The 102,972-nt window shown below is 59.8% G+C and carries 99 protein-coding genes and 2 pseudogenes (1 of these 101 cut by a window edge); 47 read left to right on the top strand and 54 right to left on the bottom strand.

Annotated elements, in window-relative coordinates:
* Positions 1 to 271, top strand: partial view of an efflux RND transporter periplasmic adaptor subunit gene (locus NDJ82_RS20750; protein ID WP_099584934.1) — the end only. 590 nt of this gene lie to the left of the window's left edge; only the last 271 of its 861 coding nucleotides appear in the window; the start codon falls outside the window, past its left edge; it ends in the stop codon at positions 269 to 271.
* A 73-nt stretch (positions 272 to 344) separates the two neighbouring features.
* Here NDJ82_RS20750 and NDJ82_RS20755 read toward each other — a convergent pair whose 3' ends face one another.
* From NDJ82_RS20755 to yaaA, 20 genes are all read right to left on the bottom strand, one after another.
* The gene (locus tag NDJ82_RS20755; protein ID WP_250926202.1) at positions 345 to 788 is read right to left on the bottom strand and encodes a hypothetical protein; all 444 of its coding nucleotides are present in this window, start codon (positions 786 to 788) and stop codon (positions 345 to 347) included.
* On the bottom strand, positions 778 to 1,242 hold the full coding sequence (locus NDJ82_RS20760; protein WP_250926203.1) for a hypothetical protein: 465 nt from the start codon (positions 1,240 to 1,242) through the stop codon (positions 778 to 780). The genes NDJ82_RS20755 and NDJ82_RS20760 overlap by 11 nt, the downstream gene beginning before the upstream one ends.
* 105 nt (positions 1,243 to 1,347) lie before the next feature.
* A complete protein-coding gene (locus NDJ82_RS20765) occupies positions 1,348 to 1,749 on the bottom strand; it encodes a DUF4440 domain-containing protein (protein WP_158876513.1) in 402 nt (133 codons plus the stop codon).
* A gap of 529 nt (positions 1,750 to 2,278) precedes the next feature.
* On the bottom strand, positions 2,279 to 3,205 hold the full coding sequence (gene ssp4, locus NDJ82_RS20770) for an Ssp4 family T6SS effector (RefSeq protein WP_250926204.1): 927 nt from the start codon (positions 3,203 to 3,205) through the stop codon (positions 2,279 to 2,281).
* A 105-nt stretch (positions 3,206 to 3,310) separates the two neighbouring features.
* Entirely contained in the window at positions 3,311 to 3,712 is a 402-nt protein-coding gene (locus NDJ82_RS20775; protein ID WP_099584936.1) for a DUF4440 domain-containing protein, read from the bottom strand.
* Positions 3,713 to 4,525 (bottom strand): SDR family oxidoreductase, encoded by an 813-nt coding sequence (locus tag NDJ82_RS20780; protein WP_250926205.1) that lies wholly within the window; start codon positions 4,523 to 4,525, stop codon positions 3,713 to 3,715.
* Between the two features lie 14 nt (positions 4,526 to 4,539).
* On the bottom strand, positions 4,540 to 5,004 hold the full coding sequence (locus NDJ82_RS20785) for a multidrug transporter (RefSeq protein WP_099584938.1): 465 nt from the start codon (positions 5,002 to 5,004) through the stop codon (positions 4,540 to 4,542).
* A 711-nt stretch (positions 5,005 to 5,715) separates the two neighbouring features.
* Positions 5,716 to 7,167 carry a mannose-1-phosphate guanylyltransferase/mannose-6-phosphate isomerase gene (locus NDJ82_RS20790; protein WP_099584940.1) on the bottom strand — a complete coding sequence of 484 codons (1,452 nt, stop codon included), beginning with the start codon at positions 7,165 to 7,167 and terminating at the stop codon, positions 5,716 to 5,718.
* Positions 7,168 to 7,338: 171 nt separating this feature from the next.
* Positions 7,339 to 7,995 (bottom strand): alginate O-acetyltransferase AlgF, encoded by a 657-nt coding sequence (locus tag NDJ82_RS20795; protein WP_099584941.1) that lies wholly within the window; start codon positions 7,993 to 7,995, stop codon positions 7,339 to 7,341.
* Between the two features lie 16 nt (positions 7,996 to 8,011).
* Complete coding sequence (locus NDJ82_RS20800) at positions 8,012 to 9,196, bottom strand: alginate O-acetyltransferase (RefSeq protein ID WP_099584942.1); 1,185 nt, start codon at positions 9,194 to 9,196, stop codon at positions 8,012 to 8,014.
* A gap of 11 nt (positions 9,197 to 9,207) precedes the next feature.
* The gene (locus NDJ82_RS20805; protein WP_250926206.1) at positions 9,208 to 10,749 is read right to left on the bottom strand and encodes an MBOAT family O-acyltransferase; all 1,542 of its coding nucleotides are present in this window, start codon (positions 10,747 to 10,749) and stop codon (positions 9,208 to 9,210) included.
* A 202-nt stretch (positions 10,750 to 10,951) separates the two neighbouring features.
* Complete coding sequence (locus NDJ82_RS20810) at positions 10,952 to 12,061, bottom strand: mannuronate-specific alginate lyase (protein ID WP_250926207.1); 1,110 nt, start codon at positions 12,059 to 12,061, stop codon at positions 10,952 to 10,954.
* Between the two features lie 8 nt (positions 12,062 to 12,069).
* Positions 12,070 to 13,518 (bottom strand): alginate O-acetyltransferase, encoded by a 1,449-nt coding sequence (locus tag NDJ82_RS20815; protein WP_112196908.1) that lies wholly within the window; start codon positions 13,516 to 13,518, stop codon positions 12,070 to 12,072.
* 11 nt (positions 13,519 to 13,529) lie between these two features.
* Positions 13,530 to 15,098 carry a mannuronan 5-epimerase AlgG gene (algG, locus tag NDJ82_RS20820; protein ID WP_099584945.1) on the bottom strand — a complete coding sequence of 523 codons (1,569 nt, stop codon included), beginning with the start codon at positions 15,096 to 15,098 and terminating at the stop codon, positions 13,530 to 13,532.
* Complete coding sequence (locus NDJ82_RS20825) at positions 15,098 to 16,582, bottom strand: alginate export family protein (protein WP_099584946.1); 1,485 nt, start codon at positions 16,580 to 16,582, stop codon at positions 15,098 to 15,100. Before NDJ82_RS20825 ends, algG begins: the two co-directional genes overlap by 1 nt.
* Positions 16,579 to 18,003: an alginate biosynthesis TPR repeat lipoprotein AlgK gene (algK, locus tag NDJ82_RS20830; RefSeq protein ID WP_250926240.1), complete on the bottom strand. Its 1,425-nt coding sequence runs from the start codon at positions 18,001 to 18,003 to the stop codon at positions 16,579 to 16,581. Before algK ends, NDJ82_RS20825 begins: the two co-directional genes overlap by 4 nt.
* Before the next feature lie 110 nt (positions 18,004 to 18,113).
* A complete protein-coding gene (locus tag NDJ82_RS20835) occupies positions 18,114 to 19,280 on the bottom strand; it encodes an alginate biosynthesis protein Alg44 (protein ID WP_112193564.1) in 1,167 nt (388 codons plus the stop codon).
* 36 nt (positions 19,281 to 19,316) lie between these two features.
* On the bottom strand, positions 19,317 to 20,798 hold the full coding sequence (alg8, locus tag NDJ82_RS20840) for a mannuronan synthase (RefSeq protein ID WP_160385045.1): 1,482 nt from the start codon (positions 20,796 to 20,798) through the stop codon (positions 19,317 to 19,319).
* A gap of 82 nt (positions 20,799 to 20,880) precedes the next feature.
* On the bottom strand, positions 20,881 to 22,197 hold the full coding sequence (locus NDJ82_RS20845; protein ID WP_099584949.1) for a nucleotide sugar dehydrogenase: 1,317 nt from the start codon (positions 22,195 to 22,197) through the stop codon (positions 20,881 to 20,883).
* A gap of 899 nt (positions 22,198 to 23,096) precedes the next feature.
* Positions 23,097 to 23,876, bottom strand: coding sequence for a peroxide stress protein YaaA (yaaA, locus tag NDJ82_RS20850; RefSeq protein WP_250926208.1), 780 nt, complete (start codon positions 23,874 to 23,876; stop codon positions 23,097 to 23,099).
* Positions 23,877 to 23,995: 119 nt separating this feature from the next.
* Between yaaA and NDJ82_RS20855 the strand changes: the two genes are divergently transcribed.
* The 5 genes from NDJ82_RS20855 to moaE all read left to right on the top strand — a co-directional run bounded on the left by NDJ82_RS20855 (position 23,996) and on the right by moaE (position 28,077).
* The gene (locus NDJ82_RS20855) at positions 23,996 to 25,120 is read left to right on the top strand and encodes a polysaccharide deacetylase family protein (RefSeq protein WP_250926209.1); all 1,125 of its coding nucleotides are present in this window, start codon (positions 23,996 to 23,998) and stop codon (positions 25,118 to 25,120) included.
* A 322-nt stretch (positions 25,121 to 25,442) separates the two neighbouring features.
* Entirely contained in the window at positions 25,443 to 26,837 is a 1,395-nt protein-coding gene (locus NDJ82_RS20860) for a PhoH family protein (protein ID WP_032886372.1), read from the top strand.
* Between the two features lie 75 nt (positions 26,838 to 26,912).
* On the top strand, positions 26,913 to 27,386 hold the full coding sequence (gene moaC / locus NDJ82_RS20865) for a cyclic pyranopterin monophosphate synthase MoaC (RefSeq protein WP_099584952.1): 474 nt from the start codon (positions 26,913 to 26,915) through the stop codon (positions 27,384 to 27,386).
* Positions 27,383 to 27,625, top strand: a complete 243-nt coding sequence (gene moaD / locus NDJ82_RS20870) for a molybdopterin converting factor subunit 1 (protein ID WP_191947244.1) — start codon at positions 27,383 to 27,385, stop codon at positions 27,623 to 27,625. Before moaC ends, moaD begins: the two co-directional genes overlap by 4 nt.
* A 2-nt stretch (positions 27,626 to 27,627) precedes the next feature.
* Positions 27,628 to 28,077 carry a molybdopterin synthase catalytic subunit MoaE gene (moaE, locus tag NDJ82_RS20875; protein WP_250926210.1) on the top strand — a complete coding sequence of 150 codons (450 nt, stop codon included), beginning with the start codon at positions 27,628 to 27,630 and terminating at the stop codon, positions 28,075 to 28,077.
* A 147-nt stretch (positions 28,078 to 28,224) separates the two neighbouring features.
* On the opposite strand, the gene rhlB is transcribed toward moaE, so the two are convergent.
* Positions 28,225 to 29,688 carry an ATP-dependent RNA helicase RhlB gene (rhlB, locus tag NDJ82_RS20880; protein ID WP_177411600.1) on the bottom strand — a complete coding sequence of 488 codons (1,464 nt, stop codon included), beginning with the start codon at positions 29,686 to 29,688 and terminating at the stop codon, positions 28,225 to 28,227.
* A 95-nt stretch (positions 29,689 to 29,783) separates the two neighbouring features.
* Complete coding sequence (locus tag NDJ82_RS20885; RefSeq protein WP_099584956.1) at positions 29,784 to 30,440, bottom strand: alpha/beta hydrolase; 657 nt, start codon at positions 30,438 to 30,440, stop codon at positions 29,784 to 29,786.
* 348 nt (positions 30,441 to 30,788) lie between these two features.
* Here NDJ82_RS20885 and NDJ82_RS20890 point away from each other — a divergent pair, with 348 nt between their 5' ends.
* The 4 genes from NDJ82_RS20890 to NDJ82_RS20905 all read left to right on the top strand — a co-directional run bounded on the left by NDJ82_RS20890 (position 30,789) and on the right by NDJ82_RS20905 (position 34,958).
* Entirely contained in the window at positions 30,789 to 31,820 is a 1,032-nt protein-coding gene (locus NDJ82_RS20890; RefSeq protein WP_017526224.1) for an amino acid ABC transporter substrate-binding protein, read from the top strand.
* A gap of 72 nt (positions 31,821 to 31,892) precedes the next feature.
* Positions 31,893 to 33,074: an amino acid ABC transporter permease gene (locus NDJ82_RS20895; RefSeq protein ID WP_099584957.1), complete on the top strand. Its 1,182-nt coding sequence runs from the start codon at positions 31,893 to 31,895 to the stop codon at positions 33,072 to 33,074.
* 10 nt (positions 33,075 to 33,084) lie between these two features.
* A complete protein-coding gene (locus tag NDJ82_RS20900; RefSeq protein WP_099584958.1) occupies positions 33,085 to 34,182 on the top strand; it encodes an amino acid ABC transporter permease in 1,098 nt (365 codons plus the stop codon).
* A gap of 11 nt (positions 34,183 to 34,193) precedes the next feature.
* Positions 34,194 to 34,958, top strand: a complete 765-nt coding sequence (locus tag NDJ82_RS20905; protein WP_003171943.1) for an amino acid ABC transporter ATP-binding protein — start codon at positions 34,194 to 34,196, stop codon at positions 34,956 to 34,958.
* A 58-nt stretch (positions 34,959 to 35,016) separates the two neighbouring features.
* On the opposite strand, the gene NDJ82_RS20910 is transcribed toward NDJ82_RS20905, so the two are convergent.
* Positions 35,017 to 35,511, bottom strand: a complete 495-nt coding sequence (locus NDJ82_RS20910; RefSeq protein WP_250926211.1) for a type II toxin-antitoxin system MqsA family antitoxin — start codon at positions 35,509 to 35,511, stop codon at positions 35,017 to 35,019.
* Complete coding sequence (locus NDJ82_RS20915) at positions 35,508 to 35,819, bottom strand: type II toxin-antitoxin system MqsR family toxin (RefSeq protein WP_099584960.1); 312 nt, start codon at positions 35,817 to 35,819, stop codon at positions 35,508 to 35,510. Before NDJ82_RS20915 ends, NDJ82_RS20910 begins: the two co-directional genes overlap by 4 nt.
* A gap of 230 nt (positions 35,820 to 36,049) precedes the next feature.
* On the opposite strand from NDJ82_RS20915, the gene NDJ82_RS20920 reads away from it, so the two are divergent.
* Complete coding sequence (locus NDJ82_RS20920) at positions 36,050 to 37,315, top strand: CynX/NimT family MFS transporter (protein WP_250926212.1); 1,266 nt, start codon at positions 36,050 to 36,052, stop codon at positions 37,313 to 37,315.
* Here the strand turns inward: NDJ82_RS20920 and NDJ82_RS20925 are convergent.
* The 8 genes from NDJ82_RS20925 to NDJ82_RS20960 all read right to left on the bottom strand — a co-directional run bounded on the left by NDJ82_RS20925 (position 37,312) and on the right by NDJ82_RS20960 (position 45,036).
* Complete coding sequence (locus NDJ82_RS20925; RefSeq protein ID WP_250926213.1) at positions 37,312 to 37,962, bottom strand: DUF1120 domain-containing protein; 651 nt, start codon at positions 37,960 to 37,962, stop codon at positions 37,312 to 37,314. The genes NDJ82_RS20920 and NDJ82_RS20925 overlap by 4 nt on opposite strands.
* A gap of 17 nt (positions 37,963 to 37,979) precedes the next feature.
* Positions 37,980 to 39,119, bottom strand: coding sequence for a DUF1120 domain-containing protein (locus NDJ82_RS20930; RefSeq protein WP_250926214.1), 1,140 nt, complete (start codon positions 39,117 to 39,119; stop codon positions 37,980 to 37,982).
* Between the two features lie 10 nt (positions 39,120 to 39,129).
* A complete protein-coding gene (locus NDJ82_RS20935; RefSeq protein WP_250926241.1) occupies positions 39,130 to 41,529 on the bottom strand; it encodes a fimbria/pilus outer membrane usher protein in 2,400 nt (799 codons plus the stop codon).
* Between the two features lie 156 nt (positions 41,530 to 41,685).
* Positions 41,686 to 42,390 (bottom strand): fimbria/pilus chaperone family protein, encoded by a 705-nt coding sequence (locus tag NDJ82_RS20940; protein WP_099584964.1) that lies wholly within the window; start codon positions 42,388 to 42,390, stop codon positions 41,686 to 41,688.
* 27 nt (positions 42,391 to 42,417) lie between these two features.
* A complete protein-coding gene (locus NDJ82_RS20945; RefSeq protein ID WP_112196911.1) occupies positions 42,418 to 43,038 on the bottom strand; it encodes a DUF1120 domain-containing protein in 621 nt (206 codons plus the stop codon).
* A 79-nt stretch (positions 43,039 to 43,117) separates the two neighbouring features.
* On the bottom strand, positions 43,118 to 43,735 hold the full coding sequence (locus NDJ82_RS20950; protein WP_250926215.1) for a DUF1120 domain-containing protein: 618 nt from the start codon (positions 43,733 to 43,735) through the stop codon (positions 43,118 to 43,120).
* A 39-nt stretch (positions 43,736 to 43,774) separates the two neighbouring features.
* Complete coding sequence (locus tag NDJ82_RS20955) at positions 43,775 to 44,389, bottom strand: DUF1120 domain-containing protein (RefSeq protein ID WP_250926216.1); 615 nt, start codon at positions 44,387 to 44,389, stop codon at positions 43,775 to 43,777.
* Positions 44,390 to 44,436: 47 nt separating this feature from the next.
* On the bottom strand, positions 44,437 to 45,036 hold the full coding sequence (locus NDJ82_RS20960) for a DUF1120 domain-containing protein (RefSeq protein WP_250926217.1): 600 nt from the start codon (positions 45,034 to 45,036) through the stop codon (positions 44,437 to 44,439).
* Positions 45,037 to 45,343: 307 nt separating this feature from the next.
* Here NDJ82_RS20960 and NDJ82_RS20965 point away from each other — a divergent pair, with 307 nt between their 5' ends.
* The 7 genes from NDJ82_RS20965 (at position 45,344) to dacB (ending at position 52,914) form a co-directional block, all read left to right on the top strand.
* Positions 45,344 to 46,150: a response regulator gene (locus NDJ82_RS20965; RefSeq protein ID WP_112193581.1), complete on the top strand. Its 807-nt coding sequence runs from the start codon at positions 45,344 to 45,346 to the stop codon at positions 46,148 to 46,150.
* A gap of 188 nt (positions 46,151 to 46,338) precedes the next feature.
* A complete protein-coding gene (locus NDJ82_RS20970) occupies positions 46,339 to 46,974 on the top strand; it encodes a response regulator (RefSeq protein ID WP_099584969.1) in 636 nt (211 codons plus the stop codon).
* A 96-nt stretch (positions 46,975 to 47,070) separates the two neighbouring features.
* Positions 47,071 to 47,541, top strand: coding sequence for a nuclear transport factor 2 family protein (locus NDJ82_RS20975; RefSeq protein WP_250926218.1), 471 nt, complete (start codon positions 47,071 to 47,073; stop codon positions 47,539 to 47,541).
* Between the two features lie 36 nt (positions 47,542 to 47,577).
* The gene (locus NDJ82_RS20980) at positions 47,578 to 47,853 is read left to right on the top strand and encodes a GIY-YIG nuclease family protein (protein ID WP_099585028.1); all 276 of its coding nucleotides are present in this window, start codon (positions 47,578 to 47,580) and stop codon (positions 47,851 to 47,853) included.
* 75 nt (positions 47,854 to 47,928) lie between these two features.
* On the top strand, positions 47,929 to 48,864 hold the full coding sequence (locus tag NDJ82_RS20985; RefSeq protein ID WP_099584971.1) for a glutathione S-transferase family protein: 936 nt from the start codon (positions 47,929 to 47,931) through the stop codon (positions 48,862 to 48,864).
* A gap of 109 nt (positions 48,865 to 48,973) precedes the next feature.
* The gene (locus tag NDJ82_RS20990; RefSeq protein ID WP_250926219.1) at positions 48,974 to 51,391 is read left to right on the top strand and encodes a TonB-dependent siderophore receptor; all 2,418 of its coding nucleotides are present in this window, start codon (positions 48,974 to 48,976) and stop codon (positions 51,389 to 51,391) included.
* Positions 51,392 to 51,468: 77 nt separating this feature from the next.
* Positions 51,469 to 52,914 carry a D-alanyl-D-alanine carboxypeptidase/D-alanyl-D-alanine endopeptidase gene (gene dacB / locus NDJ82_RS20995; protein ID WP_250926220.1) on the top strand — a complete coding sequence of 482 codons (1,446 nt, stop codon included), beginning with the start codon at positions 51,469 to 51,471 and terminating at the stop codon, positions 52,912 to 52,914.
* A 1-nt stretch (position 52,915) separates the two neighbouring features.
* Here the strand turns inward: dacB and NDJ82_RS21000 are convergent, their stop codons facing one another.
* A complete protein-coding gene (locus NDJ82_RS21000; RefSeq protein WP_250926221.1) occupies positions 52,916 to 53,695 on the bottom strand; it encodes an IclR family transcriptional regulator in 780 nt (259 codons plus the stop codon).
* A gap of 119 nt (positions 53,696 to 53,814) precedes the next feature.
* On the opposite strand from NDJ82_RS21000, the gene hmgA reads away from it, so the two are divergent.
* From hmgA to NDJ82_RS21020, 4 genes are all read left to right on the top strand, one after another.
* The gene (gene hmgA / locus NDJ82_RS21005; protein ID WP_158878115.1) at positions 53,815 to 55,098 is read left to right on the top strand and encodes a homogentisate 1,2-dioxygenase; all 1,284 of its coding nucleotides are present in this window, start codon (positions 53,815 to 53,817) and stop codon (positions 55,096 to 55,098) included.
* 3 nt (positions 55,099 to 55,101) lie between these two features.
* Positions 55,102 to 56,388: a fumarylacetoacetase gene (fahA, locus tag NDJ82_RS21010; protein ID WP_250926222.1), complete on the top strand. Its 1,287-nt coding sequence runs from the start codon at positions 55,102 to 55,104 to the stop codon at positions 56,386 to 56,388.
* Positions 56,389 to 56,400: 12 nt separating this feature from the next.
* Complete coding sequence (maiA, locus tag NDJ82_RS21015) at positions 56,401 to 57,036, top strand: maleylacetoacetate isomerase (protein ID WP_250926223.1); 636 nt, start codon at positions 56,401 to 56,403, stop codon at positions 57,034 to 57,036.
* A gap of 74 nt (positions 57,037 to 57,110) precedes the next feature.
* Complete coding sequence (locus NDJ82_RS21020) at positions 57,111 to 58,478, top strand: MFS transporter (protein WP_112193598.1); 1,368 nt, start codon at positions 57,111 to 57,113, stop codon at positions 58,476 to 58,478.
* Here NDJ82_RS21020 and NDJ82_RS21025 read toward each other — a convergent pair.
* Positions 58,475 to 59,278: a SirB1 family protein gene (locus NDJ82_RS21025; RefSeq protein WP_099584978.1), complete on the bottom strand. Its 804-nt coding sequence runs from the start codon at positions 59,276 to 59,278 to the stop codon at positions 58,475 to 58,477. The genes NDJ82_RS21020 and NDJ82_RS21025 overlap by 4 nt on opposite strands.
* Before the next feature lie 185 nt (positions 59,279 to 59,463).
* On the opposite strand from NDJ82_RS21025, the gene NDJ82_RS21030 reads away from it, so the two are divergent.
* Positions 59,464 to 60,483: a Glu/Leu/Phe/Val dehydrogenase family protein gene (locus tag NDJ82_RS21030; RefSeq protein ID WP_250926224.1), complete on the top strand. Its 1,020-nt coding sequence runs from the start codon at positions 59,464 to 59,466 to the stop codon at positions 60,481 to 60,483.
* 54 nt (positions 60,484 to 60,537) lie between these two features.
* Here the strand turns inward: NDJ82_RS21030 and NDJ82_RS21035 are convergent, their stop codons facing one another.
* Positions 60,538 to 60,798 (bottom strand): YebG family protein, encoded by a 261-nt coding sequence (locus tag NDJ82_RS21035; protein ID WP_003171979.1) that lies wholly within the window; start codon positions 60,796 to 60,798, stop codon positions 60,538 to 60,540.
* A gap of 247 nt (positions 60,799 to 61,045) precedes the next feature.
* Between NDJ82_RS21035 and NDJ82_RS21040 the strand changes: the two genes are divergently transcribed.
* From NDJ82_RS21040 to NDJ82_RS21050, 3 genes and pseudogenes are all read left to right on the top strand, one after another.
* Positions 61,046 to 61,366, top strand: a complete 321-nt coding sequence (locus NDJ82_RS21040; protein ID WP_352230447.1) for a phosphate-starvation-inducible PsiE family protein — start codon at positions 61,046 to 61,048, stop codon at positions 61,364 to 61,366.
* Between the two features lie 68 nt (positions 61,367 to 61,434).
* A complete protein-coding gene (locus tag NDJ82_RS21045) occupies positions 61,435 to 61,878 on the top strand; it encodes a phosphate-starvation-inducible protein PsiE (RefSeq protein WP_250926225.1) in 444 nt (147 codons plus the stop codon).
* A gap of 279 nt (positions 61,879 to 62,157) precedes the next feature.
* A pseudogene (locus NDJ82_RS21050) lies at positions 62,158 to 62,351 on the top strand (transposase); the annotation flags it as partial.
* 443 nt (positions 62,352 to 62,794) lie between these two features.
* Here NDJ82_RS21050 and NDJ82_RS21055 read toward each other — a convergent pair.
* Genes NDJ82_RS21055 through NDJ82_RS27550 form a run of 3 tightly spaced genes read right to left on the bottom strand, consistent with a single transcriptional unit; the run spans position 62,795 to position 65,357 of the window.
* Entirely contained in the window at positions 62,795 to 63,232 is a 438-nt protein-coding gene (locus NDJ82_RS21055; RefSeq protein ID WP_198140456.1) for a hypothetical protein, read from the bottom strand.
* A gap of 59 nt (positions 63,233 to 63,291) precedes the next feature.
* Positions 63,292 to 64,680 carry a sensor histidine kinase gene (locus tag NDJ82_RS21060; protein WP_250926226.1) on the bottom strand — a complete coding sequence of 463 codons (1,389 nt, stop codon included), beginning with the start codon at positions 64,678 to 64,680 and terminating at the stop codon, positions 63,292 to 63,294.
* Positions 64,680 to 65,357, bottom strand: coding sequence for a response regulator (locus NDJ82_RS27550; protein ID WP_017530590.1), 678 nt, complete (start codon positions 65,355 to 65,357; stop codon positions 64,680 to 64,682). The genes NDJ82_RS21060 and NDJ82_RS27550 overlap by 1 nt, the downstream gene beginning before the upstream one ends.
* 126 nt (positions 65,358 to 65,483) lie before the next feature.
* On the opposite strand from NDJ82_RS27550, the gene NDJ82_RS21070 reads away from it, so the two are divergent.
* A protein-coding gene (locus NDJ82_RS21070; protein ID WP_085986890.1) for an IS5 family transposase occupies positions 65,484 to 66,337 on the top strand; the annotation gives its coding sequence in 2 pieces (ribosomal slippage) (positions 65,484 to 65,832 and positions 65,832 to 66,337; 855 coding nt in all).
* Between the two features lie 31 nt (positions 66,338 to 66,368).
* On the opposite strand, the gene NDJ82_RS21075 is transcribed toward NDJ82_RS21070, so the two are convergent.
* Together NDJ82_RS21075 and NDJ82_RS21080 are read right to left on the bottom strand one after the other, a co-directional pair.
* On the bottom strand, positions 66,369 to 67,736 hold the full coding sequence (locus tag NDJ82_RS21075) for a hypothetical protein (RefSeq protein ID WP_250926227.1): 1,368 nt from the start codon (positions 67,734 to 67,736) through the stop codon (positions 66,369 to 66,371).
* A gap of 65 nt (positions 67,737 to 67,801) precedes the next feature.
* Positions 67,802 to 68,623, bottom strand: a complete 822-nt coding sequence (locus tag NDJ82_RS21080) for an NYN domain-containing protein (RefSeq protein WP_250926228.1) — start codon at positions 68,621 to 68,623, stop codon at positions 67,802 to 67,804.
* A 131-nt stretch (positions 68,624 to 68,754) separates the two neighbouring features.
* On the opposite strand from NDJ82_RS21080, the gene NDJ82_RS21085 reads away from it, so the two are divergent.
* From NDJ82_RS21085 to NDJ82_RS21095, 3 genes and pseudogenes are all read left to right on the top strand, one after another.
* The gene (locus NDJ82_RS21085) at positions 68,755 to 69,240 is read left to right on the top strand and encodes a surface-adhesin E family protein (protein ID WP_250926229.1); all 486 of its coding nucleotides are present in this window, start codon (positions 68,755 to 68,757) and stop codon (positions 69,238 to 69,240) included.
* Positions 69,241 to 69,356: 116 nt separating this feature from the next.
* A complete protein-coding gene (locus NDJ82_RS21090) occupies positions 69,357 to 69,710 on the top strand; it encodes a hypothetical protein (RefSeq protein WP_250926230.1) in 354 nt (117 codons plus the stop codon).
* Between the two features lie 71 nt (positions 69,711 to 69,781).
* A pseudogene (locus tag NDJ82_RS21095) lies at positions 69,782 to 70,033 on the top strand (phosphate-starvation-inducible PsiE family protein); the annotation flags it as partial.
* On the opposite strand, the gene NDJ82_RS21100 reads toward NDJ82_RS21095, so the two are convergent.
* The 3 genes from NDJ82_RS21100 to NDJ82_RS21110 form a co-directional block, all read right to left on the bottom strand.
* Positions 70,030 to 70,344: a DUF3509 domain-containing protein gene (locus NDJ82_RS21100; protein WP_250926231.1), complete on the bottom strand. Its 315-nt coding sequence runs from the start codon at positions 70,342 to 70,344 to the stop codon at positions 70,030 to 70,032. The pseudogene NDJ82_RS21095 and the gene NDJ82_RS21100 sit on opposite strands and share 4 nt — an antisense overlap.
* 254 nt (positions 70,345 to 70,598) lie before the next feature.
* A complete protein-coding gene (locus NDJ82_RS21105; protein WP_099584982.1) occupies positions 70,599 to 71,888 on the bottom strand; it encodes a serine/threonine transporter in 1,290 nt (429 codons plus the stop codon).
* Positions 71,889 to 71,948: 60 nt separating this feature from the next.
* Positions 71,949 to 73,325 carry an L-serine ammonia-lyase gene (locus NDJ82_RS21110; protein WP_250926232.1) on the bottom strand — a complete coding sequence of 459 codons (1,377 nt, stop codon included), beginning with the start codon at positions 73,323 to 73,325 and terminating at the stop codon, positions 71,949 to 71,951.
* Positions 73,326 to 73,462: 137 nt separating this feature from the next.
* Between NDJ82_RS21110 and NDJ82_RS21115 the strand changes: the two genes are divergently transcribed.
* Entirely contained in the window at positions 73,463 to 74,410 is a 948-nt protein-coding gene (locus NDJ82_RS21115) for a LysR substrate-binding domain-containing protein (protein WP_250926233.1), read from the top strand.
* 212 nt (positions 74,411 to 74,622) lie between these two features.
* Positions 74,623 to 75,033 carry an HPF/RaiA family ribosome-associated protein gene (locus NDJ82_RS21120; RefSeq protein WP_099584985.1) on the top strand — a complete coding sequence of 137 codons (411 nt, stop codon included), beginning with the start codon at positions 74,623 to 74,625 and terminating at the stop codon, positions 75,031 to 75,033.
* Positions 75,034 to 75,084: 51 nt separating this feature from the next.
* Here the strand turns inward: NDJ82_RS21120 and NDJ82_RS21125 are convergent, their stop codons facing one another.
* Positions 75,085 to 76,581 (bottom strand): MFS transporter, encoded by a 1,497-nt coding sequence (locus tag NDJ82_RS21125; protein WP_250926234.1) that lies wholly within the window; start codon positions 76,579 to 76,581, stop codon positions 75,085 to 75,087.
* 105 nt (positions 76,582 to 76,686) lie between these two features.
* Here NDJ82_RS21125 and NDJ82_RS21130 point away from each other — a divergent pair, with 105 nt between their 5' ends.
* Positions 76,687 to 77,559, top strand: coding sequence for a LysR family transcriptional regulator (locus tag NDJ82_RS21130; RefSeq protein ID WP_099584987.1), 873 nt, complete (start codon positions 76,687 to 76,689; stop codon positions 77,557 to 77,559).
* Here the strand turns inward: NDJ82_RS21130 and fecA are convergent, their stop codons facing one another.
* From fecA to NDJ82_RS21145, 3 genes are all read right to left on the bottom strand, one after another.
* A complete protein-coding gene (fecA, locus tag NDJ82_RS21135) occupies positions 77,560 to 79,899 on the bottom strand; it encodes a TonB-dependent Fe(3+) dicitrate receptor FecA (protein WP_099584988.1) in 2,340 nt (779 codons plus the stop codon). It abuts the gene before it with no gap.
* A 91-nt stretch (positions 79,900 to 79,990) separates the two neighbouring features.
* Entirely contained in the window at positions 79,991 to 80,932 is a 942-nt protein-coding gene (locus tag NDJ82_RS21140; RefSeq protein WP_250926235.1) for a FecR domain-containing protein, read from the bottom strand.
* Positions 80,929 to 81,417 (bottom strand): sigma-70 family RNA polymerase sigma factor, encoded by a 489-nt coding sequence (locus NDJ82_RS21145; protein ID WP_250926236.1) that lies wholly within the window; start codon positions 81,415 to 81,417, stop codon positions 80,929 to 80,931. The genes NDJ82_RS21140 and NDJ82_RS21145 overlap by 4 nt, the downstream gene beginning before the upstream one ends.
* 170 nt (positions 81,418 to 81,587) lie before the next feature.
* Here NDJ82_RS21145 and NDJ82_RS21150 point away from each other — a divergent pair, with 170 nt between their 5' ends.
* The 5 genes from NDJ82_RS21150 to NDJ82_RS21170 are packed head-to-tail and all read left to right on the top strand — an operon-like array spanning position 81,588 to position 85,350.
* On the top strand, positions 81,588 to 81,890 hold the full coding sequence (locus tag NDJ82_RS21150) for a DUF3649 domain-containing protein (protein ID WP_191958205.1): 303 nt from the start codon (positions 81,588 to 81,590) through the stop codon (positions 81,888 to 81,890).
* On the top strand, positions 81,887 to 83,461 hold the full coding sequence (locus NDJ82_RS21155; protein WP_250926237.1) for a PepSY-associated TM helix domain-containing protein: 1,575 nt from the start codon (positions 81,887 to 81,889) through the stop codon (positions 83,459 to 83,461). The genes NDJ82_RS21150 and NDJ82_RS21155 overlap by 4 nt, the downstream gene beginning before the upstream one ends.
* On the top strand, positions 83,462 to 83,788 hold the full coding sequence (locus NDJ82_RS21160; RefSeq protein ID WP_099584993.1) for a DUF3325 domain-containing protein: 327 nt from the start codon (positions 83,462 to 83,464) through the stop codon (positions 83,786 to 83,788).
* Positions 83,789 to 83,797: 9 nt separating this feature from the next.
* The gene (locus NDJ82_RS21165; RefSeq protein ID WP_112193613.1) at positions 83,798 to 84,376 is read left to right on the top strand and encodes an RNA polymerase sigma factor; all 579 of its coding nucleotides are present in this window, start codon (positions 83,798 to 83,800) and stop codon (positions 84,374 to 84,376) included.
* The gene (locus tag NDJ82_RS21170; protein WP_250926238.1) at positions 84,373 to 85,350 is read left to right on the top strand and encodes a FecR family protein; all 978 of its coding nucleotides are present in this window, start codon (positions 84,373 to 84,375) and stop codon (positions 85,348 to 85,350) included. The genes NDJ82_RS21165 and NDJ82_RS21170 overlap by 4 nt, the downstream gene beginning before the upstream one ends.
* Here NDJ82_RS21170 and NDJ82_RS21175 read toward each other — a convergent pair whose 3' ends face one another.
* Complete coding sequence (locus tag NDJ82_RS21175) at positions 85,351 to 85,701, bottom strand: glutaredoxin family protein (protein ID WP_099584996.1); 351 nt, start codon at positions 85,699 to 85,701, stop codon at positions 85,351 to 85,353.
* Positions 85,701 to 86,705 (bottom strand): nucleoid-associated protein YejK, encoded by a 1,005-nt coding sequence (gene yejK, locus NDJ82_RS21180; RefSeq protein WP_032886429.1) that lies wholly within the window; start codon positions 86,703 to 86,705, stop codon positions 85,701 to 85,703. The genes NDJ82_RS21175 and yejK overlap by 1 nt, the downstream gene beginning before the upstream one ends.
* Positions 86,706 to 87,102: 397 nt before the next feature.
* Here yejK and NDJ82_RS21185 point away from each other — a divergent pair, with 397 nt between their 5' ends.
* Entirely contained in the window at positions 87,103 to 87,384 is a 282-nt protein-coding gene (locus NDJ82_RS21185; RefSeq protein ID WP_099584997.1) for an HU family DNA-binding protein, read from the top strand.
* A 61-nt stretch (positions 87,385 to 87,445) separates the two neighbouring features.
* Here the strand turns inward: NDJ82_RS21185 and rlmF are convergent, their stop codons facing one another.
* The 5 genes from rlmF to NDJ82_RS21210 form a co-directional block, all read right to left on the bottom strand.
* Positions 87,446 to 88,465: a 23S rRNA (adenine(1618)-N(6))-methyltransferase RlmF gene (rlmF, locus tag NDJ82_RS21190; RefSeq protein WP_112193619.1), complete on the bottom strand. Its 1,020-nt coding sequence runs from the start codon at positions 88,463 to 88,465 to the stop codon at positions 87,446 to 87,448.
* Positions 88,466 to 88,703: 238 nt separating this feature from the next.
* On the bottom strand, positions 88,704 to 91,550 hold the full coding sequence (locus NDJ82_RS21195) for a valine--tRNA ligase (protein WP_250926239.1): 2,847 nt from the start codon (positions 91,548 to 91,550) through the stop codon (positions 88,704 to 88,706).
* Between the two features lie 149 nt (positions 91,551 to 91,699).
* Positions 91,700 to 92,089 carry a DNA polymerase III subunit chi gene (locus NDJ82_RS21200; RefSeq protein ID WP_099585000.1) on the bottom strand — a complete coding sequence of 130 codons (390 nt, stop codon included), beginning with the start codon at positions 92,087 to 92,089 and terminating at the stop codon, positions 91,700 to 91,702.
* Positions 92,090 to 92,096: 7 nt separating this feature from the next.
* The gene (locus tag NDJ82_RS21205) at positions 92,097 to 92,525 is read right to left on the bottom strand and encodes a DNA polymerase III subunit chi (protein ID WP_099585001.1); all 429 of its coding nucleotides are present in this window, start codon (positions 92,523 to 92,525) and stop codon (positions 92,097 to 92,099) included.
* A gap of 51 nt (positions 92,526 to 92,576) precedes the next feature.
* Positions 92,577 to 94,067 carry a leucyl aminopeptidase gene (locus NDJ82_RS21210; RefSeq protein WP_112193625.1) on the bottom strand — a complete coding sequence of 497 codons (1,491 nt, stop codon included), beginning with the start codon at positions 94,065 to 94,067 and terminating at the stop codon, positions 92,577 to 92,579.
* A 282-nt stretch (positions 94,068 to 94,349) separates the two neighbouring features.
* On the opposite strand from NDJ82_RS21210, the gene lptF reads away from it, so the two are divergent.
* The 8 genes from lptF (at position 94,350) to pdxJ (ending at position 102,733) form a co-directional block, all read left to right on the top strand.
* Positions 94,350 to 95,468, top strand: coding sequence for an LPS export ABC transporter permease LptF (gene lptF / locus NDJ82_RS21215; RefSeq protein WP_099585003.1), 1,119 nt, complete (start codon positions 94,350 to 94,352; stop codon positions 95,466 to 95,468).
* Positions 95,461 to 96,540, top strand: a complete 1,080-nt coding sequence (lptG, locus tag NDJ82_RS21220; RefSeq protein WP_099585004.1) for an LPS export ABC transporter permease LptG — start codon at positions 95,461 to 95,463, stop codon at positions 96,538 to 96,540. Before lptF ends, lptG begins: the two co-directional genes overlap by 8 nt.
* Positions 96,541 to 96,691: 151 nt before the next feature.
* Positions 96,692 to 98,491 carry a translation elongation factor 4 gene (gene lepA / locus NDJ82_RS21225; protein ID WP_032859966.1) on the top strand — a complete coding sequence of 600 codons (1,800 nt, stop codon included), beginning with the start codon at positions 96,692 to 96,694 and terminating at the stop codon, positions 98,489 to 98,491.
* A gap of 5 nt (positions 98,492 to 98,496) precedes the next feature.
* The gene (gene lepB, locus NDJ82_RS21230) at positions 98,497 to 99,351 is read left to right on the top strand and encodes a signal peptidase I (RefSeq protein WP_099585005.1); all 855 of its coding nucleotides are present in this window, start codon (positions 98,497 to 98,499) and stop codon (positions 99,349 to 99,351) included.
* A gap of 161 nt (positions 99,352 to 99,512) precedes the next feature.
* Positions 99,513 to 100,202, top strand: a complete 690-nt coding sequence (rnc, locus tag NDJ82_RS21235) for a ribonuclease III (RefSeq protein ID WP_032886446.1) — start codon at positions 99,513 to 99,515, stop codon at positions 100,200 to 100,202.
* The gene (gene era, locus NDJ82_RS21240; RefSeq protein WP_043204836.1) at positions 100,195 to 101,097 is read left to right on the top strand and encodes a GTPase Era; all 903 of its coding nucleotides are present in this window, start codon (positions 100,195 to 100,197) and stop codon (positions 101,095 to 101,097) included. Before rnc ends, era begins: the two co-directional genes overlap by 8 nt.
* A gap of 151 nt (positions 101,098 to 101,248) precedes the next feature.
* Positions 101,249 to 101,938 carry a DNA repair protein RecO gene (recO, locus tag NDJ82_RS21245; RefSeq protein WP_158878100.1) on the top strand — a complete coding sequence of 230 codons (690 nt, stop codon included), beginning with the start codon at positions 101,249 to 101,251 and terminating at the stop codon, positions 101,936 to 101,938.
* 51 nt (positions 101,939 to 101,989) lie between these two features.
* On the top strand, positions 101,990 to 102,733 hold the full coding sequence (gene pdxJ, locus NDJ82_RS21250) for a pyridoxine 5'-phosphate synthase (RefSeq protein WP_099585007.1): 744 nt from the start codon (positions 101,990 to 101,992) through the stop codon (positions 102,731 to 102,733).
* Positions 102,734 to 102,972 lie beyond the last annotated feature (239 nt).

The following is a 102,972-nucleotide window of genomic DNA, read 5'->3' on the forward strand; positions in this document are numbered from 1 at the left end:
GCTGCCCCATGTGAAAGTCGGTGACAAAGCCGATATGCAATTGATGAGCGGCGAAACGTTGAAGGGGCATGTAGAAAGCATCTCGCGTGGTATCTACGACCGCGACAACCCCGAGAGCCGCGAGCTGATTGCCGATGTGAACCCGACCTTCAACTGGGTGAGGCTGGCCCAGCGCGTGCCGGTGCGGATTCACATTGATGAAGTGCCAGACGGGGTGTTGTTGGCGGCGGGGATTACGTGCACGGTGATCGTTGACCAGACACGAAACTAAATTGTGGGAGCTGGCAAGCTCCCACATTCGTTTTTTGTTGATAGGCAGATCGGGTTTTGTCTCAGATGAGGACTTAGGCTCTGACTTTTCGTCGACGCCTGACTCGCAACATACTGACGTAGCGGCGGTGGTTTCTTGTGTGGAGTAGGAACAACCAGAACAGCGCTTGAAATAAAGGAAACACTGCAAACATCGTCACTCGTTGGTTGCCCAGGTAGTCGGCCGCAAGCATAGCGTTCAACGCTGCGACGCCCACCAGTAGGACAGGGCCAAAACGGAACCCCGCCGCCACCAGCGCCATCCCAATGCAGATGACCAGTAGTAATACCAGAGCCGCCAAAACCGCATATTCGCTTGGCAGGTAATATATTCGGGCGTAATACGACAGGCTATGTGACAAGTTGCCGGAAGTACTGACGAGGCTCATTGATACCCCCATGCCCACCGTGAACGCAAAACGTCGGGTGTAATAACGTAAGGTTCGGGGATCCTGGGCGCTGATAACGTCATTGTTCATGGCTGCCGAACTCCTCATAAATCCCAATAACGAGAGAATTGATGTTTCCGGACAGGCCGCTACCAGTGACCGCCAAAGCGGCGCCCACTTGATCGGCTAACTGAATGAGGAGGTCCTGACGTAATTGGACATTGCTGAAGCGCTTGGGGAGTGCCCATAGATGCGACTCGCGCGGCGAGTTTGCCACCCATTGCGCATAATCATCGGCAGCCATCATCGGTCCTGTGACCTCCCGCAGAATCACCCGCTTGGGTTTGATACTGCACAGCGGTACAAACTCACGTAGCACAGTCACCTGATAATCACTGCCGATATGCACCAGACCTGCCCCGACAATGGCCGGGTCGGCGTCAACGGTTCGATAAAGTTTGGGCAGGTCCAGCAGGCTGGTCAGCCGCTGGCGAGTCGTGGTGTGCGCATCCGGCACACCGCTTCGCATAAAATCCCTTGGCATCCTTTCACCTGTGAGTAGACAGAGGTGAAAGAGCCTGGGGATAGTTTCCTTGTAATGCTGTCAGCCCATTCGCTGTTTATTGTAGGAACCGGCTGGGCAGTTAGTTCATTGAGCTACATAGGTTTCATGCAAATGGCGCCACAACAGCGCGCCATTCGCCTGCTTCTCAAACACCACGGTGGCCCGCCGATCTGTTTGGGTGCCGCTGTCGTCAACCTGATGCTCACGATAAGTCACCGTCGCACCGCGTGCATGCCGGTCAATCCCAGCCATTTCACTCAAGGTGATTTTCAGCCCCGGACGCATCCCGCCCAGGCGCGTGAACAGCGCATTCACCCCGGCTGCATTGACGCGTGTGCCGCTGGCGGGGGCGATCATGCTGAATTGCGGCGAGAAGCGCGCAAGCAGGTTTTGCAAGGTGCCGTCAGGCGCAACGCCGGCAAACCATTGCTCGATCTCGACGTGGGTCTGGATCACTTCTTCGAAAAAATCGCTGTAGTCGATCATTTACAAATTCCCCTTCAAACGTTGGCGGCGGGGATTACGTGCACGGTGATTGTGAACTCGGCGCCAAACTGAATGGCAGGCCTAAGCGAATGGCTTGCTGGCCCTGATTTTTCGTCGACGCTTTACCCTCAACATGCTCGTGTATCGGCGATGGTTTTTTGAATTAAGGATCAGGATGTAGAGCAGCGATGTGAACAGAGGGAATAAGTTGAACAGTGTCACCGGCTGACTGGCCAGGTAACCAATTGCGAGAAAGGTATTAACGATGGCGATAGATACGAGTATTCGCCGTGCGTGATGGAAGCCTTCAAATAACATTATCTGGCCTGCGCAAAAAATCAGACAAAGTGCCATACCGGTTCCGAAAGAAAATTCAGTCGGTAGATGATTGGCCCTTGCGTAATACGACAAGCTAAGTGTCATGTTGATAGCAATATTGTTTAGCATTAGCAGAAGAGCACTGGCCCATGACGGTAGGAATCGATATGCGTAACGGCGCCAAATTCGATATTCACGGAAGGGGTCGACGCTATAAGTCATATTCGGAAAACTCCTCATACAGACCTATGACGATGTGATTGATATTTCCGGAATAGATGCTGCCTCCAACGGCCAAGGTCGCTCCAATCTGATCTTTTATTTGAGTGAGAATGCCCAACCGCAGTTGGAGGTTGCTGTAGCGTTTGGGTAGCTGCCCCGCTAGTTGCTTCAGACGAATCATCTCTCGGGGATGGCGAGGGTTCTGCAGTCGCAGTACTTCGGTTGTTAACTTTGCACGTTCCTGGCGACTCATGAGTCTCAAGATGTCTGTCGAATTACGCCCAGTCGCACGTTTGATAGCCATTACTGATTTGACGGTAGCGAAGGTGGTGGTACCGGCCCCGACCAATGAAATGCCATCCAGAGCGACTGTCATTGCCTGATACCAGCTCAGGCTGTCGTAATAGTCATTTTTGGCGGGATTGGTCAATTCGTTGGAGACTCTCCATGAACTGTTTACGCACTGGAGAGCACTGGCAGTCGCAGCGCTGTAGGCAACGTAGCTCAATGCAAGGCTGGCACCCGCGCTGAAAGGCACTGCTGCGATTCCTGATTTCGCAACGATGTATCCAATTACGGCCCCTCCACAGGAGGAAGCCACTCCCGACGCTTCGCGCCACAGCTGTGATTCACGAGGCGAGCTTGCTGCAAGCTCTGCATACTGATCGGCAGTCATCGCCGGTCCCACCACCTCCCGCAGAATCACCCGCTTGGGCTTGATACTGCACAGCGGCACAAACTCACGCAGCACCGTCACCTGATAATCACTGCCGATATGCACCACACCTGCCCCGACGATGGCCGGGTCGGCGTCAATGGTTCGATAAAGTTTGGGCAGGTCCAGCAGGCTGGTCAGCCGCTGGCGAGTCGTGGTGTGCGCATCCGGCACACCGCTTCGCATAAAATCCCTTGGCATCCTTTCACCTGTGAGTAGACAGAGGTGAAAGAGCCTGGGGTTAGTTTCCTTGTAATGCTGTCAGCCCATTCGCTGTTTTTCGTAGGATCCGGCTGGGCAGTTAGTTCATTGAGCTACATAGGTTTCATGCAAATGGCGCCACAACAGCGCGCCACTCGCCTGCTTCTCAAACACCACGGTGGCCCGCCGATCCGTTTGGGTGCCGCTGTCGTCCACCTGATGCTCACGATAAGTCACCGTCGCACCGCGTGCATGCCGGTCAATCCCAGCCATTTCACTCAAGGTGATTTTCAGCCCCGGCCGCATCCCGCCCAGGCGCGTGAACAGCGCATTCACCCCTGCTGCATTGACGCGTGTGCCGGTGGCGGGAGCGATCATGCTGAATTCCGGCGAGAAGCGCGCAAGCAGGTTTTGCAAGGTGCCGTCAGGCGCAACGCCGGCAAACCATTGCTCGATCTCGATGTGGGTCTGGATGACTTCTTCGAAAAAGTCGCTGTAGTCGATCATTTACAAATTCCCCTTCAAGCCAAAGCGTTTCTTCAACACGGTTTCCAATAACCCCTTGGGCAACAACGCCGCCATCAACGGCAGCGCCCGGCTGCCATTGCCCGAGCGCAACAGGCGTGGTGGCTGCGGCTGTTGCACGGCTTTGAGCACATCCGCCGCAAACACCGTGGCAGGCGTCGGCTTGTCCTGGGAGGCCTGGCTGCGTGCGCGAATGCCTTCGCGCAATGGCCACCATGGCGATTGCTCGTTGATCAGCAACTCGGCCTGGGCCCCGGCGTTTTTGGCAAAGCGTGTATCGATGGCGCCGGGTTGTACTTCCATCACCCGTATGCCAAACGGCGCCAGTTCCATGCGCAGTGCATCGCTCAAGGCATGCACCGCCGCTTTGGAGGCGCAGTAGGCACCGGCAAACGGCGTGACCAGCACCCCGGAAACGCTGCCGATATTCACCACCAGGCCTTTGCGCTTGCGCAGCGCCGGGAACAGCGCCTGGGTCACGCCGACGATGGAAAACACATTGGTCTCGAACTGACGCTGCATCGCCTTGGTGCCGCCGTCGAGCAGCGGGCCCATGGCGCCGTAGCCGGCGTTGTTGATCAGTACATCCAATTCGTCCAGGTTCGCGGCCAGGGTCTGCAGGGCGGCAGCGTCATTCACGTCCAGCAGCACAGCGTGGAAGCCCGCGTCGTTGAGGGCGATCACGTCGTCTTCGCGGCGGGCGCTGGTCAATACGTCGTAGCCGGCAGCCTTGAAGGCATCGGCCAACGCACGGCCGATGCCGCTGGAGCAACCGGTGATGAGAACATTGGGCATGGATCAATCCTTTGTCAGTCCGAGAAGCTGCCTTGCAGGTGCTCGGCACGAAATTCCAGGGTTTGCGGGCGGTAGCCGGGGCGCAGCGGCGGGGTGGGCAAGCAATCGTCCCAGGTGGCGCCAGCCTGCAACTCACCGGGGCCGCGATAGCGCGGGGCAGCATAGACGTTGTCGGCGAGATTCACCGTGTCACCGGGCGCATAGGCGGCGACACGCCAGCGCAGTTCGGTCAGTGGCACGTCGTTGCCGTTGTTCAGGGTGAGTTTCAGCGGACGGTCGGCGGGGCAGTCCTGTGGGGCGTAGGCGATGCGCAGTTCAAGGCGCGCCAGCTGCGAGGCCTCGCGGTTGTCCAGCCAGACCACCCACACTGCGACAAAACCCAGGCCGACAGCGGCGGCCAGCGATACCGGCAAGGCTTTGGCGGGGTAGCGCAGCAGCAGGATCAGCCAGGTGATGATCAGTAGGACGCCGAAAAACATGATGACAACCTCATACGCGGATAAAACATCCTACCTGTGGGTTGGCCTTGGTGCCTATCGTGGGCATCAGTTTTCGTTTACGAAGGAACCCGATGGCGCATTGTCTCCACAGAGCGAACATAGGGAAATACAGACCGCCCAGGAGGGTAATAACCGAAGTCAGAATAAGTGAGACCCACTATGGTTGCTTCAGCTCTTATTGTGCCCGTTGTCTCCAATGTCTTGTCGTCGGTGGTGACCTCCCTCATCACTGCCCCTAAAGCGCCAGCGCAGAACGCTGCTGGAGCGTCCCGGCAAATGGACCACGCGGCGAATTCTCCTTCGTCTGGTCGCATGCGGGACCACAAACTTACAAGTTTGGGTCAAACCCTGCTGCAAGGGCCTTCGTCGCAGCTGTGTAACAGCGGTATGAATGCCAAGCATGCCAAGGGGGCGGGTATTGCCTTGGGTGGCATGGCTGCGCAAGAGGCTGGGAAAAACCTGGCCAACAGTAGTGGTACGTTGTCCAGAGTCTTGGGCGCGCTCATGACCGAGGGTGGTAAGGCGGCCCAGTTGTACGGTGCTGTCAAGTTCGGTAACGCTTGACGCAATTGACGGACGTTCTGCGGCACTGGCATTGGCGCTGGCAATGATTGAATAAAAAAGCCCCCGCCCAACCGGCTGCGGATAGGGGACGCAGTCGGCTGGGCGAGGGCTTCTTGTACGACTGTTTTACTGCGCGATAGTTTTCACCGACACACCACGTTCAACCGGCGTCGAGCGACCGTAGATATCTTCAAAACGCTCGATGTCGTCTTCGCCCAGGTAGCTGCCCGATTGCACTTCGATGATCTCCAACGGGATCTTGCCCGGGTTGCGCAGGCGGTGCACCGAGGCGATCGGGATGTAGGTCGACTGGTTCTCGCAGAGCAGGAACACGTTCTCGTCGCAGGTCACTTCAGCCGTGCCGCTGACCACGATCCAGTGTTCGGCGCGGTGGTGGTGCATCTGCAATGACAGGCACGCGCCCGGCTTGACCGAGATGTGCTTGACCTGGAAGCGGCCGCCCATGTCCACCGAGTCGTAGGAGCCCCACGGACGGTAGACTTCGCAGTGGTTCTGGGTCTCGCTGCGGCCCTGTTCGTTGAGGGTGTTGACCATCTGCTTGACGCCCTGGACCTTGTCCTTGTGGGCAATCATCATCGCGTCCTTGGTTTCCACCACCACGATGTTTTCCAGGCCGATCACCGACACCAGCTTGCCGTTGCCGTGGATCATGCAGTTCTTGCTGTCCTGGATCACCACGTCGCCCTTGGTGACGTTGCCGTTGGCGTCTTTATCGTTGACCGCCCACAGCGAGGCCCAGCAACCCACGTCGCTCCAACCGGCGCTCAGCGGTACGACGCAGGCGCGTTGGGTTTTTTCCATCACGGCGTAGTCGATGGAATTGTCCGGGCAGCAGGCGAAGGTGGCTTCGTCGAAGGACACGGTGTCGGCGGTCTGTTCGCTGCGCTCCAGGGTCAGCACGCAGGTGTCGTAGATGTCCGGATCGTGCTTTTTCAGCTCTTCGAGGAAGCGGCTGGCGCGGAACAGGAACATGCCGCTGTTCCAGAAGTAGCCGCCGCTTTTGACGAACTCGACAGCGCGTTTTTCATTGGGTTTTTCCACGAACTGCTCAACGCGGCTCACGCCTTCGGGCAGCAGCGAATCGTTGGTGGACTTGATGTAGCCATAACCGGTTTCCGGACGGGTGGCCGGCACGCCGAACAACACCATCTCGCCACGCTCGGCTGCCACGGTGGCCAGGGCCAGGGCGCGTTGCAAGGCTTTCTGGTCATCGATCACGTGGTCGGCGGGCAGCACCAGCATCAGCTCGTCGCGGCCTTCGTTGACCAGCATCATCGCGGTCAGGGCCACGGCCGGCGCGGTGTTGCGACCGAACGGCTCCATCAGGATGCGTTGGCATTCGAGCTTACGTGCGCTCAACTGCTCGTTGACGATGAAGCGGTGATCCTTGTTGCAGACCACGATCGGGGTGTCCATGCCTTCGAATACCAGGCGCTCCAGGGTTTGCTGGAACAGCGTGTGCTCACCGGTCAGGGCCAGGAATTGCTTGGGGAACTGTTTACGGGAAAGCGGCCAAAGACGTGAGCCGCTACCACCGGAAAGGATTACTGGGATCATGTGTTTCTCCTTGAATCAATTTGGGTCAGAGCTACGAAGGTTTGTCGTTTCACTCTTGTTTTTGTCTCGGTCCCTGTGGGAGCTGGCTTGCCTGCGATGCAGGCGACTCGGTCTGTCAGTGACACCGAGGTGATGCCATCGCGGGCAAGCCCGGCTCCCACAGGGGAATAGTTAGCGGGTCGACACGGGGCGTTTCACCCACACTGGCGACAGGCTGCTGCCGGAACCGGTGACATACAGCACCGCTGCTTCACCGCGCTCCAGGGCAACCGGCTTCACATCGCCGACTTTCTTGTCACCGTCATACAACGCCAGGCTCACCTTCACCGGGTTGATCTCACGCTCGCCACGGCCTTTGGCGGCTACCGACTTGACCACGTCGGTCTTGCCGTCAGCGGTCTTGAGGGTCAGGGCCTTGTCGCTGAGGTTCTGCACGCGCACCAGGGACTTCTGCTTGTTCTTGAACGGCGGTTCTTCGATCAGCTGAGGCTGGCCGCTGCCGCTGTTGACCAGGGTGTAGTAGTGGTCGGCGGCGAGTTTGACCGGCAGGGTCTGGCTGCCAACCTTGGCGCTGTAGTCACCGCCCGGCATGAAGCTGAAGTCACTGCTGGCCAGTGGCGCAACCTCGCTGAGGTTGGTGTTGCCCACGGTGGCGCTGACTTCCTGGTTGCTGGCGTTGTAGATACGTACGAAGCTCGAACCTTTTGGCGCGGTAGGGCCGTAGAGCGCGGCATCGCCACCGGCGAAGGCGGACATCGATACGAAGCTCAGACCGGCAGCAATGGCCAGGGTTTTAGCGAGACGACGAGGAGTTGTAGTGAAAGTCATGTGAGTTACCTCTCTTTCAGTTTTGCGCCCGGTCGGGCGTCTCGGATTTTTGGTTTTTAACTGGGGTGTTCAGTGCCATGTTTTGTTGGCGTGAACCGGCTTGTTTAAGTTGCGCAACCCACGCAGGGTCGGCATCACCGATTTCGTTGTTCACAGGCAGATAGCGTTCAGGAAACTCCCAGATCAGCACCTGTGGCGGGCTGTTCTTGAAGTCGTCACTTTTCAGGTAGCTGAGCATCGGCAGGATCGGGCCGTGGCCGTCTTCTGCGTAGCTGACCACGTCGCTGCCCAGGGCTTGCTTGAGGGCACCGACGAAGTTCCAGTTGGGGTTGGCGCTGTAACTGGTGCCGACCAGTGCCACCGGGGTTTCGCTGTCGCTGAACAGCGCGTCGTCGCCTTTGGTTTCGGCCAGGTGCGTGACGCGTTTTTCCAGCGGCTCTTTAGGCGGCATCAGGTTTTCAAACAGCGGGTCCAGGGGCAGGAACAGACGCAGGTCGCCTTTGTGCGGCTCGGTCTTTTCGGCCTCGGTGACAAAGCGCTGCGGCTCGCCGCTCAGCGGGGTCTTGTCGGCAATCGCCTTGGCCAACTGCTTGGCCGCGACTTCGGCACCATCCGGCGTCCAGTGGGTGTCGGTGCGCAGGAACACTTGCTTGCCGCCCAGCTTGGCCTGTTGCAACGGGCCGAGCAGGTCGGGCGCCGGGATGTTGTCGGCGGCGACACGGGCATGGAAGTCCTGGTACAGGTTGGCGTGGATGCTCGCCGGTTTCACTTCACCCAGGTGTTCCGGGTAGAGGCGCACCTTGGCCGGCACGATCGCCATCACCAGTTGGATGCCTTGGGCCTTGAGCTTCTGGCGTACGCCTTCGACCAGCGCGTAGTTGCCTTGCAGGTTCTGGTCCTCGTTGACGGCGGGGTTGAACTCCTCGTCGCTGTACAACCAATGATCGCGGCCCAGCACCACGCCGGGGCGGCCTTCATTGAACAGCTTGTAGTCCAGCGCCGCCCAGAGGTTGGTGCCGATGCGCTTGATCGGGAACTCGTCGTCGTAGTGCGTCTCGACGGCCTTGGTCCAGCGACCATTGAGCACGGTGGCCTCGGCGTTGGTGCTGAAGCCCAGAAAGCTGCGCAGCGACCAGGCGCCGAGTGCCAGCAGCAGCACCATGAACAGGCTGATATAGAGGACGCGTAATGAACGGGTCATGGTCGGCTCCCTCAGAATTGGAAGTAAAGGAACGGCGAGAAACTCTGCGCCGACAGTTTGAGAATCGACGCCACGAACAGCAGCAGCACCGCAGCGCGCATGGCGTAGCGTGGCCAGTCAGCGGTCCAGTAGGCCGGTTGTACGGCGGCATCTTTGCCCACGGTGAAACCGGGCTCGTGGATGCTGCCTGGGTTGTCGCCCGGTACGGCCTTGATCAGGCTCGGATCGGCCGGCTTGGTTTTCTCGGTCTTCTCGGCAGGACGGTTGGTGTAGAAGTCGCGCAGGCCAAAGAACGCCAGGGTTGCGTACGCCACCACCAGGGTTGCCACTTGCAGGCCGGTCAGGTTGGCGCGGTTGAGTTCCGACAGCGACCACTCGCCAAAGCTGAACATCGCACCGTACATACGGCCGGCGACGTGCAGGTTCTCGGCGCGGAAGATTACCCAGCCCATCACCACCAGCAGGAAGGTGAAGGCCCAACGCACCGGGTTGAAGCTGCGCGGCGAAGTGTTGAGGCCGATGGCTTTTTCAATCGCCAGCCACATGCCGTGCCACGCACCCCAGACGATGTAGGTGATGTTCGCACCGTGCCACAGGCCACCGAGCAGCATGGTCAGGAACAGGTTGCGATAGGTGGTTAGCGTGCCTTTACGGTTGCCGCCCAGGGTGATGTACAGGTAGTCACGCAGCCAGGTGGACAGGCTGATGTGCCAGCGGCGCCAGAACTCGGTGATCGACTGGCTGATGTACGGCTGCTTGAAGTTTTCCATGAAGCGGAAACCCATCATCAAGCCCAGGCCGATGGCCATGTCGCTGTAGCCGGAAAAGTCGAAGTACAGCTGCGCGGTGTAGGCCAGCGCGCCGAGCCAGGCGTCGCCGGTGGTCGGGTTTTGCAGGGCGAAGCAATGGTCGGCCACCACCGCCAGGGTATCGGCGATAAACACCTTCTTGATGAAACCCTGCATGAACCGCGTGCAGCCCTCGGAGAACTTGTCGAGGGTGTGGGTGCGGTTGTTGAACTGGTCGGCCAGGTCGCGAAAACGCAGAACAGGGCCGGCAATCAAGTGCGGGAAAATCGCCACGAACGCCGCAAAGTCGATCAGGTTGCGGGTCGCCGGGGTGTCGCCACGGTACACGTCGATGATGTAGCTGATGGACTCGAAAATGTAGAACGAGATTCCGATCGGCAACAGCACGTGGGTGAGGATGAACGGCTCAAGGCCCGCCGACTTCATCATGACGTTGATGCTGTCGACGCCGAAGTTGGCGTACTTGAAGTAGCCGAGGATGCACAGGTCGACGGCCACGCCGAGCAGCAGCCAGCGTTGGGCCGGCTTGGTGCGCACGCCGGCTGCACCGACCTTGAGGCCGATCCAGTAGTTCCACAGCGTGACGGCGGCGAACAGCGCCAGGAAGTCCACTCGCCACCAGGCGTAGAACACATAGCTGGCAATCAGCAGCAGCAGGTTGCGATAGCGTTGCCCGCTCAAGTAGTACAAGCCGAGAAAGATCGGCAAGAACAGAAACAGGAACACATTGGACGAGAAAACCATCCCGATCTCTCCATGTTTAACCAACAGTCAAGGGCCGCAGCCCCCCCAAACCCCCCACGAATATCGGGGAGGGTTGTATTGCAATCTCACTGTCGAAACCGGCTTCAAATGTGGGAGGGGGCTTGCCCCCGATGGCGGTGTAACAGTCGCCATTGCTATCGGGGGCAAGCCCCCTCCCACATTTTTTATTCACCGCGTTTCGTCAGGAACCTTTGTTGCCTTTTTCGTGCGCCGGGTCGTAGACCTTGGTCAGGTCACCGCCGAGGCGGAACGTCTTGAACGGCTGCATCCCATGCTTGCGCTCCACCACATCCGGGGCGCAGGTGTAGAGGGTGCAGAAGGGTTCGAGCCAGGCGAATTTCATGTCCTGCTTCAAATCCTTCATGTCCTGCTCTTTGCCGTTCTTCTGCTCGAAGATCTCCGGGTCCTTGACCCCAGCCAGCACTTTGTCGCCCAGGCGCTTGAGCGCGCTGTTGTTTTCCTGGCGCAGGTCGACACCGTTGACCAGGGCAAAACTGGCGATCATCGACAGTGGCGGCAGGGCGTAGTTGTGGTACGACAAGGCCCGCTGCTGACGCTTCAATTCGTTGGGCAGGAAGCCCTGGTCGTCGACCTGGTTCACGCCGACTTTGTATTCCTTCACCGCCCAATCAAACAGGTCGCGACGGTTGGTGGCGATGGACGTCGCCATCACCGACCAGGCGGCCCAGTAGGAGTGGTTGTTGGTTTTTTCCAGGGGCAGGTTGTCCCAATCGCTCACCACCTGATCGGCCAGTTTGTTGAACCAGGCTTCGATCAGTTGGGCTTCCTGCGGGTGGTTGGCCAGCGGGTGCGAGTCGGAGAACTTCAGGCGCACATAGGCCGAGGCCATGCTGCCCAGCGCCCATTTGCGCATGGACTTGCCGGTGTGGTTGAAGTCCTTGGACATCAACGCGTCAGCCTTGGCCCACGACACCAGCCAGTTCAGCGTGCATTCAAGCTGCTCCGGGCGGCCGTCGCGCATGAACTGCATCACGCGCTTGCTGGTGTCTTTTTCCAGCTTGGTGATGTCGGCGGTGCTGTCACGAAAGGCCTTTTCCGACTGCACGTTCAGCGTCGAACGGGCCTTGTCGGAGCCTTCGTACTTGCTGCGAAATTGCAGCGGGCCGGTGTACGGCGTCGGCATGCTGTCGCAGTTTTCCTTGAAGTCGCCGGTCTTGAACGCTTCGATCGGTGCGAAATAGCCCTGGGGCGGCCGCAGTGGCGCGGCGGCGTTGGCTGCGCCGGCAAAGATCGCCAGGCCGAGCAACGATGGAATCAATAACTTCTGCATAAGTAACCTCATTGCCCCGTTGATGCAGTCTGTTGACCACCGGCGGCGAATACGTTGCGTGTGCAAATTTTCGCTTCGACCTTCTGCGCCGCAGCGCCCGCTTCGGGGCCCTGCACTTCCACGGCCAGCAAGTTCTGCGAGGCCCAGTCTTCATCGGTGCGCAGTTCAAAGGCGAAACGCCCGTCTGTATCGGATGTTTCGGGTTTCTCGATCTTGATGTCCTCGTGGCGCCCGTTCATGTACCAGAGGGTGGCTTGCAAGGTTTTCACCGACGGATCGGCGAAGCGGATATCAACCTGATGGTTGGCGTTGCGCAGGTCTTTGTTCGAACTGTTAACCATCAATTCGTTCTTGCCGGGTTTCAACGTCGTGCTGGCGCTCATCTGCGCGGTCTTGCCTTCGCAGCCGTTGTCCAGCAGCGACATCATCTGGCGGTAGATGGTCTCCTGGTCCAGGCGGTACAGCGGCGAGAACTCCCAGATGAGGATTTTCGGCGGGGTTTTCTGGAATTCGTCGCTGCCCAGGTACTGGATCATCGAACCTTCCAGGCCACCGCCGGGGAAGGCGACGTTGAGGATGTCGGCACCGATTTCCTGTTCCAGGAAGCCGGCGAAGTTGTAGTTCTTGCCGCTGTGGCTGGTGCCCACCAGGGTGATCTGCGGGTTGCCGGAATCGCCGAACAGGTCGCCGTCACCGGCTTCGCCCTTGGGCTCGGTGGTGAACTGGTCCATGTACTGGATCGCGTAGCTGGTGCCGCACAGCTGCCCGGCCATGTTGTGCAGGGTGCCGGTCTTGCCCATGCGCCCGGAGCGCTTGGTCTCGAATTCACGCTTGGGAATATCGGCAAACTCAGGCATGGCACGCACTTTGGCGCCGACGATCTTCGCGGTGCGCTGGGCGCCGTATGGCGTCCAGTGCTGGTCGCCACGGAAGTAGAAATCGTGGGCCGGCAGTTCATCCGGCAGTTGCTCATTGGTCAACGGCGACAGGTCCGGCACCACGTAGCCCATCTTGGCGAAACGACCGAGCATGGTTTTGTAGTTGCCCAGGGCCTTGTCGAAGTCGAACTTGGCTTTTTCTTCGGGGTTGAGCTTGTTGCGGTTAACCAGGCCACGGGTCGGCTGGTAGACCACCACCAGTTCCACGCCCTTGGCCTTGAACGCATCGTGCAGCTGTTGCATGCGCTTGTAGCCGGCGGGGCTGGTGTCGAATTCGGTGCGCAGGTCTTCCTGGGTGCGGAACAGCCAGTCGCCCTGGGCTTGTACCAGGGTGGTGAAGTTCTGCTGGTAGCGCGTGGTGTAGTTCTTTGCGTCATGGGCGGCCGGGCACAGGCTGCAGCACGGCTCGGCGGTGAAGGTCGGAGCCTTCAGCTCGTCGGCGCGTACGCCCTGGCTGGCCGCGAGCAGGCCGAGGGTCAGACCCGAGAGGCTCAGCAGTTTGATCATGTGTGGGTGCATAAGGGTCATCCTCAGTCCTGCATTTCGGTCTGGCGTTCGACAGGGTCGATCAGCACGGCTTTCTGCTGGCGCACCAGCAGGTCGAGAATTTCTTCCTGGCGCTCGCCAAGAACGCCGGAGAAGCTGATGCCGCTGGATTTGGTCGGCGCCAGCATCGACACGCGGTACAGCTCGATGCTCAGCGGCGAGTCGATGGACAGCGGCCCGCTGCCGTTACCGGCCAGCTCACCGCCGACCACGATCAGCGAGACCTTGGCGTCGAACGGGTCGAGGGCGATGTCGCGGTCGGTGTCGGTCAAATCCTTGATGTGGCCGTAGACGCCGGTCAGGCCGTTGGCCATCGAGGTGTTTTCGTACAGCTTGATGTTCACGCTGTTGCGCACCCGAATGCCGTGGCGACGGTTGCTGATCACCTTGTTGCCCCACAGCAGGTTATCGCCGCTCTCATAGAGCGTGATGCCGTCGGTGTGGTTGCGGTAGAACTCGTTGTCGGCCACCACGTTGTTGACGCTGTTACGGTCCAGTACCAGGCCCGAGAGCTTGTTGTCGTAGCTGCGGTTATTGAAGATGAAGCTGTCGTTCACTTCCCGGGAAATGATGATGCCGTGCTTCTTCTTGGTGCCGTAGACGGTGTTGTCCGCGATGATCAGGCCGTGGGAACGGTCGTGGGGGTCAATGCCGTAGACGATGTTGTCTTTGTAGGTATTGCCCTTGATCACAAAGCCTGTGGTCTCGTAGCAATAGAAGCCGTACCACATGTCCGAGAACTCGGAATCGATGATCCAGCCGGTCGGTTCCGCGCGCTTGAGCACCTTGGCCATGTTCGGCGTGTACTGGGAAATACTCACCCCGTACGACTTACTGTTGGCGTAGCCGAAGCTGGCCATCTTGGTCTTGGAGATGTAGGTCTCGGTGCCGCCCCAGGCCAGCAGGAACGGGCGGAACTCCTTGGGCGACTTGAACAGCGCCGGGCCGTTGGCCTTCTCGTCCCAGCCGGTGACTTTGGTGTCACGCACAAACAGCTGGCCGTCGTTGATCAGGAACGAACCGGCCTGCTGGGACAGGCGCAGCTCCTGGGTCTTGTTGTCGATGTCCAGGATGCCCTTGCGCCCGACCACGATCGGCAACTTGGCCAGGAACACGCCAGGCGAGGTTTCGCTGAAGTACTGCTTGGGCACTTTGCCCAGCAAGTCCTTGAGGTTCATGTAGCCGTCGTCGACAAAAATCGCCTGGGGAATGCCGTGCTGGCGCACCACCCATTCGGCCATCTTGTTGTCGCCGCCGATAAAGTCCTTGAGGGCGTCTTCCTGCATCATGCGGCGGATGCTGATTTTGCCGGGCTTGCTGCGCACGATCTTCTTTTCCATCGCGGCGGCGGTGTAGCCCGACAGGTCCGGCAGGGCCGGCTTGGCCATTTCCAGCGGCGCGGTGGGCGGGCTGGAAATGGTGTAGGTCTTGGCCTGTTGCAGTTCCTTGGCGATGGTCGGCGCCTTGGCCGGCGTGTCGGCCAGGGCCGAGGCGCTGGCCAGCAGCATGGCCGCGACGAGCAGGCTTTGAGGATTCATGGCGCAGGCTCCCATCAGAATTTCCAGACCACGTCGACAAAGGCGCGGTGCATGTAGGAGTCGACATTGCTGCCATAGGCGTCGCCCGGTTTGAACACGCCGGCACGGAAACGCACCAGGGCCGAGGGTTCGTCAACCGACTGGCTGAGCGCGGCCGGCAGCAGGCCTTTCTTGAAGTACTTGGTGACGACCAGGTCCATCTCCTGACCCAGATCTTTCTTGCCGTCGGCCAGTGGCAGGGAGGTGCTGGCGATAATGTCACCGGCGGCGTCGGTGGTGTTATCCAGCGCGGCGATGCCGTTGCTGCTCACCGGCTTGTTGCCGTCCACGCGCCAGAACTTGTGGTAGACCAGGCTGGCGTCGTAGTCCTCGCGCAGCTGCCAGGAACCGAACAGGCTCATGGACTGCATGTTGTTCATCTCGCCGCGAAACGCTTCGCCGAAGCGGTGCACGCGGGACTGGGTGCCAGTCCAGTTCGAACGGTTGCTTTGCAGGCCGTTCTGCTCGTAGTCGGCGCTGGCGCGGGCGTAGGCCGCACCCACTTGCCATTGCGGGTCGAGGCGCAGACGCACGCCGATATCGGTGGCCCAACCACTCAGGTCGTCGCTGTTCTTGGCCTGGTCGGGACGGGTGCCGTCAGACTTGAGCGCGTTGACCTTGTCGCGATCACCGCGCATGCCCGTGATGCTTGCCCAGTAGTTGACGGTGTTGGTGTTGCGCCAGTTGTAGGCGTCGCTGTTGGCTTCGATGCCGAGCCAGGTCAGGTCGCCGTTCTCGCGTTTGTCCAACGAGTCGGTCGGCTGGCCGGGTTCCGGGTAGTCGAGCTTGCCGTTGTCATGGGTGTGGTGACCGCGCAGGCCGATCCACTGGCCGGGCGTCCACTGGTAGGCGGCGTCTGCGTAGAGGTGCTGGCGGTCCTTGTCGACGGGCGCCAGTTCCTTGAGGTCGGTGCGGTATTCGCTGAAGCGTTCGGCGACGCCCACGTTGGCTTTGAGCAAAGTGGTGTCGAAGGTCCAGTTCAGCGCTTCGATGTTGGTGTCGCGCCATTGGCCGTCGTCATTGCGCAGGCGTTGGCGGCCGAGCTTGAGGATCTCGCCAGGGTAGGGCGTGAAGCCGCTGTAGCCGACCCAGAACTCGCGCATCGCCAAGTAGTTTTTCTTGGTCTTGCGGTCGTTGTTGGTGGTTTGCTGGTTTTCGTCATCGGCCGACTGTTGCAGGGTGTCGGTCTCGATGATGTCGCTGGAGGCAACCGCCTGGCCCATCGCATAAGCGCTCCAGTTGCCGCTTTCGCCGTAGATCCACGGGCGCAGGTCGATACCGACGCCGTTGACGTCGCCGCCTTTTTGCGTGCCCAGGTCGCGGTCATCTTCGGACTGGCCGGTGATTTTCACTTCCAGGCCGAAGTTCTTGGCTTCGGTCAGCGCGGCCAGGGTCGGGCACGACCACAGCAGGGCAAAGGTCAGGCCAATGCCGGCCTTGACGAATGGGTTGAGCTTCATAGGGATTCCTCGCCGTCTTCTTCTTCATCCAGGGCGTGCAGTTGCAACGAGCTCTGGGCCAGGGTGCCGCGAGTGGCCAGTTCCTGTTGCACCAGGCGTTGGCCTTGGGCGCGTTGTTCCGGCGTCAGGGGCGCTTCGAGCTGGGTGGCCAGCTCAACGGCTTCCGGGGTGTCCTGGGCTTTGGCCAATTGGCTGAAGACATAGGCGTTCAATGGGTCGGGCTTGGTGCCCTTGCCTTGGGAAAACAGTTGGGCGATGGCGAAATCGGCACTGTTCTGGCCGTTGCGCGCAGCGGTCAGCAAGTGGTCCAGGGCTCTTTGCGGGTAGACCTTGCCCAGGTAGCCACGGCGGTAGATCTGGCCGAGGTAGTAATCGGCGGCCACTTCACGGCCCACGGCTTTTTCGAAATGCGCCTCGGCGGCCTTGGCATCTGCCGGGACCCACTTGCCTTCGTAGTAGAGCTTGCCCAGGAGCAATTCGGCGCGCGGCTGGTCGGCGGCGCGGCCGTTGTCCAGGTACTTCATCATCTGGTCGACGTCGCCCAGTTCCGGGAAGTCGTAGAGCAGCTGCGCCAGGCTGACCCAGGATGCCGGGTAGCCAGGGGCGATTTTTTCCAGCAGGGCCTGGGCGGTTTTTTCGTCCGGCGTGCCGAGGGTGGCATCGCCCAGCACACGAGCGACGCTGTCGACACGCTGGGCGGTGACGGTGCCACGGCTGTAGCCGGCTTCCATCTGCTTGAGCAACTCGGCCTGTTTTTCCGGCGCGGCTTGCTTCTGATAAACCGTGGCCAGTTCGACGTAGCAGATGTCGGTGGTGTTCAGCGCGGCTTTGCAGATGCGCTCCACATCATCGAGGTGCTGGTCGTAGGTGTCCTGGGTGCGATACAGCAGCACTTGGGCCAGGCCGGCTTCCGGATAACCGGCGGCCTGCCATTTACTGATCTGCTGCTGGGCGTTCACATTCGGGAAGCTGTGCGGGTATTGCAGGTACAGCATCGCCAGCGGAATCAGGGTATTGCCTTCGCCATTGGCAAAGGCTTTTTTCAGCAGACCTTCGGCTTCATGGTGCTCGGCTTCGGTGGCGCCAGGCTTGGCCACCAGCAGGCGGCCGAGGCGCGCCTGGGCGCGCGGCGAGGTGTCCGCCGCGGCACGGTAAGTGGCTTCGGCCTGTTTGATTTGCGCCGGATCGCGGGTGCCTACCTGGATATCGGCCAGGCCCACTTGGGCCTCGCTGTAACCCAGGTCTGCCAGTTGCTGGTAATTCTGCTGCGCGGTGGCCGTGTCGCCACGCTTGAGCGCTTCATTGGCCAGGCGTTGGTCGGGCAGGCCGGCGCAACCGGCGAGGCTGACCGCAAGGGCCAGCGCGCAATAGGCCGAGGCGAAGTGCGATCTGCTTTGTGAGGGAGCTGGCTTGCCTGCGATGGTATCGGCGCGGTGCAACTGATGTACCGAGTCGCCTGCATCGCGGGCAAGCCCGGCGCCCACATGGGTCGGTGTTGTTATTGAGATAGGGTTCACAGGCATGTCCTCGCTTACAGACCGTGCGCCATGGCTTTATCGATCAGCCAGTTCAGCGATGGGCCACGGTCGCTGGTGACTTCCACCGGGCGGCCGGCGAAGGCGCTGTCCAGTGGTGCATCAGGCTTGATCTGGACGCGGATGTCGGAGGACAGGTCGGCGCTGTTCAGGCTGGTGCTGCTGACGATGGTGCCGGTGCGCACCTGGTCTTCGTCGGCGACCTGGAAGCTCACTGGCGTACCTGGGCGCACGTCGCCGAACTGGCGATAAGTGAAGCGTGCTTCCACATTGGCCGGGGCGCCGCGTGGCACCAGTTGGAAGATCACATCGCCTTTGCTGGCGTACTGACCGTCGGCGACCATTTGCTGGGCGACCACGCAATCACACGGCGAAGTCAGAGTGCCGGTCATTTGCTTGCCGAACAGCTCTTCGACCTTGGCCGGTTGCAGTTGGTCTTCGTCCAAGTGGCCCTTGAGCACGTCCAGCATGCTGGTGCTGAAGGTCGCCAGTGGCGCGCCTTTGGCGGCAATCGCGTCACCTTTGAGCAGGCTTTGCACGGTGCCGTCGCGCGGCATGGTCACGTTCATGCCGGGCACGCTCACCAGGCCGGCCTGGGCGTGGCTGACGAAGTACATGCCGTACACCGACTTGAAGACAAACCCGAACGCCGCCAGACCAACGATGAAGATACCGGCGCTGAACACCACGGCGCGCAGGCGACCGAACGCGGTCATGCCGCTGCCGCTGTCCTTGACCTTGCGTGCCTTGGTGAAGTTGTCGCGTTGCAGGGTCGCCAGCACGTCGCCCATGGACACGATGTCGCCGGACAAGTGCGACGTGATCAGGTGGCGCAGGGTCGAGATATCCTGTGGCTCCAGGTTCTGGAACTGGCAACCGGTGCGGCCGCTCTGGCGGTCGTAGGAGCGAATCTGCAACTCGACGTCCATCGCCAGGCCGAGGTTATCGATCACGAACTGCAGGCGGCCCTTGTGCACTTCGCCAACGTTCAGCGGTTGGGTCGCAGTGAATGCCAGGCCGCCGGCGGAGAGGTCGATCACCCGCGCTTCGGTGGGTTTGCCGTCATTGCCGAAAAAGCGCAGTTTGGCCGGGATTTTGACCCGTGCGTGTTGGCGCTGGGCTTCGGATTCGTGGACAACGTTGACGTTTGCTTGGCTATTCATCAGGTGTATTCCTAAGTTAATTCAGGCTTGGCAGGTTCAGACCATCATCAGCAAAACGGCGACGAAGATGCTGCCGGCGGAGAAGGTCATGGTCCGAGACGACCAGGTGTTGAACCAACGTTGAAAGCTGGCCAAATCGCGGGTCAGTTTGGTGTCCTGGCGGGTCCAGGACTGTTGATCAAGGCGGAAGAACACGTAGATCTTCACCAGCGCGCCCATGATCTGGTTGTAATAGAGAATCGCCGGGTAAGCCGGGCCGATCTTGTGGCCGGAGCACGACAGCAGCAGCGTGAGGATCAGGCGGGTGATGCCGATCCACAGCAGGTACGCGAGGATGAACGCGCCGCCGTATTTGAAGGTGGCGATGATCGCCACGGTCAGGCCGAGCAGGGAGGTCCACATCGACACGCGCTGGTCGAACAGCACCACGCTGGTGAACAGACCGAGGCGGCGTACGCCCAGGCCCAGGGCGCGGGAGTTCTGGCGCAGGTTGTTGCCGTACCAGCGGAACATCAGCTTGCGGCTGGCCTTGATAAAGCTCTTTTCCGGCGGGTGTTCCACGGTGTTGATCGCGGCGTCCGGCACGTAGAAGGTGTCGTAGCCCAGGCGCATCAGACTGAACCAGCTGGACTTGTCGTCGCCGGTGAGAAACTTGAAGCGGCCCAGGCGCCAGTGTTGCAGCGAGTCACTTTCCACGTCGGCGATAAAGCCCGGGTCGGTCACGACGCTGGCACGGAACACCGACATGCGCCCGGTCATGGTCAGCACGCGCTTGGACAGGGCCATGGAGCACATGTTGATGTGGCGCTGGGCGAAGCGCAGTTTGTGCCACTCGCTCATGATGTAGCCGCCGCGCACTTCACAGAACTCGTTGGTGGTCAGGCCGCCGACATTGCCGAACAGCTGGAACCACGGCACGGTCTTGCGTACGACGCCTTCGGCGAGCACGGTGTCGCCATCGATCACCGCCACGACGGCGCGGTCGTCCGGCAGGTGGCGGGAGATAGCGCGGAAACCGAAGGCCAGGCCGTCACGCTTGCCGGTGCCGGCGATGCGCACGAAGTCGAGCTTGACGTGGTCCGGCGGGTTCATCTTTTCCCAGAGGCTCTTGACCAGCAGCTCATCGGACATTTCCACCAGGGAGCAGACCACGGTGGTGGGGAAGCCGCATTCGATGGCCTCGCGGATCACCGAGCTGTAGACCTGCGCGGTGGTCAGCGCATCGATCCGGAAACTGGTAACCATCAGGAACACATGGGATGGGTCGGCGGCCTTGCCCAGCTTGCGCACTTTACGGCGCAGGTGCGGGTAGACCACGTACAAAAACAGCATGCCGCGAAAGAAATGCGTAGCACCCATCGAGTAGCGCCAGATACCGACGGCGCCAATCAGGAAAATAAAATTCTTCGACTCGGAGTCGAACGTACTCGCCGGCAACAGCAGGGCGAGACCCATCAGCAGGCTCAGAAAGAACAGCCAGCCGGCGGATTGGAGCAGTACGTGTTTTAACTTGGACATAAGCGTCATCCGAAGGTGAAGAAGGCTCCGGCTGCACCTGCTGGGGATCAGGACAGGTGCAGCGCGGAACTTGCCGTTGCTGTTACCAGCAAATGCCTTCGGTGCGACCGGTCGTGCAGGTCGCCTTGGACATGAAGCCCACCAGGTCGATCACTTGCTTGCCGTGCGGTGCGTTCTGCGCCAGGGCGCGGAATTTCTCGTCACGGTTGCCCAGGATGATCACGTCGGAGTTGTTGATCACGTCGTCGAAGTCCGAGTTGAGCAGGGACGACACGTGCGGGATCTTGCCTTCGATGTAGTCCTTGTTCGCACCGTGGACACGGGCGTACTCGACGTTGCTGTCGTAGATGCTCAGGTCGTAGCCCTTGCCGATCAGCATTTCCGCGAGTTCTACCAGCGGGCTTTCACGCAGGTCGTCGGTGCCGGCCTTGAAGCTCAGGCCCAGCAGGGCGACTTTGCGCTTGTCGTGGCTGGAAACGATGTCGAAGGCGTTCTGCACCTGGGACTCGTTGCTGCGCATCAGCGAGTTGAGCAACGGCGCTTCCACGTCCAGGGAGCTGGCGCGGTAGGTCAGGGCACGCACGTCTTTTGGCAGGCACGAGCCGCCGAACGCGAAGCCTGGGCGCATGTAGTACTGGGACAGGTTGAGGGTCTTGTCCTGGCAGACTACTTCCATCACTTCACGACCATCGACGCCGACGGCCTTGGCGATGTTGCCGATCTCGTTGGCGAAGGTCACCTTGGTGGCGTGCCACACGTTGCAGGTGTACTTGATCATTTCGGCAACGGCGATGTCCTTGCGGATGATCGGCGCGTCGAGTTCTTCGTACAGCGACTGCAGGACATCGCCGGAGGCTTTGTCGAACTCGCCGATGACGGTCATCGGTGGCAGGTCGTAGTCGGCGATGGCGGTGGATTCACGCAGGAATTCCGGGTTGACCGCGACACCGAAGTCGACGCCGGCTTTCTTGCCGGAGCAGTCTTCGAGAATCGGGATGACCACGTTGGCCACGGTGCCCGGCAGCACGGTGCTGCGCACCACTACGGTGTGGCGGGTGGCTTTGTCACGCAGGACAAAACCGATTTCGCGGCACACGGCTTCGATGTAGTCGAGTTCCAGGTCGCCGTTTTTCTTGCTCGGCGTGCCGACGCAAATCATCGACAGGTCGGTATCGCGGATGGCTTCGGCGAAGTTGGTGGTGCCGCGCAGTCGACCGGTTTCGATACCCTGGCTCAACAGCTCGCCCAGACCCGGTTCAACGATTGGCGATTTGCCAGCGTTGATAAGGTCGATCTTATCCTTGGAGATGTCTACGCCGACCACTTCGTGGCCACGGGCAGACAGGCAACCGGCACACACTGCGCCAACGTAACCTAGACCAAATATGCTGATGCGCATCGCATTTACCTCTTTGTCATTCAAGACTGTGTTAAACATGCCAATTAATGGCCGGAGTTCATGTTTGCAAGCGTCACTGATGCCACGAAAGTTGGGCGAATAGACGCCGACTTACCGCGTACAGGCATGTTAAATAGTGAGTGGCTAACTAGTGCACTCAAGTTGTGCGCAACGTGGCCTTGTTGTTGGGACCTGCCCTCAAATGCAGCCGGCCTTCCTGGGAGAAGGGCCTGGCGCCAGTGCCGCAGGGCTTTGATAGAGGCTGCAAACCTTTAAATATCAATGCCTTGGGTTGACTCACTGACCATTAGGGGAGGTTTGGCCCTGGCCTTATAGGGAGAAGCAAATCATCCTTGTCGCCGCTCTTGATTAATCGGTTGGCAATATGACCAATGAGTCAAAGTTCAATGTGACAACTTCGCTACTTCCGTTGATCGCCATGTAAGTCATCTCTTACAGAATCAGAGAATTTCGTTACCGGTGGTATGAGCCGTGCTTTTGGACGAAGTTCCAGACCGCCTATCCTGAGCGTGGAAATTTCTTGAAATATTAACCGAGATGGCACTGGTACTATATTGATAGCACTTGCTATTTGAGCCAGTAGTTACAGGGAGTTGGCGCGGTGGGATAGTTTTGTGCCACTAGTGTTTAAAAAAAGTGGTGCCACTACGAAAAAAAATTGGAAATGTCGAGTGAAATAAATGTTAGGGATGTGTATGGATTTTTTTTGACGCCATAAATTTGACGATTCATGGTGTGAAATGCGGACAAAAATGTGGGAGGGGGCGTGCCCCCGATGGCAGTGGATCAGCCAAGTTATCTCTGGCTGACACACCGCTATCGGGGGCAAGCCCCCTCCCACATTTGGATCTCATTGTTTGAAAGAAGGCTGCGAGGCCTTATTCCGGTGCGTGATCGCGCAAAAACACCAGGTTGTCCGGATTGGACTGCTCCGCATTAAAGCGATAGCCCTGCACATCGAACTGCTTGAGCTTGGCCGGATCGTTGATGCGCTCTTCAATCACGAAGCGGCTCATCATGCCCCGGGCTTTTTTCGCGTAGAAACTGATGATTTTGTACTGGCCGTTCTTGAAGTCCCTGAACTCGGTATTGATGATCCGTGCCTTCAGGGCCGTGCGCTTGACCGCCGAGAAGTATTCGTTGGATGCCAGGTTGAGCAGTACATCATCGCCTTGCTCGGCCAGGGCTTCGTTGAGCCATTCGCTGATGCGCGTGCCCCAGAATGCGTACAGGTCCTTGCCACGGGCGTTGGCCAGTTTGGTGCCCATCTCCAGGCGGTACGGCATCATCAGGTCCAGCGGGCGCAGCAGGCCGTAGAGGCCCGAGAGCATGCGCAGATGGTCTTGTGCGTAGCTGAAGTCGGCATCGCTGAACGTCTCGGCATTGAGGCCGGTATATACGTCGCCCTTGAACGCCAGCAGCGCCTGCTTGGCGTTGTCCGGAGTGAAGGCCGGCGTCCAGCTGCCGAAACGTGCGGCGTTGAGGCCGCCGATTTTGTCGGAAACGTGCATCAGCTCACTGATTTGCGCCGGGCTCAGCTCGCGCAATTGTTCGATCAGCTCCTGGGAGTGGTCGAGGTATTGCGGCTGGGTGAAGCGTGGGGTCGCCGGTTTTGACTCGAAATCGAGGGTCTTGGCGGGGGAAATCACCGTCAGCATGAAGTCGTCTCCTGTAATCGTGGGGGGATTCTAGGGGCTGGGGCGGTTTGACTCCACCTATGATGCCGATAGGCGCGATCCGCTATAGTGGCCGACGACTCTGGAGAGGGAGACCCTGTGTGCGAAAAGCACTGTTATTGGCCGCGTGCCTGTTAAGCCTGAACGCCCATGCGGCGTCGATGGACGTCGCCAGCCTGGACCGTGGCACCTGGCCCGAAAAACTCAGCAGCCCTGCGCTGTTCGACGTCGCCTCGCGCGCCGAAATCCTGATGTTCGCCCGCAGCCTGCTGGCCAGTGAGTCCTTGGGCGACGCAGCGCTCAAACAGCGCCTGGGCCTGAAGATCATCAACCAGGCCGCCATCGACGACCTGCGCCGCCAGCTCTGGCAACGCTTGCTGGAAAACTACACCGTCGCCCAACAGAGCTGCGAGGTGGATGCCTCGTTCTGCTACCTGGTGGAAAACATGGACGACCTGCGCGAACAGGCCGGCAAGTTCGAAGTCAGCGAAGACTCCTTCTATATAGGCTGGTCCGCCCCCAGCCATACCTTCCACGAACGCTACCTGGACGAACTTCTGCGCAAAGCCGCGTTGTTCCCGCAGATCAGCAGCGAAGTCGCGCGGTTCGGCGACCATGAACGTAACGGTGACGAGTTCAACGACCGTCTGTTCCTGCTGACCTTCGACGGCGGCCCGGCGCCGGTCAGTGGCAATACCGACTGGCTCGCCGACTACCTGCGCAAGCAGAAGATGAACGCCACCTTCTTTGCCCTCGGCAGCAGCCTGCAAACCCGCGTAGAGCGCAGTTCCGCCGCTGAGGTGGAGGCGTTGTACCAGGGCCAGTGCGTCGGCACCCAGGGCTGGCAGTACCGGTCCCATAGCCATTGGGTCGACTGGCAAAGCTCCATCACCCGCAGTGCCGCGCTGGTGCAGAACCTGATGCCGGAAAACTATGTGCCGCTGTTCCGCCCGCCCTATGGGCAGCGTCGTGCGGACAGCCAGGGTTTCTTTCAGTCCCAGGGTTTGCAGGTGGCGTTGTGGGACATCGATTCCCAGGACGAGCCGGGCAAGCTCAAGGCCGATGAGTCGATGCAGCGCGTGCTCACGCTGATGCTGCTGTGGCGCAAAGGGGTGATTGTGTTCCACGACACCCAGGACAAGGCGCGGGTGGCATTGCCTCTGTTGCTACAGGCAACGGCGCAAAGTGGCTTGGGTTGGCAGGACTGCCGGGAAGCCTTTCGTTAAAAAGATGATGTGCCCGCCCCTGTTGGGCTTAAGGCGAAATGGGGGTGATTTTGTGCGACGTTTCGAGGCAGGCGGACTTCCGACTTTAACGGGGTGCATGGCACTCGGCTAGTGCTATTCGTCATCCTGAAAAATAAACTTCAAAAAAGCGTCAAAGTGCTTTTTTCTGTCATGGGTTTTGCGGTATTACGAAGTCAGATCGCCGAAACCTGCACCACAGGTGGCGTCTTCCAAGACTCCTTTTGCGGTGTGTTCGGCGGTCAATCGAGGCGCAGCACTGTCGTGGTATTGCGTCGACTGGCTCCCACAAAGGTGACCGAGTATGGATGATCATGGACGCACCCCTTCTTCCGACCAGCCAATCCTTTATGTGCTTGATACCAACGTACTGATCCACGATCCAAACGCACTGCTTAACTTCGAAGAACACCACGTCGCCATCCCGATGATTGTGCTTGAGGAACTCGACAAGCTCAAAAGTGGGCACCACAGCGTTGCCGCCGAATGCCGCCAGGCCATCCGCCTGATCGACAAGACCCTGGGCGAAGCCTCACCCGAGGATGTTGAAGTCGGCGTGCCGATCCAGCGTGGCAAAAGCGGGCCCAAGGGCTTGCTGTCGATCCTGATGAGCAAGCGCAGCGAGCCCAACAGCCTGCTGCCGGAAAACCTCAACGACAACAAAATCATCAACCAATTGATCGACCTGCACGCGCGCGACAAGGACCTGCGCCTGGTGCTGGTGACCAAAGACATCAATATGCGCCTCAAGGCCCGAGCGTGCGGGATTGCGGCCGAGGACTACAGCACCGACCAACTGGTCGATGACGTTTCAATGCTGTCCCGGGGTTATCACACGGTGACCGGCTCGTTCTGGGACCTCGTGAGCAAGGTCGAAACCCGTCAGGACCACGGCCGCACCTGGCATCAGGTGCAACTGATCGACAACCTGCCGGCCGTGCACATCAATGAATTCATCATCGACGAACAGGGTTTTGTAGGCTGGATCAAAGAGATTCAGGTCGACAAGCTGCTGATCCTCGACCTGCATCAGGAACCCCTGCTGCACCAGGAAGCCTGGGGCCTGAAACCGCGTGACATCTACCAGAGCCTGGCGCTGTACGCGCTACTCGACCCGGACATCCACCTGGTCAATCTGACCGGCGCCGCGGGTTCCGGTAAAACCATCCTCGCCCTGGCCGCTGCTATCGAGCAGACCATGGTCACCAAGCGCTATCGCCGCATCATCGCCACCCGTAGCGTGCAGGGCCTGGACCAGGAAATCGGTTTCCTGCCCGGCACCGAAGCGGAAAAAATGGAGCCATGGTTGGGGGCGATCACCGACAACCTCGAAGCCTTGCACATGGATGACGAAAACACCCATGGAAGCGTCGACTACATCCTCAGCAAAGTGCCGTTGCAGTTCAAATCCCTCAACTACATCCGAGGTCGCAGCTTCCAGCAAAGCCTGATTTTGATCGATGAGTGCCAGAACCTCACGCCGCACCAGATGAAAACCATCATCACCCGTGCCGGCGCCGGTTCAAAAGTGGTGTGCCTGGGCAACCTGGCGCAGATCGACACCCCTTACCTGTCCGCGACCAGCTCCGGGCTGACCTACCTGACGGAACGCTTCAAAGACTTCCCCAACGGCGTGCACATTGCGCTGCAAGGGGTGCCTCGCTCGATTCTGGCCGAATACGCCGAATCCCATCTGTAAACGCGGTCACTGTGGGAGGGCGCTTGCTCCCTCCCACATGGTTTACACTCGCGGCTCCTGATCAGGAGTATCGCTGTGCTGACTCATCTCGATTCCCAAGGTCGCGCCCATATGGTCGACGTCACCGACAAGTCCGTGACGTTCCGTGAGGCGGTGGCTGAAGCGCGGGTGCGCATGTTGCCAGGCACCCTGCAAATGATTGTCGACGGCGCCCACCCCAAGGGCGACGTGTTTGCCGTGGCCCGCATCGCCGGGATCCAGGCTGCCAAGAAAACCAGTGATCTGATCCCGCTGTGTCATCCGTTGATGCTTACCGGCGTCAAGGTTGAACTGAGCGCCGATGGCGTGGACGCCGTGCATATCGTGGCGCGCTGCAAACTGTCCGGGCAGACCGGCGTGGAGATGGAAGCGTTGACCGCTGCCAGTGTTGCGGCGTTGACGATCTACGACATGTGCAAGGCCGTGGATCGCGGCATGACCATCGAAAGTATTCGCCTATTGGAAAAACTGGGCGGCAAGAGCGGGCATTTCAAGGCGGATCAAGTATGAGCATTAACGTACTGTTTTTTGCGCGCTATGCCGAAGCGGTGGGCTTCGATTCGCTGGAGATGGAAGGTGAGTTTGCCACCGTTGATGCCGTGCGCCTGGCGCTGGCGAGTGACCCCGAGTTCGCAGTCCTCAACGAGACGAGCCTGATGTGCGCCCGCAACAAGGAGTTGTGCAGCCTCGACGAACCGGTGCAAGCAGGCGATGAAGTCGCGTTCTTCCCGCCCGTGACCGGAGGCTGAGCATGGCCATCCGTGTGCAGGTCCAGGCGTTTGATCCCGGTGCCGAAGTCAACGCGATGCACGCGGCCAACGTGGGCGTGGGCGCGGTGGTGAGCTTTGTCGGTTATGTGCGCGACTTCAATGACGGCCGCGATGTGTCGGGGATGTTCCTGGAGCATTACCCCGGCATGACCGAAAAGGCCTTGGCCAAGATCGCCGTGGAAGCCGAGCAACGCTGGCCGCTGCTCAAGCTCGAAGTGCTGCACCGCGTTGGCGCGTTGGAGCCGGGTGAGCCGATTGTGTTTGTCGCGGCAGCCAGTGCCCATCGCCAGGCGGCGTTTGATGCGTGTGCGTTTGTGATGGATTACTTGAAGACCCGGGCGCCGTTCTGGAAGAAAGAGAACACCCCCGAAGGGGCGCGTTGGGTGGACGGGCGGGACAGTGATCACGCTGCCGCGGATCGCTGGAAATAGCCCGCCGAACACCTCTCTTAAAATCACCTCAAATCAAATGTGGGAGGGGGCTTGCCCCCGATGGCAGGGTGTCAGTCAACGATGTTATGACTGATACACCGCCATCGGGGGCAAGCCCCCTCCCACATTTTTACTGCATTCCAAGCCTTAGGGGCGCTTGCGCTCCACGGCTCGCAGCAAGTGCGTCGGCGGTGTCTCGCAGCTGATCTTGCGGCCCAGCAAGGTCTCGATCGATGGCAACTGATACGAGTCATCTTCTCCCGCAAAGCTGATCGACACACCCGCAGCACCCGCACGGCCGGTACGGCCAATCCGGTGTACGTAGTCGTCCGGCACTTCCGGCAGGGTGAAGTTGATCACGTGGCTGATGCCGTCGATATGAATCCCGCGCCCGGCGACGTCAGTGGCCACCAGCACGCGGATCTTGCCTTCGCGGAAACCTTCCAGGGTCTTGATGCGCTTGTGTTGTGGCACATCGCCCGACAGTTGCGCGGCGTTGACGCCGTCGCGCACCAGGCGCTCTTCGATACGGCGTACTTCGTCCTTGCGGTTGGCGAACACCATGACGCGCTCCCAACCGTTATCGTTGATCAGGTTGTAGAGCAGCTTGTACTTGTCGGCACCGGCCACAGCGTAAATGTGCTGTTCGACGTTTTCGCTGGCGACGTTCAGCGCTTCGATCTCGACGATGGACGGGTCGGTGGTCCACTGCTTGGCGAGGTTCATCACGTCTTCGGTGAAGGTCGCGGAGAACAGCAGGGTCTGGCGCTCGTTTTTCGGCGGGGTCTGGCGAATGATCTGGCGCACTTGCGGGATGAAACCCATGTCGAGCATGCGGTCGGCTTCGTCCAGCACCATCACTTCGACCATGTCCAGGTGCACGTCGCCGCGCTGGTTGAAGTCCAGCAGGCGGCCAGGGGTGGCGACCAGGATGTCGCAGTGGCGGGCTTCGAGGTGCTTGAGCTGTTTATCGAAGTCCATGCCACCGACGAAGGTCATCACGTTGAGGCCGGTGTATTTGGTCAGGTCGGCGGCGTCCTTGGCGATCTGTACCACCAGCTCCCGGGTCGGGGCGATGATCAGCGCGCGCGGTTCACCCATGTAGCGCTCTTTCGGCGGCGGTGTTTGCAGCAGCTGGGTGATGATCGAGATCAGGAACGCGGCGGTCTTGCCGGTGCCGGTCTGGGCACGGCCGATGGCGTCTTTGCCGGCAAGGGTGAAGCCAAGCACCTGCGCCTGGATCGGCGTGCAGTAAGGGAAGCCCAGGTCCTGGATGGCGTGCATCAGTTCCGGGGCCAGTTTGAAATCGTGGAAGCGGGTTTTACCTTCCTGGGGCTCGACGACGAAGTCTTCGAGTTTCCAGGGAATGACGACCGGTTTGGGCGCACGTTCCCGGCGCGGCTTCGGGGCTGGCGCGGCTTCAGCCTGAGGTGTCGCCTGTTCGGGCGGTGTCACCGGCGGCGTCTTCGGCTGCGCGACAGGTGCGGTCCGGCCGGGCTGTTGGCCGTCATTGCGGCTGCCGGAGGAGGGGACAGGAGCACTGGGAACAGGCGCGAGCGGCTCAGCCTCGCTTTTGCCGAACATCTTCTTGAGTGCTTTGAGCACGGTGATCTCATTAATTGGTTAAGGAATGTACGCCGGCCAGTGTAATGCAAGAATCGGGCGCGGCGTAGTGCGTCTGTCATACGGCTACATAAACGTGGATTTCAGCGCAGGCGCTCGGCCAGCCAAGTGCCGATATCGCGTATCTCTTCAGGTAACACTTCGTGACCCATTGGGTATTCCTGCCATGTCACGGTGACACCACGGCTCTTCAGGTGCTCGTACGCCGTACGGCCCATGGCGTTCTGTACCACGTCGTCGTACTGGCCGTGCAGGCACAGGGCCGGAATGCGCTGCTGGCTGGCCGACAATTCCAGCTCATCACCAAAGGTAGGCGCGTAAGTGGAGAGGGCGATGACGCCACCCAGCGGGCCTTCCCAATTCATAAACGCAGTGTGGAAGACCACGGCGCCGCCCTGGGAAAAACCCGCAAGAAAAATTCGCGAAGCGTCTATTCCGGTTCTCTTCTGGGCCTCGATCAAATCCGTGAGCATTTTTGCCGATACTTCCAGCTCTTCCAGACTGATGGAACGCGCCGGGCTCATGGCCTTGATGTCGTACCAGCTCGGCATCTCGTAGCCGCCATTAATAGTCACCGCACGGGTCGGCGCCTGGGGCAATACAAAGCGGGTGGTCTGCAATTCTTCCTGCAACGCTTCAGCCACCGGCAAGAAGTCGTAGCGATCGGCACCCAGGCCATGCAACCAGATTACGCAGGCGTCTGCGGGCTTGGCGGGCTGAAGAATCAAGGGGTCGGTCATGTCTGCTCCATAAATGTGCGTGCGCTCCGATTAAGTGCGACGGAACGGTGCGCTAGAGGTTGATCTGTTAAGAGAATGTCGCAAGGCTGAATCTTTTTCTATTGACCATGGGCTGAAACGACTCAGCCGCGACTCTGGTACGCGCCTTGCTACGTGTAGGTCGATGTCAGAACTTTCTTGTGACGGTAACACTATCAGTGAGTGCCGCTTGTAGGAAAGCAGCTGGAATTACCGCGACAGCCTCATGCCGCTCGGCCCTAAAAAAAACCAACACGGGTCGATATCGCCTCATAAGGGTGCGCTGAGGTTCGGAGCTTCGACACAACAAGAGCGTATTTGGAGGTTTGAATGAAGGTATTGAAATCCACCCTGGCCATCGTTTCCGCGGCCGCTGTACTGGGTGTCAGTGGTTTCGCCCAAGCTGGCGCCACTCTGGACGCCGTGCAGAAGAAAGGCTTTGTGCAATGCGGTGTGAGTGACGGCTTGCCGGGTTTCTCGGTACCGGATGCCAGTGGCAAGATCCTCGGGATCGACGCTGACGTTTGCCGCGCTGTAGCCGCTGCTGTGTTCGGCGACGCGACCAAGGTCAAGTTCAGCCAGTTGAACGCCAAGGAGCGTTTCACCGCGCTTCAGTCCGGCGAAGTCGACATCCTTTCGCGCAACACCACCATGACCAGCTCCCGTGACGCAGGCATGGGCCTGAAATTCCCGGGCTTCATTACCTACTACGACGGCATCGGCTTCCTGGTAAACAACAAGCTGGGCGTCAAAAGCGCCAAGGAACTGGACGGTGCAACCATCTGCATCCAGGCCGGTACCACCACCGAGCTGAACGTTTCCGACTACTTCCGTGGCAACGGTCTGAAATACACCCCGATCACCTTCGACACCTCCGACGAAAGCGCCAAGTCGCTGGAATCCGGTCGTTGCGACGTGCTGACCTCCGACAAGTCCCAACTGTTCGCCCAGCGCAGCAAGCTGGCCTCGCCGAAGGACTACGTGGTTCTGCCGGAAACCATTTCCAAGGAACCCCTGGGCCCGGTCGTGCGTAATGGCGACGACGAGTGGCTGGCTATCGTGCGCTGGGTAGGCTACGCCATGCTCAACGCTGAAGAGGCCGGTATCACCTCGAAAAACGTTGAAGCTGAAGCCAAGTCCACCAAGAACCCGGACGTTGCACGTCTGCTCGGTGCTGACGGCGAATACGGCAAAGACCTGAAAGTGAAGAAAGACTGGGTCGTACAGATCGTCAAGCAAGTCGGTAACTACGGTGAAGTGTTCGAGCGCAACCTGGGCAAGAGCACCCCGCTGGAAATCGACCGTGGCCTGAACGCGCTGTGGAACAACGGCGGCATTCAATACGCACCCCCTGTGCGCTGATCGCTGATGGTTCTGTCACCCGGTGGGCCAACCGCCGGGTGATGTTCTGTTCCATTCTTTCCGGGGCACTTCATGCAAAATCAAATCGGCGCACCAAAGCAGAAGCTCAGCTTCAGCGATCCCAAAGTGCGTGCGTGGCTCTTCCAGATCATCACGATTGTGGCGGTGGTCTCGCTGGGCTGGTACCTCTTCAACAATACCCAGACCAACCTTCAACACCGGGGCATTACCTCGGGTTTCGACTTTCTTGAGCGCAGTGCCGGCTTTGGCATCGCGCAGCACTTGATCGACTACACCGAATCGGACAGCTATGCCCGCGTCTTTGTAATCGGCCTGCTCAATACCTTGCTGGTGACCGTGATCGGCGTGGTCCTGGCAACCTTGCTCGGCTTCATCATCGGCGTGGCGCGCCTGTCACCGAACTGGATGATCAACAAGCTGGCGACGGTGTACGTGGAAGTGTTCCGCAACATTCCGCCGTTGCTGCAGATCCTGTTCTGGTACTTCGCGGTGTTCCTGACCATGCCGGGGCCGCGCAATAGCCATAACTTCGGTGACACCTTCTTTGTCAGCAGCCGAGGCCTGAACATGCCGGCAGCACTGGCCGCTGACGGGTTCTGGCCCTTTGTGGCCAGCGTGGTGGTGGCGATCGTGGCAATCGTGCTGATGGCGCGTTGGGCCAACAAGCGCTTTGAAGCCACTGGCGTTCCGTTCCACAAGTTCTGGGCGGGCCTGGCGCTGTTCATCGTGATCCCGGCGTTGTGCGCCCTGATCTTCGGTGCACCGTTGCACTGGGAAATGCCCAAGCTGCAAGGCTTCAACTTTGTCGGCGGCTGGGTGCTGATTCCTGAACTGCTGGCACTGACCCTGGCACTGACTGTTTATACGGCAGCGTTTATCGCCGAGATCGTGCGTTCGGGCATCAAGTCCGTCAGCCACGGCCAGACCGAAGCTGCGCGCTCCCTGGGCCTGCGCCCTGGGCCGACGCTGCGCAAGGTCATCATCCCGCAAGCCTTGCGGGTGATCATTCCGCCGCTGACCAGCCAATACCTGAACCTGGCGAAAAACTCGTCGTTGGCCGCCGGTATCGGTTACCCGGAAATGGTTTCGCTGTTTGCCGGCACGGTGCTCAACCAGACCGGCCAGGCCATCGAAGTCATTGCCATCACCATGAGCGTGTACTTGGCGATCAGCATCAGCATTTCCCTGCTGATGAACTGGTACAACAAGCGCATTGCGCTGATCGAGCGGTGAGGAAACGCCCATGAGTACGCATACGTTCAAACCTGATATGCCGCCGCCGAACAAAGTCTTCGGCCCGGTGGCATGGATGCGCGCCAACCTGTTTTCCAGTTGGCTCAACACCCTGCTGACCTTGCTGTCGCTGTACCTGGTCTACCTGGTAGTACCGCCGATCCTGCATTGGGCCATCCTTGATGCGAACTGGGTCGGCACCACACGCGCCGATTGCACCAAAGAGGGCGCCTGCTGGGTGTTTATCCAACAGCGCTTCGGGCAGTTCATGTACGGCTACTACCCCGGCGACCTGCGCTGGCGTGTAGACCTGACCGTGTGGCTGGCCATCGTTGGCGTGGCGCCGTTGTTCATCTCGCGCTTCCAGCGCAAGGCGATCTACGGCCTGGGCTTCCTGGTGCTGTACCCGATCATCGCCTACTTCCTGTTGCACGGCGGCATCTTTGGCCTGGCCAACGTGGCGACCAGCCAATGGGGCGGCCTGATGCTGACCCTGGTGATCGCCACTGTCGGTATCGCCGGCGCCTTGCCCCTGGGCATCGTGCTGGCGTTGGGACGGCGCTCGAACATGCCGGCGATTCGTGTGGTCTGCGTGACCTTCATCGAATTCTGGCGCGGCGTGCCGTTGATCACCGTGCTGTTCATGTCCTCGGTGATGCTGCCGCTGTTCCTGCCGGAAGGCATGGGCATCGACAAGCTGCTGCGGGCGTTGATCGGCGTGATCCTGTTCCAGTCGGCCTATGTGGCCGAAGTGGTGCGCGGTGGCTTGCAGGCGATTCCCAAGGGGCAGTACGAAGCGGCCGCCGCAATGGGCCTCGGTTACTGGCGCAGCATGGGCCTGGTGATTCTGCCGCAAGCCCTGAAGCTGGTGATCCCCGGTATCGTCAACACGTTTATTGCGCTGTTCAAGGACACCAGCCTGGTGATCATCATCGGCCTGTTCGACCTGCTCAACAGTGTCAAGCAAGCCGCCGCCGACCCGAAATGGCTGGGCATGGCCACTGAAGGCTACGTGTTCGCCGCCCTGGTGTTCTGGATTTTCTGTTTTGGTATGTCGCGCTATTCCATTCATTTGGAACACAAGCTCGACACAGGCCACAAGCGTTAGGAGTTGTTGTTATGAGCGAAGCAATCAAACAGCCTGTGAGCCCTGAAGGCATTATCCAGATGCAGGGCGTCAACAAGTGGTACGGCCAGTTCCACGTGTTGAAAGACATCAACCTCAACGTCAAGCAGGGCGAGCGTATCGTGCTGTGCGGCCCGTCGGGTTCGGGCAAGTCCACCACCATCCGCTGCCTCAACCGTCTGGAAGAGCACCAGCAGGGCCGCATCGTGGTCGATGGCGTGGAACTGACCAACGACCTCAAGCAGATCGAAGCGATCCGCCGTGAAGTGGGCATGGTGTTCCAGCACTTCAACCTGTTCCCGCACCTGACCATCCTGCAGAACTGCACGCTGGCGCCGATGTGGGTGCGCAAGATGCCCAAGCGCAAGGCCGAAGAAATCGCCATGCACTACCTGGAGCGCGTGCGCATTCCGGAGCAGGCCCACAAGTTTCCGGGGCAACTGTCCGGCGGCCAGCAACAGCGTGTGGCGATTGCCCGCGCCCTGTGCATGAAGCCGAAAATCATGCTGTTCGACGAGCCAACCTCGGCGCTGGACCCGGAAATGGTGAAGGAAGTACTCGACACCATGATCGGCCTGGCCGAAGACGGCATGACCATGTTGTGCGTAACCCACGAGATGGGCTTCGCCCGCACCGTGGCCAACCGCGTGATCTTCATGGACAAGGGCGAGATCGTGGAACAGGCAGCGCCGAATGACTTCTTCGACAACCCGCAGAATGACCGGACCAAGTTGTTCTTGAGCCAGATTTTGCATTGATCGATAGATGATGCTTGAAAATAAACCCGGCCTTGGCGCCGGGTTTATTATTTGTGATCTATGAGGCTTTCAGCGGTTCAGTCTCGTCGTGGACGGTATAGGTGAAAGCGCCACGCAAATCAGCACCTTCGGCCAGAATTCTTGCTTGCGCCAGCAAATGCGGATGGCGATCCAACAACCGAATCAGTAGCACTAAGGGCTTGGGCGCAAGAAGCTCGCCGCGTTCGTAGCGAGAGAATGCGTTGTGGCCGGCCCCGGACAGCAAATCTACTGCCTCTTTTTGCGTAAGGTGCAGTTTGCGGCGGGTACGTTTAATCTCGGCGCCGATCATTTTCCGAGCGGCGAGGGTGAGTTCGTCTTTCGCTTCGCCGTAACGGTCAGCGCTGTCGTTGTCGGGATCCCAGAAACCGTCGCCACACACCTCGCATTCCCAGCCTGAAAGATTATCGACCCGACGCTCCATGCCTTTGATGCGGATGGTTTCACTGCGTCCCTCGTAATAGCTCAACGCATCAGGAGCGCCACAGATGTAGCAAAGCTCTTTTTCTTTCATGGGTTTTTCTCCTTGAAGGAGACTACCGGAGGCCTACCGTCAGTGCGGTATGTGACCTTGATGTAAATCTCCTTACCTTTTGAGTGGATGTGATACACATCTTGCCAAACTCGATGGTCTCCATAGGTGGTCATCGACTTGTGCAGCATCCAGTTCTGCAGCTCATAGATGACCTCCTGCATATCCTTGATACTAAGGCCAAGAGCATCGCCGCACTCTTCTGCAGTGCGGGTAAACGCCTTCCTTCCAAGCCGCCTGACATCCGCCTTTATCCCCGCCAGATCGTAATGAGGTGTGTACTTTTCCATAAGACACCTGAGCCGAATAATTACCCTCTAAGGGTAATTTTACCAATCGAAAATACTGCTCCTTTTCCTGCCTAAGAACCGTAGTGCGTTGCCTTTGTAGGCAGCGCTGAATAGGCTGTAGGAAAATTCATCCTATGGTTGGGCGAAAGTCCGCATCCCACGACAGACGACCAGCGTCGGTCTGACGCCTGGTGGACCCCGTGCCAAATCCATCTGCCGATAGTTGATCAATGAACCTTCCATCCAAACACACGACCGAACTCGAAGAACTGTTGATTGACGCCGAAGCCGACGATGACGTCGTGCAGCACGCGCCTGCGACGGTGAACCGCCCCTGGCTGTTGCTGTTGGGCCTGGTGCTGGTGGCGCTGAACCTGCGTCCGGCGCTGTCCAGCATGGCGCCGGTGCTCGGTGACGTATCCAGCAGCCTGGGCTTGTCGGCGGCCAAGGCCGGTCTGCTGACCACCTTGCCCGTGCTGTGCCTGGGGCTGTTTGCGCCCATGGCTCCGATCCTGGCGCGGCGTTTTGGCGCTGAGCGCGTGGTGCTGGGGATTTTGCTGACACTGGCTGCCGGTATCATCCTGCGCAGTTCCTTCGGCGAGGTCGGTCTGTTCGTCGGCAGCCTGATCGCCGGCGCAAGCATCGGCATCATCGGCGTGTTGCTGCCGGGTATCGTCAAGCGCGATTTCGCCAAGCAGGCGGGCACCATGACGGGGGTCTACACCATGGCGCTGTGCCTGGGTGCAGCGCTGGCGGCGGGGGCGACGGTGCCGTTGAGTCACTATTTCGGCGACAACTGGACTGTGGGCCTGGGCTTCTGGATGCTGCCGGCGCTGGTGGCGGCGCTGTTCTGGTTGCCGCAGATCGGACAGAAACACGGCGCTCACCGTGTCGCGTATCGGGTGAAGGGCTTGTTGCGTGATCCGCTGGCCTGGCAGGTGACCCTGTACATGGGGCTGCAATCGTCCCTGGCCTATATCGTGTTCGGCTGGTTGCCTTCGATCCTGATTGACCGAGGCTTGAGTGCCACCGAAGCAGGGTTGGCGCTGTCTGGCTCCATTATTGTGCAGCTATTGAGTTCCCTGGCCGCCCCGTGGCTGGCCACTCGTGGCAAAGACCAGCGCCTGGCAATCCTGGTGGTGATGCTGCTGACGTTGGGCGGGCTGTTCGGTTGCCTGTATGCGCCTTTGGACGGTTTGTGGGGCTGGGCGATTCTGCTCGGCCTGGGGCAGGGCGGCACCTTCAGCCTGGCGCTGACCTTAATCGTGTTGCGTTCGCGAGATGCCCATGTGGCGGCCAACCTGTCGAGCATGGCCCAGGGCATCGGGTACACCCTGGCATCCCTCGGCCCGTTGGCGGTTGGGCTGATGCACGACTGGACCGGTGGCTGGGCGGCCATCGGCTGGATTTTCGCGGTGATCGGCCTGGGCGCGATCATCGCTGGGCTGGGCGCCGGGCGTGCGCGGTATGTGCAAGTCAACAGCGAAAAACGCTAGAGGTACACGACCTCCAAGGTGGCCAGGCCATCGAGTCGGGTGTCGCTGCTCAGGTCCAGGTTTTGCGTGGCGTTGATCACGGTCTCGACCTTGACCGTGCTGATCAGCTCCTGGATCGCCGACGGGCCGGCCGTGCTGCCGGCGATGGCGGTGAAGCCCAGGTAGCTGTTGGCGCCAATGTTGATCGGGTTGAGGTTGGCGGTACGCCAGGCCAGCCCACCGGTGGTGGACTCTGTGCCGTAGACCTGCGTGGTGCTGTCGACCTGAGTCTGGCGAGGGTCGAAGGTCATGGAATACAGGCCGATGCGGTTGCCGCTCTTGTCCAAGCCCAGGCCGTAGTAAATCTCGCTGTTGACCATGGCCGAGCCGTCCCGATTGTCGTGCATGCGCAAGGCGAAACGGCTTGGCGCGCTACAGTCGATGCTGACTTGCAGCAGCTTGACCGGCAGACGGGTGCTTTTGTCCGGGCTCAGGTCTTGGTGGGACATTTTGCCGTAGTCGATCATTGCACCGTTGGACAGTAATGGATTGCACGCGGTGGGCGTGATCCGACCCTTGACCGCCAGATCCACGATCGAAGCGGCCTGTGCATGGGGCGTACTACCGAGCAGCAGCAGGGTGAAAAGGGCGATGTCGTGCTTTTTCATGAGGCTGATCCCAAGGGTTACAGGTAGATGATTTCGAGGGTGCCGGAGCCGTTGATGCGCACTACGTGGCGCAGGTCCAGGGATTGAGTGGGCGCCAGGTAGGTTTTGATGCGCACCGTACCGGACAGGTTGCGCAGCGCGATCGGGCCCTGGGTGTTGCCGGCCTTGTCGGTAAAGCCCATGTAGCTGTTGGCGGCCATGGGGATTTGCCGTTGGCTGGAACTGCTCCACGCCGCGCCATTGCTGGTGGAGTCGGTGCGGTACAGGGTCCTGAAGGTGTCGGCGTTGAATTCACCTGGGTCGATTGTCAGATAGAAGCGCCCGATTTTATTGTGGCTGGCATCCAGGTCCAGGCCATAGGCGGTCTCATCGATACCGCCGGTGGCCGAGCCCTGGCGGTTGTCATGCATGCGCAGGGCAAAACGCGTAGCGGCGTCGCACATCACGCTAAAACGCAAGGTTCTGCCGGGCAAAGGCGTTTCGAGGGTGGTATTCAAGTCTTTGGCCAGCAAGGTGCCGTAGTCCACGAGGCCGTGATCCGACAGCGCGGGTTGGCAGGCCACGGGGGCGAAGTGCGCACGCAGGTTCAGTTCGCGAGAGCGGCCATGCTGGGGGCTATAGAGCGTCCCGGTGGCTTCCCAGGTGGTGGCATCCCGTACTTGGGTGGCGGCAGGGTCGGCCCAGGCGCGCAGGGTCAGTTGCAACGACAGATTCTGGCCGGTGACGACCGCACCTCGTTGCACGGGTGCGATGCCATGAGCGGGAAGCCAGTCCAGAGCTGTCGCGCTGGTCAACGGTGGCTGGCCAGGTGCGGGGAGCAGGCCCAGTTCCACGCGGTGTCCATCGAGCACGGCATGGCCGGCTTCGACGGCGTAGCTGCCGTGCTCGGTCAATTGCAGACGCTGCGCATTGGCGGCCAGGGCGCGGTAGAACAGGCTCATGTCGTCGGCCTTGGGGCAGGTGAAGTTCAGGCTCAGGCGGCGCTCGCCCAGCAAGCGTTCAGCCGCGCTGTCGTCCTGGGCGAGGCGGCTCATCAGGCCGAAATCCACCAAGGGTTCGCTCACATTCAGTTGGCATTCGTCCGCAGCCAGGGCGGTGCCGGCAACGCCAATCAATAGCCACAGGCTCAGTTGATGCAGACGGGTGACAAGGGGCATGGCAGTGTCCTCAAGGTTGATGGCAGCGGGCGGGTGCGGTTTCGAAATACACCGAGGGGTCGGCTTTTTCCGGCAGTTCGAAGCGCAACTGGCAGCGGCTGCCGTCCGCTCGGGTAATCCATAAGGCTGGCTGCTCAAGCACATTGGGCAAGAACACCTGGCTGCCTTCCTGGACCAGGGTGACAAACTCGCCACGGGCGCTGCTGACGGAGGCCCCCGTGGGCAGCGGTGCGCCCTGGTCAGTGCTGACTGTGAGCAGGGCGCGGCGCGTCAGGCCCACGCCAAACTCGACCCGGTCCACGGCACCGCGCCCGGCCGAGATCATCGCCAGGCCGTTGCTGATGTCGGCATTGCGCGGCAACGAACGGGTCTGCACTTCCACCAGGCTGCGGCCGTAGGCGTTGACCTGGGGCACCACCGCCTGGCCTTGCCAGTCGGTCCAGACCGGGCCGCTGGGGGTGCTGAGCTTGATGCCGCTCATGTCGCCCACCGACACCAGGGCGAAGGTGTCGCGCACGGGGTAGGGTGAAAACGTCACGCCGTCGCCGTGCATCACCACGCCGCCACGGGCGCCGCCTTGATAGCTGGAGCGCTCGCTGTCGGAGCGGCTGTAGCTGACGTCCAACTGGCTGTAGCGCGGCAGTGCCGACACGCCCAGGGTGGTTTCCACTTGACGGTCGCGGCTGTCGTGTTCGGCGCTGACCCGATAGCTGAGTTGATCGTCCAGCTGTTCAGTGACGCCCATACCGGTGCGGTTCTCACCGGCTGAGTTACGCACCCAGCCACGCACCCGGCGATTTTCGCCCAGTGGCGCACTGATGTTCAGGTACACCGCATTGTCCTGTTGCTGGCGCCCGCCCATTTGCCATTCGGCACTGGCCGACAATGACACGCCGCCTACACTGGTGCCCCAGGAGGCCAAGGCACGGCTGCTGCTGTCGCCATCGAAACGGCTGGCCCGTGAAAACCCGGCACTGAATGCGCCGAGCCACGGGTGGGCCCAGCCGAGCGTTATGCTTTGTTGATCGCGATAGCGTGAGTGCTGCTGGCCGGTGTCCCGTTCGTAGGTGCTTTCTTCGAGTTCACGATAGCCTGGGGTGCGCCAGGAGTTGGCCGCGCTGAATGACCATTGTTCGCTCAAGCGCTGGGACCAGGACAGATCGGTTTGTGCGCCGCTGACCTGTTCTCTGCCATTGGCATCGGACAGTTGCGTCGACAGCTGGATCTGGCTGTCCAGCCACGGCAGCCAGCCCAGGCTGGCACCGGCAGAGCGATACTCATCGGCCGCCAGCAGGCCGCCGCCCAAGGTCACTTGCGGGTGCACGGTGCCTGTCCAGCCGGCGCTCACCACCCAGGGATCATCGCCCTGGGCATCGCCGATATTCCGCACCCGTCCGGCGGCGACCGAGTAACCCGGTGCAGGCAAACCGAGGCCGAGCATGGCGGCCGGCACGGTGAAGCGTCGTTCGCCGCCGACGCTTTCCTTGACCGTGACCTCCACGTCCGAACGGGTGTTCAAGCGTCGTACGTCGTTCAGCGCAAACGGCCCCGCGGGTACGACGGTGGAGTGAATCAGCGCGCCGTTCTGCCGGACTTCGATTTGCGCCGCACTGTTGGCGATGCCTTCGATCACCGCGCCCTGGCCTTGCTCCAGCAGGGCCTGCTCGGTCAGCACCTGTACGCCGGTGATCTGTGCGCCGGACAACACCGGGTTGTAGAGGTTGATCTGCCCAGCCTGCAACACCGCTTGATGGCTGGCAAAGGTGCGCTGGGCATAGGCCTCCAGATGGGTCGTGCGCGAGAGGCCATCCTGCCAGGTCTGCACCTGACGGCTGCGCACGATCCAGTCACCGGCATTGAAGCCGACTTCAGTATTGGCCGAGCCAAACCGGCTGGCGTCACCGCCATAGCGGTTGTAGAACCCGGTCAGGTCGTAATTGAGCAACCCGGCAAAGCCGCCGGTTTGATAACCCGATACATCCTGGGGTGTTGGCCGCAGGGCTTCGGTGGGCACCACCAGCTGCACCGACAGGTTGGCGGGATCAGGCTCCACCAGGCTTTGCGGGTATCGCGCGATGAAGTCATGACAGTGCTGGTCGTCGTCCGGAACCACCAGGTTGGCGGCGTCCAGCAAGGTGCGGTCGAAGCACAGTGTGCCCTGCTGATCAAAGCTGACCCGCACCCGCTCACGTTGCTGACCGTTGACCCGCAGGCTGACCAGATGTTGCCCGGCGGTAAAGCGCGGCGCATCCAGCAGCAGGCTGGCCAATTGCGGGTCGATGCCCCGTTGGTGCAGGGTTATGGCGTCGAAGCCGGACGCCGGAGCGCTCTCTGCCCAGCCTTTGGCCGGCAGCAAGGCGCACAGCAGCAACGTGATCGGAAAGGCGGGGCGAGGCGGTGTTTCGGGCATGGCTTTGCCGTCACGGTAACTCAATACTGTTTTCACGAAAGGCACTCGAATAGTGAACGCCCAGGCCCGGTTTTTCCGGCGCATGCAGGCGTTCCGGTGATAGTCAATGAGCTATCACTTCGTTATCCAGGCATCTGGCGCGCCTGTTTTGTGGGGTCAGGGCGTGATGGGTGCTTCGTAGGCCGCAACGGCAAATCCGTACACCGTGGCTGGCTGTAACTGGACTTTACTAGCTGGCCCTCCGCTGGCCGGCACGCTCAATGCTTCACCCGGCAGCACATAGGTGCGCGGCAACATGGCCTTGCCGTCACCGGGCAGCAAACGCAGCTCCTGGGCCAGGCGCACCACATAGGGCGTGTCGTTACGCACCTGCAACATGCCATCGCGCAATGACCAGGTCAGGTCAGTCCAGGGCGTGCGGTTAAGTGCCAGGCCCTTGGGATGCACGATCACCGGCAGGTTCTGGCGCACGGTCACACCCACGCGTGCATGGCCTGCCTGCGTAGCGGCCCGGCCCTGGGGCATCCCTTCGAAAATAGCGCGCTTGAGGCGCTGGGTTTTCAGTGGCGTCTGGTTTTGCAGAATGAAACGCACCAGTTGCGATTTGGACGGTTCCACCCGTGACAGCGGCGGCGTGACCACCAGCAGCGGCTCAGTGTCTTCGGGGACGTCTTGCAGGGTCACATGCAGCAGGGCGAGTTTGCTGTCGGTATTGGTCACCGAAATCGCCACCTCGCCCTCGGCTTCGTGAACGATCACCACAGAGCTTTCGGGCACCATGCCGTCGGCTTTGACTTGAGTGCCGAGCAAGAGCATCAGGGCGATAAAACCGGCGGCGGTGTTTGAACATAACGTCGTCATGACGGGGTATCCGTTGAGGCAAAAAAGTTAGAGGTAGCGCAAGTCCAGCACGATGGAACCATCAAGCGGCACGTCTCGATCCAGGGTCAGGTGCTCTGTGGCGTCGATTACCGTGTCGACCCAGAGCTGGCTGAACAACTGGCTGATGAAGTCGGGCTGGCGCTCGCCTGGTAGTGCAAAGCCCATATAGGTCTGTGGTGTGGCAGCGGACTGCGGGACCCAGGTCTCGCCGTTGTTGATCGATGCCAACGCCTGCATGTGCTGTCCATCCCCTATTGAGTCGCGGTAGCTGAGCGACACCGACCCCAGGCGTTGTCCCGGTGCATGAGCGTTGACTCCAAGGCCGAATGTTCCGGGGGTTATCGCGGACTCCGGACGGTTGTCGATACCCACCAGGGCAAACAGCATGGGACGTGTGCAGATCACGCTTAATTCGAGCACCCGCCCGGGCAGTGCGGTAGGTGCCGAGGCGTTCAGACGGTAGGTGGGAATCTTGCCGTGTTCGACGGTGCCTTCATCGGACAGCTCGACGCGGCAGGCATCGGGCGTGAGTCTGCCAGTGACCGTGAGGTCGACAAGCGAGTCGGCAATTACTTCGTTGGTGGTTAGCGGCAAAAGCAGTACTAGAAAGCGAGCATACGAATTCATCGGTTCATCACTGGCACACATAAGCACGACTGTGGGAAAACCCATGCCGGGCATATGCCCCGGCATGGTGGGCAAGGCATTACAGGTACTTCACTTCAAGTGTGGCCGAGCCATCGATGGGTACTTCGTTGCTCAGGTCCAGGCTGTCGGTGCGGGCGATGACGGTCTCGACCTGCATATCCATGACGACCTCTTTGGCGGATAGCGGTTGAGTGTCGTCATCCATGGCTGCAACGGACATGTACAGGCCCGGGTCCCAGAAGCGCTCGCTGTACCAAGTGTTACCCGCGTCATTGGAGGCAATCGGTTGCACTGGTACGCTGTCGGCAATCGGGTTGCTCAGGATCAGGTTATACCGCCCCAGTTTCTGGTTGCCGTTGATCAGTCCCAGGCCGTAGCTGGTAGGACCAGTGGCTGAGCCGGCGCGGTTGTCGATCGAGTGCAGGGCAAACTGAATGGGCGCATCACATATCACGGCGATGGTCATGGTGTGAGTGCCGATCAGCGTCGGGTTGTCCGGGCGCAGGTCTTTTGCCGAAATCTTGCCGTGATCGATCACCCCGCCGCTAGACAGGCTAGGGGTGCAGGCGCTGGGGACGATCAGGCCTTTGACGGCCAAGTCCACCGTGGAGGCCGCAAAAGCGGCTGGGGACGCGAGTAGCAGGCAGGCAGAGAGAGTGCTAAAAATTTTTTTCATGGCGGGCGAGTTCCTTTCGGTTGCATTTTTCTGCAGTAATTACAGATAGTTGAGTTGCACAGTGGCATGACCATCCACGGGGACTTCATCGATGAGAGTCAGGCGCTCGGCAGGTGCGATATGGGTATAAAGGCTGAGCTGTGCGTCCAGGTTCTTGACGGCGATGGGCACCAGTTCGTTGCCCATCGCAACAGCGGTCAGCATGACGTGATTGAGCGCCACTGCCGGTTTCCAGGTCATGCCGCCGTCCTCCGAGACGATGGGGCGGGCGGGTATGCCGTCGGCGACCAGCTCGCGCAAGGCAAGGGCTGCGCCCCCCAGTTTCTCTCCGTCGGGTGTCATGCCCAACCCATGCCAGTTATCATGATTGGCCGAGCTGCCGGCGCGGTTGTCGATGGTGTTCAGGGTAAAGAAGGTCGGGCCTTCGCAGCGCACGCTAAACTCCATCGACTGGTTGGGCAGTGAGGTGAATTGTTCAGCATTGAGTGTCTTGGCCGACATCTTGCCGAAATCGACCACGCCGCCACTCGACATCAAGAGTTCGCAGGCGCTGGGAGTGATGCTGCCTTTGATGGCGAGGTCCGTGTTACTGGCTGCAAACACCGTTGGCGTGAATAGCAGTACCAGCGCAGCGCGAGTGGCAAATGTGCTCATGGATAAAGAACCTTTGTGAGAAGAGGTCGATGGACGGGGGGTTAGGGCTACAGGTAAACCACTTCCAGAGTGCCGGAGCCATCGATGGGCTCTTCGTTACTCCAGTCGAACTGGTCTGCGCGTGCGATCTGGGTCCCTACTTCAAAATCCAAGGTCAGTTCCTTCACCGGAATCGGCATGCTGGCGTCGTCCAGGGCGCCTACGCCCCATAGGGTCTGTAGTTCCCAGGCCCACTCCGCATACCATGTTTGCCCGCCATCTATAGAGGCGATCGGTTGGACGGCGGTGTTGTCAGCAATCATGTTTCTTGGCGTCAGGTAAAACCTCCCCAACTTCTTGTTGCCATTAATCAGGCCAAGGCCGAAGTAGCTGCTTCCGATGGAGGTACCCGTGCGGTTATCGATGGGCCTGATGGCGAAGTGGGTTGGTGCTTCGCAGTTGAGGGAAAATTGCAACATAACCCTTGGCAGGGACGTAGGGTTGTCCTGAACCAGATCTTTTGAGGCGATCTTTCCGTGATCGACCACGCCACCGCCTGCAATTACAGGCGTACAGGCACTTGGGGTGATCACGCCTTTTACGGTCAGGTCCACAGTGCTGGCTGCAAAGGCGGGTAGAGTGGTCGCGAGCAACAGGGCGGTGCTCATCAGGGACATCTTCATTTCAGGTTGTTCCAGTGCAAAAACAGACGAATTACAGTGCCAGGGCAAAGCCTGACGTTGGAGAGGGGCGCAATTTATCGGGCGACCTGAGGCGGGGGGAATACAACTATTACGACAATGCTGGAGTGCACTGAATAGCGTCGGAAGAAATCCGAGCATGTGTAGGAAGTGTTGAGCTTTCGTAGTTGTTGTATCGCTATAAAAATGGTCATAGGGATACTTGGTGGGTTTTTAAGCAGTCATTTGAATGTCAAAAGAGGGCAGCAGGACCGACCGTAACAACGAGGTGATCATGCCGTCCTGCCCACCGCCTGGCGAAGTGCCTGACCTGCAATCGGCACTGTCGGCCCATTGGCAGCATGTGACCGTATTGGTGGTGGAAGACCATTCCACCTACCGCGCCTTGCTGGGCTGGTACCTGGGGGCGCTCGGGCTGGGATTTGAGCTGTTCAGCGATGGGCGCAGCGCCCTGGCAGCGATCGTCAGCCGGCCCTTTGATCTGGTGATCACTGACTGCCAGATGCCCCTGATGGATGGTTACCGGATGACCCGCGCCATCCGTCTTCGCGAGCGCATCAACGGCCTGGCACGCATGCCGGTGATTGCCTTGACCGCCAACCTGACACTCCACGATCAGCAACGATGTCGCGCCGCTGGCATGGACGCCTGGCTGCGCAAACCCTTGATGCTGCAACAACTGCGCAAGGTGTTGCTGTACTGGTTGCCCGGCCCCGGTGCGCTGCCGCCGGTGCGCAAGCCCACCCCGCCCGGCGTGGCATGGCCCACCCGCGCTGATCTTGTCCAGACCTTTGGCAGCCAATCGGCGGTGGACATGATGCTCGCAAGCCTGCTGGTCGCCGCGCGGGAGGACAGTGCACTGCTGGAACATGCGCGCCTCACGTGCAATACGGCAATGACTGCCGAGCGTTTGCATCGCCTGGTGGGCAGTCTGGCGTTTCTGGGTGGGGTTGGCCTTGAGGCCAGAGGCGTTGAGTTGATTGAGCAGGTCCAGGCTCACGGCGTGATGTCGGTCAGGGCCGAGCTGGAAGTGTTCCAGGCGGACCTGCAGGCCTACATCACCTACTTGAACAGCCTGTAGGGGGCCGACGGTTTGCCGAGTGTTGATCGGTTTTTTTATGTAGGTATTTTCTTTTTGTTTTGTGGGGAGTTGCTTATTGGCTACCAAACACTGGACCAGACTCCCGGCTCATTGTCGTGAGCGGTTGTTGAGGATCGCCCACGGCGCTATTTTGCCTGCGTCCAAGTTGCCATCATCCGTGGGTGCCTATGCTTCAAGTAATTATTGCTGACGATCATCCCATTGTGCGTATCGGGCAGCGGGTCGTGATCGAGGCGAATGGACGGTGCAAAGTAGTGGGGGAGGCCGATGGGCCCGATGAGTTGCTCAGGTTGCTGGGCAGCACACCCTGCGATGTGCTGGTGACCGATTTCGCCATGCCGGGTGGCCAGCAGGCTGACGGTTACGGCCTGCTCAGCCTGTTGCAGCGCCAGTACCCGGGGTTGCCGGTGATTCTGGTGACGATGTTCGCCAATGTGGCCACGTTGCGTGCGTCGTTTGCCCACGGGGCACAGGCCATTGTGGCCAAGAGTGCCTCGGCCAAGGAACTGCCTCTGGCGATTAAGGCGGTCAGTGAAGGCAAGACCTTTGCCAGCGAATGTCTGCGAGTACAAATGGTGGAGGCGGGTACCGGCGATCAGTCTCAGCAGCCGCAGCTGTCGGACAAGGAGCGGGAGGTGGTGCGCATGCTGGCCAGCGGCATGACCGTGAGCCAGATCGCCGCACGGGTCAATCGCAGTATTTCAACCATCAGCAAACAGAAAAGCACGGCGATGCATCGGCTGTGCATTTCCACCGATGTGGACCTGTTCGCCTACGCGCGTAGCTGTGGCATGGTGCCTTAGCGCTTAGCCTGCGGTATTAGCCTGGTAAATGCCGATAGTGTTCCGCGCGTTTGCGCACTATCGTACGCAACCCCTATGGCTTTTCGGAACCTGTCCATGAGCGACGCCCATAACGCTTTGATCACCGAGTTCTACAGCGCTTTCCAGCGCCTTGACGCCGAGGCGATGGCGGCTTGCTACACCGATGATGTGGTGTTCAGCGACCCGGCCTTCGGCGAACTGCGCGGACGTGATGCCGGCGATATGTGGCGCATGCTCACCACCCGCGCCAAAGACTTCTCCCTGACTTTCGACAACGTGCGCAGTGATGACCACAGCGGCGGCGCGCATTGGATCGCCACCTACCTGTTCAGCGCCACGGGCAACACCGTGGTCAACGATATCCAGGCGCGGTTTGTGTTCCGCAACGGCAAGATTTGCGAGCACCACGATCACTTTGATTTGTGGCGCTGGTCGCGCCAGGCACTCGGCACCAAGGGCCTGTTGTTGGGTTGGACGCCGTTGGTGAAAAACGCCGTGCGTGCCCAGGCCAATAAAGGCTTGAAGGCATTCCAGGCCAGTCGTTGATACGCTGGGTGTTCCACTTGTCTGTTGAACCTGGCCGTGACTGATCCCGTCGAACCCAAACCTTGGTACGTCTACCTGGTGCGCGCCGCCAATGGCTCGCTGTATTGCGGCATCAGCAACGACCCGGTGCGCCGTTTTGCCTCGCATCAGAGCGGCAAGGGCGCGCGGTTTTTTCTCTCCAGCCCTGCCGTTGCGCTGGTGTACACCGAGCAGTGCGCGAGCAAGGGCGACGCGTTGCGTCAGGAACGCTTGATCAAGAAGCTGAAGAAGAGTGCGAAGGAGTGTCTGGCGGCGAGTGGTTCATTGATCTGACTGATGGGTTCCCATCACGCCACCTGAGCAAGATGCGCGCTAAGCTGCGGGTTCATTTGTTAGGTGGACCCCAGCATGTCTGAGCTAATTCTGCACCACTACCCCACATCCCCCTTCGCGGAAAAAGCTCGGCTGTTGCTGGGCTTCAAAGGGTTGTCCTGGCATTCGGTGCATATCTCCCCGGTGATGCCAAAACCGGATCTGACGGCCTTGACGGGCGGCTATCGTAAAACCCCGGTGCTGCAAGTGGGCGCCGACATTTATTGCGACACGGCCCTGATCGCTCGCCGCCTGGAACAGGAAAAAATTGCACCTGCGTTGTTTCCCCTGGGCCAGGAAATGATCACCCAAACCTTCGCCACTTGGGCCGACAGCGTGGTGTTTGCCCACGCCGTAAGCCTGGTGTTCCAGCCGGAGTCGGTGGCGGTGCGTTTTGGCAAGTTGCCGCCGGAAGCGATCAAGGCGTTTCTCGCCGACCGCGCCGCGCTGTTCAGCGGCGGCACCGCGAGCAAGCTTCCGGCCGAGTTGGCCAAGCATCAATGGCCGGCGATTATGGCGCGGCTGGAGCAGCAATTGCAGCGAGAGCCGGGCGACTTCCTGTTTGGCGAACCGTCGATTGCCGACTTTGCCCTGGCCCACCCGCTGTGGTTTCTCAAGGCCACGCCGGTGACCGCGCCGTTGGTGGACGCGTATCCGGCCGTGTCGGCGTGGTTGGGCCGTGTGCTCGGTTTTGGCCATGGCACCGCGAGCCAGATGACCGCCGAGCAGGCGTTGGAAATCGCACAAAAGGCCACACCGGCGCCGTTGCCGGAAGAAGTGTTCGAGGACTTGAATGGCTTCCAGGTCGGCCAGCAAGTGACCATCAGCGCCATCGATTACGGTGTCGACCCGGTCGCTGGCGAATTGCTCTTCGCTGGGCGCGAAGAACTGATTCTGCGCCGCACCGACGAACGCGCCGGTACCGTTCACGTGCATTTCCCGCGTTTCGGATTTCGCATTCAGGCGCAATAAATAAAAATATTTGCAAATACAGGTGAGGTAAATCGCCAGCCCATCCGTGTAGTGCTTGAAACTGCGATCTATTCGCATTAACGGCGTTTTCTACACGGGTTCTCACAGCATGAAGTCGACGGCAGGCGGTTTGGTTAAACAGTGGCTGGGAGCCTCGGTATTAGCGGTGTCGGGGTTGGCATTGCTGCCCCTGGGCGTGGCTCAGGCGCAGGAGCAGCAAAGCGCCCAGTTCACCTTTGCCCTGGCTGCCAAACCGTTGCCCCAGGCCTTGAGCGATTTCAGCCGGGTCACCGGGATCAGCGTGATCTATACCGATGAAGCGCCTTACGGCCTCAGTGCCCCGGCGGTCCGCGGGCAAATGAGCGCGACCCAGGCCCTGCAACACTTGCTGGCGAACTCCGGTTTTACCTTCCGTCAGATCGACGCCCGCACCCTGGCCCTGGAACCTGTGCCCACCGAGGGTGCGCTCAACCTCGGCGCGACCACCATCAGCGGTGTCGGCCAAACCGAGGACAGCACCAGCTACCAGCCGCCGCCCACCAGTTCGGTGATGCGCTCCCGTGCTTTGCTGCTGGAAACCCCGCAAACCGTCAATGTGGTACCCGCCCAAGTGCTGCGCGACCAGACCCCGCGCAACCTGGATGACGCCCTGGCCAACGTCAGCGGCATTACTCAGGCCAACACCTTGGCCAGCACCCAGGACGCCGTGATGCTGCGCGGCTTTGGCGACAACCGGAACGGCTCGATCATGCGCGATGGCATGCCGGTGGTGCAGGGCCGTGCATTGAACTCAACCGCGGAGCGGGTCGAAGTGCTCAAAGGCCCGTCGTCGCTGTTGTATGGCATCCAGGACCCGGGCGGCGTGGTCAATATCGTCAGTAAAAAGCCGCAACTGACCCAGGCCACGTCCCTGACCGTGCGCGGCTCGTCCTTCGGCGACGGCAAGAACGGCAGCGGCGGCAACCTCGACACCACCGGCCCCATCGGCGATTCGGGCCTGGCGTATCGCCTGATCGTCGACCATGAAGACGAAGACTACTGGCGTAACTTCGGCACTCACCGCGAGTCGCTGGTGGCGCCATCCCTGGCCTGGTACGGCGACACCACCAAGTTGTTGTTTGCCTACGAGCACCGCGAATTTCTTTCCCCGTTCGACCGCGGCACGGCCATCGACAAGTCCAACCACCCGCTGGACATCCCGGCCACCCGCCGTCTGGATGAGTCATTCAACAATATGGAAGGGCGTTCCGACCTGTACCGCTTTGAAGCCGACCACGACTTGAACGACGACTGGAAAGCCCACTTCGGCTACAGCTGGAACCGTGAAACCTACGACGCCAGCCAGGTGCGCGTCAGCGCGGTGAACACCAACGGCACCCTGACCCGCAGGATGGACGGCACCCAGGGCGCGATCACCACCGACCGCTTCACCACGGCCAGCCTGGAAGGCAAGGTCAATGTGCTGGGCATGCAGCATGACCTGGTGTTCGGCCTGGACGACGAGTACCGCAAGGTCTACCGCGCGGACCTGATTCGCCAGGCCTCGCGCACCACGTTCAACTACAACAACCCGGTGTATGGCAACGAAGTCGCGGGCACTACGGTCAGCGCCGCCGACAGCGCCCAGACTGACCTGCTGCGCAGTGACTCGCTGTTCTTCCAGGACGCGATCCACCTCACCGACCAGTGGATATTCGTGGCGGGCGCGCGCTACCAGATGTACGACCAATACGCCGGCAAAGGCGTGCCGTTCAAGGCCAACACCGACGGCAACGGCCAGGCCTGGGTGCCGCGTGCAGGGCTGGTGTATCGCTACACCGATGAGCTGTCGTTCTACGGCAGCTACACCGAATCGTTCAAGCCCAACTCCACCATCGCCGCCCTGGCCGATGGCAGCACCTTGACCGGCGACCTTACGCCCGAAGAATCCAAGTCGTGGGAGCTGGGCGCCAAGCTCGACATTCCTGGGCGCATCACCGCCAGCGCGGCGTTGTTCAACATCGACAAGCGCAACGTGCTGGTGTCGGTGGGCTCTGGTGCGAACACCGTCTACAGCATCGCCGGTCAAGTGCGCTCTCGTGGCCTGGAACTGGATGCCAGCGGCCAATTGACCGACAAGTGGAGCCTGATCGGCAGCTACGCCTTCACCGATGCCGAAGACATCAAGGACAACGACCCGACGCTGCAAGGCAACCGCCTGCAAAACGTCGCCAGGCACACCGGCTCGTTGTCGGTGGCCTACGACTTCGGCAATATTTTCGGCGGTGATCAGTTGCGCGTCGGCACGGGTGCGCGGTATGTCGGCGAGCGCGCAGGCGACGCCGCCAACGATTTCGACCTGCCGGGCTACACCGTGGCGGATGCGTTCGCCACCTACGACACCCGGATCGACGGGCAGAAGGTCAAGTTCCAGGTCAACGTGAAGAACCTGTTCGACCGCGTCTACTACACCTCGGCGGCCAGCCGCCTGTTTGTGTCCATGGGCGATGCGCGGCAGGTGTCGGTGTCCAGCACCCTGGAGTTCTAAACCCCCAGCCCGCTCGCCACAAAGGTACGGAGCTGTTAGCGTTGCGGCCATTAATGGCTTTGCGGAACACGGTACCGATGCACTTTGGACGATGGCTACACCTGCTGTGCCTGAGCATTTTACTGGGCGGCTGTGCGAGCGTTTCGCAGCCGTCCACGTCCTCGACACTGGACCGCCTGTTGGCCGATCCTGCCCTCAACGGCGCCACGGTTTCGGTCATGGTGCGCGACGCCCGCAGTGGCGGCACCCTCTATCAACACAACCCGCGCACACGCCTGATCCCTGCCTCCAACCTCAAGTTGCTCACCACTGCTGCGGCGATGGATGTGCTGGGGCCGCAATACCGCTTTTCCACGCAACTGCTGAGCAACGGCCCGCAGCAAGGTGAGCGCCTGGTCGGCAACCTCTACCTGCGCGGCTTGGGTGACCCGACCACCCAGTTTGCCGACTACCAGGCACTCGCCGCCCAGTTGGCGAGCCAGGGCGTGCGCCAGGTGCAGGGCGACCTGGTGTTCGACGACAGCTTTTTCGACGCCGAACGGCTAGGCGTCGACTGGGCCCAGGACGATGAAAGTACCTATTATGGCGCGCAGATTTCGGCGTTGACGGTGTCACCCAATGCGGATTTTGACGCGGGCACCCTGATCGTCACGGCCAAGGCGCCGGTCATTGCCGGCCAGCCGGTGACTGTTTCTTTAAGCCCACCCACGGATTACGTGCAACTGGGCAACCGCGCCGTCAGCGGCCCCGGCAACAGCTTTGGCATCACCCGTCAGCACGGCACCAATCTGCTGCAACTGACAGGCACGCTGGCGCCGGGCAAGCAAAGCCGGCAGTGGGTGAGCGTGTGGGAGCCGACGCAACTGGTGGCCCATCTGTTCGAGCAGGCCCTGGCGCAGCAGGGTATCGAGGTGCTGGGGCGCAGGGTGATTGGCGGTGCAAGCCCTGGGACGGCCAGGGTGCTGGCGGAGCATCAATCGGCACCGTTGCAGGCACTGATCACGCCGCTGCTCAAGCTCTCGAACAACAACATGTCCGAAGCGTTGCTCAAGGCCATGGGCCGTAAAACGGCCAACGCGGGGACGGCGGCGGCGGGTGTGGCGGCGGTCGCGGCATTTATGCAGCGCCAGGGCCTGGACCCGGCGACGCTCAGCCAGGTGGATGGCTCGGGTTTGTCGCGGCGCAACCTGGTGTCGGCGCAGAACCTGGCGGACCTGCTGCTGGTAAGCGCCAGACAACCCTGGTTCGACGCCTGGTACAACGCCTTGCCGATTGCCGGCAATGCCGACCGTATGACCGGCGGCAGCCTGCGTTATCGCCTGCGCGGGACGGCTGCCGAAAACAACCTGCACGCCAAGACCGGCTCTATGGCCGGGGTGTCATCATTGAGCGGCTACATCACCGATGCCGAAGGGCGGCGGCTGGTGTTTTCGATGATCAGCAATAACTACTTGAGCGATGCAGCGCCGATCCGTGCCCTGGAAAACCGCCTGGCCGTGGCCCTGGCGCACTGGCACGACTGATTCAGGACTGATAACCCATCCGCCAACTCACGGCCTGGGTCGCCGCCAGCAAGCGCTGCGCCGCCGGGCCATCTTCGTCGGCATGGAACAGCGAGGTGGGGCCAACCACGGTTATCACCGCCGCCACTTGCCCAACCGCGTTGAACACCGGCGCCGACAGCGCATCCACCCCCGGCATCAGCAGGCCATGCACAAAGTGCAGGCCACGGCTGCGGATCTGCTCGCAGGTGAGGGCGTAAGCCTGGTCGTCGGCCAGGGCGTGGGCGAGACCGGCCTGGATTTCACGCTCACGCAACTCGACGGTTTCCCGCGACGGCAGGAAGGCGCTGAACACCAGCCCGGTGGATGAGCTGAGCAGCGGCAACACCGAACCCAATTGCGTCACCACCGTGACTGCGCGCACCGCCGGCTCGATCTGCACCACCGTCGCGCCCTGGTTGCCCCATACCGCCAGAAAGCAGGTTTCATTCAACTCGTCGCGCAGTTCTGCCAGGGGCATCGCGCCGACTTTCAGCACGTCCATGCTGCCCAGCGCGGCCAGGCCCACCCGCAGCGCCTCGCGCCCCAGGCCGTAATGGTTAGTGGCGGTGTTCTGTTCGGCAAAACCAGACGCGATCAACGCCTGCAGGTAGCGGTGCACCTTGCTTGCCGGCATCTGCACATGTTCGGCCAGGCGCGACAACGAAGTGGCGGGCGACAACTCGGCCAGGGCCTTGAGGATGTCAGTGCCCACTTCGGCCGAGCGGACTTTCTGTTTACCGGTGTCGCGGGGCTTTTCCATGGAAGGGCGAGAATCCGAGAGATGAATGGGCGTCTTTATAGCTTGACGGTCGATGGTGATCAAATTACGTTATGCGTAACTGGATTACGATAAAAACAACTGACCCCAGAGGAAGCTCCATGAACCTCGAATATCTTTCGGGCTTCGGCAATGAATTCGCCAGCGAAGCCCTGCCCGGCGCCTTGCCGGTCGGCCAGAACTCCCCGCAAAAAGCGCCCTACGGGCTGTATACCGAACTGTTTTCCGGCACCGCCTTCACCATGGTGCGCAGCGAAGCCCGTCGCACTTGGCTGTACCGCATCCAGCCATCGGCCAATCACCCGGCGTTCGTCAAGCTGGAGCGACAGCTGGCCGGTGGCCCTCTGGGTGCGGTAACGCCCAATCGCCTGCGCTGGAACCCGTTGGATATTCCCGGCGAGCCGACAGACTTTATCGACGGCCTCGTCGCAATGGTGGCGAACGCCGGGTCAGAAAAGCCCTCAGGCATCAGCATCCATACCTACCGCGCCAACCGTTCGATGGAGCGCGTGTTCTTCAATGCCGATGGCGAACTGTTGATTGTCCCCGAGCAGGGCCGCTTGCGTATCGCCACCGAACTCGGTGTGCTGGAGGTGGAGCCGTTGGAGATCGTCGTGCTCCCGCGTGGTCTCAAATTCCGCGTCGAACTGCTGGATGCGCAAGCACGCGGTTATGTCGCGGAAAACCACGGCGCGCCGCTGCGCCTGCCGGACCTTGGACCTATCGGCAGTAACGGCCTGGCCAACCCCCGTGACTTCCTTACCCCGGTTGCCCACTACGAAGATCTGAAACAGCCTACAACCCTGGTGCAGAAGTTCCTCGGTGAGCTGTGGGCCTGCGAGTTGGACCATTCACCGCTGAACGTGGTCGCCTGGCACGGCAACAACGTGCCGTACAAATACGACCTGCGCCGCTTCAACACCCTCGGCACCGTGAGTTTCGATCATCCCGATCCGTCGATCTTCACCGTATTGACCTCGCCCACCAGCGTGCACGGCCTGGCCAACCTCGACTTCGTGATCTTCCCGCCGCGCTGGATGGTCGCCGAAAACACCTTCCGCCCGCCGTGGTTCCACCGCAACCTGATGAACGAATACATGGGCCTGATCCAGGGCGCCTACGACGCCAAGGCCGAGGGCTTCCTGCCCGGCGGCGCGTCGCTGCACAGTTGCATGAGCGCCCACGGCCCGGACGGCGAGACCTGCACCAAGGCGATCAACGCCGAGTTGGCGCCGCACAAGATCGACAACACCATGGCCTTCATGTTCGAGACCAGCCAAGTGCTGCGTCCCACCCAGTTCGCCCTGGACTGCCCGCAACTTCAACCTGCTTATGACGCGTGCTGGGCCTCGCTGCCCAACACCTTCAACCCGAACCGGAGATAACCCATGACTCAGCCCACTACTACCCAAAGCTGGGTGGCCTGCGCCAATGGCCACCGCGACTTTCCTTTGCAGAACCTGCCGTTGGGCGTGTTCAGCATCAACGGTTCGGCCCCGCGCAGTGGCGTGGCGATTGGGGACTGCATCTTCGACCTGCATGCCGCTCTGGAAGCATTTGAGGGTGAAGCACGCCGAGCGGTTGAAGCGACGGCGGGCGGCCAGTTGAATGCGTTTTTTGAACTGGGCCGTGGCCCGCGTGTTGCGCTGCGTGAGCGCCTGTTGGAACTGCTTGCCGAGGGCAGCCCGCTGCAAGCGCGTGAGGCGCAGGTCCTGCACAGTGCCGCCGATTGCCAGATGCATGTACCGGCCCGGATCAATGACTACACCGACTTCTACGTCGGTATCGAGCACGCGCAGAACGTCGGCAAGCTGTTCCGTCCCGACAACCCTCTGCTGCCCAACTACAAGTATGTGCCAATCGGTTATCACGGCCGCGCCTCGACCATTCGCGCCTCCGGTGCCGATGTGCGTCGCCCCAAGGGCCAGACCCTGCCCGCCGGCCAGACCGAACCGACCTTCGGCCCTTGCGCACGGTTGGATTACGAGCTGGAACTGGGCATCTGGATTGGCCAGGGCAATGCCATGGGCGACTCGATTGCCATCGGCGACGCCGCCGAGCACATTGCCGGTTTCTGTCTGCTCAACGACTGGTCTGCGCGGGACATCCAGGCCTGGGAATACCAGCCGCTGGGGCCGTTCCTGTCGAAAAGCTTCATCACCACGATTTCGCCTTGGGTCGTCACGGCCGAAGCACTGGAACCGTTCCGCAAGGCGCAACCGGCTCGTCCCGAGGGCGATCCGCAACCACTGCCGTACTTGCTGGATAAACGTGACCAGGCCGCCGGTGCCCTGGACATTGAACTGGAAGTGCTGCTGACCACCGCGGCCATGCGCGAACAGAACCTGCCGGCCCAGCGCCTGGCGCTGAGCAACAGCCTGCATATGTACTGGACTGTGGCGCAACTGGTGGCACACCACAGCGTCAACGGCTGCCAGTTGCAGGCCGGTGATCTGTTCGGTTCGGGGACCCTGTCCGGGCCGCAGGAAGGGCAGTTCGGCAGCCTGCTGGAGATGACCGAAGGCGGCAAGAAGGTCATCGAATTGCCATCCGGCGAAGTGCGCAGGTTCCTGGAAGACGGTGATGAAATCATCCTGCGCGCCCGCTGCAACCGGGACGGTTTCGCCTCCATCGGCTTCGGCGAATGCCGTGGCACTGTGGTCGCCGCACGTTAAGAGGGCAGGGTGATGGAACTCTATACCTACTACCGCTCCACCGCGTCGTACCGGGTGCGTATCGCCTTGGCCCTCAAGGGCCTGGACTTCACGGCGGTGCCGGTGAACCTGCTGGTACCGGCGGGCGGCGCCAATCGCCAGCCGGAGTACCTGGCAATCAACCCTCAAGGCCGCGTGCCGGCCTTGCGCACCGATGACGGCGAACTGTTGATTCAGTCGCCGGCGATCATCGAGTACCTGGACGAACGTTATCCACAGGGGCCGTTGCTTTCCAAAGACCTGGCCACCCGCGCCCATGAGCGTGCCGTGGCGTCGATCATCGGTTGTGATATCCACCCGCTGCACAACTCCAGCACCCAGAACCTGCTGCGGCAGTGGGGGCACGATGAGGCGCAATTGCTGGAATGGATCGGTCACTGGATCAGCCAGGGGCTGGGCGCGGTGGAGCAGTTGATTGGCGATGCGGGGTTTTGTTTTGGCGAACAGCCTGGGCTGGCGGATACGTTTCTGATTCCCCAGCTGTACGCGGCGGAGCGCTTCAAAGTGCCGTTGGCTGCGTATCCGCGCATTGGCCGGGTGGCGGCATTGGCGGCGCAGCATCCGGCGTTCATTCAGGCCCACCCCGCCAACCAACCTGACACCCCATAACGCTCAAGGCTTGCACCGCCCCTCCCGCCGTGGATATGCGTCACCTACCAATAAAAATAAACAGGTACCTTGCGATGCACAATCAGATTGCCAGCTTTCGCGCGGCACTCGACGCCCGTCCGGTGTCGCGCTATCAGTGGTTGATCCTCCTGTTGCTGGCGTTGCTGCTGGTGACCGATGGCTACGATGCTCAGGTGCTGGGCTATGTAGTGCCGGCTTTGGCGTCGGATTGGGGATTGGAAAAAGCTGCGTTCGGCCCGGTGTTCAGCGCCAACCTGCTGGGGCTCACATTAGGCTCGCTGCTGGTGACGCCTTTGGCTGACCGATTTGGCGTACGGCGCATCTTGCTGGGCTGCGTGTTGATCTATGCCTGCCTGACTCTGCTGATGGTGTTCGCCCACTCACTGACCTCCCTGATGGCTGCACGATTTATCTGCGGCATCGGCATGGGCGGCGCGATGCCCAGCGCCATGGCGTTGATGTCGGAATATTCGCCGCCGCGCCTGCGCACTCTGATGGTGACCTTGGCGGCGTGCGGGTTCTCGTTCGGCGGTGCGGCGGGTGGGTTTGTGGCGGCGGGGTTTATCGACAGCTTCGGCTGGCAAGCGGTGTTCTTGGCCGGTGGCGTCACACCGTTGCTGTTGTTTCCGTTCCTGGTGTGGCTGCTGCCTGAATCGTTGCCGCGCCTGTTGCGCGATGCACCGCCGTATCGGCGATTGCGCAACGTGACCTCGCGCATGCTGCCCGACTGGCAACCGCCGCCGGCGAACGAGGCAGAACACCTTCAAGCGCAGGGCAGCAAGCTGACGGTGGTCGAGCTGTTCCGCCATGGCTATGCACGTCCGACGCTGCTGATCTGGGCGACCTTCTTTGTCAGTCTGATCTTGCTGTATTTCATGATCAGTTGGCTGCCGTCGCTGTTGCTGGAAAGTGGCCTGGCGCTGAATCAGGCCAATTTGGTGACGTCGATGTTCCTGTTTGCCGGCACCTTGGGCGCGATCGGCATGGCCTGGTTTGCCGACCGGCTCAAAAGCAAGGTGCGCCTGCTGTCCACTGTATTGGCGGCGGCTGCGGTGTGCACCGTTTTGCTGGGGCTGAACCACGACAATTCGCACTATCTGGTGGCCTGTGTGTTTGCGGCCGGGTTCTGCATCATCGGGGGACAATTGACCCTCAATGCTTTCGCCAGCAACTTTTACCCGGCGCATGTGCGTGCCACCGGTACCGGTTGGGCACTCGGTGTCGGGCGCTTTGGTTCGATCCTGGGGCCGTTGTTTGGCAGCATGCTGCTGGCGATGCATATTCCGGTGCAGCAGATTTTTTTCTTCTGCGCGATACCGGCGGTGATGGCGGCATTGTTGATTATTCAGGTCCGATCACCAGGGGGGGATGTGCCGAAAAGCGCGCTGCCTGGCGATATTCTCAAGGCGCCTGAGGGCTAGTGCACCACTGAATTGGGCGGCAAGTGCCCTAGCCGCTCGGTCAGGCGCAGGCGTTGGATCGGATCTTCACTGAGCATCAGCGCGTGTTCCAGGTCAAAACGCTCGGCGTTCGGGCAGTCCAGGCGTTGATACAGGCTGGCCCGTGCCAGGTAGTCGGCGGCATTGGCGCTGCCCAGTTCCAATACGCGCTCGGCGTCCACCAGGGCTGCCAGCGGGTTGTCGTTGGCGAGGTGCAACTGGCGCAGGTTGCGCGACAGTCGTTGCAGGATAGAACGCGCGTCGGCGGTGTGCAGGTGGTCGGCCTGCAACTTGAGGTTGGGCCCGTACTGGCGTTGCAGCAGTTCACGGCAATCGTTGGGGTACAGGCGCCGCCCGCCGCACGGGTCCAGCAAGTGATCGGCACCGGGCACCCGCAGCAGGAAGTGCCCGGGGAAGTTCACGCCAACCATCGGTATCTCCAGGCGTCGCGCAAGCTCCATGGCAATTAACCCCATGGCCAGGGGTTGCCCGCGTTTGCGCTGTAGCACCTTGTCCAGCAGTGCGGCGGCAGGGCGCAGCGGGGTGAAGTCATCCTGGGCAAACCCCAGGTCATTCATGCGCCGCAGCAGTGGTTGACCCAGTTCATCTGCCGGCAGCATGGGCATGCTCAGGCTGACCTGTTGTTGCAGTAAGGCCAGGTTCTGCAGGATCTCCAGCGGCTGCACCGCCGGGTCGTGCTCGGCGGCGATCCACAGCGCTGCTTCGAACAGCGCCGGCGGCGAACGTTGCAGGCAGGCGAAAAAGGCTTGGCGGGGCTTCATTGCGTTCTCCGGCGGATGCCCCCGTTTTAGCCTTGCTGAGAATGTTCGTCTAGTGGCTTAAGAAATATCCCACGTTCTTATGTCGCAAGCCCTGCAAAATCGGGCGGCTTATTCCAGTGCACTTCGGCAGTTTTCTGCCGCCAGCCTATACTTGGCGACACCAGAAGTGATTCGGGAGCTTGACGATGTTTGCTCTCATGCACAGCACCCGCCTTGAATCGCTGCACCTGAGCGTCGACCCGGTGACGGGGCTCAAGGCGGTCATCGCCATTCACAACAGCCGCCTGGGGCCTGCCTTGGGCGGCTGTCGTTATATCGCCTACCCCGACGACGAAAGCGCCGTGGCCGATGCCGCGCGCCTGGCCCAAGGCATGAGCTACAAGGCGGCCCTGGCCGGGCTGCCGGTAGGCGGTGGCACGGCGGTAATCCTGCGTCCCGCCCATGTGGAAAACCGGGCTGCGTTGTTTGAAGCGTTTGGACGTTGTGTCGAGCAACTCAATGGGCGCTACATCACCGCTATCGACAGCGGCACCTCGGTGGCCGACATGGATCGCATCGCCCAACACACCTGTTTCGTCACCAGCACCACCGCCGCTGGCGACCCTTCGCCCCATGCGGCCATGGGCGTGTTCGCCGGCATTCGCACCACCGCCATGGCCCGCCTGGGCAGCGACAACCTCGAAGGGCTGCGCGTGGCAGTCCAGGGCCTGGGCAACGTCGGTTATGCACTGGCCGAACAACTGCACGCCGCCGGTGCCGAATTGCTGGTCAGCGACATCGATCACGGCAAGGTGCAACTGGCCATGGAACAACTGGGCGCCCACCCCATCGCCAATGACGCGTTGCTCAGCACCCCCTGTGACATCCTTGCGCCCTGCGGCCTGGGCGCGGTGTTCAACCGCACGAGCGTGGGCCAACTGCGCTGTGCCGCCGTGGCCGGGTCCGCCAGTGCGCAACTGACCAACCTGCAAGTGGCCGACCAACTGGAAGGGCGCGGCATCCTCTACGCCCCCGACTACGTGATCAACTCCGGCGGCCTGATCTACGTCGCCCTCAAGCACAGCGGTGCCGAACTGCCGACCATCACCGCGCACCTGTCCAACATCGGCAAGCGCCTGACCGAAATCTACGCCCACGCCCAAGCCGAAAAACGCTCCCCGGCACGGGTGGCGGATGAACTGGCCGAACGCCTGCTCTACGGATGAGCACGCATTAAAAAGGCCCTGAACCAATGATTCAGGGCCTGTTCAATTCGGGCTTTATTCCGCCGCTGCGTTGAGCAACTCGGACAACGCGTCCGGCTGGCTCTTGAAGGCCTTGGCAAACACATCGCGATTTTTCGCCATGTAGATCCCGGCTTCTTCCACCTGCTGCTCGCTCAGGGACGGCACGGCTTTTTGCAACACTTCTGCCAGCAACTCAGCGAGTTCAAGCATTTTGTCATGACGGTCAGCTTCGGCTTTATCCATGAACAAACGCTCCAGATCTCGGCTGCTGCGGTATACCACTTCGACGGCCATTCACCACCTCACATGCCTTCACGATAGTTGTCTTTTGCGACTACTGTATTTATATACAGCGAAAAGGGTAAGCCAAACCGTGGGGTTTGGGTAGCAGTTTTTTAATGTAGCCCGTAAATACAGGTTTGGCGTGCCTCATATCACCCCGCCATCATCTCATGCCAGTGCTGGCCTTTTTTCTGCATGCAGAACAACCGTCACGTCCAACCCGCATTATCCGGTCGAGTCGACCTAAGGAAGTACCCTCGTGAAAATCAACTGGGCCGAAAAGCTGCGTCTGCAAGTCCATGGGCTGGCTGAGTCGCTGGGCAATCTGTTCGTGGAGTCGTTCCACTACCTGGCGCTGTTCGCCATTGGTGCGGTAACCGCCTGGGCGGCGGTGATGGAGTTTCTGGGGATGCTGGAGAACGGACACATCAAGATCGATGACATCTTGCTGCTGTTCATCTATCTGGAATTGGGCGCCATGGTCGGAATTTACTTCAAGACCAACCATCCTGTAACTAACATTTTTTTGCAGTGCAAGAATATCTTCAAAACTCAGAGAGATCATTGGGTTATGGCGTAGATTTCCTTTTTCGTAGTTCTAAATTGCTGTGTTGATTTTTTCTGCCGGTTTCGGCGTGTGCGGGGAGAGTGGATATGAAATGGGCGGATCGGATGCGCGTAAGGGTTCATGCTGGGGCAAACAGCCTTGGGAACTTGGGGGTTGAGCTGTTCCATTACCTTGCGCTTTTCGGGATCGGGGCGATCACGGTCCACGCGGGCATCACCACCTTCATTGACATGCTCCATCAAGACAAAATCAGCGTCGATGACATTCTGCTGCTGTTCATCTATCTCGAGCTGCTGGCTATGAGCGGAATTTATTTCCGCACAAACCATATGCCATTGCGCTTTCTTCTCTACATTGGCGTTACGGCTTTGATTCGTCTGCTGATTAGTGACGTGTCGCATCATAAGTCCCCGGACGAGGGCATTCTTTACCTCACGGGTGGTGTAGTGCTCCTTTCCGTTTCGATTCTCGTAGTGCGATATGCCTCGGCCCGGTTCCCGTCAGTGCAAGAGAAGACAGACTGACAGCCCACTAAATGATTCAGGCCGCTTTCGAGCGGCTTTTTTTCGAACGTATCAAGCATATGCTACGGGGTCAGGAGGGCTCAGATGCAGGCGAGGGGAGCGATTCAGGCACACATCCGTAGCACAGGCGAAGAGGTGAACCTGTGGCGTGCTTGGGGCTACAAGGCTCCGATTGATCCAATGCCGCTGTTGCGTGAGCATACGCCATCAGGCTACTAGGGTTTGTCTGAAAAGTCGCTTTGGCTAAGATGACGTGCTCTGGTTGCTGGGAGGGCCGTTATGGCAGGCCGATATGAAATCTCATCTGCACGTTGGGCGATGATCGAATCCATCGTTCCCCTCCTCAACGCATGGGACGCCCAAGGCGCGATGACCGTCAGATGCTTAACGGTATCTTCTGGATATTGTGCTCGGGCGCCAAATGGCGGGATCTTCCAGAGCGCTTTGGGCCTTGGAAGACTGTTTGTGACCGCTGATGACGGATTGCCGCTGTTGCGGACGGGACGCTTACCCGGTCAGCTCGCGAATTACCCAGAGCCAATGATCGTTTACGTCACAACAGCCCGGGTCAGCTAAATATCAGCAACTGGATCAATCTCGCTCCAGCGCCAACAATGGTCTTTCAGCATGGCCACGCCTACCGACACTTGGCCAATCGGTCACCATTATTCAGAGCATATTGCGATCGAGCTTTACGGCTCCGTCCGATACCCTGAAGCATTCAAACACCCAACCATAGAATGCTACCTACATTTAGGCCCACTACTCCTAAGCGACAAGTCGGCTCCTCGCTGCATCGACTCTATGCAGGCGACTGGCAAACGGCTCATTGCATATGTCGCCGTTGACCTATAAAAGCAGATTGAACGATTATGCGGGATTTTTCCAATAGTACTTGGAGTACTCACGGCATGAACTAGAGTTCGTTAGCGCAATTTATATCACCGTCAGCCCAGCGCTTGATATCACTTATCTTCGGCGATCTAGCACCGACACTCAAGATGCTCTTTGTTGTGTACAACCTGACCTGTGCTTTGTTCGCATCATGTCTTTCTATTTCAATTAGGGCGTTGTTAATCAACAGTCCTTCCGAAAGGAGCTTTTGATTGATCTCACCTTCACTGCGCTCATCACTAAACTCGCTTAATACGATGACCGGCTTTCCTGTATATGTCTCATGTTCCAGGCATTGTCTTGCCATTAGTCTTAAGTTTCGATAAGTATCGGAGGGCGTCTTCTCGCTAGTGAAGCTGCCGTCATAAGATGAATGACTACTTTTTAATTCGCTGACGGTTATAGCGCACCCGCTGATTGAGATAGAAAAGAATAGTATAGGCAAGGATAAATATTTCAATTTCAACTCCATTGTTCTGGTATGGGCCCTCCGCCGGGCAGGCATCAAATCATGCTTTTTCAGTCGGAATTGTGTTTTGGAAAATCAACAGTCGCCAGGAGTCCACCCTCTGCAGATGTACTTAGCCATACGTTGCTGTTGTGTTGCAGTGCAACCGCTTTGACTATTGCGAGCCCCAGTCCGCTGCCGCTTTGCATTTGATTGGGTTCGCGAAAAAACCTATCGAAGACTCGCGCCCTTAATTCAAATGGAATGCCAGGGCCTGCATCTGAGACACGTAGCTGAGTAGATTTATCAAGTGATCGCACATCTACCTCAACGCGTCCGCCCTCAGGGCTGTACTTCACGGCATTTTCAATTAAGTTATCAATCAGCGACATAAGGCGTTCCCTGATGCCATTGATCCAGCTTTCACCATCAGAGTAGAATTCAAGTTCAATCCTACGCTCAGCCGCTAGGGGGGCCAGCGCAGCCATTTGCTCTTGTATGAGGGTCGTCAGCGGCACAGCCTCCATAACAGTGTCGATGCTTGCTTCGCTATGCATCAGCAGCAATAACTGATTGACGAGACGCGCAGCACGGCTATTGCTGCGAATAATCCCTGCAAGCAGCTCCTGTTGATTAGTGCTGCTTACATAGGACTGCAAAGCCTCAACATTGATTCGCATTGCAGCCAGGGGAGTACGCAGCTCATGAGCGGCATCTGCAATGAAAACCCGTTCCCTCTCAGAACTTGCTCGCACTCTGGCAAGAAATAGATTAGTCGCGTCCACCATTTGGCGAAGCTCTATCTGCTTTGGTCCTTCTTTTAAGGGGGAGAGATCTTCTAAAGTTCGCAAAGAAATACCATTTATCACCTTGCTCCAAGGGCGCATTGCAATACGGACTGATAGCCATGCGGGAAAAAAAAGAAAAGGAATGCACACCAGCAGCGGCAATATGTAGTATCCACGAGAGTTCAGGTATATGAAGAAGTTCCAGCCTCCGGCAGGGGTAATAAGTGTTACCTCCGCGTCGGAGTTCCCTGATTTGAGAGTACGGCTATTCCAGCTGCGCCCCTCACTCTGAATGCTCTGAATTTCTCCATACCTGCTATTTGTTACTCCTGTCGGAGCACCATCAGATGAATAAATTATCTTTCTATTCTTACGAACAATGAGGCTGATTGACAGTTTGGGATCTTCACCTCCGCCATAACCTTCCTGCAATGCTTCGCTGAACTTTTCCAGCACGGTAGTGAGGTCCTGCGGGCGATCATCCATGCGCTTAACTAATGTAAGAATGGTTTCGTAAGTATTGCTACCCGTGAGCATAGAGGGGCTTCGCAAGTTCTCCCACAAAATGTAGGTCAGAAAAAGACACCAAAGCAGTGTAAGTAGTAGCATCTGGGCGAATATAATTCGTCTTACAAGCGTTGGAGTTTTCAAGTTGAGCCAAAAATTTCGCATCAACCAATCCCTTTCTGAATTGTAGCGGTATCAATGACATACCCCACACCCCGCACCGTTCGCACATAGCCTTCGCCGATTTTGCGACGCAAATTTCCCATATGCACATCCAGCGGATTACTCATATTTTCTTTCGCGCCGAATAGCCTTTCCTCCAGAAAACGTCGTGTAAGCACGCGGTCAGCGCGCATCATTAAAATTTCAAGCAGGGCGTATTCACTTGCCGTTAAATCAACATTACGTCCACTAACTGTCACGCGACGAGTCGGCATATGAAGAAATAATCCTCGAATTTCTATCACCTCATTTTGAAAACCGTAACTGCGTCGGGCCAGTGCTCTCACCCTAGCCAACAACTCGGCGAGAACAAATGGTTTTACCAGATAGTCGTCTGCACCCGCATCGAGCCCACACAGGCGATCTTGCAGAGTGCCTCTTGCAGTCAGGATGATGACGGGGATCCCCCTGAACTGCTGACGTAAGCATGCTACCAGGCTCATGCCGTCACCGTCGGGCAGTCCGAGGTCGAGTAGCACAAGTTCTGGCACGCAGACATCGAGCTGATGCAACGCATCTACTTTTCGGCGAACCCATATGACATCTAACCCTTGATCTGCAAGTGCGATACGAACGCCATTGCCGAGATCCAGGTCGTCTTCGATTAGGAGAATTTTCACAATAGTTACGTTATCAAAAGTGAATGAAGAACGTCTGAAGAAAAAATATATTAGGAAATCTATTATGATTTGTCTGAAAAGTCTCTTTGGCTAAAATGATGCCCTCTGATTGCCAAGAGGGCCGTCATGACAGGCCGCTATGAAATTTCATCTGAGCGTTGGGCGATGATCGAAGCCATCGTTTCTCCTCCTCAACACATGGGGCGGCCAAGGCGCGATGACCGCCAGATGCTTAACGGAATCTTCTGGATTTTGTGCTCTGGTGCCAAATGGCGAGATCTTCCAGAGCGCTTTGGGCCTTGGAAGACCGTTTACCAGCGTTTCCGACAATGGCGTGACAACGGCACTTTTGAGCAGGTTCTGCGCCATTTACACCTTCGTTTGTGCGAAGATGGCTTTATCGATCTGAATACCTGGATGGTCGATTCGACATCGATTCGAGCTACCCGAGCGGCCAGCGGTGCTGGAAAAAAAGGGGCCCGCAAGAACCGCAACACCACTGCCTAGGCCGTAGCCGAGGCGGATTGACCACCAAAATACATCTCGCCTGCGACAGCCATGGCTTCCCCCTGGCTGTCATGTTGTCGCCCGGTCAAGAAGCCGACTCGCGCTATTTCATGCCGCTACTGGAACAGATCAGCCTGCCAGGCAGCAAGGGTCGTCCGCGTAAGCGTTGCCGATGTGTACTGGCGGACAAGGGCTATGACAGCCAGATACTGCGTCAGTACTGTGACCGCTACGGCATGCAGCCGATCATTCCCTTGCGCAAGATGCATCGCAAGCCTCGACCAGGCCTGCCTCGACTGTTCGACAGGCCACAATATAAAAAGCGCAACGTGATCGAACGGCTGTTCAGTTGGCTCAAAGAAAAACGTCGGCTCTGTACGCGATACGAAAAACTGGCGAGCAGCTTCAAAGCCATGGTTACACTGGCCTGTATCGAGAAATGCTTGCGGGCTGACTTTTCAGACAAACCCTAGATCTGATTCAAATATCGAGATTGAAAATTGCTCAACCTTCATCAGCCTCATTTTCTAGCTCATAGTCGTAATCAACCAGATTGGCTGACACTTCACCAAGCTCCAGCTCACCTAATCCTTTGGTGCCGACCAATAATGCACCTTTAATTTCGATGCTTAATTCTATATCGCGTCCAGAAACGTCATATTCTTTTCTGTGGTTTCCACTTGCTGTGCCAGAAAAAGTAACACTCAGCCCATTTTCAAAGGTGATGTCTTCCAGGTCGTCAATCTCAACCTCATCGAAAATAGTATCCGACTCAGCGATTGGGCCTGAGAGCTCCTCGCTATTCAGTAAATCATATCGCATGTTGTTACATACTTCTCGGCAGACTTCTTCGATTTCATCTTTTGGGAGCAATTTAAAATCAAGATTGTCGAAGATCGAGATCACATGGTCGAATAGCGATTCAGCGTCCAAGTCCTCGTTTCTGGACCCTTCGTTTTGGGCGATGGTTTCCAGAGTCGTTGCAAATTCATCTCGGTCATAATAGATGTATGCAACCTGTGCCAAGGTTTTGTTATTGAAATTCTCGTCATGCACGAGCGTGTTGAAGCTTTTGTAGCCGAAAATCATTGCTACAATTTCTCCAAGTCCTTCCAATGATAAATAAATATCGTCATTTTTGAGGCTTTCTTCTAACGTTTGCATAAGAGCATAAGCGGAAGGAAACCGGTTTGATGCTTGTGCTGATTTTAGCTGCGCGCTTGCTAAGCTGAAGCGTTGTTTTTCAAGCTCTGCATTTGCTTGCCTTTTCTCCTCGTCGAGTGCAGCCTGACTTGCGCGACTTTTCGTCTCTGCGGCTGCAGCCGCAGTAACCTCTAACGCAGCTTTCGCTTCAGCTGCTGCCGAGGCCGCTGCATCAGCTTTTTCCTTGAATCGAGCCGATCTGAGTTTCAGTTGCTCAATAACTTCTTTTCGACGTTCAATGTCTAAGCTGACGTTCTCTTCCAAGAATTTCTTCTCGGGATCAGCTAAAAGTCTTTTTTTGTTTAGAGCTTCCTGCCGCTCAACCTTACTGATTTCTATCGCTACCGCTTGTTCGTGCAGGCGCTCGTTGGCGTATTTCAGTATAGATTTCAAAACCCATGACACCCAAGGAAAGGCAAATATAAATAGAGCTGTCATGAACAGGGGGATTGCCACGAGTGAGTTGAATTCGAATATCTTCAGTTCGTGGTAGTGCTTGCTAATGGCTGCAATTCGATCTGTGGCGGTTCCCTCTCCCCATACCAGCAGCGCTAAGCTATCCCAATTACAAATTAGCCACGAGCCAATGAAAGCGCCAATGAATGGATCTTCAATTTTTGTTCTCGTGCTTCCAGATATTGACTCCAAAATATCGTCAATGAATTTCATTACGGCTTTCCTGAATATAAATAAGATTCTGTTTCGAATGGAGTTTGAAAATTCTCATAGTGTGTTCAGAACCAAATATGAAAGCGTTCAGAACTCGGCACAAACGCCGACGCTCTACGATGTGCTGGACTCGTGTTGATGGTGCGTTGCTGCGGCTGGTTTGCGCGGGTTCCTGATGAACATGGCTGTGCCGCCATGACGCATATCGATCTCGAAAGCTCTGACGTGCGAATGAGGTCGCCCAACGTCCGGTAGCCATAGTTCACCGCTGAGAAGGAGCTGTTGTTGCGTATGAATTCCCCAACCTGGCTGAGATGCGACCACCCAGCATCATCGGCGGTTTTCTCTGCAGCAGTTCTGAGCAATCGCACGAGAGATGTATCGCTTCGCAGCTCGTTGCGAGAGCGCTTCGTCGATTTGGGTGGCTCACCCTCTGCAGCCTTCTCCTGATCGTCGGTCATCAGGTTCTCGGTGTAGATAAACTGCGAGCAAGCATCTACGAACGGCTTAGGAGTCTTCTTCTCGCCAAAGCCATACACTGGCAACCCGCTTTCGAGGAGGCGCAGCACGAGTGGTGTGAAGTCGCTGTCGCTGGTCATGAGTGCGAAAGCATCGACGTTCTTGCTGTATAGCAAGTCCATTGCGTCAATGATCATCGCTGAGTCAGTGGCGTTCTTGCCCTTCGTGAAAGCGAACTGCTGCATAGGCCGGATGGCGTAAGGGTGAACCTTCTCGACCCACCCTGCGAGGTTTGGAGAACTCCAGTTGCCGTGGGCATGCCTGATGTTCACCATGCCGTATTTGGCAAGCTCGTCGAGCACACCGCCGATGGCTGCATGGCTAACGTTGTCACAATCAATCAGCAGCGCTATCCGTTTCGACTCCACAGCTCATCCCTTATCAGTGTTTTTCCGAGCTGTCACTATGTCATCAGGCCAGTATGAGCGGCAAGGTTGCTTGCTGCCTTGATCAGCCGCTGGGATGATGCCAGTCCTCATTCACTCTGCAGGGACTGCCAGTGACCGTTACCCGCACCTTCATCATCGTCTGCGCCGTAGTGTTGCCAGTGACGGCCATGGGCGCTGACACGCCAAAGAGCGCTCAGGATTTCCAAGCCTCGGATACATGGCACGAGGTCTTCAAAGGCGCGAATCACCAGACCGTTTCTACGAAAGGGGCTGTCCGCACGGAAGCTGGGCGGTATGAGGTTTGGTTCAAAATCGACTCTCCGCTACCACCCATCTGCCGTGGCAATGCCTTTGCTCGTAGCCCAGCGGATTCAGTCATCTGTGAAAGCGAGAAGCGTTCGAAGACTGAGAGCAGTGTTAGCTATTACGAGATCAACTGTGCGAGAGGCACGTCGAGGATCACTCAGTCGATTGATTACAGTTTTGAGGGTGAGGTGATTACGCAGTCGGACAATGAGAGCGCGAAATGGACACGCCCGTTTCCTGACTCGATTGGCGAGGGGCTGAACAAGCAGTTCTGCAAACGGGGAAATTGAGATTTCATTCAGAATCATTTCTGAATCTGTTCTGAGCGTTTTCAGATTCTGCTCTGAATGTGTTCAGAATTATGTTCTGAGGTTGTTATTGGTCTGATTCAAAGAGGGGGAAGGGGATGGGGATCATCGACAGGTTGAAGAGTATGTTCGGGCTGGAAAAAGAGGAGGCTTTTCGTCGGTGGTCTGCTACTGAGCTTGCAGATAAGAAAGCCTATCTTGAGAGCAAGTCCCCGGGCTCATTCACTGCTGCGGACCATTACCTGTCTGCTGAGTGGGTCATTCAGCGATACCTTCCAGAAGGGAATGAGCCTACAGATGAGCAGTGGTCAAAAAAAATCAAAGAGTTAAGGCGGAAGATCGACATAAATATAAAAATGGCTGCTGCTGGAACACTGCACACTAACCAATCAGATTCGTCAGATGACGACGATCCAGAGTTTAAGCTATGGCTGGACGAGCACCTGAAATAAAAATCCCCTTTCGGGGCTTTGTGAGTTTTTAAGGTCTTTTTTTTGTGACAGCGCAGGCTTTCGGTGTCGTCAAGACCAACCACATGCCCGTACGCTTCCTGATCTACGTGGCGATCACTGCGCTGACCCGTCTGTTGATCTCCAACGTGTCCCATCACAACCCGCCGGACGTAGGCATCATCTACCTGTGCGGTGGGATTTTGCTGTTGGCGTTCGCGATTCTGGTGGTGCGCTACGCTTCGTCGGCGTTCCCGTCGGTGAAGGTCGAAGGCCCGCGCCGCAAGGGCCAGACGAGCCTGGAAACCGAGAAGGGCGAGCTTTAAAGCCCGACGCTGAAGGGCAGGGTGCGGGTGGGCGGTCGTTGCAACAATTGGTGATCGCCATCTGTCATCACCGCCAGGATCTCCATGGCGCTGTGGCCCTGCTCGATGGCAATGCCGAACTGGATGCTCTGCACCAGGCGTTTGAGTCGTTGCGGGTCGTTGCGTTGTTCGGCGCTGATCATGCGTTTGGCGACCACGCCATCCTCATTCGAGAGGGTGAGCATGATGCTGCCGTCCAGCCGTTGGATACTCAGGTTGACCCGGTAGGCTGGGGTAAAGGTGTCGGTGATGATCTGAAAAGGATTGTCCATGGTGCGTTACCGCCTGATAAGAACATGCAGTCATTGACGACCGGTATCGGGATTAGTTCGCGTCTCCTGACCACCGGCCAAAGTCCGTTTCCCTCAGAAGCTGTACAGCAAGGGGCGTGCCGTACACGCAATGTAGGAAGGGGCTTGCTCCCGATAGCGGTGTGTCAGCCAATAGATGCTTGGCTGAAAGACTGCTATCGGGGGCAAGCCCCTTCCCACATTTGATTTGGGTTGTGCTGAGTCCGTGGGCTATTTCAGGGCAGTACGGAGAAAACGATCGCAGACAGCGCAATCAACCCGATCACCACCACAAACACATTCGACACTTGGCCCGAATACTGGCGCAAAGCTGGCACGCGGCGGATCGCGTACATCGGCATCAGGAACAGCAGGCACGCGATGATCGGCCCGCCCAGGGTTTCGATCATGCCCAGGATGCTTGGGTTAAAGGTGGCCACGGCCCAGCAGGTCAGCACCATGAACAGTGCGGTGCTGCGTTCCAGCCACTTGGCCGACATGGAGCGGTTACGCCCGCGCAGGGATTTGACGATCAAGCCCTGGAAGCCTTCGCTGGCGCCGATGTAGTGGCCGAGGAAGGATTTGGTGATGGCCACCAGTGCAATCAGTGGCGCGGCGTAGGCAATCACGGGCGTCTGAAAGTGGTTGGCCAGGTACGACAGGATGGAAATGTTCTGGGCCTTGGCCGCCGCCAGGTCCGCCGGTGACAGTGCCAGTACGCAGCTGAAGCAGAAGAACATCACCGTCAGCACCATCATGCCGTGGGCGGTGGCGAGGATGCCGCTGCTTTTGCGCTCGGCCTGCGGGCCGTACACGCGTTTCTGGTCGACGGCGAATGCGGAGATGATCGGCGAGTGGTTGAACGAGAACACCATCACCGGGATCGCCAGCCACAGGGTCTTGAAGAAGATGGGCAGCGGCATGCCTTCGCTGGCGGAGGCGAAAAATGCGCCGTTCCAGTTGGGGATCAGGCTCAATGCCAGTAACAGCAGGGCGGCGACGAACGGGTACACCAGCACGCTCATGGCCTTGACGATCACGCCCTGGCCGCAGCGCACGATGGCCATCAGACCGAGGATCAGCACTAACGACAGGATTGCCCGTGGCGGCGGCGTCATGTGCAACTGGTGCTCCATGAAACTGCCCAGGGTATTGGTCAGCGCCACGCTGTAGACCAGCAAAATCGGGAAGATCGCGAAGAAATACAGCAAGGTGATCAGCTTTCCCGCGCCGACGCCGAAGTGTTCTTCGACCACTTCGGTGATGTCGCCGGATTTGCCTGACAGCACAAAGCGCGTCAGCCCACGGTGGGCGAAGAAGGTCATCGGGAAGGCCAGCAGCGCCAGCACGATCAGCGGCCAGAAACCGCCGACGCCGGCGTTGATCGGCAGGAACAGGGTGCCCGCGCCGATGGCGGTGCCGTAGAGGCCAAGCATCCAGGTGGTGTCGTGTTTGGTCCAGCCGGTGGTTACGGTATTTTCTACTTCAACAGGATTTTCGGCAGCAGGTGTACGTACATCGGTCATCGTTATTGCCTCGTTATTATTTTTGCGCGGGCTCACGTTGGGGCGGTCAGGGGGTGCTCCTCAGCACTCCACCCAGCTCACGGCCAGGCCGCCCCGTGAAGTTTCTTTGTATTTGTCATGCATGTCGGCGCCGGTATCGCGCATGGTGCGGATCACGCGGTCGAGGGAGATGAAGTGTTTGCCATCGCCGCGCAGGGCCATTTGCGTGGCGTTGATGGCCTTGACCGCCGCGATGGCGTTGCGCTCGATGCACGGCACTTGCACCAGGCCGCCGACCGGGTCGCAGGTCAGGCCGAGGTTGTGTTCCAGGCCGATTTCGGCGGCATTTTCCAGTTGCTCGGGTGTGGCGCCGAGGATGTCGGCGAGGCCAGCGGCGGCCATGGCACAGGCCGAGCCGACTTCGCCCTGGCAGCCGACTTCGGCGCCGGAGATTGAGGCGTTTTTCTTACACAGGATGCCGACGGCGGCGGCAGCCAGGAAGAAATTGACCACATCGTCGTCGGACGCGTCGGCGTTGAACTTCATGTAGTAATGCAGCACCGCCGGGATGATCCCCGCCGCGCCGTTGGTGGGGGCCGTGACCATGCGCCCGCCGGCGGCGTTCTCTTCGTTGACGGCGAGGGCGAACAGGTTGACCCATTCCATGGCCGACAAGGTCGAGGTGATGACGTTGGGTTTGCCGATTTCCAACAGGCTGCGGTGCAGTTTCGCAGCACGGCGTGGCACATCCAGGCCACCAGGCAAGATGCCTTCATCGCGCAGGCCTTGCTCCACGCATTCGCGCATCACCGACCAGATATGCAGCAGGCCGCTGCGGATTTCTTCGTCGCTGCGCCACGCGCGTTCATTGGCCATCATCAGTTCGGAGACGCGCAGGCCGTGCTTGTTGCACAAGGCCAGCAGTTCGACGGCGCTGGAAAAGTCATAGGGCAACTGCACATCGCTGGTCGGCGCGATGCCTGACGCCGCCTCAGCCGCTTCGATGATGAAACCGCCGCCCACCGAGTAGTACGTTTGCTCGCTGAGCAGGCCGCTGTCGCCATAGGCGTGCAGGGACATGGCGTTGGGGTGGTAGGGCAGGCTTTCGTCGAGTAGCAGGAGATCGGTGCGCCAGTTGAAGGCAATGTCCTGGGTGCCGGCCAGCGATAAGCGGCCGGACTCGCGCAATTGCTGGATACGTGTGTTGATCGAGGTGGGGTCGACACGGTCCGGCCATTCGCCCATCAGCCCCATCACGCAGGCGCGGTCGGTGGCATGGCCAACGCCAGTGGCGGAGAGCGAGCCGTACAGACGCACTTCCACCCGTCGGGTTTCGGTGAGCACTTGCTGGTCGCTGAGGGCTTGGGCGAAGGTCGCCGCTGCCCGCATGGGGCCGACGGTATGGGAGCTGGACGGGCCGATACCGACCTTGAATAGATCAAAAACACTGATAGCCATGCTAAACCCTTACAAGCAATGGAGTAGGAATCGCTGCCATGTTTTGTAGGACGAGCGCAATTGGCGCGATACTGAGCCTCTGGATCGGCACTGACCAACGAATTATCCTAAGACACCCTTTAGCAGGACTAAACCCTATGGCCCGCCCGCTTCATGGTCAGACTTACGTCTGGCTGCACGTGTTTTCCTGTGCTGCACGGCATCTGTCGTTCACCCGTTGTGCCGAAGAACTGCACATCACGCCGGGGGCGGTGAGCCAGCAAATCCGTCAATTGGAGGAGCGTTTGGGCTTTCGGCTGTTCCATCGACGGGCTCGGGGAGTGGAGCTGAGTGCCGAGGGCCAGCGCTTGGCGGCGACCGTGGGGGAGGCTTACGGCAGCATTGATGCGGAGTTGCAGCGGCTGGATGCGGGGATGATCAGCGGCACCTTGCGCCTGCGCTCGATTCCGTCGTTCCTGGGCAAGTGGCTGACCCCGCGCTTGCCGCGCTTGCAGCAACGCTTTCCGGACATCCAGTTGCGCATGGTCGCCGAGGACAGCAGCATCGCCCTGCATGAGGGCGACTTCGACCTGGCCATCGACCTGAACGACGGCAGCTACCCCGGCCTGTTATCCACAGCCCTGCTGGATGAGCAGATATTTCCGGTGTGCGCGCCGAGCCTGTTGCGCGGCCGCCCGCCGCTGCACGGGCCGGCCGACCTGGTGCATTTCCCTTTGCTGCACGACATCACCGCCTGGCGTGGGAGTTATGAGTACGCCGAGTGGGAGTTTTACCTGAACGCTATCGGCTACCACCACGCTGATGTTCGTCGCGGCCATACCTTCAACCGCAACCACCTGACCATCGAAGCCGCGATCGCCGGCATGGGTGTGGCCATTGCACGGCGTACCTTGCTTAACGATGAGCTGGAGCGCGGCACCTTGATCGTGCCGTTCGGCCTGGCCGTGCCCAATCACAAACGTTACGTATTGCTCTACGCGCCGGGCGCGCTGAACCATCCGGGCGTGCGGGCGGTGCATGACTGGCTGGTAGAGGAAGCGGGGATTTTTCGCGGATTGCACCCGTTGGGAGACGGGCAATTGTGACGTTTACAGAGCGTAAGAAGATGTAACTAACTCCCCACCCTAACAGCGTTTTTGCTCGTCGTCAGGCTTAATTTGTAATGTAGGATTTATCTTTGCAAAGGGGTTGAATTGTTTCTCTGGCTGCTCAATTGTGTAATCAAGAGGTCATGGTTTCACCACCCCGGTGTCGCAGTTGTGACCTCTCGCGAGCTAGCTGAAATAAGGGAAGAACTATGCAAATCCAAGTCAATAGCGATAACCATATTGAAAGCAGCATCCGACTGGAGGAGTGGGTACGTACTACCATTGAGAGCACGCTCGAACGTTATGAAGAAGACCTGACTCGTGTTGAGGTCTACCTGCGGGATGAGAACGGCGACAAGCCCGGCCCCCACGATTTGAGTTGCCGCCTGGAAGCGCGGCCTAAAGGTCACCAGCCACTGTCGGTGTCCGCCAAGGGCGATACCCTGGAACAGGCGATCGACAGCGCGGCCACCAAACTGGACCACGCGTTGGAACATCTGTTTGGCCGACTGCAAGGCAAGCCACGCGCTGCCGGGAAAAACCAGCCAATCAACAAAGTGAATGAAGACGCACTGGAACAGGAATTCCTGGAAAACGAAAACGCTGTGATCAACGGCTGACCGATTTTTCATCCCCTACAAACGGGCCTGCATTTGCAGGCCCGTTTTCGTTTAGCTGCGTCGGAAAAAATACCGGCTCAGCAATGCCAGTCCGCCAGCCCCCAACCCCGCGAACAGCATCGCCCAACCGGCGCCATTGCGCAGTGCCGCCTGGGCATCGTTAGCTGTCAGTCCTGGCAATTCCAACTTGCCCGCTGCAATGCCCTGACTGATGGTTGGCCATTCCAATGCAGTGCTCGCCGGCATCACCTCTGCCAGTTGATGGCTGATACCCAGCAACACCACCAGGCCCATCAGCGCGATATTGATTGCCAGGGTAATCAGCCTTGCGCTGAGGTCGATACCCGACGCCATGCCTGCGCGGTCGGCCGATACCGAGCCTGTGGTGGTATTGGTGGTGGGCGAGTTGGTCAGCGCCAGGCCCACGCCGGCCATCACGCAACTGGCCAGTATCAGCCCGATACTCGGGTGTTCGGCGATATTGGCGGCGGCCATGGCCAGAAACCCTGCGCCCATCAGGCCCAGGCCCAAAGGGATGATGCGTTCGGCGCCGTAGCGCAGGGCCAGGCGCTCGGCCAGCGGCGGCACCAGCAGGGTCGGCAAGGTGTAGGCGAGCAGGGCTGCGCCGGTGGTCAACGTGTCGTAACCCAGGCCGGCCTGGAAGTACAACGGCAGGTAGATCATGAACGGCCAGAAGCTGAAGTTCATGCCAATCGAGCCCATCAATGCGCCATTGAAGCGCCGGATGCGAAACACCGCGAAGTCGAACATCGGGTGCGCGCTGCGCCGCTCGATCACGACAAACAACAGCAACGCAGCCAGCGACAAGCCCGCCCAACCCGGCACAAAGCCATTTTCGCTGCCCTGGGTGATGAAGTAGACCAGTGCAAACACCGACAGCGTCAGCGTCAGCATGCCGGCGATATCGAGGCGATGGGCAGCCGGGTCGCGGGATTCTTCCACGCTGACGCGCAGCAGTACCCAGGTGAACAGCGTGAGTGGCACATGCACCAGGAACACCCAGCGCCAATCCGCCACGGCCAGGATCAACGCGCCGATCATCGGCCCGAAGCCCAGGCCCGCGCCGGCAATCACACCCCATATGGCAAACGCCCGCGCCCGAGCCGCCGGTTCGCGGAACAGGTGCGACAGGATGGCGAACTGGCAAATCATCATCGCCCCACCGCCAATGCCCTGGACAAACCGCGCCACAATCAGCGTGGCGGCGCTGTCGGCCAACCCGCACGCCAGCGAGGCCAGGGCGAATACCCACAGGCACAGCACCAGCATGCGTCGACGGCCAAAACGGTCGGCCAAGGTGCCGGCCGCCATCAGCACGCTGGTGCAGGCCAGGGTGTAGGCGTTCATGATCCATTGGGCGTCCTGGAAACCGGTGCCCAGTTGCTGTTCGAGCGTAGGCAAGATGATCGGCACGCTGGAAATTTCCAGGCCGAACATCAGCGCCACCAGGCACACGGCGGTGAGGGCCAGGTTGTTTCTGGCATGACTGGGCGTGCTGGCGGCCGATAACGTGGCGGCGGGTGGCATGGGATTCTCCTGTGGATAAACGACGGAATTATTCTCAGGGGAATCCATTTCTTTATTCGTGATAAGTTTTCTTTGGATAAGGGACTCAAGGGCGACAATTACAGCATGGCCACACCACGATTTGATGGCGTTGAACTCTTTTTGCAGATCGTCGAAAGCGGCAACCTGACCGAGGCCGCCGAACGGCTCAATCTCACGCGCTCGGCGGTGGGCAAAGGGTTGGCGCGGCTGGAAGCGCGGCTTGGCACATGCCTGTTGCAGCGTTCGACCCGTCGCCAACGGCTCACCGAAGACGGTCAGGCCTACTACGAACATTGCCTGCGCGCACTGGCAGAACTGGAGGCGGCCGAATCGGTGTTGGAAAGTGGTCGCCAACAACCACGCGGACGCTTGAGGGTGAGCTTGCCGCTGGCGTTCGGGCATCACTACGCGGCGCCCGCCCTGTGGGGCTTGATGGCGCGTTATCCAGAACTGGAGATCGAGATCTGCTTCGCCGACCGGCTGGTGGATCTGGCCCAGGAAGGCTTCGACGTGGCCGTGCGAATCGGCCCGCTGCCCGACACCGATCGCCTGAGCGCGCGACGCCTGGGTGAACAGTCCGTGTGCCTGGCGGCTGCACCGGCGTATTTGCAGCGTGTGGGGCCGATTGCATCCATCGACGACCTCGCCGGCCACCGAGGCATCGCCTACCGCAGCAATACCCCACACCGTTCCCGCGTGGTCTCCCCGCTGCTGATGGACGACCTCCAGGCCGTGGCCGACGCCGCTATCGCGGGCGTGGGCCTGGCCTGGTTGCCGAGTTGGCTGGTTGCGCACTATGTGCTGCGCGGACAACTGGAAGCCGTATTGCCCGCCTACCGCGAGCAGCCTTCACCGATCCATGTTATCTGGCCCACGGCAACCCATATGCCGGCCAAGACGCGCTGTGCCATCGACGCCTTGGTGGCCGGCACACCGTCGTGCCTGGCGGGCAGTTGATCAGAACGCGATAGACGTCTGCACATACACCGTACGCGGCTCACCCACGTATTTGCCCTTGTTGTTGTCGTCGAACGAGCGGGTGAAGTACTGGGTGTTGAAGATGTTTTTCACGCCCACTGCCACATTCAGATCCGACAGTTGCGGGCCGAAGTCGTAGCCCGCGCGGCTGCTGAACAGCATGTAGCCGGGGATGCGGCCGTTGGCACCGTTGGCGCTTTCGGCCTGGGTGTTGGCGTTGTCGGCGAACTGGCTGCTCTGGTAGCTGCTGTCCAGGTTGAGCTTCCAGCGGCCTTCTGTGTAGCCCACGCCGAGGGTGCCTTTGTGCTTGGACGAGAAGGGCACGCGGTTGCCTTTGTTCGGGCCGTCTTCGCGGATGGTGGCGTCGACGTAGGCGTAGGTGGCGTACACATCGAAGCCGGCCAGCGCCGGGCTCAAGCCGTCGAGGGCATAGTTGACGCTGGTCTCGATGCCCTGGTGGCGGGTTTCACCACGGGCGATTACCGAGTCGTTGGTCTGGTTACTTTCATACTGGTTGTCGAAGTTGATCAGGAACGCGCCGATCTCTGCGCGCAAGGTGCCGTCGTCGTAGCGGGTGCCGAGTTCCCAGGTGCGGGCTTTTTCCGGTTTGACTTCACCGCTGGTGACGCGGTTGGGCATCTGGCTGTATTGCACACTGCCGAACGAACCTTCGGTATTGGCGTATAGGTTCCAGCTGTCGGTGAGGTGATAGAGCACGTTCAACGCCGGCAGCGCGGTGTTGTAGTCACCCTTGTATTGGACGTTGGTCAGGTTGTTGCTCTGCTGGGACTCGATCATCTCGTAGCGAATGCCCGGGGTGATCGTCCACTTGCCGATATCAATCCGGTCATCGACGAAAAAAGCATTGGCCTCGGTGCCACCACGGGTGTCGCGGTCGTTGCGGCTGTCGGTGCTGGGGATTTGCTGGTTGTTGGCCGAAATCGGCGTGCGGTAGCGCAGTTCATGCCCGGCTTCGTTGATATAGCGGTAGCCGACGCCGACTTCATGGCTGGTCGGGCCCAGGTCAAAACCCTGGGCGAAGCGGGTTTCCAGGCCGCGTACCCAATATTCGCGTGGCGACAGCGAAAGGAACGTGCCCTGGTCCAGGTAGCCGCTGCGCAGGGTCTTGGTGAAGAAAGTATTCGCGGTGAATTCGCGGCGATCCTGCTCGTAGCGGTAACCGACGTTGAACATCGTACGGCGGCCCCAGAACTTGTCGTAGGGGCGGGTGGACTGGTACGGGTCGGCTTTGTAGTCCGCCACGTTCAAGCCGCCGGGCATGTCGGCCTGGCCTTCGTAGTACTGCGCCATCGCGTTGAAGCTGTTGGCGTCGTCGAGCTGGTATTTGCCCTTGAGGATCAGGTCGTCGATGCGCGTGTCGCTGTTTTCCCGCCAGTCGCCGCCCCGTGTGCCGGAGTACAGGATCGCGCCGCCCAGGCCATTCTCGGCGGTGCCGCCGGCCAGCAGGTTGCCGGTGGTCTTGAAGCCGTCGTGGCTGGAGGACGGGCTGGTTTCCGTCTGCAAGCCGCCTTTGACCGTGGGCGCATCCGGGATCGCGCGGGTTACGAAGTTGACCACGCCGCCGACGTTCTGCGGGCCGTAACGCACCGCGCCGCCGCCGCGCACCACGTCCACCGCGTCCATGTTGCCCATGCTGATCGGCGCGAAGGACAGTTGCGGCTGGCCATACGGCGCGAAGGGCACCGGGATGCCGTCCATCAGCACGGTCGAGCGCGACGCCAGGCGCGGGTTGAGGCCACGAATGCCGAAGTTCAGCGCCATGTCGTGGCTGCCGGTGCCGTTGTTGTCCGGGGCGTTGACGCCGGGGATGCGGTTGAGCACGTCCTTGGCCTGGGTGGCGCCCTGGCGTTCGAATGCTTCGCGGCGGATCACATCACGGGCGCCGGGATGTTCGAACACATTGGTTTGTGCCGCGTCGCCGAGCCAATCGCCGACCACGCTGGACGTCGCCAGCTCTACCGTAGCCGGAGCTTTTTCCGGTTGCAGGCTGAAAGCGTTGTCACCTTCAGGGCGGGCTTGCAGGCCGGTGCCTTCCAGCAGTTTTTGCAGGCCTTCGGCGGTGCTGTAATTGCCAGACAGCCCACGACTCTGCATGCCTGCAGTGACTTCGGAGCCGAAGGAAATCAACACGCCGGCTTCGCGACCAAACTGGTTCAGGGCCGCTTCCAGCGACGTCGGGGCAATGTGATAAGGCTTCGCGTCGGCCGCCATCACAGAAGGCAATACCGCGAAACTGAGGCTGGCGCCCAGTAACAAGTGGCGCAGGGTGCGGGCGATTAGGGTCGGCTGCTGGGGCATGAAGAGCGGTCCTGAGAAGGAAGGATCAAGGTGGCTTTCCTTCTCTGTCACGCGAGGGGTGGAAAACGGCTCACAGGTTTGCAAAATAATTTCAGGCGCGCGCCTGGACCGTCACCCAGTAGCGGGTAAAGCGCCGCACTTTGACCGGCAGGCTGACTTCCAGCAGGTCAAGAATGCGTTCGCTGTTGTCCAGCGGGTAGCTGCCGGAGATCAGCAGGTTGGCGACCTGCGGGTCGCAATTGACCTGGCCGCGACGATAGCGGCCCAGTTCGTCGAGGAAGTCCTCCAGGCGCATATGGGCGGCCACCAACATGCCGTCGGCCCACGCGCCGCTGTTGGCGTCGGTGGGGCGTGGGGTATCCCAGCCTTTGCGGGTGAAGTTGACTTGATGCGCGGCCTCGACGCTCAACGGCAGGCCGCTGTAGGTGTTGGGCATCACCTCGACCTGGCCGTCGAGCACCGCCAACTGGGTGTGGTCGTTGAACTGGCGCACGTTCAGTTGCGCCGCCTGGCTGCTGAGCAGGCCCTGGCCGGTAAGGACGCGCAAAGGGGCGTTGCCGGCGCTGCCGCTCAGCATGATCTCGCCTTCGAGCAGGCGGATCAGTCGCTGCTGGCCATCGAAATGCACATCCACCGCGCTGCCGGTGTTGAGCTGCAGCTGGCTGCCGTCGGCCAATTGCACCTTGCGTCGCTGGCCCACGGGGCTGCGGTAGTCGGCGGTCAGGGGCGGCAGGATATGTTGCTGGCGCAGGCTCCAGGCGGCGGCCGAGCCCGCGCCGAGGATCAGCAGCAGCTTGAGCGCCTGGCGCCGGCTGGTGGAGGTCGGCGCGTTCAATGCGGCATGGGCCAGGGGCGAGGGCATGCCGCGCAGGCGCTGGTTGACGCGCTGGATATGGTCCCAGGCGCGCTGGTGCTCACTGTGGGCATTCAGCCAGCGCTGCCAGGCGGCTTGCTGGCGAGGATTGAGTGCGCCTTGCTGCATTTCCATCAGCCAGTGCACGGCCTGTTCGGCAACTTGAGTGGAAAAATTCATAGGGCAAAGTAGCAGCGCAGGGCCGCTTTATTCAGGTGGCGTTTGACGGTAGCGATGGAGATGCCCAGTTCAGCGCCAATCTGCGCGTAGGTCAGGCCATCGAGTTGGGCCAGCAGGAAGGCGCGTTTGGCTTGGGTGGGCAGGCCGTCGAGCAATTGGTCCAGTTCGACCAGGGTTTGCAGGATGATTGCGCGTTCTTCTTCCGACGGTGCCACGTGTTCGGGCATCTGCGCCAGGGCGTCGAGGTAGGCGCGTTCAAGGTCCTGACGGCGGTAGAAGTTGAACAGCACGCGCTTGGCGATAGTGGTGAGAAAGGCGCGCGGCTCGACCAGCGGGGGCGTTTCCCGTGCCGTGAGTACACGGATGAACGTATCTTGCGCCAGGTCGGCAGCACTTTCCGGGCAGCCGAGCTTGCGTCGCAACCAGCCGGTGAGCCAGTGGTGATGGTCGTTGTACAGAACTTCGACGGTGTTGGACGGGCTCAACGCAAACACTCCACAAGCATCGACATGCTTTAGAGAACAAGAATTGTTCGCATTGTATGGCTCGTGACACCGTTCGGCAATCCGTCAGGGCAGGTGATTCATCCGTTCTGTTTTGCTTATGAGAATATTTATCATTAATATTGCGCGCTGATGAACCTGGCGCCTCCCGCATGAAAAGCAAAACTTCACTTTCCGCGCTGTACCGCCTGGCTGTCACGTCCCGCGTGCTGGCCGCCGTGGTCGGCGGCTACCTCATGGCCTCGCTCGCCGCCATCTGCCTGGCATTGTGGATGCCGACGTCCCGCGCCGATGCCGTGATCACCGGGATGATGAGTTCATTTGTGTTCTATCTGCTGGCGGTGCTCTGGTGCTTCGCCTGCCGTACGGCGTGGCGCGCCTGGTTTGGCGTAATGTTGCCGAGCGCGGCATTTGCCGCGCTGGCGGGCTTAGGCTTGTGGATGGCGCGCACATGAAAGAGGGATTCCGCCAGGCCATGGCCTGGTTGCACACCTGGGCGGGCTTGATCTTCGGCTGGCTGCTGTTTGCCATTTTCCTCACGGGCACCCTGTCGTACTTCAAGGATGAGATCACCCACTGGATGCAACCCGAGGTGCAGGCCCATCCGCTGGACAATGCGCGCAGCCTGAGCGTCGCGCAACACTACCTGCAGCAAGTGGCACCTACAGCGGCGCGCTGGTTTATCGCCCTGCCGGACAGTCGCGACCCTGGCCTGTCGGTCATGTGGCAAGACAAGGTCGACCCTGGCCGGCGCGGCAATTTCATGCGCAAAACCCTTGATCCCGTCAGCGGCCAAGCCGTAGAGGCCCGAGAAAGCATGGGCGGGGATTTCTTCTACCGTTTCCACTTCCAGCTGCAAATGCCTCATCCCTGGGGCCGCTGGCTGTCCACCATCGCTGCGATGGTGATGTTCGTGGCGCTGATCACGGGCATCATCACCCACAAGAAAATCTTCAAGGACTTCTTCACCTTCCGCCCCCGCAAAGGCCAGCGCTCCTGGCTCGACGGGCATAACGCGGTGGGTGTGCTGGTGCTGCCGTTTCACCTGATGATCACCTACAGCAGCCTGGTGATCTTTATGAGCATGGTGATGCCGGCGCCGATCATGGCCTCCTATGGCAACGACACCCGTGCGTTCTTCAACGAAATATTCCCCGCGACCAACAATGCGCCGGCGTCGGGCCAGCCGGGCGAACTGGCGCCGTTGCTGCCGATGTACGAGCAAGCGCGGGCGCACTGGGACGGCGGCCACGTGGGGCGCATCGGGGTGAACAACCCCAGTGATGTCAACGCGTCGGTCAATGTGTTCCGCGCAGGTTCCGACAGCGTGGTGCATGAATTCGACAGCATCGTGTCCTTCAACGGACACACCGGCGAACTGTTGCGCGCCAGCGACGGGCCATCGTTGGTCGCGATTGTCGGCGGCAGTTTCTACGGCCTGCACATGGGCCATTTTGCCGGGCCGGTGCTGCGTTGGTTGTACTTTATCTGCGGCCTGGCGGGCACGGCGATGATCGGCACCGGGCTGGTGATCTGGCTCGGCAAGCGCCAACTCAAACATGCCAGGAGCGGTGTGATGCCCTTTGAGCTGCGACTGGTGGAAGTGCTCAATATCGCCAGCATGTCCGGGCTGCTGATCGCCATTGCGGCGTTCTTCTGGGCCAACCGTCTGCTGCCGGTGAGCTTCGCCGATCGCTCCGATTGGGAAGTGCAGGCGTTCTTCATCGCCTGGGGCCTGAGCCTGATGCACGCCATTGTGCGTCGCGGCCGCCAGGGGTGGATCGAGCAATTGAGCGTCGGTGCGCTGATGTTTGTCGCCGTGCCACTGCTCAACGCAATCACCACCGATCACCATTTGGGCGTGTCCCTGGCCAGTGGCGACTGGGCGATGGCCGGCTTCGACCTGACTTGCCTGGGCAGCGGCGTGTTCCTCGCCTGGGCCGCCTGGAAGATGCAGCACCGCACGGCAGCGCAACCCAAGGCTGAACGGGCGCGTGCGCTCAACCTCAAGCAAGAGGCCAACTGAATGCTCCTCGCGCTGCTGATGTGCTACGCCGGGTTTACCGCACTGTGCTTGGCCACCGACCGGCATCACGGCGAACTGCTGCACAGCAAGCCCTCGCCCCGTCGACGCCTGGGGTTGCGTGTGGCCGGATGGTCGCTGCTTGCCGTCGCGCTCTGGCCCGCCGTGAGTGTGGCTGGTTGGGGGGAGGGATTGGTGCAGTGGTGCGCCGTATTGATGCTCAGCGCCCTGTTGCTGGTGCTGTTGTTGCCGTATCGGCCAAGGCTGGCCTTGATTCTGGCGGGCGTCGGCCTGCTGGCCAGCCCCGTTGCGGCCTTCGCCACCCTCTGAGCCCTTGCCATGATGATCAGTACCCCACCCGAATCCCAGGACAGCCCGCACACTGATGCGACGGGTGGGCGTGCGCATTTTCTGCAGGTGTTTCTGTCCCAGCGTTCGCAGATGGAAGCCTTGGTGAGCCGCCGCGTCGGCTGCCGCGCCACGGCGGCTGACCTGGTGCAGGACCTGTTCCTGCGCTTCTGGCGCCGGCCGCTGGTGCAGGTCGAAGAGCTCAGCACCTACCTGCTGCGCTGCGCCGGCAATATCGCCATCGACCATCTGCGCAGCGAAGGCGCACGGGTGCGCAGCAGCGAAGGCTGGTTGCCCGAGCAGCAGGATAACCAGGGCTGCGAACCCCAGGCCGCACTGGAGGCGGGCAACGATCTGCGCCATGTCGAAGCGGCCTTGCGCAGCCTGCCCGAACGCACGCGGCAGATTTTCCTGCTCAACCGCATCCATGGCCGCAAATACGCGGAAATCGCCAAGGCCATGGGGTTGTCCCAAAGTGCCGTGGAAAAACATATGATGCGTGCCCTCGAAGCCTGCAAGGCCAGCCTTCGCGACCCATTGCCTCCACGCACGCCAGGGAAAGCACCGTGAACGTCACCCCCACGCCAGATCAGCAACACGCCGCGCTGGCCTGGCTGAGCCTGTTGCATGATCAGCCGAGCAGCGGCGACCAGGCGACGTTCAGCCACTGGCTGCGCGCCGACCCGGCACACGTCGAGGCCTACGCCCAGGCCCAGGTGCTGTGGGAGTTGAGCGAAGTGCCCGCACGCAAACTCGCCGACGAAGACGCCCTGGCGTTGCAGGGCTATCTCAACGCGATGAACACCTCCAAACGTTCGCGTGTAGTGCGCTGGTCCGGCGCCCTGGCCATGGCTGCTTGCCTGCTGTTGATGGTGTCCATGGGCGCCGGTTGGCAGCCGTCTCGTTGGGTCGACGACATTGGCGCTGATTACGTGACCGCGCCGGGGGAGGTGAAGACCATCATCCTGGTCGATCAATCCAAAGTCACCCTCGACGCCGACAGCGCGATTGCCGTGGATTTCAGCCAGGGCGAGCGGCATATCCAATTGCGGCGTGGTGCCGGTTTTTTCAGCGTGACCCACACCGGCGAATCCTTTGTGGTGGAGGCGGGCAGCGGTGAAGCGCGGGTGCTTGGCACGCAATTCGAAGTGCGCCTGCAACCGGCGGGGGCGCAAGTGACGGTGTTGTCGGGGCGCGTCGGTGTGACCCCGTCGAAACAGGGCCCGCAGCAGATTTTGACGGCCGGCCAGCAAGTGGCCTACGCCGATGGCATTGCCGAGCCGATGCATGGTGTGGACAGCGAATCCCGCCTGGCCTGGCGCGACGGCTGGCTCAATTACTACAAGACGCCGCTGGCCGATGTAGTGAAGGATCTGGGGCGTTACTACCCCGGCCGCATCCTGTTGCTCAACGAAGAGCTGGGCGCCAAACGCGTCAGCGGCAGCTTCCCGAGCAAAGACCCGCAGGCAGTACTGAATGCGTTGCAGGCGGTGCTGGGGTTTGAGCAGCACAGCCTGTTGGGGCGGGTGATCGTGGTGCGCTGATTATTTCAGCGCGGCCATGATCGCGTCGGGATTGAAATCCCGGATCAACGTCCCATTCACCTGCACAAACGGAATCCCACCGCCGCCCAACGCCTCATACGCCTTGCGCGCCTGGGCGTCCTTCTCGATGTCGAACGCCTGGTACGGAATGCCTTTCTGATCCAGAAAGCGGCGGATCTGCTTGCAGTAACCACACCACTCGGTGGCATAGAGCACCACCCGCGCCGAGGTGCGGACCTGTTCTGAAACCACCTGCGAAGGGTTGAAGAGACGCTCGATCTTGCCCCAGTTCTGGATCACTACAACCACCAGCAACACCAGCAGGACTTTTTTAAGGACCCCGCCGAGCATCAGTTACGGCGCTTGAGCTGGTCGGTCAGTTGGGTGGGCAGACCCTTGATGATCAAGGTGCCGGCGGCCTCGTCGTATTCGATCTTGTCGCCCAGCAGGTGCGCTTCAAAGCTGATGGACAAACCCTCGGCGCGCCCGGTGAAACGGCGGAACTGGTTGAGGGTGCGCTTATCGGCCGGGATTTCCGGCGACAGGCCGTAGTCCTTGTTGCGGATATGGTCGTAGAACGCTTTTGGCCGATCTTCATCGATCAGGCCCGACAATTCTTCCAGGCCCATGGGCTCGCCGAGCTTGGCCTGGCTGCTGGCGTAGTCCACCAGGGTCTTGGTTTTTTCGCGGGCGGACTCGTCCGGCAGGTCTTCGCTTTCGACGAAGTCACTGAAGGCCTTGAGCAGCGTGCGGGTTTCGCCCGGGCCGTCGACGCCTTCCTGGCAGCCAATAAAATCGCGGAAGTACTCCGAGACCTTTTTGCCGTTCTTGCCTTTGATAAACGAGATGTACTGCTTGGACTGCTTGTTGTTCTGCCACTCGGAGACGTTGATGCGCGCCGCCAGGTGCAGTTGGCCCAGGTCCAGGTGACGCGACGGGGTCACGTCCAGTTCGTCGGTCACCGCCACGCCTTCGCTGTGGTGCAGCAGGGCGATGGCGAGGTAATCGGTCATGCCTTGCTGGTAGTGGGCGAACAGCACGTGGCCGCCGGTGGAGAGGTTGGACTCTTCCATCAGCTTTTGCAGGTGCTCGACGGCGGTGCGGCTGAAGGTGGTGAAATCCTGGCCACCCTCGAAATATTCCTTCAACCAGCCGCTGAACGGGTGCGCGCCGGACTCGGCATGGAAGAAACCCCAGGCCTTGCCCTGTTTGGCGTTGTAGCTCTCGTTGAGGTCGGCAAGCATGTTCTCGATGGCAGCGGATTCGGACAGCTCCGAGTCGCGGGCGTGGAGAACTGCGGGCGTGCCGTCGGGTTTTTTGTCGATCAGGTGGACGATGCAATGACGGATCGGCATGGGCTTCTCGGCTGGTTGAAGGGGAGCGGTTGGCCTCCCCGAAAAGTCGCCCAGTGTACCGCACCCATTGGTCAAGACACGCCTCGAAGGCGGTTTTGACCGCCGTCTGACATTGCATATGCCTTTTTTTCACGGTTTAGAGCGATAAAGCTGACCAAATGGGTAGGTAGAGGCGGATATTTCCCCGTCTCTGTGCTAGTTTTGCCCCGTCTTACGCCAAGTCTCGGCGTTAAGCGTGCATTCAGCATCTGTCAGGTCGAACCAATCCCCGTTTCAAGCATCTATAACCCCGTTCTCCGAGGTTATAAGCCTGGGGTGCCAGGCCTAGACGGTCGGGCTCGACGGCTGACACTGCACTCTGCAATCCATATGAATTTGATAGGGAAGGAACACCACAATGGCTATTACTAAAGACCAACTGATCGCTGACCTGGCTGAATCTGTAGACGCACCGAAAACTACCGTGCGCGCTCTGCTGGACCAACTGAGCCAAGTTGTTGCTGATCAGCTGGAAAACGGCGGCGAAATCACTCTGCCAGGCGTTGGCAAACTGAAAGTGACTGAGCGTCCAGCCCGTACTGGCCGTAACCCTTCGACTGGCGCTGCCATCGAAATCGCTGCCAAGAAAGTTATCAAGCTGGTTGTGGCCAAAGGCCTGACCGACGCTGTTAACAAGTAAGACGCAGCAAAAAAAACCGCGCTCCGGAGTGATCCGGGCGCGGTTTTTTGTTGCCTGCGATTTAGTCGCGGACCCAGCGCTGGCGCCAGATCTGCTGCTCGTTCTTGGTCTGGAAGGTCCAGGCCACGAAGCGGCTTTGCTTCTGGCCCTGGGACATTTCCACTACCTGGCTTTCCAGCACGCCGGCTTTTTTCAGGGCTGTTTCAATCGCGGGCAAGTTCGACGCTTTTGACACCAAGGTGCTGAACCACAGCACTTTATGAGCAAAATTCGCGCTTTCGGCGATCAACTGCGTCACAAAACGCGCTTCACCACCTTCACACCACAACTCGGCCGACTGGCCACCGAAGTTCAGCACCGGCAATTTGCGCTTGGGATCCGCCTTGCCCAGGGCGCGCCACTTGCGTTCGCTGCCTTTGGTGGCTTCGTCCATGGACGCATGGAACGGCGGGTTGCACATGGTCAGGTCAAAACGCTCGCCCGGCTCCAGCAGGCCCAGCAGGATGTGCTTGGGATTTGCTTGCTGGCGCAACTGGATGACCTTGCTCAGGTCGTTGGACTGCACGATGGCCTTGGCCGCCGCGACGGCGATAGGGTCAACCTCGGAGCCGAGGAAGTTCCAGCGGTATTCCATGTAGCCAATCAGCGGGTAGACGCAGTTGGCGCCCATGCCGATGTCCAGCACCTTGACGATGGAACCACGGGGAATCTTGCCGTCGTTGACGCTGGCCAGCAGGTCGGCGAGGAAGTGCACGTAGTCGGCACGCCCCGGCACCGGCGGGCACAGGTAGTCCTGCGGGATATCCCAATGCTGGATGCCATAGAACGACTTGAGCAGCGCCCGGTTGAACACCCGCACCGCATCCGGGCTGGCGAAGTCGATGCTTTCCTTGCCGTAAGGGTTGAGGATCACGAATTTCGCCAGTTCCGGCGTGGTCTTGATCAGCGCCGGGAAGTCGTAACGGCCTGTGTGGCGGTTGCGCGGGTGCAGGGTGGCCTCCTTGCGCGGCGCGACGGGTTTGGCAGTGGCGGCGGTTTTAGGCTTCTTGCGTGGAGGCTTGGGCGTGCTGGGGGTGGTCATGATGATTCTGGTGTTGGCTCAAAGTGGCGGCCATTGTCACACATTCCCGAGGATAACTCGGTCAAATGTGGGAGGGGGCTTGCCCCCGATGGCGGTGTACCCGCCAATTTGTAGGTTGCTGACACACTGCTATCGGGGGCAAGCCCCTCCCACATGGGGTGTATTGCCAGCCTGGCACCGGGGAATTTCGGGCAAAAAAAAGAGACTCGAAGGTCTCTTTTTTCACACGGCTCAAGCCTTACAGGCTGGAAATCCGCGCATGTTGCTCCGCCAGCTTGCCCAAAGCCTGTTCCGCTTCAGCCAGTTTGGCGCGTTCTTTGTCGATCACTTCAGCCGGCGCCTTGTCGACGAACGCTGCGTTGGACAGCTTGCCGCCCACTCGCTGCACTTCGCCTTGCAGGCGCGCAATTTCCTTGTCGAGGCGGGCCAATTCGGCGCCCTTGTCGATCAGGCCGGCCATTGGCACCAGCACTTCCATCTCGCCGACCAGTGCGGTGGCGGACAGTGGTGCTTCGGCGCCGTCAGCCAATACGGTGATCGACTCCAGCTTCGCCAGCTTCTTGAGCAGCGCGTCGTTCTCGCTGAGGCGACGCTGATCTTCGGCACTGGCGTTCTTCACGAACACGGCCAATGGCTTGCCCGGCCCGATGTTCATCTCGGCGCGGATGTTGCGCGTGCCAAGCATCAGTGTCTTGAGCCATTCGATATCGCTTTCTGCGGCTTCATCGATGCGTGCTTCGTTGGCCACCGGCCAAGGCTGCAGCATGATGGTCTTGCCTTCGATACCGGCCAGCGGCGCGAGGCGCTGCCAGATTTCTTCGGTGATGAACGGCATGAACGGATGCGCCAGGCGTAGGGCCACTTCCAGCACACGCACCAGGGTGCGACGGGTGCCGCGCTGGCGTTCGACCGGCGCGTTTTCGTCCCACAGCACGGGCTTGGACAGTTCCAGGTACCAGTCGCAATACTGGTTCCAGATGAACTCGTACAAGGCCTGGGCCGCCAAGTCGAAACGGAACTGGTCGAGCTGGCGGGTTACTTCGGCTTCGGTGCGTTGCAGCTGCGAGATGATCCAGCGGTCAGCCAGGCTCAGCTCGTAGGCTTCGCCGTTCTGGCCGCAGTCTTCGCCTTTATCCAGCACGTAGCGCGCGGCGTTCCAGATCTTGTTGCAGAAGTTGCGATAGCCTTCGACGCGGCCCATGTCGAACTTGATGTCGCGGCCGGTGGACGCCAGCGAGCAGAAGGTGAAACGCAGGGCGTCGGTGCCGTAGCTGGCGATACCGTCGGCGAACTCGTCGCGGGTCTGCTTCTCGATCTTCTTCGCCAGTTTCGGCTGCATCAGGCCCGAGGTGCGCTTTTGCACCAGGGTTTCCAGGTCGATGCCGTCGATGATGTCCAGTGGGTCCAGGACGTTGCCCTTGGACTTGGACATCTTCTGGCCCTGGCCATCACGTACCAGGCCATGCACGTAGACGGTCTTGAACGGAACCTGCGGCGTGCCGTCCTCGTTCTTCACCAAATGCATGGTCAGCATGATCATCCGGGCAACCCAGAAGAAAATGATGTCGAAACCGGTGACCAAGACGTCGGTGGAGTGGAATTTCTTGAGGAATTCGGTCTGCTGCGGCCAGCCCAGGGTGGAGAACGTCCACAGGCCCGAGCTGAACCAGGTGTCCAGAACATCGTTGTCCTGTTGCAGCGCTACGTCCGGGCCGAGGTTGTGCTTGGCACGCACTTCGGCTTCGTCGCGGCCTACATAGACCTTGCCCGACTCGTCGTACCAGGCCGGAATGCGGTGGCCCCACCACAGTTGACGGCTGATGCACCAATCCTGGATGTCACGCATCCACGAGAAGTACATGTTTTCGTACTGTTTGGGCACGAACTGGATACGACCATCTTCCACGGCGGCGATGGCAGGTTCAGCCAGCGGCTTGGTGGACACGTACCACTGGTCGGTCAGCCACGGCTCGATCACGGTGCCGGAACGGTCGCCTTTCGGCACTTTCAGGCCGTGGTCGTCAACGCTCACCAGCAGGCCGGCCGCGTCGAACGCGGCCACGATCTGCTTGCGTGCTTCAAAACGGTCGAGGCCGGCGTATTCAGTCGGGATCTTGCCGTCGATGCTGTCGTTCAGCGTGCCATCCAGGTTGAACACCTGGCAGGCCGGCAGTACGGCGGCATTCTTGTCGAAGATGTTCAGCAGCGGCAGGTTGTGGCGCTTGCCGACTTCGTAGTCGTTGAAATCGTGGGCCGGGGTGATTTTCACGCAGCCGGTGCCGAATTCAGGGTCGCAGTAGTCGTCCGCGATGATCGGTATGCGACGGCCAACCAATGGCAGGTCAACGAACTTGCCGATCAGTGCCTGGTAGCGTTCGTCCTTCGGGTTAACCGCGACAGCGGCGTCGCCAAGCATGGTTTCCGGACGGGTGGTGGCGACGATCAGGTAGTCGTTGCCTTCAGCGGTCTTGGCGCCGTCGGCCAGCGGGTACTTGAGGTTCCACAGGAAGCCTTTTTCGTCGTGGTTTTCCACTTCGAGATCGGAAATCGCCGTGTGCAACTTGGTGTCCCAGTTGACAAGGCGCTTGCCGCGGTAGATCAGGCCGTCTTCATGCAGGCGCACAAAGGCTTCTTTCACGGACTCGGACAGGCCGTCATCCATGGTGAAGCGCTCGCGGCTCCAGTCGACGGACGAACCCAGGCGACGGATCTGACGGCTGATATTGCCACCGGACTGGTCTTTCCATTCCCAGATTTTTTCCAGGAATTTCTCACGACCCAGGTCGTGGCGGCTCTGGCCGGTGGCTTCGAGTTGACGCTCGACCAGCATCTGGGTGGCGATACCCGCGTGGTCGGTGCCTGGTTGCCACAGGGTATTGCGGCCCTGCATGCGGCGGAAACGGATCAACGCATCCATGATCGCATTGTTGAAGCCATGGCCCATGTGCAGGCTGCCAGTGACGTTCGGTGGCGGAATCATGATGGTGTAGGACTCGCCCGCACCTTGCGGAGCGAAATAGTTCTCGGACTCCCAGGTGTTGTACCAGGAAGTTTCAATAGCGTGCGGCTGGTAGGTCTTATCCATGCGCGGCGGGACCCTAGTTGGCATTTATTCAGGAAAGCCGGCAAGTATAACGGGGGATAGGGCGCAGGGCGAGGCGAAGACGGGCTTGAGGTGTATGGGGGCAAATGTGGGAGGGGGCTTGCCCCTCCCACATTGGATCTCTGTGTGGCTTAGGACTGGTATTGGCTGAGCAACCGCTCCATGCGCGCATCCATCCGGCGCTTGATCTCGGTTTCGATGTGCGGGGCAAAGTCGTCGATCACGTCTTGCATGATCAATTGCGCGGCGGCGCGCAGTTCGTTGTCCAGGTGCAGCAGCAGGGCGTCAGGCGTTTTCTCGGCGGCGGCCGCAACGGGTGCAGCGGCTACGACGGGCGGTTCGACCGGGGCCGGGGTGGGTTTGCCGCCCACCATGTCAAATAGCAACGGAATCTGTACCTCGCCGTCGACCGATTCGGTCAGCAGCGGCGGTTGCAAGCCATCATCACCCAGCAACTGACGGATCGACTCAAGGTCATCCAGCAGGTGGTCATCTTTTTTTACAGGGTTGGAAGTGTCCATCGTGTGCTCAAAGTCGTTGTAGCCGGTGATCTTGCAAAGGATAGCCCTGTTCGCGGTAGAAACGGAAACTCTCCCGCGCGGCCTGACGAATAGCCGGATCTTCCACCACCACTTCCGCCACACGGGCGAACGCCTTGGCGAAGGGCGGTACTTTAAGGTCCAGGTTGACCAGCAGGTCATGGTGATCGCCGCAGCTGTCGCCCAAACCCAGTACTACCAGGCCTTCGGGTTCGGATTCGGCAGGGCCATGGGGTACGAAGCTTTCACCCTTGAAGCGCCACAGGCGGGCGTCGAGTTCGTCGCGTTGGGCGCTATCGCTGCAATGCAGGTAGATGCGGTGGCCCATGCGCCAGGCTTTTTCGGTGAGTTTGCAGGCAAAGTCCAAGCGCGCGAGCGGGTCGGCGCTGGGCAATATATAGAAGTCGACTTGGGTCATTGCGGTTCCTGAGGCCGGGGCGGTGTGATGGCCGCCCCGGCATCTTCAGTTTCAGGCCTTGGCGCGATCCAGCAGGTATTGGGTCAGCAGTGGTACCGGGCGGCCAGTGGCGCCCTTGTCCTTGCCGCCGCTGGTCCACGCGGTGCCGGCGATGTCCAGGTGCGCCCAGTTGAAGTTCTTGGCAAAGCGCGACAGGAAGCAGGCCGCCGTGATCGTGCCGGCTTTCGGGCCGCCGATGTTGGCGATGTCGGCGAACGGGCTGTCCAGCTGTTCCTGGTACTCATCGAACAGCGGCAGTTGCCAGGCGCGGTCGTCGGCAGCCTTGCCGGCGCTGAGCAGTTGCTCGATCAATTCGTCGCTGTTGCCCAGCAGGCCCGATGTGTGGGAGCCCAGGGCAACAATGCACGCACCGGTCAGGGTGGCGATGTCGATCACGGCTTGCGGCTTGAAGCGCTCGGCGTAGGTCAGTGCGTCGCACAGCACCAGGCGGCCTTCGGCGTCGGTGTTGAGGATCTCGACGGTCTGGCCGCTCATGGTGGTGACGATGTCACCTGGGCGTGCAGCGCCGCCGCTCGGCATGTTCTCGGCGCAGGCCAGGATGCACACCAGGTTGATCGGCAGCTTGAGTTCCAACACGGCACGCAGGGTGCCGAACACGCTCGCGGCGCCGCCCATGTCGTACTTCATCTCATCCATGCCGGCGCCCGGCTTGAGGCTGATGCCGCCGGTGTCGAACGTGATGCCTTTGCCGACCAGGGCGTAAGGCTTCTCGGACTTCTTGCCGCCGTTGTACTGCATCACGATCAGGCGGGGTGGCTGGTCGCTGCCCTGGCCCACGGCATAGAACGAGCCCATGCCCAGTTCCTTGATCTTTTTCTCGTCCAGTACTTCGACTTTCAGGCCCTTGAACTCTTTGCCCAATGCCTTGGCCTGCTCGCCCAGGAAGGTTGGGTGGCAGATATTCGGCGGCAGGTTGCCCAGGTCACGGGTAAACGACATACCGTTGGCAATTGCGGTGGCGTGGGTCACGGCGCGCTGGACTTCAGCCTGCGCGGCCTTGATGGTCAGCAGGGTGATTTTCTTCAGGGCGCGGGGTTCGGCTTTCTGACTCTTGAACTGGTCGAAGATATAGCCGCCGTCCACCAGGGTTTCGGCCAGCAGGCGGGTCTTGCCGTAGCTGTCGCGGCCTTTGACCACGATTTCGTCGAGGGCCAGTGTGGCGTCGCCACCCCCCAGGCCCTTGAGGGTGCCGAGGATGCTGCTGATGATCTTGCGGAAAGGGCGGTCGCCCAATTCGGCATCCTTGCCCACGCCGACCAGCAATACGCGGTCGGCCTTGAGGTTAGGCAGGCTCTGCAGCAGCAGGCTCTGGCCGACTTTGCCGGCCAGGTCGCCGCGCTTGAGCACTGCGCTGATGGCGCCGCCGCTGAGTTCGTCGAGTTGCTTGGCGGCCACGCCGAGCTTGCGGCCTTCGCCAATGGCGACCACGAGGGTGGCGGTTTTCAACGTTTCGGGGCTAACGCTTTTTACAACCAATTCCATTTTCGGGTCCCTTATAAAGGTCTGAGAGCCTGGGTTCTGTCTCCAGGCTTTAAAGCGTGGCAGTTACGTAAACCGCCAGCGACAAAGGCCGCAGTTTGAACCTCGCCGACGGAGCCTGACAACCCTTGGCGCACGCTTTGTAGGTGTGCGTGAGGTTGCGCAGTGACAGGCGCGGTCAATCACAGGATAATGCGCCATCTTTTTAGCCGGCCCTGTGTAAGGGGCTGACTCGGTATGCTGCTTGTTTGGCCGCCTTAGCCTGACAACCCTGGAGTGTCTGGTTTGATTGTCTTCCGTTATCTGTCCCGCGAAGTCCTGTTGACCCTGAGTGCCGTGAGTGCGGTCCTGCTGGTCATCATCATGAGTGGTCGTTTCGTCAAATACCTGGCCCAGGCTGCTTCCGGCGCCCTGGATCCAGGTTCGTTGTTCCTGATCATGGGCTTTCGCCTGCCAGGGTTCCTGCAACTGATCCTGCCACTGGGCCTGTTCCTCGGGATCCTGCTGGCCTACGGCCGCCTGTACCTCGAAAGCGAAATGACCGTGCTCTCGGCCACCGGCATGAGCCAGCAGCGCCTGCTCGGCATGACTATGATCCCGGCCGCGGGCGTCGCGTTGATCGTCGCCTGGCTGAGCCTGAGCCTGGCCCCCCAGGGCGCCATGCAGTTCCAGCTGGTGCTGAACAAGCAGGACGCGATGACCGAGTTCGACACCCTCGAACCGGGCCGCTTCCAGGCACTCAATGACGGCACGCGGGTCACCTACACCGAAACCATGACCGAAGACCGCGCCAACCTGGGCGGGGTATTCATCTCCGAGAAACGCCTGGGTCAGGACAAGAAAGACCGGGGTATCTCGGTGCTGGTCGCCGAGTCAGGTCGCCAGGACATAAGGCCGGACGGCAGCCGCTACCTGATCCTGGAAAACGGCTATCGCTATGACGGCAGCCCTGGCCAGGCCGATTACCGGGCTATCAAGTACGACACCTACGGCGTGTTGCTCGCCCGTCCGGATGTCAGCGACGAGGTGACCGACCGCGACGCCATTCCTACGACGGAGCTGCTCGGTAGCCAGGAGCTGCGCTCCATCGCCGAGCTGCAATGGCGTATTTCCCTGCCTTTGCTGGTGTTTATCGTGACCCTGATGGCCGTGCCGCTGTCTCGCGTCAACCCGCGCCAGGGCCGCTTCCTCAAGCTGTTGCCGGCGATCCTGCTGTACATGGCTTACCTCACCATCCTGATTTCCGCCCGCGGCTCCCTGGAGAAAGGCAAGCTGTCGCCGACCCTGGGGTTGTGGTGGGTGCATGGGATCTTCCTGGTGATCGGCCTGGGCCTGCTGTACTGGGAGCCTATCCGTTTGAAAATGTTGAGCCGTCGTGGCCAGAAGGAGTTGGCTCGTGGCTAAGCTCGATCGCTATATAGGTAGCAGCGTCCTGATCGCCATCCTGGCGGTACTGGGCATCATCCTCGGGCTGGCCTCGTTGTTCGCCTTCATCGATGAAGTGGGCAACGTCAGCGACACCTACACCGTGTGGGATGTGCTGAGTTACGTGGCACTTACCGCGCCGCGTCGTCTCTACGACATGATGCCGATGGCCGCGCTGATCGGCTGCCTGATCGGCCTGGGCAGCCTGGCCAGCAACAGCGAACTGACCATCATGCGTGCCGCCGGGGTGTCCATCGGTCGTATCGTCTGGGCGGTGATGAAGCCCATGCTGCTGCTGATGCTGTGCAGCGTACTGATCGGTGAATACGTCGCACCGCCGGCTGAAACCACTGCCCAGGCCAATCGCGCTCTGGCCCAGGGTTCGGGCGATGCACAAAGCGCCAAGCATGGCCTGTGGCACCGCCAGGGTGATGAGTTCATCCACATCAACGCCGTGCAGCCGGGCGGCCTGTTGATCGGTGTGACGCGCTACACCTTCGATAAAGAACGCCACATGCTGTCGTCCAGCTTCGCCAAACGTGCACAGTACAGCGGCGAAAAATGGCAACTGACGGATATCACCACTACGCACTTTCGCAATGTCGGCCAAGGCACCAAGGCCAGCACCGAAGTGATCAATGTGCCAAGTGAAGAGTGGGACATTGCACTTAAACCGCAATTGCTCAATACCGTGGTGATGATCCCCGAAAGCCTGCCGATCTCCGGATTGTGGAGTTACATCCACTACCTGAAGGAGCAAGGGCTGAACAACGGCCGCTACTGGCTGGCGTTTTGGGTCAAGGTGTTGCAGCCGGTGGTGACTGCCGCGCTGGTGTTGATGGCGATCTCGTTCATCTTCGGTCCATTGCGCTCCGTGACCCTGGGTCAGCGTGTATTTACCGGTGTGCTGGTGGGCTTTACCTTCCGGATTGCCCAGGATCTGCTCGGTCCGTCGAGCCTTGTGTTCGGTTTCTCGCCGCTGTTTGCGGTGCTGGTGCCGACCGCCATCTGCGCCCTGGCCGGGTTCTGGCTGCTGCGCCGAGCCGGTTGATACCGCGCTTATGCACAAAAAATGCCCCGCTCGAATGAGTGGGGCATTTTTGTTCTGGTCAGCAAAGATGACGTCTGGCTGAAGCTTCAGGTACAATTCCCGGCTATTTTTCAGCGGGCAATCTGCCTGCAGCCTTTTTGAGTGTTGATCCGTGAGTGATTTGAGTCATATCCGCAATTTCTCCATCATCGCCCACATTGACCATGGTAAGTCGACGCTGGCCGATCGATTCATCCAGATGTGCGGCGGCCTTGCCGAGCGTGAAATGGAAGCCCAGGTACTGGACTCCATGGACCTCGAACGCGAGCGCGGGATCACCATCAAGGCCCACAGCGTTACCCTGTACTACACCGCCAAAGACGGTATCAAGTACCAACTGAACTTCATCGATACCCCGGGCCACGTTGACTTTACCTACGAAGTCAGCCGCTCCCTGGCGGCCTGCGAAGGTGCGCTGCTGGTGGTGGACGCGGGCCAGGGCGTTGAAGCCCAGTCCGTGGCCAACTGCTACACCGCCATCGAGCAAGGCCTGGAAGTCATGCCGGTGCTGAACAAGATCGACCTGCCGCAGGCCGATCCGGACCGGGTAAAAGAAGAAATCGAAAAAATCATCGGCATTGACGCCACCGACGCCGTCGAGTGCAGCGCCAAGACCGGCCTGGGCGTCGACGAAGTGCTCGAACGCCTGGTCAAGACCATCCCCGCCCCCACCGGCAACTACGAAGATCCGCTGCAAGCGTTGATCATCGACTCCTGGTTCGACAACTACCTGGGGGTTGTCTCCCTGGTACGTGTGCGCCACGGCCGTGTGAAGAAGGGCGACAAGATCCTGGTCAAGTCCACCGGCAAGATCCACCTGGTGGACAGCGTCGGTGTATTCAACCCGAAACACACCGCCACCACTGATCTGAAAGCCGGTGAAGTAGGCTTCATCATCGCCGGTATCAAGGACATTCACGGTGCACCGGTCGGTGACACCCTGACCTTGAGCTCTACCCCTGACGTTGACGTGCTGCCGGGCTTCAAACGCATCCAGCCGCAGGTTTACGCCGGTCTGTTCCCAGTCAGTTCCGATGACTTCGAAGACTTCCGCGAAGCCCTGCAGAAGCTGACCCTCAACGACTCGTCGTTGCAGTACACCCCGGAAAGCTCCGACGCCCTGGGCTTCGGCTTCCGTTGCGGCTTCCTCGGCATGCTGCACATGGAAATCATCCAGGAGCGCCTTGAGCGCGAATACGACCTGGACCTGATCACCACCGCGCCAACGGTTATTTTTGAGCTGTTGTTGAAAACCGGTGAAACGATTTACGTCGACAACCCGTCCAAGCTCCCAGACCTGTCTTCCATCGAAGACATGCGCGAGCCGATCGTGCGCGCCAATATCCTGGTGCCGCAGGAACACCTGGGCAACGTCATTACCCTGTGTATCGAAAAGCGTGGCGTGCAGCACGACATGTTGTTCCTCGGTACCCAGGTGCAAGTGACCTACGATTTGCCGATGAACGAAGTGGTCCTGGACTTCTTCGACCGTCTCAAATCCACCAGTCGCGGCTATGCTTCCCTGGATTACCATTTCGACCGGTACCAATCGGCGAATCTGGTGAAACTGGATGTGTTGATCAACGGCGACAAGGTCGATGCCCTGGCACTCATCGTGCACAAGGACAACGCGCACTACAAAGGTCGCCAACTGACCGAGAAGATGAAAGAACTGATTCCGCGCCAGATGTTCGACGTCGCGATCCAGGCCGCCATTGGCGGGCAGATCATTGCACGGACCTCTGTCAAGGCTCTCAGAAAGAACGTACTGGCCAAATGCTACGGCGGCGACGTAAGCCGTAAGCGCAAGCTGCTTGAGAAGCAAAAGGCCGGTAAAAAACGCATGAAGCAAGTGGGCAACGTGGAAATTCCACAAGAAGCCTTCCTTGCGGTGCTCAGGTTGGATAGTTAGGTCCTATGTCGCTAAATTTCCCGCTGTTGCTGGTCATCGCCGTTGCCGTTTGCGGTCTCCTGGCGTTGCTCGATCTGGTGTTCTTCGCCCCGCGTCGGCGGGCGGCTATCGCGTCCTATCAGGGCAGCGTCAGCCAGCCCGATGGCGTGGTGATCGAGAAACTGAACAAAGAGCCTTTGCTGGTTGAATACGGCAAGTCGTTCTTCCCGGTGTTGTTCATCGTGCTGGTGCTGCGTTCGTTCCTGGTGGAGCCGTTTCAGATCCCTTCGGGGTCGATGAAACCTACCCTGGACGTGGGCGACTTCATCCTGGTGAACAAGTTTTCCTACGGGATTCGCCTGCCGGTGATCGACAAGAAGGTCATTGAAGTCGGTGATCCGCAGCGCGGCGATGTGATGGTGTTCCGCTATCCGAGCGACCCGAACGTCAACTACATCAAGCGTGTGGTGGGCCTGCCGGGCGACGTGATTCGCTATACCAGCGACAAGCGTCTGTTGATCAATGGCGAGTCGGTGTCCGAGAAACTGCTCGGTTCCGAACCGAACAGCCTGGGCAGCGCCGAGCTGTACCAGGAAAAACTCGGTGCGGTAGAGCACGAAATCCGCAAGGAAATGAGCCGCTACCGCGCCATGCCTGACGGCGAGTGGAAAGTGCCGGCCGGGCACTATTTCATGATGGGCGACAACCGTGACAACTCCAATGACAGTCGCTACTGGGATGACCCGAGCATTCCCAAGGAGCTGCTGGGCATGGTTCCCGACCAGAATATCGTCGGCAAGGCCTTCGCGGTCTGGATGAGCTGGCCGGAACCCAAGCTCAGCCACCTGCCGAATTTCTCGCGGGTCGGGCTGATCAAGTAATACAAGCGGCGCTGTGAACACAGCGCCGACTGCTTTTCTGGGGCTTGGACAATTCCGGCTCCAGGCTGTAACCATCAGGATGTGAATTTGAACACTGCGTCAATCGTCGATGGCCGCCGGTGCAACCCACTAGATATGCAGCAACTAGGTATGGATAAACCGTGACCGTTTCGCTAAGTCGTTTAGAGCGCCAGCTCGGCTACACCTTCAAGGATCAGGAATTGATGATCCTTGCCCTCACACACCGCAGCTTTGCAGGGCGTAATAACGAGCGCCTGGAATTCCTCGGTGATGCCATTCTCAATTTCGCCGCCGGTGAGGCGCTGTTCGAACGCTTCCCCCAAGCGCGCGAAGGCCAACTGTCGCGCTTGCGTGCGCGCCTGGTAAAAGGTGAGACCCTTGCCGTACTGGCCCGTGGTTTCGGCCTGGGTGAGTACCTGCGCCTGGGGTCCGGCGAATTGAAAAGCGGCGGCTTCCGTCGCGAGTCGATCCTGGCCGATGCCCTCGAAGCGTTGATCGGTGCGATCTACCTCGATGCAGGGATGGAAACGGCCAAGGAGCGCGTGGTCGCCTGGCTGGCTTCGGAGATTGAAAGCCTCACGCTGGTCGACACCAACAAAGATCCCAAGACCCGCCTGCAGGAATACCTGCAGTCCCGTGGTTGCGAACTGCCACGCTACGAAGTGGTGGATATCCAGGGTGAGCCCCATTGCCGCGTATTCTTCGTGGAATGTGAAATCACCTTACTGAATGAAAAAAGCCGAGGTCAGGGTGTGAGCCGTCGTATTGCCGAACAGGTAGCGGCCGCTGCAGCACTGATTGCCCTGGGCGTGGAGAATGGCCATGACTGATTCAACCGCAACACGCTGTGGCTATGTTGCCATCGTTGGCCGCCCGAACGTGGGCAAGTCCACGCTGCTCAACCACATCCTCGGCCAGAAGCTCGCGATCACCTCGCGCAAGCCACAGACCACTCGCCACAACATGCTGGGCATCAAGACCGAAGGCACCGTGCAAGCGGTCTACGTCGACACCCCTGGTATGCACAAAGGCGGCGAGAAAGCCCTGAACCGCTACATGAACAAGACCGCTTCGGCGGCGTTGAAAGACGTCGACGTGGTGATCTTCGTGGTCGACCGCACCAAGTGGACTGACGAAGACCAGATGGTCCTTGAGCGCGTGCAGTACGTCACCGGGCCATTGATCGTCGCGTTGAACAAGACCGACCGCATCGAAGACAAAGCCGAGTTGATGCCACACCTGACCTGGTTGCAGGAACAATTGCCGAACGCCCAGATCATGCCGATCTCGGCCCAGCACGGTCACAACCTCGAAGCCTTGGAGCGCGTGATCGCCGGCTACCTGCCGGAGAACGAGCACTTCTTTCCGGAAGACCAGATCACCGACCGCAGCAGCCGCTTCCTCGCCGCCGAACTGGTGCGCGAGAAAATCATGCGCCAGATGGGCGCCGAACTGCCGTACCAGATCACCGTCGAAATCGAAGAGTTCAAGCAGCAGGGCAAGACCTTGCATATCCATGCGCTGATCCTCGTCGAACGTGACGGCCAGAAGAAAATCATCATTGGTGACAAGGGCGAGCGCATCAAGCGCATCGGCACCGAAGCGCGCAAAGACATGGAATTGCTGTTCGATTCCAAGATCATGCTCAACCTGTGGGTGAAGGTGAAAGGCGGCTGGTCCGATGACGAGCGTGCACTGCGCTCCCTGGGCTACGGCGACCTGTAAGGACTTGAAAGCACCACAGGGCTGAAAAATGTGGGAGGGGGCTTGCCCCCGATAGCGGTGGGTCAGTTAATAGATAAGTGACTGAACCACCGCCATCGGGGGCAAGCCCCCTCCCACATTAGGTTTGTATTGTTTTCAAGATAGAGAACCCATGTCCCAATCCCAACCCCCCAGCCAACTCGCCTATGTCCTGCACAGCCGCGCCTATCGCGAGACCAGCGCGCTGGTAGATTTCCTCACGCCCCAAGGCCGCCTGCGTGCAGTCTTGCGCAGTGCGAGGGGCAAGGCGGGTACGTTGGCGCGGCCGTTCGTTGCGTTGGATGTGGAGTTTCGCGGCAAGGGTGAGCTGAAAAACGTCGGTCGGCTGGAAAGCGTCGGCACGTCGGCCTGGCTCAACGGCGATGCGTTGTTCAGCGGCCTCTACCTCAACGAACTGCTGATTCGTCTGCTGCCCGCCGAAGACCCGCACCCAGCGGTCTTCGATCACTACGCCGCCACGCTGTTGGCCCTGGCCGAAGGCCGTCCTCTGGAACCCCTGTTGCGTGCGTTCGAATGGCGCCTGCTGGATGACCTCGGCTACGGTTTCGACCTTCACAACGACCTGCACGGCGCGCCCATCGCCGCCGATGGCATGTACCGCCTGCAAGTCGACGCTGGCCTTGAGCGTGTCTACCTGCTGCAACCGGGCCTGTTCCAGGGCACTGAGCTGTTGGCCATGAGCGAAGCGGATTGGACGGCGCCGGGCGCCTTGTCCGCCGCCAAGCGCCTGATGCGCCAAGCCCTGGCCGTGCACCTGGGCGGACGGCCGCTGGTCAGCCGCGAGTTGTTTCGAAAGCCCTGACATCCCCGTGTATGCTGTGCACCGTTTCTTTCCCTATTCAGGAGCGCTTCCGTGACCACCAGCAATCGCATTCTTCTTGGCGTCAACATCGACCACGTCGCCACCCTGCGCCAGGCCCGGGGCACCCGTTACCCTGATCCGGTCAAGGCCGCGCTGGATGCCGAAGAAGCAGGCGCCGACGGCATCACCGTGCACCTGCGCGAAGATCGCCGCCACATCCAGGAACGCGATGTGCTGCTGCTCAAGGACGTGCTGCAAACCCGCATGAACTTCGAAATGGGCGTCACCGAAGAAATGATGCTGTTTGCCGAGCGCATCCGTCCGGCGCACATCTGCCTGGTCCCGGAAACCCGCCAGGAGCTGACCACCGAAGGCGGCCTCGACGTGGCCGGCCAGGAAGCGCGGATCAAGGCCGCTGTGGAGCGCCTGTCGAAGATCGGCAGTGAAGTGTCGCTGTTCATCGACGCCGACGAGCGCCAGATCGAAGCGTCGCGTCGCGTCGGCGCGCCGGCCATCGAACTGCACACCGGCCGTTACGCCGATGCCACCACGCCGACTGAAGTGGCGGATGAACTGCAGCGCATCATCGACGGTGTGAACTGCGGCCTCAATGAAGGCCTGATCGTCAACGCCGGTCATGGCCTGCATTACCACAACGTGGAAGCTGTTGCCGCGATCAAGGGCATCAACGAGCTGAACATCGGTCATGCGCTGGTGGCTCACGCGCTGTTCGTCGGTTTCAAAGGCGCAGTGGCCGAGATGAAGGCCCTGATCCTGGCCGCTTCCAGGACCTGAGCGAGCACACTATAAGATTCAATGGAGATCAACATGTGGGAGGGGGCTTGCCCCCGATAGCAGTGTGTCAGTCAGCCTACTCTTATCTGATGCACCGTAATCGGGGGCAAGCTGAACTGGTCAAGTAATCTTGGACACTGATTACGGTTCACGCCGCCAACCTTTCCTTCATGACCGGCGACCGGTAGTCGTTATAGCTGTGAGGCCTGCTGATGTTGTAGCGAGAGACATAGCGCTGT

Source organism: Pseudomonas sp. SR18 (genome assembly GCF_023701505.1).
In the GTDB taxonomy this organism is placed as follows: domain Bacteria; phylum Pseudomonadota; class Gammaproteobacteria; order Pseudomonadales; family Pseudomonadaceae; genus Aquipseudomonas; species Aquipseudomonas cyclaminis.

What these genes read in the sequence shown, in the direction of transcription:
- NDJ82_RS20780 (WP_250926205.1), bottom strand. Translation starts at nt 4,525, where the DNA reads ATGCCCAATGTTCTCATCACCGGTTGCTCCAGCGGCATCGGCCGTGCG.
- dacB (WP_250926220.1), top strand. Translation starts at nt 51,469, where the DNA reads ATGCACTTTGGACGATGGCTACACCTGCTGTGCCTGAGCATTTTACTG.
- NDJ82_RS21140 (WP_250926235.1), bottom strand. Translation starts at nt 80,932, where the DNA reads ATGAATTTTTCCACTCAAGTTGCCGAACAGGCCGTGCACTGGCTGATG.
- NDJ82_RS20790 (WP_099584940.1), bottom strand. Translation starts at nt 7,167, where the DNA reads ATGATCCCAGTAATCCTTTCCGGTGGTAGCGGCTCACGTCTTTGGCCG.
- yaaA (WP_250926208.1), bottom strand. Translation starts at nt 23,876, where the DNA reads ATGCTGACGGTGATTTCCCCCGCCAAGACCCTCGATTTCGAGTCAAAA.
- NDJ82_RS20775 (WP_099584936.1), bottom strand. Translation starts at nt 3,712, where the DNA reads ATGATCGACTACAGCGACTTTTTCGAAGAAGTCATCCAGACCCACATC.
- NDJ82_RS21120 (WP_099584985.1), top strand. Translation starts at nt 74,623, where the DNA reads ATGCAAATCCAAGTCAATAGCGATAACCATATTGAAAGCAGCATCCGA.
- NDJ82_RS21130 (WP_099584987.1), top strand. Translation starts at nt 76,687, where the DNA reads ATGGCCACACCACGATTTGATGGCGTTGAACTCTTTTTGCAGATCGTC.
- NDJ82_RS20970 (WP_099584969.1), top strand. Translation starts at nt 46,339, where the DNA reads ATGCTTCAAGTAATTATTGCTGACGATCATCCCATTGTGCGTATCGGG.
- NDJ82_RS21075 (WP_250926227.1), bottom strand. Translation starts at nt 67,736, where the DNA reads ATGAAATTCATTGACGATATTTTGGAGTCAATATCTGGAAGCACGAGA.
- NDJ82_RS21030 (WP_250926224.1), top strand. Translation starts at nt 59,464, where the DNA reads ATGTTTGCTCTCATGCACAGCACCCGCCTTGAATCGCTGCACCTGAGC.
- NDJ82_RS20765 (WP_158876513.1), bottom strand. Translation starts at nt 1,749, where the DNA reads ATGATCGACTACAGCGATTTTTTCGAAGAAGTGATCCAGACCCACGTC.
- NDJ82_RS20815 (WP_112196908.1), bottom strand. Translation starts at nt 13,518, where the DNA reads ATGCACCCACACATGATCAAACTGCTGAGCCTCTCGGGTCTGACCCTC.
- NDJ82_RS21160 (WP_099584993.1), top strand. Translation starts at nt 83,462, where the DNA reads ATGCTCCTCGCGCTGCTGATGTGCTACGCCGGGTTTACCGCACTGTGC.
- algG (WP_099584945.1), bottom strand. Translation starts at nt 15,098, where the DNA reads ATGGGAGCCTGCGCCATGAATCCTCAAAGCCTGCTCGTCGCGGCCATG.
- NDJ82_RS21195 (WP_250926239.1), bottom strand. Translation starts at nt 91,550, where the DNA reads ATGGATAAGACCTACCAGCCGCACGCTATTGAAACTTCCTGGTACAAC.
- NDJ82_RS20945 (WP_112196911.1), bottom strand. Translation starts at nt 43,038, where the DNA reads ATGAATTCGTATGCTCGCTTTCTAGTACTGCTTTTGCCGCTAACCACC.
- NDJ82_RS20965 (WP_112193581.1), top strand. Translation starts at nt 45,344, where the DNA reads ATGCCGTCCTGCCCACCGCCTGGCGAAGTGCCTGACCTGCAATCGGCA.
- NDJ82_RS21110 (WP_250926232.1), bottom strand. Translation starts at nt 73,325, where the DNA reads ATGGCTATCAGTGTTTTTGATCTATTCAAGGTCGGTATCGGCCCGTCC.
- NDJ82_RS21020 (WP_112193598.1), top strand. Translation starts at nt 57,111, where the DNA reads ATGCACAATCAGATTGCCAGCTTTCGCGCGGCACTCGACGCCCGTCCG.
- NDJ82_RS20940 (WP_099584964.1), bottom strand. Translation starts at nt 42,390, where the DNA reads ATGACGACGTTATGTTCAAACACCGCCGCCGGTTTTATCGCCCTGATG.
- NDJ82_RS20900 (WP_099584958.1), top strand. Translation starts at nt 33,085, where the DNA reads ATGAGTACGCATACGTTCAAACCTGATATGCCGCCGCCGAACAAAGTC.
- NDJ82_RS20950 (WP_250926215.1), bottom strand. Translation starts at nt 43,735, where the DNA reads ATGAAAAAAATTTTTAGCACTCTCTCTGCCTGCCTGCTACTCGCGTCC.
- NDJ82_RS20795 (WP_099584941.1), bottom strand. Translation starts at nt 7,995, where the DNA reads ATGACTTTCACTACAACTCCTCGTCGTCTCGCTAAAACCCTGGCCATT.
- NDJ82_RS20885 (WP_099584956.1), bottom strand. Translation starts at nt 30,440, where the DNA reads ATGACCGACCCCTTGATTCTTCAGCCCGCCAAGCCCGCAGACGCCTGC.
- NDJ82_RS20925 (WP_250926213.1), bottom strand. Translation starts at nt 37,962, where the DNA reads ATGAAAAAGCACGACATCGCCCTTTTCACCCTGCTGCTGCTCGGTAGT.
- NDJ82_RS21175 (WP_099584996.1), bottom strand. Translation starts at nt 85,701, where the DNA reads ATGCTCGGCGGGGTCCTTAAAAAAGTCCTGCTGGTGTTGCTGGTGGTT.
- NDJ82_RS21150 (WP_191958205.1), top strand. Translation starts at nt 81,588, where the DNA reads ATGAAAAGCAAAACTTCACTTTCCGCGCTGTACCGCCTGGCTGTCACG.
- NDJ82_RS21035 (WP_003171979.1), bottom strand. Translation starts at nt 60,798, where the DNA reads ATGGCCGTCGAAGTGGTATACCGCAGCAGCCGAGATCTGGAGCGTTTG.
- lepB (WP_099585005.1), top strand. Translation starts at nt 98,497, where the DNA reads ATGTCGCTAAATTTCCCGCTGTTGCTGGTCATCGCCGTTGCCGTTTGC.
- NDJ82_RS20760 (WP_250926203.1), bottom strand. Translation starts at nt 1,242, where the DNA reads ATGCCAAGGGATTTTATGCGAAGCGGTGTGCCGGATGCGCACACCACG.
- NDJ82_RS20800 (WP_099584942.1), bottom strand. Translation starts at nt 9,196, where the DNA reads ATGACCCGTTCATTACGCGTCCTCTATATCAGCCTGTTCATGGTGCTG.
- NDJ82_RS20825 (WP_099584946.1), bottom strand. Translation starts at nt 16,582, where the DNA reads ATGAAGCTCAACCCATTCGTCAAGGCCGGCATTGGCCTGACCTTTGCC.
- NDJ82_RS21000 (WP_250926221.1), bottom strand. Translation starts at nt 53,695, where the DNA reads ATGGAAAAGCCCCGCGACACCGGTAAACAGAAAGTCCGCTCGGCCGAA.
- NDJ82_RS21060 (WP_250926226.1), bottom strand. Translation starts at nt 64,680, where the DNA reads ATGCGAAATTTTTGGCTCAACTTGAAAACTCCAACGCTTGTAAGACGA.
- NDJ82_RS21115 (WP_250926233.1), top strand. Translation starts at nt 73,463, where the DNA reads ATGGCCCGCCCGCTTCATGGTCAGACTTACGTCTGGCTGCACGTGTTT.
- NDJ82_RS20915 (WP_099584960.1), bottom strand. Translation starts at nt 35,819, where the DNA reads ATGGAAAAGTACACACCTCATTACGATCTGGCGGGGATAAAGGCGGAT.
- NDJ82_RS20905 (WP_003171943.1), top strand. Translation starts at nt 34,194, where the DNA reads ATGAGCGAAGCAATCAAACAGCCTGTGAGCCCTGAAGGCATTATCCAG.
- NDJ82_RS20955 (WP_250926216.1), bottom strand. Translation starts at nt 44,389, where the DNA reads ATGAGCACATTTGCCACTCGCGCTGCGCTGGTACTGCTATTCACGCCA.
- NDJ82_RS20860 (WP_032886372.1), top strand. Translation starts at nt 25,443, where the DNA reads ATGGATGATCATGGACGCACCCCTTCTTCCGACCAGCCAATCCTTTAT.
- moaD (WP_191947244.1), top strand. Translation starts at nt 27,383, where the DNA reads ATGAGCATTAACGTACTGTTTTTTGCGCGCTATGCCGAAGCGGTGGGC.
- NDJ82_RS20930 (WP_250926214.1), bottom strand. Translation starts at nt 39,119, where the DNA reads ATGCCCCTTGTCACCCGTCTGCATCAACTGAGCCTGTGGCTATTGATT.
- NDJ82_RS20990 (WP_250926219.1), top strand. Translation starts at nt 48,974, where the DNA reads ATGAAGTCGACGGCAGGCGGTTTGGTTAAACAGTGGCTGGGAGCCTCG.
- NDJ82_RS20805 (WP_250926206.1), bottom strand. Translation starts at nt 10,749, where the DNA reads ATGGTTTTCTCGTCCAATGTGTTCCTGTTTCTGTTCTTGCCGATCTTT.
- NDJ82_RS20835 (WP_112193564.1), bottom strand. Translation starts at nt 19,280, where the DNA reads ATGAATAGCCAAGCAAACGTCAACGTTGTCCACGAATCCGAAGCCCAG.
- NDJ82_RS21100 (WP_250926231.1), bottom strand. Translation starts at nt 70,344, where the DNA reads ATGGACAATCCTTTTCAGATCATCACCGACACCTTTACCCCAGCCTAC.
- NDJ82_RS21185 (WP_099584997.1), top strand. Translation starts at nt 87,103, where the DNA reads ATGGCTATTACTAAAGACCAACTGATCGCTGACCTGGCTGAATCTGTA.
- era (WP_043204836.1), top strand. Translation starts at nt 100,195, where the DNA reads ATGACTGATTCAACCGCAACACGCTGTGGCTATGTTGCCATCGTTGGC.
- NDJ82_RS20985 (WP_099584971.1), top strand. Translation starts at nt 47,929, where the DNA reads ATGTCTGAGCTAATTCTGCACCACTACCCCACATCCCCCTTCGCGGAA.
- NDJ82_RS20890 (WP_017526224.1), top strand. Translation starts at nt 30,789, where the DNA reads ATGAAGGTATTGAAATCCACCCTGGCCATCGTTTCCGCGGCCGCTGTA.
- NDJ82_RS21025 (WP_099584978.1), bottom strand. Translation starts at nt 59,278, where the DNA reads ATGAAGCCCCGCCAAGCCTTTTTCGCCTGCCTGCAACGTTCGCCGCCG.
- NDJ82_RS20755 (WP_250926202.1), bottom strand. Translation starts at nt 788, where the DNA reads ATGAACAATGACGTTATCAGCGCCCAGGATCCCCGAACCTTACGTTAT.
- NDJ82_RS21205 (WP_099585001.1), bottom strand. Translation starts at nt 92,525, where the DNA reads ATGACCCAAGTCGACTTCTATATATTGCCCAGCGCCGACCCGCTCGCG.
- NDJ82_RS20920 (WP_250926212.1), top strand. Translation starts at nt 36,050, where the DNA reads ATGAACCTTCCATCCAAACACACGACCGAACTCGAAGAACTGTTGATT.
- NDJ82_RS20845 (WP_099584949.1), bottom strand. Translation starts at nt 22,197, where the DNA reads ATGCGCATCAGCATATTTGGTCTAGGTTACGTTGGCGCAGTGTGTGCC.
- hmgA (WP_158878115.1), top strand. Translation starts at nt 53,815, where the DNA reads ATGAACCTCGAATATCTTTCGGGCTTCGGCAATGAATTCGCCAGCGAA.
- NDJ82_RS20810 (WP_250926207.1), bottom strand. Translation starts at nt 12,061, where the DNA reads ATGCAGAAGTTATTGATTCCATCGTTGCTCGGCCTGGCGATCTTTGCC.
- NDJ82_RS21125 (WP_250926234.1), bottom strand. Translation starts at nt 76,581, where the DNA reads ATGCCACCCGCCGCCACGTTATCGGCCGCCAGCACGCCCAGTCATGCC.
- NDJ82_RS21090 (WP_250926230.1), top strand. Translation starts at nt 69,357, where the DNA reads ATGGGGATCATCGACAGGTTGAAGAGTATGTTCGGGCTGGAAAAAGAG.
- maiA (WP_250926223.1), top strand. Translation starts at nt 56,401, where the DNA reads ATGGAACTCTATACCTACTACCGCTCCACCGCGTCGTACCGGGTGCGT.
- recO (WP_158878100.1), top strand. Translation starts at nt 101,249, where the DNA reads ATGTCCCAATCCCAACCCCCCAGCCAACTCGCCTATGTCCTGCACAGC.
- fecA (WP_099584988.1), bottom strand. Translation starts at nt 79,899, where the DNA reads ATGCCCCAGCAGCCGACCCTAATCGCCCGCACCCTGCGCCACTTGTTA.
- NDJ82_RS20910 (WP_250926211.1), bottom strand. Translation starts at nt 35,511, where the DNA reads ATGAAAGAAAAAGAGCTTTGCTACATCTGTGGCGCTCCTGATGCGTTG.
- fahA (WP_250926222.1), top strand. Translation starts at nt 55,102, where the DNA reads ATGACTCAGCCCACTACTACCCAAAGCTGGGTGGCCTGCGCCAATGGC.
- rlmF (WP_112193619.1), bottom strand. Translation starts at nt 88,465, where the DNA reads ATGACCACCCCCAGCACGCCCAAGCCTCCACGCAAGAAGCCTAAAACC.
- NDJ82_RS21165 (WP_112193613.1), top strand. Translation starts at nt 83,798, where the DNA reads ATGATGATCAGTACCCCACCCGAATCCCAGGACAGCCCGCACACTGAT.
- NDJ82_RS20785 (WP_099584938.1), bottom strand. Translation starts at nt 5,004, where the DNA reads ATGTTTTTCGGCGTCCTACTGATCATCACCTGGCTGATCCTGCTGCTG.
- NDJ82_RS21200 (WP_099585000.1), bottom strand. Translation starts at nt 92,089, where the DNA reads ATGGACACTTCCAACCCTGTAAAAAAAGATGACCACCTGCTGGATGAC.
- NDJ82_RS20975 (WP_250926218.1), top strand. Translation starts at nt 47,071, where the DNA reads ATGAGCGACGCCCATAACGCTTTGATCACCGAGTTCTACAGCGCTTTC.
- NDJ82_RS21105 (WP_099584982.1), bottom strand. Translation starts at nt 71,888, where the DNA reads ATGACCGATGTACGTACACCTGCTGCCGAAAATCCTGTTGAAGTAGAA.
- ssp4 (WP_250926204.1), bottom strand. Translation starts at nt 3,205, where the DNA reads ATGCCAAGGGATTTTATGCGAAGCGGTGTGCCGGATGCGCACACCACG.
- NDJ82_RS20960 (WP_250926217.1), bottom strand. Translation starts at nt 45,036, where the DNA reads ATGAGCACCGCCCTGTTGCTCGCGACCACTCTACCCGCCTTTGCAGCC.
- NDJ82_RS21155 (WP_250926237.1), top strand. Translation starts at nt 81,887, where the DNA reads ATGAAAGAGGGATTCCGCCAGGCCATGGCCTGGTTGCACACCTGGGCG.
- moaE (WP_250926210.1), top strand. Translation starts at nt 27,628, where the DNA reads ATGGCCATCCGTGTGCAGGTCCAGGCGTTTGATCCCGGTGCCGAAGTC.
- NDJ82_RS20895 (WP_099584957.1), top strand. Translation starts at nt 31,893, where the DNA reads ATGCAAAATCAAATCGGCGCACCAAAGCAGAAGCTCAGCTTCAGCGAT.
- NDJ82_RS21210 (WP_112193625.1), bottom strand. Translation starts at nt 94,067, where the DNA reads ATGGAATTGGTTGTAAAAAGCGTTAGCCCCGAAACGTTGAAAACCGCC.
- yejK (WP_032886429.1), bottom strand. Translation starts at nt 86,705, where the DNA reads ATGCCGATCCGTCATTGCATCGTCCACCTGATCGACAAAAAACCCGAC.
- alg8 (WP_160385045.1), bottom strand. Translation starts at nt 20,798, where the DNA reads ATGTCCAAGTTAAAACACGTACTGCTCCAATCCGCCGGCTGGCTGTTC.
- NDJ82_RS20935 (WP_250926241.1), bottom strand. Translation starts at nt 41,529, where the DNA reads ATGCCCGAAACACCGCCTCGCCCCGCCTTTCCGATCACGTTGCTGCTG.